Origin of the sequence: Paraburkholderia atlantica (assembly GCF_009362785.1) — a bacterium.
Classification (GTDB): domain Bacteria; phylum Pseudomonadota; class Gammaproteobacteria; order Burkholderiales; family Burkholderiaceae; genus Paraburkholderia; species Paraburkholderia atlantica.
Window position 1 is genome coordinate 1 of record NZ_WHNQ01000023.1, and the last position, 114542, is coordinate 114542.

Annotated in this window: 101 protein-coding genes, 6 tRNA genes and 1 pseudogene (1 of these 108 running past the window's edge); 56 read left to right on the forward strand and 52 right to left on the reverse strand. The window is 63.4% G+C overall.

From position 1 onward, the window contains the following. On the forward strand, positions 1-356 hold a 356-nt coding region (locus tag GCT19_RS27330), incomplete at its 5' end, for an ABC transporter ATP-binding protein (RefSeq protein ID WP_152853663.1). A 121-nt stretch (positions 357-477) separates the two neighbouring features. On the opposite strand, the gene GCT19_RS27335 is transcribed toward GCT19_RS27330, so the two are convergent. From GCT19_RS27335 to GCT19_RS27350, 4 genes are all read right to left on the reverse strand, one after another. Next, positions 478-771 carry a GYD domain-containing protein gene (locus GCT19_RS27335; RefSeq protein ID WP_013090283.1) on the reverse strand — a complete coding sequence of 98 codons (294 nt, stop codon included), beginning with the start codon at positions 769-771 and terminating at the stop codon, positions 478-480. Positions 772-1027: 256 nt separating this feature from the next. Further along, positions 1028-1501, reverse strand: coding sequence for a GNAT family acetyltransferase (locus GCT19_RS27340; protein WP_152853664.1), 474 nt, complete (start codon positions 1499-1501; stop codon positions 1028-1030). 19 nt (positions 1502-1520) lie between these two features. Then, positions 1521-2705 (reverse strand): acetylornithine transaminase, encoded by a 1185-nt coding sequence (locus GCT19_RS27345; RefSeq protein ID WP_152853665.1) that lies wholly within the window; start codon positions 2703-2705, stop codon positions 1521-1523. 316 nt (positions 2706-3021) lie between these two features. Then, the gene (locus GCT19_RS27350) at positions 3022-4053 is read right to left on the reverse strand and encodes a CDP-6-deoxy-delta-3,4-glucoseen reductase (protein WP_152853666.1); all 1032 of its coding nucleotides are present in this window, start codon (positions 4051-4053) and stop codon (positions 3022-3024) included. A gap of 94 nt (positions 4054-4147) precedes the next feature. Between GCT19_RS27350 and GCT19_RS27355 the strand changes: the two genes are divergently transcribed. Continuing rightward, on the forward strand, positions 4148-5185 hold the full coding sequence (locus GCT19_RS27355) for an NAD-dependent epimerase/dehydratase family protein (protein ID WP_152853667.1): 1038 nt from the start codon (positions 4148-4150) through the stop codon (positions 5183-5185). Between the two features lie 116 nt (positions 5186-5301). On the opposite strand, the gene GCT19_RS27360 is transcribed toward GCT19_RS27355, so the two are convergent. Both GCT19_RS27360 and GCT19_RS27365 read right to left on the reverse strand, forming a co-directional pair. Further along, positions 5302-5490, reverse strand: a complete 189-nt coding sequence (locus GCT19_RS27360; RefSeq protein WP_152853668.1) for a hypothetical protein — start codon at positions 5488-5490, stop codon at positions 5302-5304. A gap of 167 nt (positions 5491-5657) precedes the next feature. Then, entirely contained in the window at positions 5658-6368 is a 711-nt protein-coding gene (locus GCT19_RS27365) for a pseudouridine synthase (protein WP_018434534.1), read from the reverse strand. Positions 6369-6462: 94 nt separating this feature from the next. Between GCT19_RS27365 and GCT19_RS27370 the strand changes: the two genes are divergently transcribed. The 9 genes from GCT19_RS27370 (at position 6463) to GCT19_RS27410 (ending at position 17527) form a co-directional block, all read left to right on the forward strand. After that, positions 6463-7728 carry an MFS transporter gene (locus GCT19_RS27370; RefSeq protein WP_152853669.1) on the forward strand — a complete coding sequence of 422 codons (1266 nt, stop codon included), beginning with the start codon at positions 6463-6465 and terminating at the stop codon, positions 7726-7728. A gap of 216 nt (positions 7729-7944) precedes the next feature. Continuing rightward, positions 7945-9003 (forward strand): MurR/RpiR family transcriptional regulator, encoded by a 1059-nt coding sequence (locus tag GCT19_RS27375; RefSeq protein ID WP_152853670.1) that lies wholly within the window; start codon positions 7945-7947, stop codon positions 9001-9003. After that, positions 9000-9989 carry an isoaspartyl peptidase/L-asparaginase family protein gene (locus GCT19_RS27380; protein ID WP_152853671.1) on the forward strand — a complete coding sequence of 330 codons (990 nt, stop codon included), beginning with the start codon at positions 9000-9002 and terminating at the stop codon, positions 9987-9989. Before GCT19_RS27375 ends, GCT19_RS27380 begins: the two co-directional genes overlap by 4 nt. Positions 9990-10021: 32 nt before the next feature. After that, positions 10022-11944 carry a dipeptide ABC transporter ATP-binding protein gene (locus GCT19_RS27385; RefSeq protein ID WP_321576879.1) on the forward strand — a complete coding sequence of 641 codons (1923 nt, stop codon included), beginning with the start codon at positions 10022-10024 and terminating at the stop codon, positions 11942-11944. A 136-nt stretch (positions 11945-12080) separates the two neighbouring features. Beyond that, positions 12081-13643: a glutathione ABC transporter substrate-binding protein GsiB gene (gene gsiB, locus GCT19_RS27390; protein WP_152853672.1), complete on the forward strand. Its 1563-nt coding sequence runs from the start codon at positions 12081-12083 to the stop codon at positions 13641-13643. Between the two features lie 138 nt (positions 13644-13781). Beyond that, complete coding sequence (gsiC, locus tag GCT19_RS27395) at positions 13782-14702, forward strand: glutathione ABC transporter permease GsiC (RefSeq protein WP_018434528.1); 921 nt, start codon at positions 13782-13784, stop codon at positions 14700-14702. A gap of 7 nt (positions 14703-14709) precedes the next feature. Next, complete coding sequence (gsiD, locus tag GCT19_RS27400) at positions 14710-15615, forward strand: glutathione ABC transporter permease GsiD (RefSeq protein ID WP_018434527.1); 906 nt, start codon at positions 14710-14712, stop codon at positions 15613-15615. Beyond that, positions 15612-16697: a DmpA family aminopeptidase gene (locus GCT19_RS27405; protein ID WP_152853673.1), complete on the forward strand. Its 1086-nt coding sequence runs from the start codon at positions 15612-15614 to the stop codon at positions 16695-16697. Before gsiD ends, GCT19_RS27405 begins: the two co-directional genes overlap by 4 nt. Then, positions 16694-17527: a M55 family metallopeptidase gene (locus GCT19_RS27410; protein ID WP_152853674.1), complete on the forward strand. Its 834-nt coding sequence runs from the start codon at positions 16694-16696 to the stop codon at positions 17525-17527. The genes GCT19_RS27405 and GCT19_RS27410 overlap by 4 nt, the downstream gene beginning before the upstream one ends. Positions 17528-17567: 40 nt before the next feature. On the opposite strand, the gene GCT19_RS27415 is transcribed toward GCT19_RS27410, so the two are convergent. Beyond that, complete coding sequence (locus GCT19_RS27415; RefSeq protein WP_152853675.1) at positions 17568-18455, reverse strand: alpha/beta fold hydrolase; 888 nt, start codon at positions 18453-18455, stop codon at positions 17568-17570. Positions 18456-18718: 263 nt separating this feature from the next. On the opposite strand from GCT19_RS27415, the gene GCT19_RS27420 reads away from it, so the two are divergent. From GCT19_RS27420 to GCT19_RS27435, 4 genes are all read left to right on the forward strand, one after another. Next, on the forward strand, positions 18719-20101 hold the full coding sequence (locus GCT19_RS27420) for an amino acid permease (protein ID WP_018434523.1): 1383 nt from the start codon (positions 18719-18721) through the stop codon (positions 20099-20101). Positions 20102-20222: 121 nt separating this feature from the next. Continuing rightward, complete coding sequence (locus GCT19_RS27425; RefSeq protein ID WP_152853676.1) at positions 20223-21488, forward strand: glycosyltransferase family 87 protein; 1266 nt, start codon at positions 20223-20225, stop codon at positions 21486-21488. 586 nt (positions 21489-22074) lie between these two features. Continuing rightward, a complete protein-coding gene (locus GCT19_RS27430) occupies positions 22075-31644 on the forward strand; it encodes a YDG domain-containing protein (RefSeq protein WP_193727455.1) in 9570 nt (3189 codons plus the stop codon). An 88-nt stretch (positions 31645-31732) separates the two neighbouring features. Beyond that, entirely contained in the window at positions 31733-33439 is a 1707-nt protein-coding gene (locus GCT19_RS27435) for a ShlB/FhaC/HecB family hemolysin secretion/activation protein (RefSeq protein ID WP_152853678.1), read from the forward strand. A gap of 519 nt (positions 33440-33958) precedes the next feature. Here GCT19_RS27435 and GCT19_RS27440 read toward each other — a convergent pair. Both GCT19_RS27440 and GCT19_RS27445 read right to left on the reverse strand, forming a co-directional pair. Beyond that, complete coding sequence (locus tag GCT19_RS27440; RefSeq protein ID WP_321576880.1) at positions 33959-34738, reverse strand: SDR family NAD(P)-dependent oxidoreductase; 780 nt, start codon at positions 34736-34738, stop codon at positions 33959-33961. A 207-nt stretch (positions 34739-34945) separates the two neighbouring features. After that, positions 34946-35824: a LysR substrate-binding domain-containing protein gene (locus GCT19_RS27445; RefSeq protein WP_321576881.1), complete on the reverse strand. Its 879-nt coding sequence runs from the start codon at positions 35822-35824 to the stop codon at positions 34946-34948. Positions 35825-36023: 199 nt separating this feature from the next. On the opposite strand from GCT19_RS27445, the gene GCT19_RS27450 reads away from it, so the two are divergent. From GCT19_RS27450 to GCT19_RS27465, 4 genes are all read left to right on the forward strand, one after another. Next, positions 36024-37301, forward strand: a complete 1278-nt coding sequence (locus tag GCT19_RS27450) for a ribulose-bisphosphate carboxylase large subunit family protein (RefSeq protein ID WP_152853679.1) — start codon at positions 36024-36026, stop codon at positions 37299-37301. 6 nt (positions 37302-37307) lie between these two features. Beyond that, on the forward strand, positions 37308-38717 hold the full coding sequence (locus tag GCT19_RS27455) for a four-carbon acid sugar kinase family protein (RefSeq protein WP_152853680.1): 1410 nt from the start codon (positions 37308-37310) through the stop codon (positions 38715-38717). A 332-nt stretch (positions 38718-39049) separates the two neighbouring features. Next, the gene (pyk, locus tag GCT19_RS27460; RefSeq protein WP_152853681.1) at positions 39050-40462 is read left to right on the forward strand and encodes a pyruvate kinase; all 1413 of its coding nucleotides are present in this window, start codon (positions 39050-39052) and stop codon (positions 40460-40462) included. 47 nt (positions 40463-40509) lie between these two features. Then, the gene (locus tag GCT19_RS27465) at positions 40510-41040 is read left to right on the forward strand and encodes a hypothetical protein (protein ID WP_152853682.1); all 531 of its coding nucleotides are present in this window, start codon (positions 40510-40512) and stop codon (positions 41038-41040) included. A 260-nt stretch (positions 41041-41300) separates the two neighbouring features. Here the strand turns inward: GCT19_RS27465 and GCT19_RS27470 are convergent, their stop codons facing one another. The 3 genes from GCT19_RS27470 to GCT19_RS27480 all read right to left on the reverse strand — a co-directional run bounded on the left by GCT19_RS27470 (position 41301) and on the right by GCT19_RS27480 (position 45950). Next, the gene (locus GCT19_RS27470; RefSeq protein ID WP_227749343.1) at positions 41301-43199 is read right to left on the reverse strand and encodes a TRAP transporter large permease; all 1899 of its coding nucleotides are present in this window, start codon (positions 43197-43199) and stop codon (positions 41301-41303) included. An 8-nt stretch (positions 43200-43207) separates the two neighbouring features. Then, the gene (locus tag GCT19_RS27475; protein ID WP_152853684.1) at positions 43208-44239 is read right to left on the reverse strand and encodes a TRAP transporter substrate-binding protein; all 1032 of its coding nucleotides are present in this window, start codon (positions 44237-44239) and stop codon (positions 43208-43210) included. Between the two features lie 1081 nt (positions 44240-45320). After that, positions 45321-45950 (reverse strand): TetR/AcrR family transcriptional regulator, encoded by a 630-nt coding sequence (locus GCT19_RS27480; RefSeq protein WP_152853685.1) that lies wholly within the window; start codon positions 45948-45950, stop codon positions 45321-45323. A gap of 130 nt (positions 45951-46080) precedes the next feature. On the opposite strand from GCT19_RS27480, the gene GCT19_RS27485 reads away from it, so the two are divergent. The 4 genes from GCT19_RS27485 to GCT19_RS27500 are packed head-to-tail and all read left to right on the forward strand — an operon-like array spanning position 46081 to position 49916. Further along, complete coding sequence (locus GCT19_RS27485; protein WP_152853740.1) at positions 46081-47163, forward strand: alkene reductase; 1083 nt, start codon at positions 46081-46083, stop codon at positions 47161-47163. Positions 47164-47213: 50 nt separating this feature from the next. Then, the gene (locus GCT19_RS27490; RefSeq protein WP_152853686.1) at positions 47214-48002 is read left to right on the forward strand and encodes an SDR family NAD(P)-dependent oxidoreductase; all 789 of its coding nucleotides are present in this window, start codon (positions 47214-47216) and stop codon (positions 48000-48002) included. Positions 48003-48044: 42 nt separating this feature from the next. After that, complete coding sequence (locus GCT19_RS27495) at positions 48045-48908, forward strand: alpha/beta fold hydrolase (protein WP_152853687.1); 864 nt, start codon at positions 48045-48047, stop codon at positions 48906-48908. A gap of 6 nt (positions 48909-48914) precedes the next feature. Next, on the forward strand, positions 48915-49916 hold the full coding sequence (locus GCT19_RS27500; RefSeq protein ID WP_152853688.1) for an NADP-dependent oxidoreductase: 1002 nt from the start codon (positions 48915-48917) through the stop codon (positions 49914-49916). 790 nt (positions 49917-50706) lie between these two features. On the opposite strand, the gene GCT19_RS27505 is transcribed toward GCT19_RS27500, so the two are convergent. The 3 genes from GCT19_RS27505 to GCT19_RS27515 all read right to left on the reverse strand — a co-directional run bounded on the left by GCT19_RS27505 (position 50707) and on the right by GCT19_RS27515 (position 52662). Further along, entirely contained in the window at positions 50707-50922 is a 216-nt protein-coding gene (locus GCT19_RS27505; RefSeq protein WP_008919201.1) for a hypothetical protein, read from the reverse strand. Between the two features lie 63 nt (positions 50923-50985). Next, complete coding sequence (locus tag GCT19_RS27510) at positions 50986-51225, reverse strand: hypothetical protein (protein WP_152853689.1); 240 nt, start codon at positions 51223-51225, stop codon at positions 50986-50988. Between the two features lie 1149 nt (positions 51226-52374). Then, a complete protein-coding gene (locus tag GCT19_RS27515; RefSeq protein ID WP_152853690.1) occupies positions 52375-52662 on the reverse strand; it encodes a hypothetical protein in 288 nt (95 codons plus the stop codon). An 80-nt stretch (positions 52663-52742) separates the two neighbouring features. Between GCT19_RS27515 and GCT19_RS27520 the strand changes: the two genes are divergently transcribed. Both GCT19_RS27520 and GCT19_RS27525 read left to right on the forward strand, forming a co-directional pair. Next, on the forward strand, positions 52743-52928 hold the full coding sequence (locus tag GCT19_RS27520; protein ID WP_152853691.1) for a hypothetical protein: 186 nt from the start codon (positions 52743-52745) through the stop codon (positions 52926-52928). Between the two features lie 340 nt (positions 52929-53268). Beyond that, on the forward strand, positions 53269-53553 hold the full coding sequence (locus GCT19_RS27525; protein ID WP_152853741.1) for a hypothetical protein: 285 nt from the start codon (positions 53269-53271) through the stop codon (positions 53551-53553). 180 nt (positions 53554-53733) lie between these two features. Here the strand turns inward: GCT19_RS27525 and rpsU are convergent, their stop codons facing one another. From rpsU to GCT19_RS27545, 4 genes are all read right to left on the reverse strand, one after another. Further along, positions 53734-53946 carry a 30S ribosomal protein S21 gene (rpsU, locus tag GCT19_RS27530; RefSeq protein ID WP_084743565.1) on the reverse strand — a complete coding sequence of 71 codons (213 nt, stop codon included), beginning with the start codon at positions 53944-53946 and terminating at the stop codon, positions 53734-53736. 107 nt (positions 53947-54053) lie between these two features. Then, a complete protein-coding gene (gene infA, locus GCT19_RS27535) occupies positions 54054-54320 on the reverse strand; it encodes a translation initiation factor IF-1 (protein WP_152853692.1) in 267 nt (88 codons plus the stop codon). A 520-nt stretch (positions 54321-54840) separates the two neighbouring features. Next, positions 54841-55065, reverse strand: a complete 225-nt coding sequence (locus GCT19_RS27540; protein ID WP_152853742.1) for a hypothetical protein — start codon at positions 55063-55065, stop codon at positions 54841-54843. A gap of 280 nt (positions 55066-55345) precedes the next feature. Beyond that, positions 55346-55549, reverse strand: a complete 204-nt coding sequence (locus GCT19_RS27545) for a cold-shock protein (RefSeq protein WP_152853693.1) — start codon at positions 55547-55549, stop codon at positions 55346-55348. A gap of 223 nt (positions 55550-55772) precedes the next feature. Between GCT19_RS27545 and GCT19_RS27550 the strand changes: the two are divergent. Next, a pseudogene (locus GCT19_RS27550) lies at positions 55773-56152 on the forward strand (transposase); the annotation flags it as partial. A 745-nt stretch (positions 56153-56897) separates the two neighbouring features. After that, on the forward strand, positions 56898-57356 hold the full coding sequence (locus GCT19_RS27555; protein WP_152853694.1) for a hypothetical protein: 459 nt from the start codon (positions 56898-56900) through the stop codon (positions 57354-57356). Between the two features lie 126 nt (positions 57357-57482). Here GCT19_RS27555 and GCT19_RS27560 read toward each other — a convergent pair whose 3' ends face one another. From GCT19_RS27560 to hemN, 3 genes are all read right to left on the reverse strand, one after another. Then, positions 57483-58712, reverse strand: a complete 1230-nt coding sequence (locus GCT19_RS27560; RefSeq protein ID WP_152853695.1) for a tyrosine-type recombinase/integrase — start codon at positions 58710-58712, stop codon at positions 57483-57485. A 173-nt stretch (positions 58713-58885) separates the two neighbouring features. After that, positions 58886-58970, reverse strand: a tRNA-Leu gene (locus GCT19_RS27565). A 121-nt stretch (positions 58971-59091) separates the two neighbouring features. Next, positions 59092-60477 (reverse strand): oxygen-independent coproporphyrinogen III oxidase, encoded by a 1386-nt coding sequence (hemN, locus tag GCT19_RS27570; protein WP_152853696.1) that lies wholly within the window; start codon positions 60475-60477, stop codon positions 59092-59094. 178 nt (positions 60478-60655) lie between these two features. Here hemN and GCT19_RS27575 point away from each other — a divergent pair, with 178 nt between their 5' ends. From GCT19_RS27575 to GCT19_RS27585, 3 genes are all read left to right on the forward strand, one after another. Continuing rightward, entirely contained in the window at positions 60656-60958 is a 303-nt protein-coding gene (locus GCT19_RS27575) for a YkgJ family cysteine cluster protein (RefSeq protein WP_176136668.1), read from the forward strand. An 82-nt stretch (positions 60959-61040) separates the two neighbouring features. Continuing rightward, complete coding sequence (locus GCT19_RS27580; protein WP_152853697.1) at positions 61041-61634, forward strand: DUF1439 domain-containing protein; 594 nt, start codon at positions 61041-61043, stop codon at positions 61632-61634. A gap of 90 nt (positions 61635-61724) precedes the next feature. Beyond that, a complete protein-coding gene (locus tag GCT19_RS27585; protein ID WP_018434504.1) occupies positions 61725-62561 on the forward strand; it encodes an undecaprenyl-diphosphate phosphatase in 837 nt (278 codons plus the stop codon). A gap of 70 nt (positions 62562-62631) precedes the next feature. On the opposite strand, the gene trmB is transcribed toward GCT19_RS27585, so the two are convergent. Beyond that, a complete protein-coding gene (trmB, locus tag GCT19_RS27590; protein ID WP_018434503.1) occupies positions 62632-63438 on the reverse strand; it encodes a tRNA (guanosine(46)-N7)-methyltransferase TrmB in 807 nt (268 codons plus the stop codon). Positions 63439-63564: 126 nt separating this feature from the next. Beyond that, a tRNA-Gly gene (locus tag GCT19_RS27595) sits at positions 63565-63638 on the reverse strand. A 224-nt stretch (positions 63639-63862) separates the two neighbouring features. Here GCT19_RS27595 and GCT19_RS27600 point away from each other — a divergent pair. After that, a complete protein-coding gene (locus GCT19_RS27600) occupies positions 63863-65581 on the forward strand; it encodes a methyl-accepting chemotaxis protein (protein WP_152853698.1) in 1719 nt (572 codons plus the stop codon). A 135-nt stretch (positions 65582-65716) separates the two neighbouring features. On the opposite strand, the gene GCT19_RS27605 is transcribed toward GCT19_RS27600, so the two are convergent. The 3 genes from GCT19_RS27605 to GCT19_RS27615 all read right to left on the reverse strand — a co-directional run bounded on the left by GCT19_RS27605 (position 65717) and on the right by GCT19_RS27615 (position 67790). Further along, on the reverse strand, positions 65717-66280 hold the full coding sequence (locus GCT19_RS27605) for a YggT family protein (protein ID WP_018434501.1): 564 nt from the start codon (positions 66278-66280) through the stop codon (positions 65717-65719). A 157-nt stretch (positions 66281-66437) separates the two neighbouring features. Then, a complete protein-coding gene (locus GCT19_RS27610) occupies positions 66438-66758 on the reverse strand; it encodes an EthD family reductase (protein WP_152853699.1) in 321 nt (106 codons plus the stop codon). Between the two features lie 96 nt (positions 66759-66854). After that, on the reverse strand, positions 66855-67790 hold the full coding sequence (locus GCT19_RS27615) for a Rossmann-like and DUF2520 domain-containing protein (protein ID WP_152853700.1): 936 nt from the start codon (positions 67788-67790) through the stop codon (positions 66855-66857). 274 nt (positions 67791-68064) lie between these two features. Between GCT19_RS27615 and GCT19_RS42915 the strand changes: the two genes are divergently transcribed. The 3 genes from GCT19_RS42915 (at position 68065) to GCT19_RS27625 (ending at position 70101) form a co-directional block, all read left to right on the forward strand. Then, on the forward strand, positions 68065-68226 hold the full coding sequence (locus tag GCT19_RS42915) for a hypothetical protein (RefSeq protein ID WP_013090236.1): 162 nt from the start codon (positions 68065-68067) through the stop codon (positions 68224-68226). Positions 68227-68614: 388 nt separating this feature from the next. Then, positions 68615-68929, forward strand: a complete 315-nt coding sequence (locus tag GCT19_RS27620; protein ID WP_013090235.1) for a hypothetical protein — start codon at positions 68615-68617, stop codon at positions 68927-68929. Between the two features lie 206 nt (positions 68930-69135). After that, positions 69136-70101 (forward strand): threo-3-hydroxy-L-aspartate ammonia-lyase, encoded by a 966-nt coding sequence (locus tag GCT19_RS27625; protein WP_152853701.1) that lies wholly within the window; start codon positions 69136-69138, stop codon positions 70099-70101. A 72-nt stretch (positions 70102-70173) separates the two neighbouring features. Here the strand turns inward: GCT19_RS27625 and GCT19_RS27630 are convergent, their stop codons facing one another. After that, complete coding sequence (locus tag GCT19_RS27630) at positions 70174-70854, reverse strand: LysE family translocator (RefSeq protein ID WP_152853702.1); 681 nt, start codon at positions 70852-70854, stop codon at positions 70174-70176. Between the two features lie 46 nt (positions 70855-70900). Beyond that, positions 70901-72475: a UbiD family decarboxylase gene (locus tag GCT19_RS27635; protein WP_152853703.1), complete on the reverse strand. Its 1575-nt coding sequence runs from the start codon at positions 72473-72475 to the stop codon at positions 70901-70903. A gap of 618 nt (positions 72476-73093) precedes the next feature. Here GCT19_RS27635 and GCT19_RS27640 point away from each other — a divergent pair. Next, the gene (locus GCT19_RS27640) at positions 73094-74299 is read left to right on the forward strand and encodes a transglycosylase SLT domain-containing protein (protein WP_152853704.1); all 1206 of its coding nucleotides are present in this window, start codon (positions 73094-73096) and stop codon (positions 74297-74299) included. A 99-nt stretch (positions 74300-74398) separates the two neighbouring features. Here the strand turns inward: GCT19_RS27640 and GCT19_RS27645 are convergent, their stop codons facing one another. From GCT19_RS27645 to ribBA, 4 genes are all read right to left on the reverse strand, one after another. Next, the gene (locus tag GCT19_RS27645; protein WP_152853705.1) at positions 74399-75595 is read right to left on the reverse strand and encodes a pyridoxal phosphate-dependent aminotransferase; all 1197 of its coding nucleotides are present in this window, start codon (positions 75593-75595) and stop codon (positions 74399-74401) included. Between the two features lie 158 nt (positions 75596-75753). Then, positions 75754-76188: a transcription antitermination factor NusB gene (nusB, locus tag GCT19_RS27650; RefSeq protein WP_013090229.1), complete on the reverse strand. Its 435-nt coding sequence runs from the start codon at positions 76186-76188 to the stop codon at positions 75754-75756. Further along, positions 76185-76697: a 6,7-dimethyl-8-ribityllumazine synthase gene (ribH, locus tag GCT19_RS27655; RefSeq protein WP_013090228.1), complete on the reverse strand. Its 513-nt coding sequence runs from the start codon at positions 76695-76697 to the stop codon at positions 76185-76187. Before ribH ends, nusB begins: the two co-directional genes overlap by 4 nt. Positions 76698-76745: 48 nt before the next feature. Next, the gene (gene ribBA, locus GCT19_RS27660; RefSeq protein ID WP_152853706.1) at positions 76746-77879 is read right to left on the reverse strand and encodes a bifunctional 3,4-dihydroxy-2-butanone-4-phosphate synthase/GTP cyclohydrolase II; all 1134 of its coding nucleotides are present in this window, start codon (positions 77877-77879) and stop codon (positions 76746-76748) included. A 267-nt stretch (positions 77880-78146) separates the two neighbouring features. On the opposite strand from ribBA, the gene GCT19_RS27665 reads away from it, so the two are divergent. The 9 genes from GCT19_RS27665 (at position 78147) to GCT19_RS27710 (ending at position 88430) form a co-directional block, all read left to right on the forward strand. Further along, positions 78147-79268 (forward strand): enolase C-terminal domain-like protein, encoded by a 1122-nt coding sequence (locus GCT19_RS27665; RefSeq protein ID WP_152853707.1) that lies wholly within the window; start codon positions 78147-78149, stop codon positions 79266-79268. Between the two features lie 28 nt (positions 79269-79296). Continuing rightward, positions 79297-80301 (forward strand): hypothetical protein, encoded by a 1005-nt coding sequence (locus tag GCT19_RS27670; protein ID WP_152853708.1) that lies wholly within the window; start codon positions 79297-79299, stop codon positions 80299-80301. Continuing rightward, the gene (locus GCT19_RS27675) at positions 80298-80963 is read left to right on the forward strand and encodes a gluconate 2-dehydrogenase subunit 3 family protein (RefSeq protein ID WP_018434490.1); all 666 of its coding nucleotides are present in this window, start codon (positions 80298-80300) and stop codon (positions 80961-80963) included. Before GCT19_RS27670 ends, GCT19_RS27675 begins: the two co-directional genes overlap by 4 nt. Next, positions 80953-82596 (forward strand): GMC family oxidoreductase, encoded by a 1644-nt coding sequence (locus GCT19_RS27680; protein WP_184251938.1) that lies wholly within the window; start codon positions 80953-80955, stop codon positions 82594-82596. Before GCT19_RS27675 ends, GCT19_RS27680 begins: the two co-directional genes overlap by 11 nt. Before the next feature lie 428 nt (positions 82597-83024). Beyond that, positions 83025-84161, forward strand: coding sequence for a muconate/chloromuconate family cycloisomerase (locus GCT19_RS27690; protein WP_013090221.1), 1137 nt, complete (start codon positions 83025-83027; stop codon positions 84159-84161). A 27-nt stretch (positions 84162-84188) separates the two neighbouring features. Beyond that, on the forward strand, positions 84189-84479 hold the full coding sequence (gene catC, locus GCT19_RS27695; RefSeq protein ID WP_013090220.1) for a muconolactone Delta-isomerase: 291 nt from the start codon (positions 84189-84191) through the stop codon (positions 84477-84479). Positions 84480-84557: 78 nt separating this feature from the next. Continuing rightward, on the forward strand, positions 84558-85493 hold the full coding sequence (gene catA, locus GCT19_RS27700) for a catechol 1,2-dioxygenase (protein WP_013090219.1): 936 nt from the start codon (positions 84558-84560) through the stop codon (positions 85491-85493). 103 nt (positions 85494-85596) lie between these two features. Next, the gene (locus GCT19_RS27705) at positions 85597-86853 is read left to right on the forward strand and encodes a GTPase (protein ID WP_321576882.1); all 1257 of its coding nucleotides are present in this window, start codon (positions 85597-85599) and stop codon (positions 86851-86853) included. After that, the gene (locus GCT19_RS27710; RefSeq protein WP_152853711.1) at positions 86850-88430 is read left to right on the forward strand and encodes a GTPase; all 1581 of its coding nucleotides are present in this window, start codon (positions 86850-86852) and stop codon (positions 88428-88430) included. Before GCT19_RS27705 ends, GCT19_RS27710 begins: the two co-directional genes overlap by 4 nt. Before the next feature lie 183 nt (positions 88431-88613). On the opposite strand, the gene GCT19_RS27715 is transcribed toward GCT19_RS27710, so the two are convergent. The 4 genes from GCT19_RS27715 to GCT19_RS27730 all read right to left on the reverse strand — a co-directional run bounded on the left by GCT19_RS27715 (position 88614) and on the right by GCT19_RS27730 (position 92398). Beyond that, positions 88614-89249: a riboflavin synthase gene (locus GCT19_RS27715; protein ID WP_152853712.1), complete on the reverse strand. Its 636-nt coding sequence runs from the start codon at positions 89247-89249 to the stop codon at positions 88614-88616. 15 nt (positions 89250-89264) lie between these two features. Further along, positions 89265-90416, reverse strand: coding sequence for a bifunctional diaminohydroxyphosphoribosylaminopyrimidine deaminase/5-amino-6-(5-phosphoribosylamino)uracil reductase RibD (ribD, locus tag GCT19_RS27720; protein ID WP_018434482.1), 1152 nt, complete (start codon positions 90414-90416; stop codon positions 89265-89267). A gap of 63 nt (positions 90417-90479) precedes the next feature. Next, on the reverse strand, positions 90480-91763 hold the full coding sequence (gene hemL, locus GCT19_RS27725) for a glutamate-1-semialdehyde 2,1-aminomutase (RefSeq protein WP_152853713.1): 1284 nt from the start codon (positions 91761-91763) through the stop codon (positions 90480-90482). A 164-nt stretch (positions 91764-91927) separates the two neighbouring features. After that, positions 91928-92398 (reverse strand): hypothetical protein, encoded by a 471-nt coding sequence (locus tag GCT19_RS27730; RefSeq protein WP_152853746.1) that lies wholly within the window; start codon positions 92396-92398, stop codon positions 91928-91930. A 204-nt stretch (positions 92399-92602) separates the two neighbouring features. On the opposite strand from GCT19_RS27730, the gene GCT19_RS27735 reads away from it, so the two are divergent. From GCT19_RS27735 to GCT19_RS27745, 3 genes are all read left to right on the forward strand, one after another. Next, positions 92603-93823 (forward strand): Bcr/CflA family multidrug efflux MFS transporter, encoded by a 1221-nt coding sequence (locus GCT19_RS27735; RefSeq protein WP_152853714.1) that lies wholly within the window; start codon positions 92603-92605, stop codon positions 93821-93823. 132 nt (positions 93824-93955) lie between these two features. Continuing rightward, complete coding sequence (locus GCT19_RS27740; RefSeq protein ID WP_152853715.1) at positions 93956-94186, forward strand: hypothetical protein; 231 nt, start codon at positions 93956-93958, stop codon at positions 94184-94186. Between the two features lie 75 nt (positions 94187-94261). Next, positions 94262-94666: a RidA family protein gene (locus GCT19_RS27745; RefSeq protein WP_018434477.1), complete on the forward strand. Its 405-nt coding sequence runs from the start codon at positions 94262-94264 to the stop codon at positions 94664-94666. A 519-nt stretch (positions 94667-95185) separates the two neighbouring features. Here the strand turns inward: GCT19_RS27745 and GCT19_RS27750 are convergent. The 6 genes from GCT19_RS27750 to rph form a co-directional block, all read right to left on the reverse strand. Beyond that, positions 95186-95605 (reverse strand): DUF4279 domain-containing protein, encoded by a 420-nt coding sequence (locus GCT19_RS27750; RefSeq protein WP_152853716.1) that lies wholly within the window; start codon positions 95603-95605, stop codon positions 95186-95188. Positions 95606-95614: 9 nt separating this feature from the next. Then, positions 95615-95866 (reverse strand): hypothetical protein, encoded by a 252-nt coding sequence (locus GCT19_RS27755; protein ID WP_152853717.1) that lies wholly within the window; start codon positions 95864-95866, stop codon positions 95615-95617. Positions 95867-96027: 161 nt separating this feature from the next. Further along, positions 96028-96117, reverse strand: a tRNA-Ser gene (locus GCT19_RS27760). Between the two features lie 55 nt (positions 96118-96172). Beyond that, a complete protein-coding gene (gene hemW, locus GCT19_RS27765; protein WP_321576883.1) occupies positions 96173-97402 on the reverse strand; it encodes a radical SAM family heme chaperone HemW in 1230 nt (409 codons plus the stop codon). After that, entirely contained in the window at positions 97399-98061 is a 663-nt protein-coding gene (rdgB, locus tag GCT19_RS27770; protein ID WP_018434474.1) for an RdgB/HAM1 family non-canonical purine NTP pyrophosphatase, read from the reverse strand. The genes hemW and rdgB overlap by 4 nt, the downstream gene beginning before the upstream one ends. Further along, positions 98058-98795, reverse strand: coding sequence for a ribonuclease PH (gene rph / locus GCT19_RS27775; protein ID WP_018434473.1), 738 nt, complete (start codon positions 98793-98795; stop codon positions 98058-98060). Before rph ends, rdgB begins: the two co-directional genes overlap by 4 nt. Positions 98796-99132: 337 nt before the next feature. Here rph and GCT19_RS27780 point away from each other — a divergent pair, with 337 nt between their 5' ends. The 5 genes from GCT19_RS27780 (at position 99133) to GCT19_RS27800 (ending at position 104086) form a co-directional block, all read left to right on the forward strand. Beyond that, the gene (locus tag GCT19_RS27780) at positions 99133-100056 is read left to right on the forward strand and encodes a YicC/YloC family endoribonuclease (protein ID WP_013090204.1); all 924 of its coding nucleotides are present in this window, start codon (positions 99133-99135) and stop codon (positions 100054-100056) included. 17 nt (positions 100057-100073) lie between these two features. Continuing rightward, a complete protein-coding gene (gene gmk, locus GCT19_RS27785; RefSeq protein WP_018434471.1) occupies positions 100074-100757 on the forward strand; it encodes a guanylate kinase in 684 nt (227 codons plus the stop codon). A gap of 60 nt (positions 100758-100817) precedes the next feature. After that, positions 100818-101021, forward strand: a complete 204-nt coding sequence (gene rpoZ / locus GCT19_RS27790; RefSeq protein WP_008921215.1) for a DNA-directed RNA polymerase subunit omega — start codon at positions 100818-100820, stop codon at positions 101019-101021. A 99-nt stretch (positions 101022-101120) separates the two neighbouring features. Continuing rightward, on the forward strand, positions 101121-103481 hold the full coding sequence (locus GCT19_RS27795; protein WP_013090202.1) for a RelA/SpoT family protein: 2361 nt from the start codon (positions 101121-101123) through the stop codon (positions 103479-103481). Between the two features lie 119 nt (positions 103482-103600). Then, a complete protein-coding gene (locus GCT19_RS27800; RefSeq protein ID WP_018434470.1) occupies positions 103601-104086 on the forward strand; it encodes a phage protein NinX family protein in 486 nt (161 codons plus the stop codon). A 74-nt stretch (positions 104087-104160) separates the two neighbouring features. Here GCT19_RS27800 and GCT19_RS27805 read toward each other — a convergent pair. After that, positions 104161-104237 (reverse strand) — tRNA-Arg (locus GCT19_RS27805). A gap of 74 nt (positions 104238-104311) precedes the next feature. Next, positions 104312-104388 (reverse strand) — tRNA-Arg (locus GCT19_RS27810). A 123-nt stretch (positions 104389-104511) separates the two neighbouring features. On the opposite strand from GCT19_RS27810, the gene greB reads away from it, so the two are divergent. After that, positions 104512-105081 (forward strand): transcription elongation factor GreB, encoded by a 570-nt coding sequence (greB, locus tag GCT19_RS27815; RefSeq protein WP_152853718.1) that lies wholly within the window; start codon positions 104512-104514, stop codon positions 105079-105081. A gap of 107 nt (positions 105082-105188) precedes the next feature. On the opposite strand, the gene GCT19_RS27820 is transcribed toward greB, so the two are convergent. Together GCT19_RS27820 and GCT19_RS27825 are read right to left on the reverse strand one after the other, a co-directional pair. Next, positions 105189-106352 carry a porin gene (locus tag GCT19_RS27820; RefSeq protein WP_013090199.1) on the reverse strand — a complete coding sequence of 388 codons (1164 nt, stop codon included), beginning with the start codon at positions 106350-106352 and terminating at the stop codon, positions 105189-105191. Between the two features lie 526 nt (positions 106353-106878). Then, positions 106879-107121, reverse strand: coding sequence for a hypothetical protein (locus GCT19_RS27825; protein WP_227749344.1), 243 nt, complete (start codon positions 107119-107121; stop codon positions 106879-106881). A gap of 396 nt (positions 107122-107517) precedes the next feature. On the opposite strand from GCT19_RS27825, the gene GCT19_RS27830 reads away from it, so the two are divergent. Both GCT19_RS27830 and GCT19_RS27835 read left to right on the forward strand, forming a co-directional pair. Next, positions 107518-107721 (forward strand): cold-shock protein, encoded by a 204-nt coding sequence (locus GCT19_RS27830; protein WP_013090197.1) that lies wholly within the window; start codon positions 107518-107520, stop codon positions 107719-107721. Positions 107722-108042: 321 nt separating this feature from the next. After that, complete coding sequence (locus GCT19_RS27835; RefSeq protein ID WP_018434467.1) at positions 108043-109191, forward strand: exonuclease domain-containing protein; 1149 nt, start codon at positions 108043-108045, stop codon at positions 109189-109191. Between the two features lie 36 nt (positions 109192-109227). Here GCT19_RS27835 and GCT19_RS27840 read toward each other — a convergent pair whose 3' ends face one another. Both GCT19_RS27840 and GCT19_RS42920 read right to left on the reverse strand, forming a co-directional pair. Continuing rightward, complete coding sequence (locus GCT19_RS27840; RefSeq protein WP_152853720.1) at positions 109228-109824, reverse strand: chorismate mutase; 597 nt, start codon at positions 109822-109824, stop codon at positions 109228-109230. Between the two features lie 284 nt (positions 109825-110108). Then, positions 110109-110258 (reverse strand): hypothetical protein, encoded by a 150-nt coding sequence (locus tag GCT19_RS42920; protein WP_008921206.1) that lies wholly within the window; start codon positions 110256-110258, stop codon positions 110109-110111. A gap of 639 nt (positions 110259-110897) precedes the next feature. On the opposite strand from GCT19_RS42920, the gene GCT19_RS43580 reads away from it, so the two are divergent. Further along, positions 110898-111098, forward strand: coding sequence for a hypothetical protein (locus GCT19_RS43580; protein ID WP_018434464.1), 201 nt, complete (start codon positions 110898-110900; stop codon positions 111096-111098). Positions 111099-111311: 213 nt separating this feature from the next. Here GCT19_RS43580 and GCT19_RS27850 read toward each other — a convergent pair. The 3 genes from GCT19_RS27850 to pepN form a co-directional block, all read right to left on the reverse strand. Beyond that, positions 111312-111387, reverse strand: a tRNA-Thr gene (locus GCT19_RS27850). A gap of 73 nt (positions 111388-111460) precedes the next feature. After that, positions 111461-112477 (reverse strand): class 1 fructose-bisphosphatase, encoded by a 1017-nt coding sequence (locus GCT19_RS27855; protein ID WP_013090193.1) that lies wholly within the window; start codon positions 112475-112477, stop codon positions 111461-111463. A 342-nt stretch (positions 112478-112819) separates the two neighbouring features. Continuing rightward, positions 112820-114542, reverse strand: partial view of an aminopeptidase N gene (gene pepN, locus GCT19_RS27860; RefSeq protein WP_152853721.1) — the 3' portion only. Its footprint extends 974 nt past the window's final position; 1723 of the gene's 2697 nt are visible here — the last part of the coding sequence; its start codon lies off the right edge, out of view — the gene reads right to left on this strand; it ends in the stop codon at positions 112820-112822.

The window sequence follows — 114542 nt, forward strand, 5'->3', positions numbered from 1 at the left end:
TGTTCGGCTTCTTTCCGCGTCTGAAGGAGCGCGCCTCGCAATACGCGGGCACGCTGTCGGGCGGCGAGCAGCAGATGCTCGCGATGGCGCGCGCAATCATCTCGCGCCCGAAACTGCTGCTGCTCGACGAACCGTCGATGGGCCTGTCGCCGATCATGGTCGAGAAGATCTTCGAAGTGGTGCGCTCGATTTCCGCCGAAGGTATGACGGTGCTGCTCGTCGAGCAGAACGCGCGTCTCGCGCTGCAGGCGGCTAATCGCGGCTACGTGATGGACTCCGGTCTGATCACGATGTCGGGTGACGCGAAGCAGATGCTCGACGATCCGAAGGTTCGGGCCGCCTACCTCGGTGAATGAGTGGCTGAATAAGTAGCTGATGAGTTGGACGTGTGCCGTTTTCTCGCACACTTCCGGCTTGCGACGCGCCTCACGATGCAACGTCGTGCGGCGCGTTTTTTCTTGCCGACCAGGGCGTGAATTATGGGAGTTTCCCGATAACCGCACTGATTTCGTCTTTGGTGAACGCACGCAGTGTTTGCGAGCGGACATTGCCGGCCGAGCCGAGTGCGAAGCCGAAGGCGAGGAAGCTCTGCTCGTCTGCCGCTTCGACGACCGAGACAATGTCGTATTCCCCCAAGGTCCAGTAGATCTGCTTCATCTCGCAGCCAAAAGTTTTCGCCATCTCTGCCGTCTGCCCGGCTCGCTGTGCTGTGTTCTTGATCGTGCGGATCCCCTGATCCGTGAATTGCAGGAGCACCACATAAGTCGCCATGAAGATTCCCCTTAGGATTCAAACGCGTTGGGACTCAGATGCATGAGCCGCCGCGGGGAGCGTCGCGAACCGCCGCGAAGGTCTCTTCCAGCCCCGGCGTCGTCTCGTGCGTAAACGATTCTAGGCAATCCGTCTGCCCGCCATCTGCTATTTGTCCGAATCCGCCGATATGTGCGCTGCTCGCGAGAACAATGAAAGAAGGCCGCATGCGCCAACCAGCGCATGCGGCCTTCTTTCATGAGGTGTGCGACGCGAATCAACTCGCCGGGGTTGCGTCCGCGTATTGGCCGAGCCGCTTGCCGAGGCTGATCACCGCATCGGCTCGATAGCCGAGCGCATCGTAGAAGGCGCGCACTTCAGCCGACGCCGACGACAGTACCTGCAGGTTCAGCTTCGGACAGCCAAGCTTCGTCAACTCGCTCTCGACGTGCGCGACGAGCCGCGTGCCGATGCCATGACGTCGCAGCGAAGCGTCGACCGCGAGCGAATACAGCCAGCCGCGGTGTCCGTCATACCCGCCCATCACGGTGCCGACGATGCGTCCATCGAGCACCGCGACGAAGAACAGTTCCGGTTGCGTCGCGAGCTTGTTCGCGATCGACAGACGCGGATTACGCTGCGGTCGCGTCACGTCGTGATACTCGGGAAACACCTGCTGCCATAGCGCGATCACCGCTTCGGTATCGCTCGCGTCGAAGCGGCGGATCGACAGCGTCGTGTTCGTCGTCATCGGTGCGCTCCGCAGTGGATTACAGCGAGTCGAGAACCGAGCGCAGCATCGCCAGCATCTGGTCGATCTCTTCGGTCGTCACGTTCAGCGCCGGCATGAAGCGCAGCAGGTTCGGACGAGCGGCGTTCAGCAGCACGCCGTCGGGTTGCATTTCACGCGCCTTCTCGACGATCTGGTTGCCGATGTCCTTGCCGAGCAGCAGCGCGCGCAGCAGACCCTCACCGCGCTCGCCCTTGAAGCCGCGCTCCTCGGACAACTCGAGCAGCTTCGCGCGCAGATAATCGCCGCGCGAGCGCACGCCTTCGAGGAAGCCCGGTGCCGTCAGCTGCGAGATCACCGAGTAGCCGACCGCGGTCATCAGCGGATTGCCGTTGTAGGTGCCGCCCTGATCGCCGGCTTCGAACACGGCGATTTCCGCCTTCGACAGCAGCGCCGCGAGCGGCACGCCGCCGCCGATGCCCTTGCCGAGCGTCATGATGTCCGGCTCGATGCCCGACAGCTGATACGCGAACAGCGTGCCGGCGCGACCGCAGCCGCTTTGCACCTCATCGACGATCAGCAGAATGTTGTGCTTTTTCGTCAGCTCGCGCAGTTGCTGCATGAATTCGCGGGTTGCGGGAATCACGCCGCCTTCGCCCTGGATCGGCTCGAGCATCACCGCGACGGTTTTCGCATTGATCAGCTTTTCCACCGACGCGATGTCGTTCAGCTCCGCCTTCGGGAAGCCCGGCACCTGCGGCGCGTAGATCGTGTCCCAGCCCGGCTTGCCGCTGGCCGACATCGTCGCGAGCGTGCGGCCGTGGAAGCTGTGGTCGAAGGTGATGATCTCGAACGCGCCGTCCTTGAACTTCCTGCCCCACTTGCGCGCGAGCTTGATCGCGCCTTCGTTCGCCTCGGCGCCGCTGTTGGCGAAGAACACCTTGTCGAAGCAGCTGTGCTGCGTGAGCAGACCCGCGAGCTTCGCCATCGGCTCGTTGTAGAACGCCGGCGAAGGGTTGATCAGCAGCTTGGCCTGGCTGTTCAGCGCTTCGATCATGCCGTCGTTGCAGTGGCCGAGGCTGTTGACTGCCCAGCCCTGAATGAAATCCAGGTAGCGCTTGCCGTTGTTGTCGTAAATCCACGAGCCTTTGCCGTGCGTGAAAACGATTTCGGGCCGGTTCGTGATGTACATCAGCGAATCGATTGGATACTCATTGAAATTCATGTCGGCGGGCTCCAGGGCAAAGGGTAAAAGCAGGGTGAAGAAACGGTGACGGTTTTTAGCCAATAAAAACGGCGGCCGGAAAAGCAGAAAAGCCACGGCATGCCGTGGCTTTCATGATTCGAACAGCTTGCGCCCAAATTTGTGTGTGGCGCGAGTCCGTGACGAAGCCAGCGGCGTCCCTAGGGGAGCGGCGAGCGGCGACGTCGGAGTTCGGACTGGATGCGGTTCATGCGCGAGAGAATACGATAAGAAAAGCACCGGTGTAAACCATGAATTTGCACTGGTGCTGCATCAGGACGATTTTGCCGGCGTGCAATCAGACCGCGTTCGCGAGATCGGCGGCGCTCGTGAACGAGTCCGCGTAGAACTCGTCTTCCGGCAACTGGTGATGCTGCGTGAAGTCGCGCAGCGCCGATTCGACCATCACCGGCGCGCCGCATGCGTACACCTGGTAGGCCGACAGATCGGGCAGATCCTCGATGACCGCGCGATGCACGAAGCCGATGCGGCCCGTCCATGCGTCGCCCGCATCGGGCTCGGAGAGCACCGGCACGAACTTGAAGTTCGGAATCTCGCGCGCCCATTGCTCGGCGAGTTCGAGCAGATACAGGTCTTTCTTGCGGCGCGCGCCCCAGTAGAGCGTCATGGGGCGCGTGATGTTCTTGAACACCGCATGCTCGACGATCGCCTTCAGCGGCGCGAAGCCGGTGCCCGACGCGAGCAGCACGATCGGCTTGTCCGAGTCTTCGCGCAGGAAGAACGTGCCGAGCGGTGCTTCGAAGCGCAGGATGTCGCGCTCCTTCATCGTGTTGAATACATGATCGGTGAACGCGCCGCCGGGCATATGGCGGATGTGCAGCTCGATCGGGCCTTCGACGTGCGGCGCATTCGCCATCGAATAACTGCGGCGCTTGCCGTCCTTCAGGATGAATTCGAGGTACTGGCCGGCCAGATATTGCAGACGCTCGTTGGCGGGCAGTTGCAGCTTGACGACGATCACGTCGTCGGCCTTGCGCTCGATCGCGTTCACGCGACACGGCAGCTTCTTGATCTGCACGTCGCCGACGCCGGCCACTTCGCGGATGTCGACTTCGAGATCGGAGCACGCGGTCGCGCAGCACAGGAGCGCCATGCCGCGCGTCTTTTCGTCGTTCGACAGCGCCGACGACGAGTGCGCACGCTGTTCGACCTCGCCGCTGACGACTGTGCCCTTGCACGAACCGCACGCGCCGTTCTTGCAGCCGTACGGCAGGCCGATGCCTTGACGCAGCGCTGCGGAGAGCACCGGTTCGTCCTGTTCTACCTGAAACTGCCGGCCGCTTTGCCGGAGCGTGACGTTAAATGCCATAAAGTGTTCGGAATCGAAAAAACGGAATCGAAATCGGACCCGCCGGATCAACCGCGCGGTACCTGTTGCATGTGACCGCTACAATGCGCCCACCATGAAAGCGACACGAAACTTCCGCCGGCCGCGCGTGCTGATCGTAGGATGCGGCGACGTCGGCATGCGCTGCGTGCCTCTGTTGCGGCAGCGCGCGCATGTCTTCGCATTGACCAGCCATGCCGCGCGCTGCGACGAGTTGCGCGCCGCGGGCGTGACGCCGCTCGTCGGCGATCTCGACATGCGCGGCAGCCTCAAACGGCTCGCGCGCCTCGCGCCGACGGTGCTGCATCTGGCGCCACCGCAAAAGTCCGGCGACGACGACCGGCGCACTCGCGCGCTGCTTGCGACGCTAGGTGCAGCGGGCCGCATGAACGCTTGCGCGGCGCGGTCGTCCGTCGCGCCGATCGCGCGGCTGCGCCGTGCGCGCGCTTCAGGTCTGGGCGCTCAAACACCCGCTATTGTACCCGACGGGGTGCGACGGACCGGCGCTTCGCGGCCACCGGTGCGCATCGTTTACGCAAGCACGACGGGCGTCTACGGCGATTGTCGCGGCGCGTGGATCGACGAAACACGCGCGACGCAGCCCGCGAATGCGCGCGCCAAACGTCGCGTGTCGGCAGAGCGGCAGTTGCGGCGCGCGACCGCGCGCGGCAGCGTCGCCGCGAGCATCGCGCGGATTCCGGGCATCTATGCGGCCAACCGTCTGCCGCTCGCGCGGCTCGAAAGAGGCACGCCAGCGCTCGTCGATGCCGACGACGTCTACACGAATCACATCCACGCCGACGACCTCGCCGCGATCCTCGTGCGTCTCGCCACGCATGGCCGGCCGGCGCGCGCGCTGCACGCGTCCGACGATTCGTCGCTGAAAATGGGAGAGTATTTCGACGCGGTCGCCGATGCGTTCGGGCTCGCGCGAGCGCCGCGCATCACGCGCGAGCAGGCGGAGCAGCAGATCGATCCGATGCTGCTGTCGTTCATGCGCGAGTCGCGCCGCCTCGTGAACCGGCGTCTGAAGGAGGAATTGGGAGTACGTCTGCGCTATCCGAGCGTCGACGATTTCTTGCGCGAAGCGAAGGGGAAGGGCAAGGGCGGCTAGGCCAGCAACAGAAACAAAAATGCCGCCTCGCGGGGCCACCTGGCCCCGCAGAAATAGCACCTGCGCCGCACCGCATCAATGCACCGCGCAAAAGGAGCCGCGCGGTCCAACCGGCATCAGGTCAGCGTCGGCAGCACTTCCAGCAACAGGAAGCACAGCATGCCGCCGATCAACGCGCCGATAAGGTTCGGCTGGTACTGGTGCCGCCGCCGCATGATGACCAGCAATCCGCCGACCAGCAGCAGCGCAAAGCAGATAAACGCGATCATCGCGTGCGAAAACGCCATCGTGCCGTCGATATGCATGGCGCCCCTCCTTGAAACCTTTGTAGTCGTTTGTTTAGACGAGTATAGGGCGACATGTAAGCAACGGCATGCTGCAACGCAGCGGCCTATGTGCGGTGCACCGCAATGCGCGCAGGCTTTCTCCGGCGCATCAAGGGCTTAGGTGGCGCTCACTGCGCGCTAGTCGTTTACCCGGCCCGCAGCGCGGCGAGGCCCGCTTCGTCGAGCCATTGCCATGCGCCGGGCGCGAGCGTCGCGGGCAGCACGAGGCCGCCGATCCGCTCGCGATGCAGCGCCTCGCAGCGGTTGCCCGATGCCGCGATCATCCGCTTGACCTGGTGGTATTTGCCTTCGAGCACGGTGAGCGCGAGCGTGTGGGTGTCGCGCGCCTCTGCGTCGAGCGCGGCGCTCGGTTTCGTGTCGCCGTGCAGCAGTACGCCGTCGCGCAGCGCGGCGAGCTGCGCGTCGTCGAGCGGATGGCGCGTGGTCGCGACGTAGAGCTTCGGCACCTTGCGTTTCGGCGACGTGAACTGATGCACGAACTTGCCGTCGTCGGAGAGCAGCAGCAGGCCTGTGGTGTCCTGATCGAGACGGCCGACGCACTGCACGCCGCGCTCGGCGAACTGCGGCGGCAGCAGGCTGAACACGCTCAGATGATGCTGCGGATCGCGCGAGCATTCATAGCCGACGGGCTTGTTCAGCAGCAGATACGCGTGCTCGCGATACGGCCATTCGACGCCGTCGACGCTGAAGCGCAACGCGCCGCTATCGACAGCGAAATCGGCGTCGGCATCGGTGCAGACGGCCCCGTCGATGCCGACGCGGCCGTCGCCGATCAGCGCGCGGCACTGCCGGCGCGAACCGAAACCTTGAGTAAAGAGGATGCTTTCGAGATTCATGGCGAGCGAAGAATAACACCGCAAGAAGCGGGGCGCCCCGCAAGTCCCAAGCGCCGACGATGAATGCCTCACGTCAAACCTCGGGAGTGCATCGATGTCCGCCACCACGTCTTCGTCGTCTTCGCCTTCCAACGCACAGCGACTGCCCGGCGCTTTCCAGCGCCTCGCCTCGTCGAACCTGTGCGCGCAATCGGCCGAGCAGATCAGCCTCGCCGCCGCGCCGCTCGTCGCGGTGTTCGCGCTCGGCGCCAACGCGCGCGATACCGGCCTGCTGCAAACCGCGCAGACGCTGCCGTTCCTGTTGCTGTCGATGCCGCTCGGCGTCTGGGCCGATCGCCGCTCGCGCCGCGTGCTGATGACGCTCGCCGAGAGCGTACGGGTCTGCGCGATGCTGTGCGTGCTGCTGCTGGTGCTCACGCATGCGCTGAACCTGCCGCTGCTCGCGGCGCTCGGCTTCGTCGCCGCGACGGGCACGGTTGCCTACAACGTCGCGGCGCCTTCACTGGTGCCGTCGATCGTGCCGCGCGACGCCTATGCGAGCGCGAACGGCCGGCTCGAACTCGCGCGCAGCGTCGCGTACTCGGCGGGGCCGGCGCTGGGCGGCGTGCTGGTCGGCTGGATCGGCGCGGGCTGGGCGTATGGCGCCGCGGCGGCGTTGTCGGCGCTCGCGGTCGCGTTGCTCGCGGGATTGCGCGAGCCGCCACGCGCGGCCGCGCCGCGGCGGCACTTCATGCTGGAGCTGCGCGACGGCACGCGCTTCGTGCTGCGCGATCCGTTGCTGCTGCCGATCCTGCTGACCGCGGTGTTCTTCAACCTCGGCTTCTTCATCCTGCAGGCGGTCTATGTGCCGTACGCGGTGCATCGGCTCGGGCTCGATGCATCGGCGGTCGGCGTGACGCTCGGCGCGTACGGCGTCGGTATGGTGTGCGGTGCGCTCGCTGCGCCCGCGGTCGCGCGGCGGGTCGCGTTCGGCCGTCTGCTGATCATCGGACCGTCGTGCGGCCTGCTCGCGTCGTTCGTGATGGTCGCGACGCTCGTCGCGCCATCGTTCTGGCTCGCGCTCGCGAGTTTCTTCCTGCTCGGCGCGGGACCGATCCTGTGGGTCGTCGCCTCGACCACGCTGCGTCAGGCGATCACGCCCGAACGAATGATCGGCCGCGTGTCGGCGCTGATCAGCACGGCCACCTATGGCGCGCGGCCGGTGGGCGCGCTGCTGGGCGCCGCGCTCAGCGCGCGCTGGAGCATCGACGTATGTCTCGTCGCGGCCGCGCTCGCGTTTCTCGTGCAGGCGCTGATCATCGTGATGTCGCCAGTGGCGCGGCTCATGGACATTCCCGAGCAGAGCACGGCGGCGTGCTGAGCGCGGCGCCAAGCGCTCGTTGAAGCCTTTCAGTCGCCCCGATGAAAATCGATCTTCATCGGGGCGCAGCATATCGGCGCTGCTGACCCCCCTTTCCCTGAAGGGCTTCGGTTGGTAAAAACCCTCAAAGCATGAAAATGAATTTTTTTCGGCGCGGGTTTCATGTAAATATGTTTTCATCGAGTCCATCTAGAACAACCGCGCCTGTCCGCTCGCATGATCCATCACCCGTCCGCTGTGTCGAACCCCGCCGAGCAGGCCATTGCCGCGCGCATCAGCGCCGCGATGCCGACGCTCACGCCGATCCACCAGCGCATGGGCGAGTACGTGCTGGCCAATCTGTTCCGCGCGGCGACGATGCGTATCGACGAGCTCGCGAGCGTGGTCGGCGCGTCGGTCGCGAGCGCGAATCGCTTTGCGCGCGCGCTCGGCTTCGACGGTTATCCGCAGTTTCGCGAGGCGCTCGTGCGTGGCTTCGAGGCGACGCTCGCGCCGGTCGAGCGGCTGCGCAGCGCGCAGGAAACGCTCGCGGCCGGTGACGACCTGATCGACGCGTCGCTCGAGCAGGCCGCCAACAATCTGCATGCAACGCGTACGTCGATCGATCGCGCGATCGCCGACGCCGCCGTCGACGCGATCATCGCCGCGCGCCGCGTGTTCGTGATCGGCTTCGGCGCCAGCGCGTTTCTCGCGAGCCTGATGGAGCACGGGCTGCTGCCGTATCACGACAACGTGCATTCGCTTGCGCTGAGCGGCGGGCCGTCGCATGCGGCGCGGCACCTCGTGCGTTCGGGCGCGGGCGATCTCGTGATCGGCATCGCGTTTCCGCGCTATGTCGAGGACACGATCGAGCTTGCGCGCCGCGCGTCCGAACGCGGTGCGCGCGTGCTCGCGCTGACCGACGGTCCACGCTCGCCGCTCGTGCGGTTCGCGGACCTGGCGCTGTATGTCCGCACCGACCGGCGTCTCGCGTCGAATGCCGATTCGGCCGTGCTCGCGGTCATCGAGGCGTTGTGCGACGCGGTCGCGTATCGCTCGCAACGCTCGGTCAAGGCGGCCGCCGAGGTCAGCGAGTTCGTGCTGCCGTGGCTGTTCGATCCGCAATCCGGCGCGGCCGGCGCCGCGCAGGAACCGGCGCGCGCCCCGAGCAAAGCCGCACGCGCGAAGGCCGACGGCAGCCGGGCCAAAGGCATCAAAGCAACGGATACCGAGGCAAAAGCCATCGCGGCAGTCCGCACTCCCCGAACCAACCGCACTCCACAATCCAAACGATGAATTCCAACGCAGTCATTGCCATTCACGGCGGGGCAGGGACGATCCTGCGCACGTCGATGTCGGCCAGCGCCGAAGCCGAATATCACGCGGCGCTCAACGCGGTGCTGAGCGCCGGCCAGCGCGTGCTCGCCGACGGCGGCAGCGCGCTCGACGCGGTCAGTGAAGCGGTGCGGCTGCTCGAAGACTGCGCGCTGTTCAATGCGGGTCACGGCGCGGTCTACACCGCGGCCGGCACCCACGAACTCGACGCCGCGATCATGGACGGCCGCACGCTCGACGCGGGCGCGATCTGCTGTGTGAAGCGCGTGCGCAATCCGATTCTCGCCGCGCGCCGCGTGCTCGAGCGCAGCGACCACGTGCTGTTCACCGGTGAGGGTGCGGAAGCGTTCGCGGCCGCGCAGGGGCTCGAGTTCGTCGATAACAGCTACTTCGATACCGACGCGCGCTATCGCCAATGGCAGCTCGCGCGCGAGCAGCAGCGTCCGATGCTCGATCACGACGCCGCGACGCTCGCGTCCACGTCGCCGAACAACGGCGACCCGATGCCGCACGAGCCGATCGATCCGAACCGCAAGTTCGGCACCGTCGGCGCGGTCGCGCTCGACCGCCACGGGCATCTGGCCGCCGCGACGTCGACGGGCGGCGTGACCAACAAGCAGGTGGGCCGCGTCGGCGACACGCCGCTGATCGGCGCCGGCTGCTACGCCGACGACGCGACCTGCGCGGTATCGACCACCGGCTCCGGCGAAATGTTCATGCGCATGGTCGCCGCCTACGACGTCGCCGCGCAGATGGCCTATCGCCAGATATCGCTCGAAGAAGCCGCGCTCGACGTCGTGATGAACCGCCTGCCGAAGATCGACGGACGCGGTGGACTCGTCGCTGTCGACGTGCACGGCAACGTCACGCTGCCGTTCAACACCGAAGGCATGTACCGAGGTTTCGCGCGGTTGGGCGAAGCGCCGGTCACGGCGATCTATCGCTAGGCGTTTGTCGAATTCAAAGCAAAGGAATCACCGTGCCGACTTCCTCGCACACCGCCCGCCCGCTGATCGAAACCCTGCCGCCGCAGCGCGTGCTCGGGGTCGACGATCTGACGGTCGCGTTCCGCCGCGGCGACTCGACCTTCAACGCCGTGCGCAATCTGTCGTTTACGGTCGAGCGCGGCGAGACGCTCGCGATCGTCGGCGAATCGGGTTCGGGCAAGTCGGTCACGTCGCTGGCGCTGATGCGGCTGATCGAGCATGGCGGCGGCCGTCTTGCCGGCGGCAGCATCGCGTTTCGGCGCCGCGACGGCAGCGTGCTCGATCTCGCGAAGACGTCGTCCGGCACGATGCGCACGGTGCGTGGCGCCGACATCGCGATGATCTTCCAGGAGCCGATGACCTCGCTCAATCCGGTCTTCACGGTCGGCGACCAGATCAGCGAGGCGATCGCGCTGCACCAGGGCAAGAGCCGCGAGGCTGCGCGCGCCGAAACCTTGCGTCTGCTCGAACTCGTGCGGATTCCGGAGGCGAGGCGCGTCGCGGCGCGTTACCCGCATCAGTTGTCGGGCGGCATGCGCCAGCGCGTGATGATCGCGATGGCGCTGTCGTGCAAGCCCGCGCTGTTGATCGCCGACGAGCCGACCACCGCGCTCGACGTGACGATCCAGGCGCAGATCCTGCAGCTGATCCGCGGCTTGCAGGACGAGATGAACATGGGCGTGATTTTCATCACGCACGACATGGGCGTGGTCGCCGAAGTGGCCGACCGCGTGCTCGTCATGTATCGGGGCGAGAAGGTCGAGGAGGGCGCGTCCGACGCGCTGTTCGCCGCGCCGTCGCATCCGTACACGAAGGCGCTGCTCGCGGCGGTGCCTCGGCTCGGCTCGATGCACGGCACCGATCAGCCCGCGCGCTTCCCGATCCTGACCGTCGAGCAGGCCGGCGCGATCGGCGCCGATGCCGCGGTGCAGCCCGCCGCGGCCGTCGCCGAAGAGGCGCAGCCTCTGGTGCGCGACGACACGCCGCCGATTCTGCGCGTGCGCGATCTGGTCACGCGCTTTCCGGTGCGTAGCGGCCTGTTCGGCCGCACGACGGGCCGCGTGCATGCGGTCGAAAAAGTCAGCTTCGATCTGCGGCCCGGCGAGACGCTCGCGCTGGTCGGCGAATCGGGTTGCGGCAAGTCGACCACGGGCCGCTCGCTGCTGCGGCTCGTCGAAAGTCAAAGCGGGTCGATCGAATTCGCTGGCAAGGAAATCAGCTCGCTGAACGGGCCCGCGTTGCAGGCGCTGCGCCGCGATATCCAGTTCATTTTCCAGGACCCGTTCGCGTCGTTGAATCCGCGCCTGACCGTCGGCTTCTCGATCATGGAGCCGCTGCTCGTGCACGGCGTTGCGCAGGGTGCCGAAGCGCAGGCGCGCGTCGCGTGGCTGCTCGAGAAAGTCGGCTTGCCGGCCGAGGCCGCGCGCCGCTATCCGCACGAATTTTCGGGCGGGCAGCGTCAGCGTATCGCGATTGCCCGCGCGCTCGCGCTGAATCCGAAAGTCGTGATCGCCGACGAATCGGTGTCCGCGCTCGACGTCTCGGTGCAGGCGCAGATCGTCAACCTGATGCTCGATCTGCAGCGTGAACTCGGCGTCGCGTATCTGTTCATTTCGCACGATATGGCGGTGGTCGAGCGCGTCAGTCATCGCGTCGCGGTGATGTACCTCGGCCAGATCGTCGAGATCGGTCCGCGCCGCGCGGTGTTCGAGGCGCCTCAGCATCCGTACACGAAGAAGCTGATGAGCGCGGTGCCGGTCGCCGATCCCGCGCGCCGTCACGCGAAACGCCTGCTTGCCGCCGACGATATACCGAGCCCGATTCGCGCGCTGCACGACGAGCCGGTGGTCGCGCCGCTCGTGGCCGTGGGACCGGATCACTTCGTCGCACAGCATCGCGTCGGCGGTGCCTATTGAGCGAAGCGCCGCATCGCGTCGAAGCGGAAGACCCGAAACAAAACTCGAAGCACCCGCAATAGAAGCACCCGCAATAGAAACCAAGCCAACCATAAAGACCCTGTCACACCCTTAACTCGCAGCCTGGAGCAATCTCATGAACCTGCTGTTCCCGTCCTCTCCGTTTCGTTTGCGCGCGCTCGTCAGCGGCGGCGCGGTGGTGTTCGCGATGCTCGCGGGCAATCTGGCGCACGCCGAAACCACGGCCGTGATGGCCGTCGCGTCGACCTTCACGTCGCTCGATCCGTACGACGCGAACGACACGCTGTCGCAGGCGGTCGCGAAATCGTTCTACCAGGGGCTGTTCGGTTTCGACAAGGACATGAAGCTCGTCAACGTGCTCGCCGACAGCTATGAGGCGAGCCCCGACGCGCGCGTCTATACGATCAAGCTGCGCCATGGCGTGAAGTTCCAGGACGGCACCGACTTCAATGCGGCCGCCGTGAAAGCGAACTTCGATCGCGTGACCGATCCGGCCAACAAGCTGAAGCGCTACAACATGTTCAGCCGCATCGAGAAAACGGAAGTAGTCGATCCGTACACGGTGCGCGTCACGCTGAAGGCGCCGTTCTCGGCATTCGTCAACGTGCTCGCGCATCCGTCGGCGGTGATGATCTCGCCTGACGCGCTGAAGAAGTACGGCAAGGACATCGCGTTTCATCCGGTCGGCACGGGTCCGTTCGAACTCGTGAAGTGGGACCCGGCCGGCGACCTGACCGTGAAGAAGTTCGGCGGCTACTGGAAGAAGGGCTATCCGAAGATCGACGCGATCGACTGGAAGCCGGTCGTCGACAACAACACGCGCGCCGCGCTGATGCGCACCGGCGAAGCGGACTTCGCGTTCCAGGTGCCGTTCGAACAGGCCGCGCAACTGCAGTCGAGCCCGAAGGTCGATCTGATCGCGGCGCCGTCGATCATCGAGCGCTACATCAGCATGAACATGAACCAGAAGCCGTTCGACAACCCGAAGGTGCGGGAAGCGCTGAACTATGCGGTCAACAAGGAAGCGCTGACGAAGGTCGCGTTCGCCGGTTACGCGACGCCGGCCGACGGCGTGGTGCCGGAGGGCGTCGACTACGCGGTCAAGCTCGGGCCGTGGCCGTACGATCCGGCGAAGGCGCGCGCACTGCTGAAGGAAGCGGGCTATCCGAACGGTTTCGAAACGACGCTGTGGTCCGCGTATAACTACTCGACCGCGCAGAAGGTGATCCAGTTCGTGCAGCAGCAGCTCGCGCAGGTCGGCATCAAGGCGAGCGTCGAGGCGCTCGAAGCGGGTCAGCGCGTCGCCAAGGTCGAAAGCGCGCAGGACCCGGCGACCGCGCCGGTGCGCATGTACTACGCGGGCTGGTCGTCGTCGACCGGCGAGGCGGACTGGGCGATCAGCCCGCTGCTCGCGGGCTACTCGATCCCGCCGAAGATGGTCAACACGTCGTACTACAAGAGCGACGCGGTCGACAACGATCTGAAGCAGGCGCTCGAAACCACCGACCGCACGCAGAAGGCCGCGCTGTACGCGGACGCGCAGAAGCGCATCTGGGCCGACGCGCCGTGGATCTTCCTCGTCAAGGAGAAGGTCGTGTATGCGCGCAGCAAGCGTCTGTCGGGCGCTTACGTCGCGCCGGACGGCTCGTTCAACTTCGACGAGATCGCGATCAAGTGATGAGCTGACGAGGCGGCATGCGCAGGCGGCGGTTCACCGAGCCCGCCGCCGCGCCGCCGCCGCACACGCTTCGTCGTTGCCCGCCTCGCTTGCCGCACATTCGCCGCTCATCTGCCGCTCATCTGCCGGACCGGTCTCATGCTGAACTTCCTCGTCAAACGTCTGCTAGGCCTGCTGCCGACGCTTTTCATCGTCGCCGTGCTGGTGTTCCTGTTCGTGCATCTGCTGCCGGGCGATCCGGCGCGGCTCGCCGCCGGTCCTGAAGCGGACGAGGCGACCGTCGCGCTGGTGCGCGCCGACCTCGGCCTCGACAGGCCGATGCCGCAGCAGTTCGTCCGTTTCTTCTGGCGCATGGCGCACGGCGACTTCGGCATTTCGACGCGCAGCAAGCGGCCGGTGAGCCAGGAGATCGCGGAGCGCTTCTTCCCGACGCTGTGGCTGACGATTGCGAGCATGGTGTGGGCGGTCGTGATCGGCATGGCGATCGGCATTGCCTCGGCGGTGTGGCGCAACCGCTGGCCGGATCGCCTGGGCATGACGCTCGCGGTATCGGGCATCTCGTTTCCGGCGTTCGCGCTCGGCATGCTGCTGATGGAGATTTTCTCGGTGCAGCTCGGCTGGCTGCCGATCGTCGGCGACGGTTCGTGGCGCAGCTACGTGCTGCCCTCGCTGACGCTCGGCGCGGCGGTCGCGGCCGTGATGGCGCGCTTCACGCGGGCCTCGTTCGTCGAGGTGCTGCACGAGGACTTCGTTCGCACCGCGCGTGCGAAGGGCGTGCCCGAGCGGTTCGTGATCATCAAGCACTGCCTGCGCAATGCGCTGATTCCCGTCGTCACGATGATGGGTCTGCAGTTCGGCTTTCTGCTCGGCGGTTCGATCGTCGTCGAAGTCGTGTTCAACTGGCCGGGCCTCGGGCGCTTGCTCGTCGATGCGGTGTCGATGCGCGACTATCCGATCATCCAGGCCGAGGTGCTGTTGTTCTCGCTCGAATTCATCATCATCAACCTGATCGTCGACGTGATGTACGCGGTGATCAACCCGACCATCCGTTTCAAGTGAGGCCCGCATGAGCACCACTGCCACCGGGCCGAACGCGGCCAATCCCGCAGCAGCCGAACGCGCGATCCGCACGCCGTGGAGCGAGTTCTGGCGCAAGTTCCGCAAACAGCATGTCGCGCTGGCCGCCGGCGTGTTCGTGCTGCTGCTGATCGTGGTCGCGATCATCGCGCCGCATATCGTGCCGTACGACCCCGAGAATTTCTTCGACTACGACGCGCTGAACGCGGGGCCGTCGGCCGCGCACTGGTTCGGCGTCGATTCGCTGGGCCGCGATATTTTCAGCCGCATCCTCGTCGGTTCGCGCATTTCGCTCGAAGCGGGCTTTCTGTCCGTTGCGATCGGCGCGGTGATCGGCACGTTCTTCGGTCTGCTTGCCGGTTACTACGAGGGCTGGTGGGATCGCGTCACGATGCGCGTGGCCGACGTGCTGTTCGCGTTCCCCGGCATTCTGCTCGCGATCGGCGTGGTCGCGATTCTCGGCAACGGCATGATCAACGTGATCAGCGCGGTGGCGATCTTCAGCATTCCCGCGTTTGCGCGGCTCGTGCGCGGCAATACGCTGATGCTCAAGCAGCTCACCTATATCGAGGCGGCGCGCAGCATCGGCGCGTCGGACTGGACGATCATCGTGCGGCACATTCTGCCGGGCACGATTTCATCGGTCGTCGTGTATCTGACGATGCGCATCGGCACGTCGATCATCACGGCGGCGAGTTTGTCGTTTCTCGGTCTCGGTGCGCAGCCGCCGACGCCCGAGTGGGGTGCGATGCTCAACGAAGCGCGCGCCGATATGGTGACCGCGCCGCATATCGCGCTGTTTCCGAGCCTCGCCATCTTCTTGACCGTGCTCGCGTTCAATCTGCTCGGCGACGGTCTGCGCGATGCGCTCGATCCGAAGCTGGATCGGCCATGAGCATTAGCAGCCATCATTCGGCTGAGCGCGCGCCGCATATCGGCACGTTGCCGGCCGGAGCACTAGGCACGATCGCCGACGTGGAGGGCGTCAGCGTCGGTCATTGCACGCTTGCCGAAGGCGCGCTGCAAACCGGCGTGACCGTGATCCGGCCGCATCGCGGCGATCCGTTCGTCGACAAGGTGCCGGCCGCCGCATCGGTGATCAACGGCTTCGGCAAGAGCGTCGGTCTCGTGCAGCTCGACGAACTGGGCACGCTGGAGACGCCGATCGCGCTGACCAACACGTTCGGCGTCGCTGCGCTCGCGCAGGCGCAGATCCGCGCGGCGATTCGCGCGAATCCGCGCATCGGCCGCGAATGGTCGACGGTCAATCCGCTGGTGTTCGAATGCAACGATGGCTACCTGAACGATATTCAGGCGCTCGCCGTGACCGAACAGCATTTCAACGAGGCGTTCGATGCGGCGAGTTCCGATGTCGCGAGCGGTGCGGTCGGCGCCGGGCGCGGCATGTCATGCTTCGATCTGAAGGGCGGCATCGGCACCGCGTCGCGGGTGGTCAGCGCGGCGGGCCGTGACTACATCGTCGGCGCGCTCGTGCTGGCCAACTTCGGCCGTCTGCCGATGCTGACGATCGACGGCACGCCGCTCGGCCGCGTGCTGGCCGAACGCGCGGCCGCCGCCAATGCAAGCTCCGACAAACCCGAGCAAGGCTCGATCATCATGATCGTCGCAACCGATGCGCCGCTCGATGCGCGCCAATTGAAACGCCTGTCGTTGCGCGCGGCGGCCGGTCTCGCGCGTACCGGCTCGGTATACGGTCACGGCAGCGGCGATATCGCGCTGGCGTTTTCGACCGCATACACGGTACCGCACGGCGCGGACTTCGTCGCGCTGCCGCCGCTGGTCGCCGATCATTGCCTCGACCCGCTATTTCGCGCCTGCGCCGACAGCGTCGAACAAGCGATCGTCGATGCATTGTGGAGCGCCGAGTCCGTCACCGGTCGCGACGGCCACCGGCGGCTGTCACTGCGCGACAGCGTGCCCGACCTTGCCCAACTACTGAGGAATTCCGCGCGATGAAAGTCCTGATCTCCACCGACATCGAGGGCGTCGCCGGGGTGTTCCATGCCGAGCAGACGCGCGCGGGCAACGGCGAATACGAAGCCGCGCGACGCTGGATGACGCTCGAAGCCAATGCCGCCATCGAAGGCGCGTTCGCGGGCGGCGCGACCGACGTGTGGGTCAACGATTCGCACGGCGGCTTTCGCAACCTGCTGCCCGATCTGCTCGATCCGCGCGCGCAGGTCGTGCTCGGCAAGCCGCGCACGCTCGGCATGATGGCCGGACTTGAATACGGCGCAGCGCTGGTCTTCATGATCGGCTATCACGCGAAGGCGCAAACGCGCGGCATCCTCGCGCACACGATCAACAGCTTCGCGTTCGCGCGCGTCGCGTTCAATGGCGTGGAGCTCGGCGAAGCGGGGTTGTACGGCGCGCTCGCTGAAGAATATGGCGCACGTGTCGCGCTTTTATCGGGTGACGACGTGTTCGCCGAGGAAACCGCGCCGCGTTTTCCCGGTGCGCGTTTCGTCGTCACGAAGACCGCGACCGGCCAGGCAAGCGGCGTCACGCAATCGCCCGCGAGCGTGCGCGAGGCGCTGCAGGCCGCCGCGCGCGACGCGGTCCGTCAGCACAGAGAAGCGGGCCACGCGCCTGCCGCGACACGCGCAAAGCCGCAAGCCGTCGACTGCGAACTGCGCGTACAAACGAGCGGGCTCGCCGATCTGTTCTGCCAATGGCCAACGCTCACGCGTGTCGATGGCGTGACGCTGCGCTTCGGTGCGGAATCGGCCGAGCATGCTGTGCGGATGCTGAACTGTCTGTCCGCGATGTCGTTCATGCTGCGCTGAGCCGCGGCAGGCCGAGCCGCTGACAGCTCATCGCAGTGGCCTACTGCTGCTGCCGGTTCAACTCGCGCGCCGCGTGATCGATTGCCTCGGCCACCGCCCTCGCGTGCGACACCGGCGCGAGATGGCTCGACGCGACCGGCACCACCTTCGCGCCGATGCGCCCGGCGATCATTTTCTGCAGATCAGGCGACACAGCGCGGTCTTTCGTCGTCAGCACGTACCACGACGGTTTGTCTTTCCAGCCGACCTGATCGACCGGCTCGTCGAATGCGCTCGCGGCGATCGGCACCTGCGCGGCGGCGAGCACGCGGGTGACGGTCTCGGGCACGTCCGCGGCGAGGTCGGCGTGATAGCGCGCGCGGTCGATCCACAAAAACCCGTTCGCGTCCTTACTGATGCTCTGGCCGGCCGGCATCGGCCCGCCGGCCTTCATCACGTCCATCGCCGATTCATGCAGTTGCGGCGCGAGCGCGGCGACATACACGAGCCCTGCGACGTTCGGCGCATTCGCTGCGACCTCGGTGATCACGACGCCGCCCCACGAATGCCCGACCAGCAGCACCGGGCCGCTCTCGCGATCGAGCACGCGGCGGGTCGCGGCGACATCGTCGGCGAGCGACGTCAGCGGGTTCTGCACCGAGCTCACGTGATAACCCTTTTGCTGCAGCTTCGCGACCACGCCGTTCCAGCTCGAGCCGTCGACGAATGCACCATGCACAAGCACGATGTTGCGCACCGGGCCGCCGAGCGCGGCGGCCGGCGCCGTGCTGGCGGTAGCGGGGGCGGGCGCCGGCTGGCCGCTTGCCGGCGAACCGGCGTCGTTGGCCGGTTGCTGGGCGGCGGGCGCCGTCTGTGCGAGCACGGACGTACCGACGCCCGCGAAACAGAGGCACAACATCGCGGCGCAAAGCGGATGTTTCGGCAACATGTTGAAGCTCCGCGGCTTGAAAAGTGGACTTCGGCAACATACTCGCGCGCCATGCCCGTGACAATCACAATCCGCGCGCTTAAGTGCGGCGCAGAACGAAGGCGGGCGGCTCCGAATGTCGGAGGAATATCGGGCGGGGTAAAATTATTGGTTTTGCCGGGCCGGACCCGTGCTGTCCGGCCGTCCAATCGGCCACGGCGCTGCCTTCGACAGCGTTCTACACGCAGCGGCCACACGCAGCGATCTCCACACAGCAGGGCGTAATGAATAGTGCAAAGCAGCAAGAGGGCCTGAAGCGCGGGCTCAAGAATCGTCACATCCAGTTGATCGCGCTGGGTGGCGCGATCGGCACCGGCCTCTTTCTCGGCTCCGCCAGCGTGCTGCAGGCCGCCGGTCCGTCGATGATCCTCGGCTACGCGATCGGCGGCATCATCGCGTTCATGATCATGCGCCAGCTCGGCGAGATGGTCGCGCAGGAACCGGTCGCCGGCTCGTTCAGCCACTTCGCGTACAAGTACTGGGGCGATTTTCCTGGCTTCCTGTCGGGCTGGAACTACTGGGTGCTCTATGTGCTCGTCAGCATGGCCGAGCTGACCGCAGTCGGCACCTACGTGCATTTCTGGTGGCCGGGCGTGCCGACATGGCTGTCGGCGCTGGTGTGCTTCGCGATCATCAACGCGATCAATCTCGCCAACGTGAAGGCCTACGGCGAAACCGAGTTCTGGTTCGCGATCATCAAGGTCGCGGCGGTGATCGGCATGATCGGATTCGGCGGCTATCTGCTGATCAGCGGTCACGGTGGCCCGCAGGCAACGGTCGCGAACCTGTGGAGCCACGGCGGCTTTTTCCCGCACGGCTTTCACGGTCTGTTCATGATGCTCGCGGTGATCATGTTCTCGTTCGGCGGGCTGGAGCTGATCGGCATTACGGCGGCCGAGGCCGCCGAGCCGCAGAAAAGCATCCCGAAGGCCGTGAACCAGGTGATCCTGCGAATCCTGATTTTCTATATCTGCTCGCTCGCGGTGCTGCTGTCGCTGTATCCGTGGAACGAGGTGGCGGCGGGCGGCAGCCCGTTCGTGATGATCTTCTCGCAGATGGGCTCGTCGCTGACCGCCAACGTGCTGAACGTGGTCGTGCTGACCGCGGCGCTGTCGGTGTACAACAGCGGCGTCTACGCGAATAGCCGCATGCTGTACGGTCTCGCCGAGCAGGGCAACGCGCCGCGCGCGCTGCTGAAGGTCGACCGGCGCGGCGTGCCGTATCTGGCGATCGGTCTGTCCGCGCTCGCGACGTTCGCATGCGTGATCATCAACTACGTGATCCCGGCCGAAGCGCTCGGTCTGTTGATGTCGCTGGTGGTCGCGGCGCTGGTGCTGAACTGGGCGCTGATCAGCCTCACGCATCTGAAGTCGCGCAAGGCGATGGTGGCCGCGGGCGAGACGCTGGTGTTCCGCTCCTTCTGGTTTCCGCTCAGCAACTGGATCTGCCTCGCGTTCATGGCGCTGATCCTCGTGATTCTGGCGCTGACACCGGGCTTGTCGGTATCGGTCTGGCTGGTGCCGGCATGGCTCGTGCTGATGTGGGTCGGCTACGTGATCAAGCGGCGCCGCGAGGTGGCGCGCGCTGGCGTGGGGATTGCGAACTGATCTTCACGCGCCGAAGTTCCCCACGTAGGTCGCTCCTGTGTGGGCGAGCGCACGGATCGATTTTTGCGAACCGGTAATCTCTGTCCGGTCGTCCGGCACGAAGCCGGCGCGGAGAGACACCATGTTCAACGCAGGCGCCGTACGGACCAGGTCGAACTTCGGCGCGGCTGCCGCGCTCCTTCTGCTGATTGCGGTAGCCTGCCTCGCGCTGCGCATCCTGCACGTCGTCGCGAAGTTTCGTGGCGACGTGCCGGACGCCTTCGGCGATTTCAATTTCTACCTGTACGCCTTCAACGTCGTGCTGCATGACCCGGCGCGGCTGTACGACCACGACGCGCTGATTGCGTTCTTGCAGGGCATCGGGGCGCGCTCCACGGGCGACGACATCTTCTACGCCTACCCGCCGCAGTTCGCGCTGGTGTTTGCGCCGCTCGCGCTGCTGACGCCGCTCGCCGCGAAAATCGTCTGGGTGAGTGCATCGATCGTATTGTTCGCGGTGGCTTTGTATCTCGTCGTCACGATGGCGTACCGCGGCACGGAGCGCAGCGTGAACCTGCTGCTGGTGGCGGTCGCGCTGCTGAGCTTTCCGCTCGTCGAAGATACCTACGACGGCCAGTCGAACGAACTGCTGTTCTTCCTGCTGATTGCGACCTTCGCGCTGATCGAGCGTGGCAAAGGCTACGCCGCGGGACTTTTTCTCGGCTTCGCGATCTCGATCAAGCTCACGCCTCTCGCCGTCGCCGGTCTGCTGTTGCTGCGCCGCGAATGGCGGACGTTCGTGATGGCGAGCGTGGTTGCGATCGCGTTGACGCTGATTACTGGCGCGCGCCTCGGCTTCGACGTTCTGTGGCACTACTTCGTGTCGGACATGCCGCGCCTGAACGGCATGGCAATGGCGATGAGCGGTGGCGGCGCGCCGATGAACAACGCCGTGCGGGGCGCATTGCAGACGCTATCGGCGACGCTCGGCATGCCGATGTCCGCTACGTTGCTGTCGATTGTCTCGCATGCGTTGGTGCTTGCTGCTTGCCTGCTGTCCGCGTATCTGGTGTTTCGCCGCCATCGGGACAGCCGCATCGACTACGCGCTCGCCTCGATGACGATGCTCGTGGCTTATCCGATCCTCGAGCCGATCCACATGGTGCTCGCGTTGATCCCGTTGCTGATTCTGCTGGGCACCGCATTCGAAGCGCGCGGTGGCCAGCTGTCGGCGCTCGGTCCGAGACTTGAGATGCTGCTGGCCGCGGTCGTCGTGGTACTGCTGTTCTTTGCGGCGCGATTCGTGTCCTATACGGTCGCGGCGCTGATCATTTACTTGCTCTGTGTGGCAAGGTACTTTCCACCGTCGCGAGTGGGGCGGCAACAGCGTGCCTACCAGCCTGGATGATCGATCCCGGCGTGACCGCAAAACCTATGCGTTTTGCATCTTCCAAATCCTGAGCGTGCTCGAACGATAGCAAACGGCTACGTTCCTGAGGCCTGCTGCGCCTCTGCCTGACTGCATGCGCGATAACGGCGCCATCGCGCCTTTAACATTTATTTCGCGCAGCCTGTCCTATAGTGGTTCAGTGCAATTCGACATGCCGTGCGAGCAGCGGTCTTACCCGGGGACATTCGATACCCCAATCAGATCCGTGCACGGACATCTGGTGCAGATTGCGTCAGCATTTTCTTCCTCCTCATTCGCGCTGATTTCATGCGATATCGGGCCCATTGTCTGTAATGGGCATTGGTGACGGAAGCGCCGTATGCAAACGGAGTGCGCAACTTGCCCCGCATTGCCCTTTTGATGCATGACCGAGCAATGACGAATTGCTGAAACATGCGGCACGGGCCACTGGCGTGGGTGGCTCGAACACGGCTAACAGGCCCAGACGTACACATATTCCGGCATGCCAGGTCGGGGCTCGTCGTCGGACGATCTCGATGGCATGGCGGAATTGTTAGTTCTGCAACTAAAAATGGGCGGCGCCATGAATCTTATTTACCGCTTGTGCTGGAATCGGTCCCTCGGGCAATGGGTCGTCGCATCGGAGTTAGCAAACCGATGCCAGCGAAGCGGCGCGCACCGGATGCGCGGCGGCATACGGCGCGCCGTGATGGTGCTGGTTGCGTGGTTGTCGATGCTGGGCGCGCACAGCGCGTTTGCCGCGGGCGGCCCGAGCGGCGGCCAGGTCGTCTCCGGTTTCGGAACGATCATCCAGTCAGGCACGACGACCACCATCCAGCAGGGCAGCCGCACACTGCAGCTGAACTGGCGCAGCTTCGACGTCGGTGCGGACCAGACCGTGAATTTCGTTCAGCCGGGACGCAGCGCGCTGGCCGTCAACCGCATCTTCAGCAGCACGGCCAGCCAGATCTTCGGACATCTGAACGCTAACGGTCAGGTCTGGCTCATCAATCCCAACGGTGTGTTGTTCGGGCCGTCGGCGCGCGTGAACGTCGGCGGCATCGTCGCCTCCACGCTCGATGTCGATCCGGCTACGCTCGATGGCAACAGCCGCCGGTTCGCCGGCAATGGCAAAGGTTCGGTCGTCAACCAGGGCGCGATTGTTGCGGCCGATGGCGGCTATGTCGCGCTGCTCGGTAACCGGGTGTCCAATCAGGGCCTCGTCAGCGCGCGGCTCGGCACGATCGCGCTGGCCGGCGGCAGCGCCGCCACGCTCACGTTCGACGGAGCACAGCTGGTTCATCTGCAGGTCGATGCGAGCACGCTCGACAATCTCGCCGAGAACCGGCAACTGCTGGTGGCCGATGGCGGCCAGGTCATCATGACAGCCGGCGCGAGAGACGCACTGCTCGCCAGCGCGGTGAACAACACAGGCAAGATCCGTGCACAAACCGTGCAGGAACACGACGGCAAGATCGTGTTGCTCGGCGGCATGGAAGCAGGCTCGGTGAACGTGGGCGGCACATTGGATGCGAGCGCACCGAACGGCGGCAATGGCGGCTCGATCGAGACCTCGGCCGCGCGCTTCAATATCGCGCCGGACACGCACATCACGGCGGCCGCGCCATTCGGGCGCGCGGGTACATGGCTCGTCGATCCGACCGATCTGACCATCGACGCGACAGCGGCCAGCGAGATTTCGACCACGCTGAACGGCGGCACCAACGTCGTCGAGCAGACGACGGCGTCGGGAGCCACGGGCGCGGGCGTGCAGACGCCGGGCGCGGGCGATATCAACGTCAATTCGGCGATCAGTTGGACCAACGCGAACGCGAGCCTGACGCTCGAAGCGCTCAACGCGATCAACGTGAACGCATCCGTGACCGGCTCGGGCGCGGTGACGATGCAGGCGGGCACCGGCAACCTGACGATCGCGGCCGGCGCGGCGATCACGGGCGGCGCGGGCGTGACGCTGGCGACCAACGCGAACTTCATCAACAACGCGGGCAGTGCGGCGGTCAGCACCGGCACATCGTCGCCGTGGCGGATCTACTCGACCGACCCCAGACTCGACACCACGGGCGGGCTCACGCCATCGTTCGTCCAGTACAACGCGCCTTACGCCACCACGCCAGCGGCTTCCGGCAACGGCTTTCTGTATAGCCTCGCGCCCACGGTCACCCTCACGGGGCTCACCGGCAGCGTGACCAAGGTCTACGACGGCACCACTACCGCAGCTCTGACGAGCGCGAACCTGCAGACGACCGGGCTCGTCAACGGCGATGTGATTGCGAGCGCAACGGGGAGCTACGCGACCGCGAACGCGGGCACGGACATCACCGTGACTTCGCCGACGACGATCGCGGGCATCGTCATCAACACGTCGGGCGGCATCCGAGTCTATGGATACCGGGCAAGCGGCCAGGCGTCCGCCGACATCGGCACCATCACGCCCGCACCGCTGAGCGCCAGCGTCGTCGGCAATCCGACCAAGGTCTACGACGGCACCACGTCGGCGCCGGTCACGGCCAGCAATTACAGCTTCACGGGCTTCGTCGCGGGGCAGGGCGCGAGCGTGAACCAGGCGAGTTCGGTGTCCTACGCCACCGCCGACGCCGGCACGGGCATCGCCGTGAACGCCAGCTTCACGTCGACCAATTTCGTCGCCAACAGCGGCACGAATCTCGCTAACTACACGCTGCCGGTGTCGGCCACCGGCACCGGCACCATCACACCGGCGCCGTTGCTGATCAGCGGGCTGATCGCCAACAACAAGGTCTACGACGGCACGGCCGCGGCCACGCTCAATTCCAGCGGCGCCTCGCTGTTCGGCGTGATCAGCGGGGACAGCGGTCAGGTTTCGCTCGACACGAGCGGCGCGACGGGCACCTTCGCCACGTCCAACGTGGGCAACCAGATTGCGGTCACGCCATCGGGCTTCACGCTGACGGGCGCGCGAGCGGGCAACTACGAGATTTCGGTGCCGACCTATCTTGCCGCCAACATCACGCCGAAGTTGCTGACCGTCTCGGGCGGCACCGCGAACAGCAAGGTGTACGACTCCACCACGACGGCGACGATCGACCTCGCTGGCGCGACGCTGTCGGGACTCGAACCCTCGGACGTGGGCAAAGTCTTTTTTGCGACGAACGGCGGCGTCGGCGCTTTCAGCCAGTCCGACGTGGGCAACAACCTGCCGGTCACGGGAACCAGCGTCGCGCTCGGCGGAACGGCGGCCGGCAACTACGCGATCGGCTCGTTCAGCGGCATGAGCGCGAACATCACGCCCGCGCCGCTCTCGATTACCTTCCTCGGGTCGCCCACCAAGGTCTACGACGGCAGCGCCAACGCCACGCTGAACCAGTCGAACTACACGATCGCGGGCTTTGTCGGCGGCCAGAGCGCGATCATCGGCCAGAGTTCGGCATCTTATGCAACGCCCAATGCCGGCACGGGCATCACGATCACCGCCGCGATCAGACCGTCGGATTTCGTGCCAGCGGCCGGCACGTCGATGTCGAACTACACGTTTCCCGCGGTCGTGACGTCACCGAACGGCATCATTACGCCAGCGCCCGTAGAAGTGAACATCATCAACAATCCGACCAAGGTCTTCGACGGCACGAACACCGCTTCGCTCGGTTCCGGCAACTACGAGGTGCTCGGCGCGATTCCCGGCGACTCCATCGCGTTGAACCCGTTTCCGACGACCGGTGCATATGCGACGTCCAACGTCGGCTACCAGGGTGTCAGCACGTCGCTCAGCGCGGGCAATTTCCAGGCAGGTCCGAACACGCTGCTGTCGAATTACACGTTGCCGCTCATCGCCGCGGGCATGGGCACGATCGTCACGCGTTCGATCAACGGCGGACTGTCGGCGTCGATCACGAACAACCCGTCGAAGACCTACGACGGCAATACGATCGCGACGATTGCACCGAACGATTTCACGTTCAGCGGTTTCGTCGGCACGGACAGCGCGACGGTGTCGCATCCGATCACCGGCGCATATGCGACGAAGAACGCGGGGTCGCAGGCAGTGACAGCCCCGCTCGCCGAGGCGGACCTGACGCCGGGGCCAGGCACGAACCTGAGCAACTACTCGTTTCCGATTACGGCCTTTGGCACGGGCACCATTCTCCCGGCGCTGCTCACGGCTACGATCGTCGGCAATCCGACCAAGGTCTACAACGGCGACACGGTTGCGCGCGTGACGAGCGGCAACATCCAGTTGAGCGGCTTCGTCAGCGGCGAGAGCGCCACCGCCACACCGACCGCGCAGTTCAACTACGACCAGGTCAACGCGGGCAGCCGGACCGTGAGCGGCACGCTCGTGCCAGGCAATTACACGGCCGGCAGCGGCACCTTGCTCGGCAACTACCTGTTGCCCACGTTCGCCTCGGGCCCCGGCACGATCACCCAGGCACCGCTCTTTATCCTCAATGCTCACGCCACCAACAAGGTCTACGACACGACGACCGCCGACACGCTCGATGTCAGCAGCGTGTCACTGTCGGGCGTGGTCCCGTCCGACGCCAGCAATGTCACGCTCAACACCTCGACGACCGGCACCTTCGCGCAGTCGAACGTCGGCAACGGCATCGCCGTCACGGCGAGCGGCTTCACCGTCTCCGGCAGTGCGGCGGGCAACTACGCGTTGCAGCCGATCACCGGACTCACCGCGAACATCACGCCCGCGCCGCTGACGATCGCCGGTGCGATCGCGAACAACAAGGTCTACGACAGCACGACCGCCGCCACCATCAACACCACCGGCGCGACGCTGACAGGCGTGCTCGGCAGCGACAATGTCACGCTCGCGTCGGGCAGCGCGAGCGGCCAGTTCCCGACGGCGAACGTCGGCACCAATCTTCAGGTCACCGCGACCGGCTTCACGATCGGCGGCGCGCAGGCCGGCAACTACACGCTGTCGCAGCCGTCGAACCTGTTCGCCAACATCACGCCCGCGCCGCTGACCGTGACGATCACGGGCAACCCGGTCAAGGCGTACGACGGCACGACGTCGGTGTCGCTGAGCGCGTCGGACTTCAGCGTCACGGGGTTCGTCGGCAGCCAGAGCGCCACCGTCACGCAAACCGCGTCGAGCGGCTACTTCTCGCCGAACGTGGGCAAGAACGTTGGCATCGGCGCGACGCTGGAGCCGTCGGACTACACGGCTGCGCCCGGCACGCTGCTATCGAACTACGAGCTGCCGACCCAGGCGACCGGTACGCTCGGCGAGATCACGGCGAAGATCATCAACCTGACCGGTACGCGCGTCTACGACACGACGACGAACGCCAATGCGGACCTGTTCTCGAGCGCCGGCCAGGTCGACGGCGTCAACGGCGAGACGCTGACGTTGAGCGGCACCGGCACGCTGACGAGCAAGAACGTCGGCAAGCAGATTCCCTTCACGGGTCTCGGCACGCTGGCCCTCGGCAACGGCACCGGGCTCGCGAGCAATTACACCCTGGTCGGCGGCACCGACTGGGTGACCATCACACCCGCGACGCTGACGGTGCTCAACACGGTCGCGCTGAACAAAGTCTATGACGGCACGACGACGGCGACCTTGCAGAACGCGCTGCTCTCCGGCGTGCTGGGCAGCGACACTGTCGTGCTGGGCAACGACACGGCGGGCAACTTCAACAACAAGAACGTGGGCACCGCCAAGCCGGTCAGCACGAGCATGACGATCTCGGGCACCGACGCGGGCAACTACGTGCTGGTGCAACCGACCGGACTGACGGCCAACATCACGGCGGCGCTGATCAACGTGACGGCGAGCGGCATCGACAAGCAGTACGACGGCACGACCGCGGCGCAGGTCAACCTCGCGAGCCCGGGGCTCGTCCCCACCGACTCCGTGACGTTCTCCGGCTACTCCGCCAACTTCTCGCAGGCCAACGTCGCCAACAACCTGCCTGTCACGGTGACAGGGATCGGTCTGACCGGCGCCGACGCGGGCAACTACACGCTGCAGAACACCACGGCCAGCACCGCGGCGAACATCTTGCCGCGCGTGCTGAATCTGCAGGGCACGCGCGTCTATGACACGACGGCCAATGCCGACTCAGGCCTGTTCGCAACGAGTGGCTCGATCAACGGCGTCAACGGCGAAACGCTGAGCCTGAGCGGCACCGGTACGCTGACGAGCAAGAACGTCGGCAACCAGGTGCCATTCGCGAATTTCGGCACGCTCGCGCTCGGCAACGGCAGCGGTCAAGCCAGCAACTACACGCTCACGGGCGGCACCGACTGGGTGACGATCACCCCCGCGACGTTGACAGTCGCGAACACGGTCGCGCACGACAAGCAGTACGACGGCAACACCAACGCGCAGTTGACCGGCGCCACGCTGCAAGGCGTGCTGGGTTCGGACACCGTGACCCTCGGCAGCGATACCGTCGGCCAGTTCAACAACAAGAACGTCGGCACCAGCAAGCCGGTGACGACCAGCATGACGATCTCCGGCACCGATGCCGGCAACTACGTACTGATTCAACCGGCCGGCCTGACGGCCAGCATCACGACGCTGCCGATCGTCGTGGTCGACGCGACCGGCAGCAACAAGGTCTACGACGGCACCACCGCGGCGACGGTCGCGTTGAACAGCCCGAACGTCGTGGCCGGCGACAACGTGACCTTCAGCGAGAGCGCCGCCAATTTCGCGACCAAGAACGTCGGCAACAACATCAGCATTGCGGTGTCGGGCATCAGTATCGGCGGCACCGACGCGGGCAACTACGTGCTGCAGAACACCTCCGCGACGACGAGCGCCAACATCACGCCGTTCGTGCTGAACCTGCAGGGCGCGCGCGTCTACGATTCGACCACCAATGCCAACGCGAGTCTGTTCGGCAGCAACGGCGTGCTGACCGGAGCCAATGGCGAGACGCTGACGCTGTCCGGCACCGGCACGCTGGCGAGCAAGAACGTGAACGCCGCGCAGCCGTTCGCCGCGAACGGTCTCGCCGGCTTCACGCTGACCGGTAACGCCGGTGCGCTATCCAGCAACTACACGTTCGCGGGTGGCAGCGACTTCGTGACGATCACGCCGGCTCCGCTCTCGGTCACGGGCACGACGGTCAACACCAAGGTCTACGACGCGACGACCGCGGCCACGCTGAGCGGCGCGACCCTCGTCGGCGTGTTCGCGGGCGACGACGTGACGCTCGGCAACGACACGAGCGGCACGTTCGCCGACAAGAACGTCGGTAACGGCAAAGCCGTGACGCCTGCGACGATGACCGTCGGCGGCACCGACGCCACCAATTACACGCTGACGCAGCCCTCCGGTCTCACCGGCAACATCACGCCGCTCGGCATCACGGTGAACGCGACGGCGCAGAACAAGACTTACGACGGCACGGCGGCGGCGACCGCGAGCATCGGCAGCACCGGTGTGCTGGCAGGCGACAGCGTGAGTTTCGGCTTCACCCCCGCCAACGCGAACTTCGCCACACCGAACGCGGGCAACGGCATTCCGGTGACCGTGAGCGGGATCACGGCGAGCGGCGTCGACGCCGGCAACTACACGTACAACACCGTAGCGACGACGAGCGCGAACATCCTGCCCTTCGTGCTGAATCTGACCAGCACGCGCACCTACGATGGCACGGCGGGCGCCAACGCCAGCCTGTTCGGCAGCAGCGGCGTGCTGAGCGGCGCGAACGGCGAAACGCTGACGCTTTCCGGTACCGGCACGCTGGCGACGAAGAATGTCGGCACGCAGGTGCCGTTCGCGGCGAATGGACTCGCGGGCTTCACGCTGACCGGCAATGGCGGCGCGCTGCCCGCCAACTACACGTTCACGGGCGGCACGGACTGGGTGACGATCACGCCGCTCGCGGTGACGGTCGGCGCGACCGCGCAGAGCCGCACCTACAACGGCACGACCTTTGCCTCGACGACGCTGACGCCGACCGGCGTGCTGGCCGGCGACACCGTCAACTTCGGCTTCGCCAGTGCGAACTTCGCGACGCCGAATGCGGGCACCGCCATTCCGGTCACCGTCAGCGGCATTACGGCGAGCGGCGCGGACGCGGGCAACTACGCCTTCAATACCAGCGCGACGACCGCCGCGGACATCCGGCCTTACGTGCTGAGCCTGCAAGGCACGCGCGTCTACGACGGGACCACCGGCGCCGCTGCGACGCTGTTCGGCAACAACGGTGTGCTGACGGGCACCAACGGCGAAACGCTGACGCTGTCGGGCACGGGCACGCTCGCGAACAAGAACGTGAACCGGCAGCAGCCGTTCGCGACCAACGGCATCGCGGGCTTTACGCTGACCGGCAATAACGGTGCGCTGTCCCGCAACTACACGCTCGGCAACGGAGTCGGCGACTTCGTCAGCATCACGCCACGGACGATCACGGTCACGGCCGTCGGCCAGAACAAGGTCTACGACGGCTCGACCGCCGCGCAGCTCTCCAGCTTCACCGTGAACGGCCTCGTGGCGGGCGACAACGCGTCGGTTGGCATCATCACGCCCAGCTTCATCACGCCGAACGTCGGCACTGGCATTCCCATCGCGGTCAACTTCTATGGCAGCGGCACGGACATCAGCAACTACACGTTCGCGAGCCGGACGGTGGTGGCGAGCGCCGACATCACGCCCCGCGCGCTGACGATCGTGCCCACCGCGCAGAACAAGACCTACGACGCCACCACCACGGCGGTGCTCAGCGGCCTTAGCGTGAGCGGCCTCGTCGCGGGCGATACCGAGACGTTCACGGCCGGCAGCGCGAACTTCGCGTCGCCGAACGCCGGCAACGGCATCCAGGTCAACGTGGCGGGCATTTCGGGCACGGGCATCGGGATCGGCAACTACACGTGGAACACTGCTGCGACCACCACCGCGGATATCTTCCCGGCCGTGCTGAACCTGACCGGCAGCCGCGTCTACGACGGCGGCAATGTGGCCAGCGCCAGCCTGTTCGGCACCGGTGGACAGCTCGCGGGCGTGGCGGGCCAGACGCTGACGCTGACCGGCACCGGCACGCTGTCGACCCGCAACGCCGGAGCGCAGCAGCCATTCGCCGCGGGCGGTCTCGCGGGCTACACGCTGAGCGGCAACGGCGCGGCGCTCGCGAGCAATTACACGCTGGCGGGCGGCGTCGACTGGGTGACCATTACGCCGCTCGCCATCACGGTGGGCGCGACCGGCGCGAACAAGGTCTACGACGGCACCCGCGCGGCGTCGGTCAGTCTCGGCAGCAGCGGCATCCTGAGCGGCGACAGCGTCGGCTTCAGCGCGCAGGCGGCGAGCTTTGCCACGCCGAACGTCGGCAACGGTATTCCGATCGCGGTCACGGGTATATCGGCGAGCGGCGCCGACGCCGGCAACTATGCGTTCAACACGACGGCGCTCACGTCGGCGTCCATTTCGCCGTTCGTCCTCGATCTGACCGGCAATCGCGTGTACGACTCGACCACCGGAGCAGCGGGGAGCCTGTTCGGCGCGAACGGTGTGCTTCAGGGCGTGAACGGTGAAACGCTGACGCTGTCCGGCAGCGGAACGCTCGCGACGAAGAACGTCGGCAGCCAGATCGCCTTCGTGCCCGGCGGGCTGGGCGGTTTCACGCTGAACGGCAACGGCGCGGCGCTCGCCAGCAATTACACGCTGCTGGGCGGAGTGGACTGGGTCAGCATCACGCCGGCCACGCTGACGGTGGCCGGCACGCAAACGACCAACCGCTCCTACGACGGCACCGTCAACGACGCGCTGTCGGACGCGCGGCTCCAGGGTGTGCTGGGCGGCGATAGCGTTGCGCTCGGCAACGATAGCCTCGGTTTCTTCAACGATCCCAACGTCGGCATCAACAAGCCGGTGCGCGCCGCGATGACGATCAGCGGCGCGGATGCGGGCAATTACGTGCTGGTGCAGCCGACCGGTCTCGTAGCCGACATCGTCTCGCCGCTCCCACCGGTACCGATGGGCACGCTGACGTCGATCCAGGCACCGGTCGCCGACACCGGCATCCAGACGCCGTACGGCACTGCTGCGGCCACCGCGCAGGGCAACTACACGGGCAACCAGATGCAGGAGGACGTACCCAACCAGCGCAACGTGGTGCGCTCGGACTTCCGCCCGGGACTCTCGCTGACGGTGCTCAACGGTGGCGTGCGGCTGCCCTCGAACTGATGAGGCCGAACGGCAACGGAGCAAAAGAAAAGCACCAACCGACAAGCACGCGCGCGAGCGCGCCCGACGACATCTTCGAACCGCGACCATGACCGAGAACTGCTCGAAATGCCTGCCTGCAAGCCGAATCTGTCTGGCCACCGCTTTTGCGACGATGGCGCTCGCCGCGCACGGACAGGTCCTCCGCGCGCCCGCGAACACCGGCGGCGCTGGCCAGTTGCTGCAGCAGGTGCCGCAGCCGTCGCTGCAGCCACCTCCGTCGAATCTCGAACTGAGAATTCAGCCGCAGCAGAACGCACCGGCGGACAACACGAGAACCTTCCCGGTGCGCACGATCGAGATCACCGGCAATACCGAGCTGCCGACCGGCATGCTGCATGACGTGGTGGCATCGGGCGAGGGCAAGGACCTGACGCTGAGCGATCTGAACGAGCTGGCCCAGCGCATCAGCGACGTCTATCACAAGCACGGCTATCCGCTCGCCACGGCCTATGTGCCCACGCAAACGATCGAGAACGGCGTCGTGCGCATCGACGTGGCCGAGGCGCGTTACGGCGCAGTGGCGCTGAACAATCAGAGCCGCGTATCGGACCGCGTGCTCGCCCGAACGCTTGCGGCGCTCCAGGCGGGGCAACCCGTCAGCGAGTTCGAGCTGGAGCGCACGCTGCTGCTGCTGCAGGATATTCCCGGCGCGGTGGTGAGCTCGACGATGCGGCCCGGCCAGCAGGTGGGCACCTCCGATCTGCTCGTCGACGTGACGCCGCAGCAGCGCGTGACTGGCGACGTAGGCGTGGACAGCTTCGGCGATCCGTACAGCGGACGCGTGCGCGGCAGCGGCAACCTGAACATCAACGGACTGTTCGATCAGGGCGATGTGCTCAATTTGAGCGCGCTCACGTCGGGCCACGGCATGACCTACGGACGCATGGACTACCGCTATCTGCTCAACGGGCAGGGCACGACGCTCGGTGCCACGGTGTCGGGGCTCGACTATCACCTCGGTGGCGATCTGTCCGATCTGGACGCGCACGGTTCGGCGTTCGTGGCCGGCGTGCTGCTCGCCCAGCCGCTGATCCGCAACACGCGCGGCAATCTGTTCGGCCAGGTCGAATACAACTTCAGGCGCATCAACGACAACATCGACATCATCGGCCTGCAGAACGACCGCCATACGAACAGCCTGACGACCACGCTGGCGGGCGACCAGATCGATTCGACCGGTGTGACCAACGCGAGCCTCGCGATGAGCTGGGGCGTGCTGTCGGCGAACAATCTGCAAACCGACATCATCGATCAACTAGGCGCGGATACCGCGGGTCATTACGTCAAGCTGTCTTTGTCGCTGTCGCGGCTCCAGCAGCTCACGCGCGACGACGCGCTTTACTTTGGCTTTTCCGGGCAAACGGCGAGCAAGAATCTCGATACCTCCGAGCAGTTCTACCTCGGTGGCCCGGACAGTGTGCGGGGCTACGACGTCGGCGTGCTGTCGGGTTCGCGCGGCTATCTCGCGACGTTCGAATATCGCCACGACGTGAGCTTCCCGGCGATTCCCGGTGTGTGGAAGTTCTCCGCGTTCGTCGATACCGGCTGGGTGCAGCAATTCAAGAACGTGTTCGTGCCGGGACCCAACACGGGACAGCTGAGCAGCGCGGGATTCGGCGTTCAGTGGAACGGCCCGTACAAGCTGCTCGTGACGGCCAGCGTCGCGTTTCCGTTCGGACGCACGCCCGAGATACTCAGCGCGAATGCGAATACGTCCGTGCACTGCTGGTTGCAGTTGCGCAAGGGGTTTTAGGTCGCGGCAGTTTGCATGCAACAAAAAACCCCGCGAAACGGACGTTTGGCGGGGTTCTATCGGCGTCGACCGGCGACGTTTGCATCAGAAGAGTGGTGCCAGGGCCGGAATCGAAAAATTCCTGCTATCGCTTTGCTGGAGCATGTTTGCGGAATTTTGCCTGTGCAGATACCACCAGAAATACCACCGGGCGTGGGTGCTCGCCAGAAAGAGCGAGCGAAAGCTTATCGGCGAACGAGGCATACTGGAGTCGGCCGAGTTCGACCCGAACCCGCCGTTCAGCCTCCCGTAAGCGGAATGGCCGCTTCCAGGGGTATAACCGGCAGTCGCAGGTATTGGGAGTGCGGACCGAGACCTCCTATGCCGATGCAGTCAGGAAGCTGGGCCCTGATAAATGCATCAGAAACTGACCGAAGGCAATCAGGTCTATGCATACCGATCGCGCACTTGTTTAGCACGCAATCGGCGTCGCTATCTGTTACTTGTCGCGGTTGCTGTAGGGTAGCCTACCAATGCCGTTTAAACCGCGCCTGCTCCCCATGCGAGAAAGCCACCGTCCACCGGAAGCACGATCCCGTTGGTATATCCCGCTTCCTCAGACGCCAAATAGCAGACGGCCGCGGCGATTTCCGATGTGGTGCCGTAGCGCTTCATCGGAATCGCATTTGAGTATTCAGCGCGGAACTCTTCGATATGGAGCGCCTTGGTCATCGGCGTATCAACTGGACCCGGCGCGATTGCGTTAGCAGTGATGCCGTAGTCACAGAGTTCTACCGCCATCTGCCGCGTTAAAGCGATGACAGCCCCTTTCGACGTGCCGTAGGCCGTGCGTCCTTTACCGACCGCTCGCATGCCTGCCACCGAAGCGATGTTGATTATGCGGCCCCAGCGGTTCTTAACCATCAGACGCGCGGCATGTTGGGAGCATAAAAACGCGCCAGTTACATTGACCTGCATCGTTTTGAGAAATGCGTCGAGCGGATAGTCTATGAATGGCACCAGCTTGGCAATGCCGGCGCCGTTCACCAAAACGTCGCAACGCCCATGCGTCTTGTCGATCACATCGAATGCAGCGGCAATCGATTCGGCGCTTGAAACGTCTATCTCAGTAGCCGAAACTGACAGGCCCGCGTGGCAGAAGCCTGACGCTGTTTCTTCTGCCGCGCTCTTATTGATATCGGCAAGAACGACGTGATAGCCACGTCTTGCAAGCTGTTCTGCCGAATCTGCACCGATGCCCATCGCGCCGCCCGTGACCACGGCTACGCGACTTGTGCCGTTCTGCTTCGTCTGCTCCACGTTGTCTCCTTCAGTGTAAGACCGCTGCGCGGCTTCGCGTGCGATGCCTTGGAGCGGATCAAATGACGGCGCCGCGCGCCATCTCGTGTGCAAATTATTGGAGCCTTAACTGGCAAGGTCAAAGGATAATAAAGCTGGCGACTGTGAGAAAAAGTCAAACACCGGAAAAACTGATTTCGCATGCCGGCAAGCAAGCCGATGCATGCTTCATGTCTCCATTTCACGCAACTCGTTCCTCAGCCATTCCACCAAGGCGACGGTCTTCGGCTGATTCTCAGCATGAGGAGCAACCCACAGCACGAGGCTCACAGGGCCTGGCACAAAGCCGAACGGCGCGACGAGACCAGCCGAATCCAGTTCGTCCCGGACGAGCATTCTCGGCACTGCTGCGACGCCCAAACCGCACTTGGCGGCCTGAATCTGAAGATAGAAATGATCGAACGATTCAGCGATCTCAGGCGGGTTTTCCAGCACAGTCGAGCTCGCCTTGTACCAGTCGGCCCACGCGGACGGTCGCGTATTGGTTGCTAGAAGCCGCACACGCTGCAGGTCGCTCGGTTTTTTGATCCGGTTTGTGCGCATGTACCCGGGCGAGCACACTGCGCCGATCCATTCCTCAATCACCGGAACCGGGGTGACGCCTTTCGGTACCGGGATGGAGGAAAGCCGTATCGCCACCGTTATCTTGTCCCGGGTAAAGTCGATTTCGCCGTGACCTGTGTTGAAACTCAGCTCGAGCGATGGGATCGCATTTTTCAGCTTCGAGAGGCGCGGCAGCAGCCAGTACATCATGATCGACGCCGAGCATGAGAGCGTCAGCGGCCCCGGCTTGAGCTGATCGACGGTCTTTTGTATAAGGTTGAACGCCACGCTCAGGCCTTCGGCCATCTGCGCCCCTTCGGGCGTCGGCTCGGTCAAGTGCGCATTGCGCGACAGCAGTAGGACACCCAGCTGATCTTCAAGTGCACGGATATGTCTGCTGACCGCACCATGAGTCACGCAGAGTTCTTCGGCGGCGGCACCGAAGCTTCTCAGGCGGGCTGTGGCTTCAAAGGCGCGCAGCGCATTCAATGAGAGGCGAGGCACATGAGCTCCTATGGGCCCGCGGCCCACTGCTTATGAAAGTGGCCTATTGTGAGTTTTTCGCTCGGCGTCGAGAAATCATATCGTTTGATGTCGCAAGTCGTCAAAACTATATTCGTCTCATCCCCGGTTTAAGCGCAGGCCTCCCCAGTAAATCCATGCGCCTCAACTTAGCTCGAATACCCAGGACGAAGAGTCAAACATGGTCGAAATCTCCCATCAAAGAGCCGAATTTACCGCGCGTTATTTCGTCGAAAGCGCAGTGCCGATTGCAAAAGCCGCAGAAGTCATTGCGGGCGAACAGTCTAGCGGAACGTTTCTTTCGCTCCCGGGAGAGACTGATGCCCTGAAGAATCGCGCGCGTGCTCGCGTAGTGAAGGTGGATTCGCACCCCCCCGTTCTCGAGCCGTCGCTGCGCAGTGCTCACGTTGAACGGAAGGGGGCGCCGAGTGTCTATTATCGAGGCGAAATCGAGATCGCCTTTCCGGTGGACAACGTGGGCGCCAATCTGCCCACCCTTTTATCCACGGTCGCTGGCAACCTGTTTGAGTTAGGGGAAGTGACAGGGCTGCGGCTGCTTGACGTCGATCTGCCAGCAATGTACGCAGCACAGTTCCCCGGCCCTCAATTCGGTATTGGCGGAACCCGTGAGTTCGCGAAGGTCTACGACAGACCAATGATCGGAACGATCGTCAAGCCAAGCATTGGCTTGCTTCCGGAACAGACGGCTGAAATCGTCGATAGTCTTTGCGCCGCAGAGATCGACTTCATCAAGGATGACGAACTTCTCGCTGACCCCACGTACGCCAGCTTCGATCAACGCCTCGCAGCCGTCATGCCGGTCTTGCATCGACACGCCGACCGCATGGGTCGCATGCCGATGTACGCGATCAATATCTCCGGCACAATCGACGAGATGCTCCACCGACACGATGCGGTTCTGCGGGCCGGCGGTACGTGCGTGATGGTTTCCATTAATTGGGTAGGCTTTGCTGGCGTCGAGCATCTTCGAACGCATGCCCAATTACCTATCCACGGCCACCGCAACGGTTGGGGTGCGCTGACACGCTGTCCGGAACTCGGGTTCTCCTTTCAGGCGTTTCAGAAGTTGTGGCGACTTGCCGGAGTAGATCATCTGCACGTCAACGGCATTCGCAGCAAATTCTGGGAGCCAGATACATCCGTCATCGATTCGGCCCGTGCCTGCCTGGCACCGTTCGCGGGTGTGCAGCCGTTGATGCCAGTTTTTTCATCGGGCCAGTGGGCGTCTCAAGCCCCTGATCTGTATGCCCAGCTGGGCTCCGTGGACCTGATGCATCTGGCCGGCGGCGGAATTATCGGACATCCGCATGGAATCGCCGCGGGTGTTGCCAGTATGCGAGAAGGGTGGGAAGCAGCGGTCGAAGGAGTAGATCTGAAAACCTTCGCGGAGTCCCGACCTGCGCTGCGTGCTGCGCTGTCTCACTTCCAATCGGCGTAATCCAGGATGAGTGCAAAAGCTGAACAATCCGACGCGGCATTGCGGCTGGCTTTCTACGGCGACGACTTTACCGGGTCGACTGACGCTCTGGAAGTCCTGGCGTTCGCGGGGCTGCGGTGCGCCCTTTTCTTGAAAGCGCCTTCGTCCGAAAAACTATCGCAACTCGGCGGATTTGACGCAATCGGTGTCGCAGGTGACAGTCGAGGGATGAGTCCGTCCGAAATGGACGAGTCTCTTCCGTCCGTATTCGGTGCTCTACGCGACCTGAATGCCCCGATTCTTCACTACAAAGTGTGTTCAACCTTCGATAGCGGCCCGACGATAGGAAGCATCGGAAAAGCGTTGGAGATAGCCCGCGCTGGAATCACGAGTACGCCAGTTCCGATTGTTGCCGGCACTCCAGCATTAAAACGCTACTGCGCCTTTGGCAACCTGTTTGCCCGATCCGGTACCGATAACAAGACCTATCGAATCGATCGCCATCCGATTATGAGTGTCCATCCTGTCACACCGATGATGGAAGGAGATCTTCTGCGTCATCTGGCGCTGCAGACAGACCTGCCTCTCTCCGGGATTTTCCTGCCCAGTCTGGAAGGCGCCCGCGAAGAAATAGACCGGGCGTGGTCGGAAGCAACTTCAACCGGCGACGTGGGAATCTTGCTCGATACAGTGACTCCACGTCATCTGACCGAAGTCGGTCGCCTTCTTGACAGGTACGCTACAACCGTCGGCCCTATCTTTACCATTGGCTCGTCTGGCGTCGAATATGCGATGACGCAATGGTGGCGGGAGCTCGGCAATCTTCCCGATACGCGGCGATCTTACGACCGTATCGCGCCCACGAGTCAAATTCTTGCGATGTCTGGGAGTGCCTCACCGCTGTCTGCCGCACAGATTGACACGGCGATCGCGGCAGGCTTCGCCGAGATTGCCATCGACGCAAAAGCGCTTGTGCGGGAAGACTCTTGGCAGCAAACAGCTGCAGATATCGTCGGACGCACGATTGCGCTGGTCAGCGAAGGGCGCAGTGTCATCATGCATACTGCGCGTGGCCCGCGCGATAAGCGCATCGCCGCAATGCTTGAGTGCTTTACCGCCGACGGACTGACCGAGGACGACGCTCGGCATCAAGGCGGGCGATTGCTGGGCCAACGGCTTGGCGCAGTCGCGAATGCTGTCCTCGAGGCCACTTATTTGCGCCGCCTGGTTCTCTCAGGCGGCGATACGTCGAGTCAAGTCACACAGGTTCTTGGGCCCGATGCACTTGAGATTGACGGCCGCCTCGCCGCGGGCGCGCCGCTGTGCCGGGTGCTTTCCGATAAGCCTCATTTGCAAGACCTGCAGCTTGCCCTGAAAGGCGGCCAGATGGGCGACGAGAACTTCTTTGTCATCGCCCGGGATGGCACCACAACATAATCGCCGCGTCCCGCGGCGCAGCGACACTTTCTTCACGCCGCAAAGTAGATGCTGAGGGGATCCGCGCCCTAAAGCGCGTTCCCGTTTGGTCAATCAAACACGTCGGACACCGGCCCGACGGTTCGGCGATTGCGACCAGGAGGGCCGTGGGCACGGAGTCACACGGAGCAAGTCCCTATCGCATAAGTTCCCTATACGGATCGGGACCGAGTGCAATGTCGTCACATCCGAAGGGGGGAGTTGCTCGCTTACCCAGGCGGCGTCATCTCCGGCCCGCTTCGATTCCTCGTCTCTTTCGCACGAAGTCTTCCGCAACCTCAAATTCTTCATCGATGAACAGAAACCGCTCCACAAAAATCGTTGCGACGCTCGGACCGTCAAGTTCCGCCGAGAGCCTGATTGAAAGCCTGTATGTCTCCGGCGCCGACGTTTTCAGGTTGAACATGAGCCATGGCAGTCACGCGGAACAGGCTCAGCGACTGCAAGCAATTCGCAGGATCGGGGCCCGACATGGTCGTCCGATCGGCGTGCTGCTTGATCTGCAAGGACCGAAGCTACGAGTCGCGCAGTTCAAGGATGGCAAGGTCGATCTGCGGCCAGGACAGACTTTCAGTTTTGACCTTGATAGCGCACACGGTGATGAGTCGAGGGTCTGTCTCCCCCACCCGGAAATCTTCGCAGTCGCCGCGATCGGCGATACTTTGCTCGCCAACGACGGCCTGCTGAAGTTCAGGATCGTCGATACATCGCTTACCCGCATGACGACCGAAGTTGTCATCGGCGGCATCCTTTCGGACCGAAAAGGCGTCAACGTCCCGAGCGTGGTCCTCCCCATTCCAGCGCTGACCGATAAGGACAGGAAAGACCTACAATTTGGCTTGGAACAAGGCGTAGAGTGGATCGCACTGTCTTTTGTGCAGCGGGCAGACGATGTGCGCGACGCGCGCAATCTGATCAAAGGCCGGGCTAAGATTATCGCCAAGATCGAGAAGCCATCCGCTGTTGATTCGATCGAGGAGATCATCGAGGCTTCTGACGGAATCATGATTGCGCGTGGCGATATGGGTGTTGAGTTACCACCCGAGGAAGTCCCGGTAATCCAGAAGCGAATCGTGGGTTTATGCCGAGAGGCAGGAAAGCCTGTCGTTGTGGCAACGCAGATGCTGGAGTCGATGGTGAACTCTGCCGTGCCCACGCGAGCGGAGACGTCCGACGTGGCGACGGCCGTTTTTGACGGCGCCGATGCCGTTATGCTGTCCGCGGAGTCCGCGTCAGGCGCCTTCCCAGTTCAAGCGGTTTCGATGATGAATAGGATCATCGAGCGCACAGAGAATGCGCCCTCGTATCGTCAACTGCTTAAAGCAGTCAGGCCGCCCGCATCTGCTGCCGCGCCGGAGGCGATCAGCGCAGCGATATTTACCATCACATCGATGTTGCCGATCGCAGCAATCGTCGCCTACACCACTTCCGGCGCGACTGCTGCGCGGATTGCTCGCGAGCGGCCAGCCTCCCGCATCCTGTCGCTCACTCCTGATGAAGCCGTTGCGCGTCAGCTTACGTTGACCTGGGGTGCCTGTCCTTTACATGTCGACGATGCGCAGAACGTTGAAGATATGGTCACGAAGGCCACCGCAGCAGCGCATCGAATCGGGGTCGACCGCCGCAAACCATTGCTGATCGCAGCAGGTGTCCCGTTTGGCACGCCCGGCATCAGTAACCTTCTGAGAATCGTCTACCCTTCCTGATCTTTCATTCATACGTCAGGGCATGGGGGTGCGCTGTGCGGGCCCCCATGAGTTTCGGCAAGGCGCTGGTATCCGCCATGGTAACGAAAGCACAGAACCTCAAAAAACCACGCCGCGGACCGGCGCTGTCAAAGCAGATGCTTCTTCCGCTTCCCTTGCCGCTTGTCAAAGACCTGTCTTTAGTCTCGCACCTCGCCCTTGCTTCGTTTCAATCGGGCCACGGCAGCCAGCATCTGCTATATCAACTCATCCGAACGACATATCTGTCATATCTGATGTGGAAAGAGGGGCTGGGCGCCGGTGCCTATCAGCTTTACTGCGACGCTGAACGCGAGATAGAGGCCATAGCGGCTGTTCGCGCAGGCGGCGGGCCGTGGATGCTCAGTGAGAACGCTAGCTCTATACTCGAGAAGATCGTATGTATCTATGACGTCCAGCTTGGCGGCATATCTGCGGGACTTTTCACACGATGCCAGGCTAAGTTGGAACAGCTCCTTGGCATGTTGGTAGTCCGATCCGGGGAAGCCTTGCTGCAGCATGAACAATCCAGAAGCGCCGATGAAACTACGAGGGGCTGATCTTCCATCCAGCGTAGCGTATCGGCCGGCACAGGCGAGCTTGTTGCAGGCACCGTTCTGTTCTCTTGTTCCGCAAACTTGATACCGGCGGGAGCGCACTGACGCCGTGTCCAATCCACGCGGCGATAGTTGCTTCCCGCCCTCTCATGGCCTTATCAACTTATCAACATCCCCACGATCGCCTGATGCCCCGAAGCGACTTCCAAACAAAAAAGGCTGAATGTGCGTCCAGCCCTTTTGATTTCTGCGTTAGGCGCCTCTCAGGTTTTCAGAAAGCCGGTCGAAATCCACGGTACCGCTGCGATGACCACGATGCCAATGAACAGTGCGGCCATATAACCCATGATCGGACGGATGCCCAGGTTCGGCGAGATCTTGCTGACCGCGCACGCGCCGTAATACCCGACCCCGAACGGCGGCGAGAACAGCCCCAAACCCATCGAAAGAATAACAACCATCGCGTATTGAACTTCATGGATACCGACAGCCCGGGCAATGGGGAAAAGTAACGGCCCGAAGAGCACGATGGCTGGTATTCCCTCGAGGACGCTGCCCAGGATGATGAACATGAAGATCGACACAACTATGAAGGTGAACGCGCCCCCTGGCAGATGCTGCATGAAATCCGCCAGTCCGTGAGAGAAGCCGGACTGTGTGAGCGCCCACGCCATCGCTGTAGCCGTACCAATGATGATGAGGATCGCACCGGAAAGAGCGGCCGTCTCAACGAGCATGGGGCCAACACGCTTCCAATCAAAGCACCGATACACCAGGAGCCCGGCGACAACAGAATACGCGATGCCGACTGTCGAAACTTCCGTTGCCGTGGCTACGCCTTCCACCACAGCCACGCGGATCACAACCGGAAGGGCCAGAGCCGGGATCGATACCACAAAAGCCTTTCCGACCAACGACCACGCGGCCCTCGTGGAGGATGTGGGCTCGAAATTTCGGGCCCGCCACCAGACAAGCATGCACAACATGAATGCCAGGACGAGCCCCGGCAACAGACCGCCGGTAAAAAGCGCAGAGATTGATACGCCAGTAACCGATCCGATCGTGATGAGCACGATGCTTGGCGGAACCGTTTCGGTCTGTGCGCCGGTTGCCGATAGCAGTGCGACGAGCTCGCCGGGATTCTCGCCACGCTTCTTCATCTCAGGGAACAGAATTGGAGCAACGGCCGCCATATCGGCCGCCTTTGAACCGGAAATCCCGGAAATCAGATACATCGCGCCAACCAGAACATATGAGAGGCCACCCCGAACATGACCGAGCAACGATGCCAGGAAGTTGATCATCGCCCGTGCCATCCCTGTCATCTCAATGAGAAGCCCGAGGAAAATAAACATCGGCACAGCCAACAGAAGGATTTGAGACATTCCTTCGTCCATGCGGCTGACGACAATCTCCAACGGCATGGCGGTTGACATCGAAAGATAAGCAAATACGGAAAGACCGAAGGAGAAAGCGATAGGCATTCCGCTCAGGACGGTGAAACCAACCACACCAACGAAGAAAATCACCAAGTTCAGGTTTCCAAGCGATTGCAAAACCGGTCCGGCATGTTCCAGCGCAAACACAGTCACTAGCGACACCGCAATCCCAGTGATAGCAGTCTTCCAGCCGATTGCTAACAGCTTGACCACGCAGATCAGCAGCATCGACACAATGCCGAAGATGATAGCCGCGACGCGTAGGCCGTCATTGATCTCCATAGTCGGGGTCAGAATGTCCCACTGCTGCTTGATGTAAGCGATCGACGGAACAAGTACCAGTCCGAGAAAGAGCATGCTCGCCACCATCGAAATGGTGTCCCAGAACGAATCCCAGTGCTCGCCCATGCGGTTGACCAGTGCCGTCATGCGCATGTGGCTTCCTCGATGCAACGCGGTAGCTGCACCCGTCATGGCGAGCCAGAGAAACAGGATGGCAGCGAGTTCGTCACTCCAGATTAACGGGTGGTGCAGGACATAACGGGCCACAACGCCGCTGAAAAGCAGGATAATTTCTGCTAGCACCAGCAGTGCCGCGGGCACAGAGACGATTACGCCGAGTGCGAAGTCCACACGGGACAGCCAGCGGGGCACCGTCTTCGTCGTGTGGTGGACGGTTGCGCTGGTCTGTTGTTCGAGCGCGTCATCCACGTCTTTCAGCATTTGCGTTCTCATGCCAGCTTTCCCGTGTATTTCTCCATGAGAGTCCATTCTTCGTCGCCGAAGTATTGCTTCTGCTCCGTGTAGAAGTTCGCGGATTTCAGGGTTTGGCGGAACGCGTTCGCGTCAGCGGTATTAAACGCAAGCCCTCTGCCCGCAAGCGTCTTTTGCAGGGAGGCGTTCAACTGGATCACGTCTTGTCGTTGCTTCAGTGCCCCCGCATTGAGGTGCTTTGAGACGATGTCACGGACGGTGGGCGGCATTTTTTCCCACGCTGTCTTGTTACCCAACAACCAGTAGCCGTCCCACATGTGGTTCGTCATCGAGCAGTATTTCTGAACTTCATAAAGCTTCGCGGCGTCTACTACAGCCAGCGCGTTCTCCTGCCCGTCGACGACCTTTGTCTGCAACGAAGAATAGACTTCGTTGAAGCTGATCGACGCCGGAGCGGCGGACAGCGACTTGAACAGCGAAATCCAGAGACGACCACCCGGCACCCGGATTTTCATGCCCTGCAGGTCGGCAGGAGTCTTGATGGGCTTCGTACTGGTCGTGATCTGGCGGAACCCGTTGTTCCAGATCTTGTCCTGAACAACCAGATTTGCCTTTCCAATCAGCCCGCGAATATGGGCGCCAAGGTCGCCATCGAATGCTGCGAATACCTGGTCATAGTCTTTATATGCAAAGCCGACTCCCGAGATGGATGCCTTCGGAACCAGAGTCGAAAGGGTATTAGCGCCCGAGACCGTATAAAACTCCAGTGCGCCAGCCCGCAACTGCGAGAACATGTCTGGGTCGCCACCGAGCTGATTATTCGGAAACACCCGAAGGTCGACTCGACCGTCTGTCTCCTTTTTGATCGCATCCGCTGCCTCTTGAATACGAACATTCAGCGGATGATTTGCCGGCAGGTTCGTGCCGACCTTATAGGAGAATTCTGCCGCGTTGGCGCGTCGAACCCACGGACCATCCAGGAGGCCTGTCGCAGCGATAAAGGCGGCTCCGGTTCCGGTGATGAGAAAGTTTCTACGATTGAATCCCATATTTGTCTCCAACGATTTGAATAATCGTCCGCCAAGGACTTTGCGCTTTATATGATTACCTGCCTTTCCGCGACGCGATGGGTCGAAGGAGCGGTTTTGGTGCGCTTTTGATTTGACGCGCCGGTCGGATCGGTGCGTGCATTTAGAGTAGCGGACGCGCCGCTCTTCAACAAACGACTTTATCTCGACCTACGGTGAGAAAAAATCGCTGGCCCGAACTTCGATAGGCGACGGCTTCGGCAGACGCGGCCGCGCGAAGCGGCAGCTGCGGGCACTACATCCCGCGCCCTGAACGTGTGGTCACTGCTCCCCAGGAATCCCGCTCCGCGTCGCCCGCAGCGCGGCGTCCGGACGCGCTGCCTTCTCCGTTCCGCGAGCTGTACTGGCAACCTCGCGGTCACCAACGTTGCGGACCCCGCCGGATTTGGCGATTTTTGCGCAGGCCTTTTCGGTGAAAAAAAATCGTCTCTTTGACGAAGGCTCTCGTCGGCATGACACGCCGCGCCGAACTCACTGGATCCTAACTGTGGGGCAAGCTACTGTCCGGCGAAACACGCTACATCGATATCGGAGGCTCATTGTTCACTGCGTGCTTGTTACGACCGCGGAAGGGGTAGTCCGTCCACTGCGATTAACCATTGATTAATGGCTGCGCCATCTCTGTCCTGATAGCTCGCGCAGCTGGCGGATTCCGAATGCAACCGGCCATTGGAATGTCGGCTTTGTGCATTGCCCGAGCGGCAGCTTGTGGCCCGGCAAGCGTCCGCTCGCCGGCCATGTCGCCGTCAGACCTTGGTCTGTTCTGCCATCTCGAGGGCATCGTCGACTTCAATGCCGACGGCTTCCAAGGTACAACGGCCGTTCGGGCGATCATGTCGGTCGCGACGTCCAGTGCCAGTGCTTCGGTGATCAGCTGGGCCGCTTGCTGACGGACAGGTTCGGCGGCGGCGTCGGCAACCCGTTCGCCAGTTTTCTGATCCCGTTGTCATGGATCGCCGCTGCTCGCGATCTTGTGCTCCCGCCTGCTGTGCGTTGTTTCGCAGGCGCCTTTCGGACATTCGGTTTGCCGCCGGTAACGGAGTTACTCGGGTCTTGCCGACGTGCCGCTGCCGTGATTGCGCGTAGGTTCGCCTGCGGTCGCCGACGGGCCCATTGACGCCAGAATCTGGTCGCGGCAAACCGCAAGAATCTCGTCGGCCAGCGGCGAATCGTCCGGGCAGGCGCGCGACATGACAATGGCACCGACCGCGTGCGCCAGTATGTCGAGGGACCTGGCTCTCGCCAGGCGTGTGTCCTCACCGTTCAACGCACTACTCTCGGGATTCAGCACCGTCAGCAGGCTCTCAATGCCGGCCGCGAAGGTGGCGCGAACTGCTTCCGGCTGACGCGCGGCATCCCCGCCCAGTGCGGCCATCGTGCAACCGGTCGCGCGGGTGTCCCGGTGCTCGCGAGAAAGGTAGTACCGCACAAACTCAGGCGCGTCCACACCCATGCTCAGCGCCACGGTCTGCGCGATTCCGCACGCCGCCGATTCCGCCATCAGATCTGCCTTGGAGCCGAACTGCTTGTAAAAGCCGCCGTGGGTAAAGCCGGCGGCGGCCATCAGATCGGCAATGCCGACCCCATCGTAGCCGCGCTCCCGAAACAGCTGCGACGCCGTCTCGACAACGTGCTCACGGTTGGCCTGTGCCTGTGCCTTGGTGATCTTCATGGTCTGGCCACGATGGGTTCATGTGTGAAGGCTTCATTATACATTGATGTCGATCGTCATCAAAACCTTGACATTTTTGATTATGATCGTCATCATTGGTCCTGTTCCCAACCTCGAACCTGACGCAAACATGACCGACAAGACGCTTTTCGAGCCCTACACCCTGGGCCGTCTTACCGTCGCCAATCGCTTTGTCATGGCGCCGCTGACCCGCAACCGCGCCGGCGCGGGGCTGGTGCCCAGCGAGCTGGCTGCGGCCTATTACGCGCAGCGCGCCTCGGCCGGTCTGATCATCACGGAGGCCACTCAGGTGTCGGCACAGGCGCAGGGCTATCAGGACACCCCCGGCTTGTACACACGCGAGCAGATCGCCGGTTGGCGCACGGTCACCGAGGCTGTGCATACGAGGGGCGGGCGCATCTTCGCGCAACTCTGGCACGTCGGCCGTGTTGCGCACATCGATCTGCAGCCGGGCGGCGCTGCGCCGGTCGCACCGTCAGCCATTCGTGCAGCGACCAAGACCTTCGTGAACAACGGATTTGCCGACGTCTCCGAGCCGCGCGCTCTGGAACTCGCCGAACTGCCGGGCATCGTGAACGACTTCCGCCAGGCTGCGGCGAACGCCATTGCAGCCGGCTTCGACGGCGTGGAGATCCACGGCGCCAACGGCTATCTACTCGAGCAGTTCATCAAGGACGGAGCCAACCAGCGCACTGACGCCTACGGCGGCTCGATCGAGAATCGCGCGCGCCTGTTGCTGGAAGTCGTCGCTGCCGTGGTCGAGGAAATCGGCGCCGACCGCACCGGGGTGCGCATCTCGCCCGTGTCGCCGGCAAACGGCATTTCCTGCAACGATCCTCAGCCGCAGTACGATTACATCGCCGGGCAGCTTAGCGCGCTGGGCATCGTCTATCTGCACGTGGTCGAGGGTGCGACCGGCGGCCCGCGTGATGTCGCACCGTTCGACTACGACGCGATGCGCCGCCGGTTCAGGCAAACCTATCTGGCCAATAACGGCTACGACCTGGAACTCGCTACCTCCAGACTCAACGAGGGCAAGGCAGATCTGTTCGCCTTCGGCCGCGCCTTTATCAGCAACCCCGATCTGGTCGAACGCCTGAAGACCGGCGCGCAGCTCGCGCAGCCGGACTTCGCCACCCTTTATGGTGGCGGCGCTGCGGGCTATATCGACTACCCCTCAATCACCGCTTGACGCGCGCTGCCAGCGTCCCTGTCGAACCTCTTTTACAAAGGAAATAAACCATGACCACGCTTCCGACGGTGCTCGTAACCGGCGCCTCCTCTGGCATCGGCGCGAGCTACGCCGAGCGCTTCGCCGGCCGCGGCCACGACCTCGTGCTGGTTGCACGCGACAAGGCGCGCCTCGATGCGTTGGCCGCGCGCCTGCGTGAACAAAGCGGCGTGGCCGTCCAGGTGCTGCAGGCCGATCTCACCCAGCCCGCCGACCTGGCTGCGGTCGAGTGTCGCCTGCGCGACGACACTCGCATAGGCTTCCTGATTAACAACGCCGGGATGGCCCAGTCAGGCGGATTCGTCCAGCAGACGGCCGAGGGCATCGAGCGTCTGATCGCGCTCAACACCACGGCGCTGACGCGGCTCGCAGCCGCGGTCGCTCCGCGCTTTGTGCAGTCTGGTACTGGCGCGATCGTCAACATTGGCTCGGTGGTGGGTTTCGCGCCCGAATTCGGCATGTCGATCTACGGCGCCACCAAGGCGTTCGTGCTGTTCCTGTCGCAGGGACTGAGCCTGGAGTTATCGCCTGAGGGCGTCTACGTACAGGCGGTGCTTCCGGCGGCGACCCGCACGGAGATCTGGGGACGCGCCGGCATCGACGTCAATACGCTTAGCGAGGTGATGGACGTCGGCGAACTGGTTGATGCGGCACTGGTCGGCTTCGATCGCCGCGAACTAGTGACTATCCCGCCGCTGCACGTGGCGGCGCGCTGGGACGCATTGGATGGCGCGCGTCAAGGGCTCATATCGGACATTCGACAAGCCCAGGCGGCCGAACGCTATCGGCCCGGAGCCTGACCGCCACAATGACCGGGGCGGCACCCCCGACGAGAATCGACCATGAACTTCAAAGCGCCGCAGGCGTCTTATGCCCACGCTCAGACCAAGCTCGTAGAGGCGGGCGGAACCACGTTCGCTTATCGGGAACTGGGACAGCATGGCGGTACCCCGCTAGTCCTGCTCAACCACTGGGGCGCCGTGCTGGACAACTTCGACCCGCGCATCGTAGATGGCCTGGCTCATGAGCATCACGTTATTGCCATCGACTATCGCGGAATCGGTTTGTCCGGCGGCACCGCGCCGGTGACCGTCGACGAGATGGCGCGCGACACTATCGCGGTGATCCGCGCGATGGGTTTCGATCAAGTAAATCTGTTCGGCTTTTCGCTTGGCGGTTTCGTGGCGCAGGACGTGGCCCTGAAGGCGCCTGCCCTTGTGCGCAAGCTCATCCTTACCGGCACCGGCCCCGCGGGCGGTCAGGGCATCGATCGTGTCGGTGCGGTGTCGTGGCCGCTGATACTCAAGGGCCTCCTGACGCTACGCGACCCCAAGACCTATCTCTTCTTCACCGCTACGGCCATCGGCCGGAAGGCAGCAAGCGCCTTCCTGAAAAGACTGAAGGAGCGCCGCGCCGATCGCGACAGGGGACCGACACCTCGCGCGTTTTCGCGCCAGCTCAAGGCGATCAAGGCTTGGGGCCAGCAGGTGCCGCAGGAGCTCGCCGGCCTGCGCATGCCGGTCCTGATCGCCAATGGCGACAACGACATCATGGTGCCCACCTCACTGAGTCTCGACATGGCTCGCCGCATTCCCCATGCGCAGTTGGTCATCTACGAAGACGCTGGGCACGGCGGCATCTTTCAATATCACGCTGACTTCGTGTCGAAGGCGCTGGCGTTCCTGGCAGCACCCTACCTTGGTTAAAGCAACATGCAAGCACTCACATTCAAACGCTATGGCAGATCACCTGAGATCGAGTTCGACGACGTTCCACGCCCCACGTTAAAGGCGGATGAGTTGTTGGTGCAGGTCCACGCGGCCGGATTGAACCCAATCGACAACATGATTCCGGCGGGCACGTTCAAGCCCGTCCTGAAGTTCGAATTACCAGCCACGCTAGGCAGCGATATTGCCGGCGTGGTGGTTGAGGTTGGCAGTCGCGTGACGCGTTTCAAGCCGGGCGATGCCGTTTTTGCCAGTCTCTTCGATCTTGGCAGAGGGTCGATAGCCGAATTCGCGGCGGTGCCGGAAAGCGTTGCCGCACCGAAGCCGGCCAAGCTCGACTTTGTGCAGGCCGCTTCCGTTCCGATGGTTGGCCTCACCTCGTGGCAAGCATTGAAGGAGCGTGCCAATGTTCGATCTGGCGAGAAGGTGTTCATCCCTGCGGGGTCGGGCGGTATCGGTACCTTCGCGATCCAGCTAGCAAAGTACCTCGGTGCCAAGGTAGGAACGACCACCAGCACGGGTAATGTCCCACTGGTCACCACGCTGGGCGCAGACGAGGTGGTTGATTATAAGAAGGAGAACTTCGAAAAAATGCTGCGGGGCTACGACGTGGTGCTCGGTACACTGCGGGGCGATGCGATCGAGAAAGCCATCGGCATTCTCAAACCAGGGAGCAAGGTTGTCTCGCTCATCGGTCCGTTGGACGCAGCGTTCGCACGCGCACGACGCCTGAATTTCTTTCTAACGTTCGTGTTCGGCTTGATGAGCCGAAAAATCATGCGCCTTGCAAGAAAACGGGACGTCACCTACTCATTTCTATTCGTCCGTCCCGACGGCGCCCAACTCGCCGAAATTGGAGGACTTCTCGAGTCGGAACACATTCGTCCGGTGATCGACAGGGTTTTTTCGTTCGAGCAAGCGAAGGAAGCGCTTGAATACTTGGCTCAGGGACGCGCGAAGGGCAAGGTCGTCGTGAAGATCAAGTGAGTGGCCAAACGGTTGACTGTGCAGGAGCTTGCCCTAGCGACTGAAGCCGGTTAGAGGGCAGAGTCGACGCCCGAACGTCCGGGCAAAAGCGCGAGCGAATGACGCTTGTTGGCCGCACGCCGCCCGATGCAATCGGCCGTACCCGACCCCGATCCGGCCGTTCCGGAATGCTCTTTCGATGGTCGCTGCCCGGACCGCAAAGGTCATCCGCTTTTTGGGGCAAGTGGTTTTTCGATTTCTTGGGCAACATAGGTAGGCAGTGACCGGTGCGTCGCCTTGGATCGCGGCGGGGCGGCGTCAGACACTGGCGATCAGCCTAAAGGTCGTCTTATGTGAGAATCGATCGATGCAGATAACCTGTGCTGCAGCCTTTGCCATCTAACCATTTCGCCTTCGACCATCGCCAGTTCGTTCCTCTGGATCCACGTGCTGACTTCAACCTTGTCCAAAGCGTTAGACAATCGCGATGCTGCTCCACTCGCAGCTGCTGCCGCCTCATTTGCACCCGAACCCTCAGTTAAGCACCAACGATGGGCGCAGCGCCGGCTTCCCTGAAGCGGTCAGCGAAACGCGCCGAGGCGCGCGGTGGTGACCGTAGAGCATATCAGGACCAAGCGGCGTAATGAGGTGTGCGTTGATGTCCGAAAGGCAACATTACTGAAACGAGCTGACGACTGCGATACATTCATCGAGTGGTAGTTGCTGTCCGACTCGGCCCCGCCCCGCCAACCGCGAATGGTCCGCCTCCAGATCAATCGCTCTCACGTTGCATCTGTATGCGAGACGTCTGTCAGCCGAAGCGCGCCTCCAGCCAGTCCTGCGCCCAGTTCTTCGCATAGGCTATCGCGTCCTCGCGTGCGTCAAAGCCGGCCAGATCGCCGCTCGAGTGAATCTCGTACCCGGTGCCGTCCGCACGGCTGCCGCTGATGCGCGCGTGAGCCATGTACTCCCCGTCGGCCCTACGCGGTGTCGGGTCGACAACGATCAAAGTGGAATTGAAGCGCATAGGGGTTCCTTCAGGGTTGTCGCCCGATTGCGGCTGTCGCATAGGGGCGTCGAAAAGCGCGACTCAGATGCTAAGCCTGGCCATGATCTGTCCGGCCTCGTAATCCGACTCGCAGCTTGTCATGCCGTGTTCACGCAGCAACGCACGAATCGACACGAACATCAGGAACGCGTCTGAATTGACCTCGTGACGACAGTCATGGATGACGCTATCCAGTTCCGCCTCCGCGCCGGGCGGCAGAAACTGGTCGACGATGCCCGAGCCATTGCACCGGATCCATTTCAGCAGGTCATTCCTTTGCATATCAAACTCCAATGTGTGCAATGGCGCGCTATCCACGACAAGCGGGTGAAGGTCCAGCCCGCGGTAGAGACGGGACCGCGTTGTCATGAGGCACCTTGAAGGCCGCATCACCGTACGGCGCAGGAGAGCAAGCGTAGAGATGTGAGCCGTTGCATCGGCAGCGCTTCACACGTTCGGCCACGTCGAGTGGTTATGGGTGAAAGCGGGAAAGTCCCGTTCCGCGGAGTGAAGCAGCTATCAGGATGCCGGGAACGGCTGCAGGTCGACCGCAGATCTCATGCTACGCCCATTGATAGATTTGTACAGAAGAACCCGTGCTTTGCCGTCGGAAAAGCACGGGGGAACGTGCAGGTCAACTCGGTACTTATGACCGTAGTGCCGGTGGACTGAGGTGTCCGATGATCCGCATCCGACTGCTTCTCTTCTCGGGCTCGTCAGGTAGCGACGCACAATGCGCCATTTCGACATGCGAGTCAGGAAGTCTCACCTCAACTGTTCAACCACCGCGAAACGACGCATCTGGCCCACGCGTACGCGCCCACGACCACGCCATTGTCGAGCGCGACACGGAATCGGCATCCGATAGGACTTCATCAACGAATACTCGAACTCAAACAGTTCGTCCTCGGCCATGCAGGTTCCGGTTGTGTCATCGTACAGATTCTTCCGAGGATCTGTACGATGTGAATCTCGGAACCCCGATACAGGATCATCCGTTACATAGGGCGCTCCGATTGATGAATCGATACGCGCAGGGAGGCGACCGACGGGTGGACGTGCCAGCGGACGAGCTTCCCGTCGACAAGGACTACGCGCTGGCCCAGTCTGGGGGCGGCGGCCAATCCGACCTGACATCCATTCAGGCATGCGAACTGATGCGCACACCCGCATCTCCGTGCGCATGGAGTGCTAATTGAGCGGAGCCCGCGTCAGGCTCTCGCGAACGCTCGCGACAGAAGGTTTGCTTCGCGGCGCAGGAAATGTCGGTCAGCGTTCCGGACGCGCGGCCGACGGCCAGCACGTGGCATGCAGGAGATCGGTCTAAGCCATTGGCCACCTTTCTGATGCGACGACAGTTAGATCGGCGACCAGGCAGAGAGCGACCCGTCGCCTGGGCACATCAGTTAAGGCCGCGCTTCAGCAGCGTTTTCATATGTCGATGACCGAAGCGCCACTCACCTTTCCGTCGACGATGTCCTTTCCCTGCTGCCGGGCGGCTCGCCTTGCCGTACCGAAGTCGGAGAACGCATACGGCTGGTTGAGCCTGAAGACCCGGCTTGCAGCGGGCGTTGCTGTCACCGCCGGACGACATATCCGCACCGCAATGTCATAACCTTCGGCGTAACGGGAATGTCCGTCAAAGCGACTGAAAGTGCGGGGAAAGACGAGGGGATGAAGTTCGTACCCCTTGTAGAGAAGAAACGGGTGTGTCGGCATGGTGGTCACTCCGCAGGGGAGGACCCACTATACCGTGGATCGGACAGCGTCGGGCGGCCGAGACTGTTACCAGAATTGCATTGACCGAAGTTACTGTGGCGCGTATGTTGAAACTCAAGGTTTTCAAAGCAGGCGACTGTCCGCACCGTTATCACGTTTATTTCGACGAGCTGACGACGGCTATCAGCCTCGCTCCACGTCCACGCTTACGTAGCAGTTTCTTCAAGGGCGCCACCGCAGCGACGGCCGGGGGCCACACGCAATGAGGCAGGCCCCGGATACCGGCTTCGTCACACAAATGACGAAGGCTGTCCGCCCATGGGCTAGCGAATGCGAGGTGAGGCATGGCAGTGACCATGCTTCGTGGACTCGGGGCAGCGCGGCGCGATCGAGCAAACGAAAACGGAATGCCGCCTGAGCGAGCCCTTGCCGATGTGAGACTCGAAGCTCGCGTACTCGTGTACAGGATATCCAGCCGACAAACTTCGTTCCGGTCACTTCGCCGCCGTCGGTGCGGCTCGTCTGGCGTTTGGTATATCGCCTTCAGCCAGATCTGTAGAACGATAAAAAAACCGGCCGCGTGCTGCGGTCCAAAGGAGTTACATGATGACAACCACTCGCCATTATCGAGGTTTCGACATTTCCCTGCTCGTGTATCCGCATTGCACGACTCAACCGGGATATGGTCACAATTACGAGGAAGGATTCGATGCTTCGATTCGCATCAGCGACCCGGATGCCGTGACGGACAGCCCCCGAAGCCGCTTATTCCGTGTGCCCGGCAAGCGGCCTTTCGAGAGTGCCGGCGACGCAAGGCGCGCGTCGGTGGCCTACGCCGAAATGCTGATCGACGGTGACGGATCTGAACGCACTATCTGGGAAGCGGCCTGAGTGCTCCAGCCACAGCAATTCGGTGCGGCACGATAGCCGTGAGCAACCGCAGCACGTGGCTGTATCCACATTGACCCGCCTTTTGAGGGGATCCCGTGCCAGTGGCCCTGCCTGCCAGCGAGATGCCACGCACAGTCCGCATAGACGGCCGCTTCAGCATGGCCGCCCGGCAGTTCCCGGTCAGTACCGCTTTTTCGGCGGCAACGACCGTTTGATCTGCTTGCGCAGGCGTGCCACTGCAGCAGCCTTTTTGCGTTTGCGTTCGGTGGTAGGTTTTTCATAGGCTGTCCGGACACGAAGCTCCGGAATCAGGCCTGTGCGCTCGATCGCGCGACGGAAACGGCGCAATGCAACTTCCACGGGCTCGTCGGGTTTGAGAATTACGGTAGTCAATTTTTTCCTTGGTTGATATCCGCAAGCAATTGCGAATGGTGATGCGGATGTGCACGCAGCGTCGTGGCACAGGGACGGGGCACAGCCGACGGTCGCATATCGCGCCATCAACGACGACGAAATGCGGCTCTTTGCGTTGCGCCGCCGTTCCGTTCATCCTTATGCCGAAAATTGATTCGGCCTTTCGTCAGGTCGTACACCGAAAGTTCCAGCGTTACCCGATCGCCCGCAAGGATGCGAATGTGATTCTTGCGAATCCGACCGGACGCGTACGCCCCTACCACCACGCCATTGTCGAGCGTGACGCGGTAGCGGCTGTCTGGCAGCACTTCGTCAACGATACCGTCGAGTTCCAGCAGTTCTTCTTTGGCCATTCAAAAGCTCCTGGTCAATTGGCGTGACACAGGCTCAATTGCCGCATTGAGGAAGAAGCCGCGAGCGTTGTTGGACACACGCTCGCGCGATAGTGGGAAGCATGAAATCGCTGGGCAGCCCTTGCGTCCTGGAAGTCATGGGCACCGCGTGGCCGGGCCGAGAATTAGGTGCGCGAGGCCGATCGGTCAGACACTGCGGCTCGCAATGCCGGCCGGATGCGAGTCGGGGCGTGCAGTCCAGCGACCGCTGCTATCGCTTGCCTCACTGGACTATCAATTAAAGGAAGTGTCGCGACCAACCAACGCGCGTGTTTTAGGTGCTGTGCGAACTCACTAGACCCGCATTGTAGCCGAAGACGCCATGTGCCCTGCCACTACCGGCGGGGCCAGAAGAAGGGAGTGTTGCCAGCCATGCGTGCCGGTGATGCACAGTTCGGGATCCTGCGTGATGTTTGGGCGGGTTTTGTTGCACCCCCTGGTGACTCAGATGCGCTGGGTGTTTTGAACCGTGGCGTCGTCTTTAACCGCGCGTATCGATCCAGTTGAGTGCCCATTGGGTTGAGTGCTGCAAGGCCTGCTCTTCACTTTTGAAGTAGTCGAGCGAATAGAACCGGTAGCGGCCTTCGGCTCGCGCGCTATCGATGCGTTCGAGCAGCAAGTTAGATGAGAAGCTACCGTCGGACAAACGATGCGCCGAGGATTGGACGGCATAGCCGTTGTAATGTTGAATTCGTCTGTTTTGCATTTTAATTTTAATGATATTTGAGTGCGCACATGCCGTGCGAAAAGTGCACGGGCGCGCTGATTCAAAGCCAATCGAGCCGACTTCTGAAGCAGTCGAACAGCGAAAAATGGCGTCGAAGCCTGAGGGGAAATTGAGGCGCAAGAAGGCGTATGACGCTCTTGGCAAACTGCTCAATAAGCAGATGCCAATCAGGCGCGATTGCTCCAGCCGAGCGAGACGAAGCTCCGCGAGGGTGTCGCCGCAACCCGACGTCCGTTGCGGGAGGCCGGGCTCTTCAACTTTACAGCGGCTTGATATTAGCCGCTTGCAGCCCCTTCGGGCCTTGCTTCGTTTCGAAGCTCACCTTCTGATTTTCAGCCAGCGTCTTGAAACCGTCGCCCCTGATTTCGGAGAAGTGAGCAAACAGGTCGCCGCCGCCTTTGTCTGGGGTGATGAAGCCAAAGCCTTTGCTGTCGTTGAACCACTTAACGGTGCCGGTATCCATAAAGAATCCTTGAGAAAAAAGTGCGAAAGTTTGCTCTATTAAAGAGCGCGTGAAGCTTCAAGGAGGGAGAGGACAACGAATACCGCGGAGGAGCGAGGAATTGATGAACAGCAATCGAACTTCTTGAACTTCGGAGTGGACAGTACCCGCCGGATGGACCAGCGTCAATACTTATCTTGTAACTGTTTCACCAAGCGGCCCGTTTTGCAGGCGAAGCGATGCGGCCACCAGCTACAAGGACCGTAAGGCGGTTGCCACCGCGCTGCGCCCGATTTACGCCGCAGCCAGCGAACAGGCCGCACAGCATGCGCTGGAAGACTTCGCTCACGGGCTGCGGGGAACGGAATATCCGACCATCGTGTAGTTCTGGCGACGAGCGTGAAAAAAAGTCACGCCCTTCTTGGTCTTCCCGTCTGAGATACGCCGGGGTCATGTGCACTACAAACGCACGAGAGTCTGAATATGCGACTGCGCAAGAACATCAAGACCCGAGGGCACTTTCCAAACGACGAGGCGGCCATCAAGCTGCTGTGGCTGCCGCTTCGTGATGTGATGGCCAAGTCCGTGCGAGCCGCATTCGACTGGCCATCCGCCATGAACTAATTTGCTATTCTGTTTGGCGAGCGCTTCACGCACGCACGCGGATAACTCCGAAAACCGTCTCGCACACTAAATTGCGGACAGGTCCGGCCGAAAGCGCAAACCCGTCGAGATCGACTCGCGTTTGCATCCGGCGACGAAAGCGACTGTCTCTCCCGGTACTATCAACGTTATTAGTGGACGGATGTCGCAACGTGCATGGCGCCTAAAACCGGCGCAAGCCTATCCTGCAGTACCTAATTCTTTGTTGTTTTTATCGTGTGATTTCAAATGTAATCGGACCAACGTAGGACGCTGTTGGATCGTTGCTAATTGGACTGCTGACCCGATCGACACGATTCGCGTACTGGTGCGCCCTCTGTTCTCAACGCAGGACAAGTACGAGCAACCCGTGAAGCAATCGTTTCCAATCGAGTGGCGACGCGCGAGAGTAATTACCTTAGATCGGACGATGTAGATATGATTGACCGTCGGTTTCGGCGCAAACCAACCCGGCATCCTCTGCTCCCCTACAGAACCAGATATTTCAATTCTCACGCGTAAGTTTGCGGCACAGCAGCCAACGACGACTGCCGTTGCATACTTACCACAAAACAAAAAATAGTAGGTTGTTCCAATGAATTCCATACGCGTTCGAGGCAGTCCTAATACGTCAACGTTCGACGTGGTTGCGGCATTGACGTACCAGCCGATGGCGCGGACGATTGGCTCAAACCCTCTCGTCACCAAATGCAAACGGAAGGTCATCATGCCCGCATCGAAGACTTACACGAAAGCGCAATGGGATGAGTTTGCCCGGCGACTAGATGAGTTACCGGAAAAGCCACCGTCGGAACAGCGAGTTACCGTACGCGATGCAATGCCGAAGGTTCGCGCCCATATCAATGCAGCACGTACGAAGGGGTATTCGCTTGAGCAGCTAATCGATCAGGCGAGGGAGGCCGGTATGGACATAACGGCGAGTGCGCTTCGCTACGCGCTCCAGGATACGACGAAGCGACGAACGCACACTCGCCGGATACCTGGCTCGCAGCAATCGCAAAGCAAAGTGATCACACCTGTCACTCGTTCAGACCCGCAGAAGTTCGGTCAGCAGTCCGATACTCCTTCGCTAGCAAAGAGGGAGCGCGGCAACAACAAACCCGGATCAATGATCGCTCACGACGAATTCAGTTTCGAGATCAGACCGGATACGGAGAATCTTTGAACGCGAGACGATGAAGACTATCCCGATAATCGAACCTGTTTCGACCATTTAAAAGTTGACTCAGCGCAGCAGCGGCATCAAGGGATGCGCACGCATTGGCATGCTTGGAATAGCACATCGCAGTCGTCAAGTCGCAGCTTTCCCGCTTCCAATATCAATAACCTGCGCACCTAAACGGAGCCGATCCAGATAGTCGGCCCATTTCTGCATCATTACCCGGCGTTCCTTGATGAACTTTGTGCGGTTATAGGCTGTGCCAAGGTTGTCCGGCACTGTGTGCGCGAGTTGATGCTCGATCACTTCTGGTCTCTGATCGAGTTCCTCATGCAGGATCGTGCGCGCCATCGCACGAAAGCCGTGTCCCGTGATCTCCGTGCGCGTGTCGTAGCCAAGCCTGCGCAGTGCTGCATTGATCGTGGCCTCGCTCATCGGCCGCTTGCGATCGCGCGCGCCCGGGAACACATAGCGGCCTGCACTCGTAAGTGCGTGCAGTTCATGCAGAATGGCGATCGACTGTGTGCAAAGCGGCACTAAATGTTCAGTCCCAGTCTTGGTGACGAGGTAGCGCCATTCGCCCTTGTCCAGATCGAATTGGGACCATTCAGCCTGGCGAAGCTCACCGGGCCGGACGAATAGTAATGGTGCAAGTCGGAGCGCGCAGAGGACAGGGAAGGTGCCGGCGAACCCGTCGAACGCACGGAGCATCTCGCCGATCTTCGTCGGATCTGTGATCGAAGCGAAGTGGGTTGTTTGTGCCGGGGGAATCGCGCCGACCAGATCCCGAGCGGGGTCGGCCTTGCAATGTCCCTCCTTGATGCCGTACCGGAATACCCGGCTGATCTCGCTACGCACACGATGGGCCGTGAAGCGGGCGCCGCGACTGTCGACGCGCTTCAGGACGGCCAGAATGTCTGGCGCGTCGATGTCGGAAACTGGGCGCTTGCCCAGCCACGGGAACACGTCATTTTCCATGCGGGCGAGCGTTTTCACGTGCTGGGCTGGCTCGACACTGCTCTTGCGCTCGTTCATCCAGCCGCGCGCGACTGCCTCGAAAGAATTGGCCGCGGCGAGCCTGGCGGCTCGTTTCTCGAGGCGTTTGACGTTACTTGGGTCCAGTCCAGCTGCCAGCTTTTCGCGGGCCTCGTCTCGCTTTTTGCGCGCTGCCGCGAGCGACACGTCCGGATAAACGCCGAGCGCGAGCGTCTTGTCCTTCCCCGCAAACCGGTAATTCATCCGCCAGTATTTCGCGCCGGACCTGTCGAGCTGGAGATACATGCGGCCACCGTCAGCGAGGCGGTTGCCGGTGCCATCCGAGTTGTAGCGAGCGTTCCTAACCTGGACGTCGGTCAGCGACATGGTGGTATCTCCCTCTGGAAAATCCCAGAAACGAGCCAGATACCACCAAAAATACCACCGGATACCACCAGCTGTCGACGAGTCAACGCGGATCAACGGGGAATAAAAAACCCCGCAAGTCCTTGATCTTGCGGGGTTTTTCGGAATTTATCGGCTCTCGCCGGAACAGCTTGTGGTGCCCAGGGCCGGAATCGAACCGGCACGCCTTGCGGCGGGGGATTTTGAGTCCCCTGCGTCTACCAATTTCACCACCTGGGCAGATACTGCAGCGCGCGTCAGAAGTTCAGCGCGCGAGGAAGACGCAGATTATGGCCGAAAATCGGTCGACGGGCAAGCCGATTGCCGTCACCGACCGCAGCGCGTTGGCAACGAGCCGTGCTCAAACCGTGCGCGAGAACCGTGTGAGCGTCTGCTCGCCGAGATAGCGGTCGAATACCATCGCGAGATTGCGCACGAGCATGCGGCCGGCCATCCTCACTTCGAGCTTGCGCGCGCCGAGCGAGATCAGCCCGTCGTCCTCGAATGCACGCAGACGCGCGAGTTCCGGCGCGAACGTCTCGGTGAAGTAGATGCCGTACGCCGCCTCGAATTCGTCGAAGCGGAGCTCGAGGTTGCACATCAGCTGCGTGATCACGTCGCGCCGCAGACGGTCGTCGGCGGACAGGCGGATGCCGCGCGCGATCGCGAGCCGGCCCGCGTCGATCGCGTCGGTGTAGGCGGGCAGCTCTCGCGCGTTCTGCGCGTACACGTCGCCGACCTTGCCGATCGACGAGGCGCCGAAGCCGATCAGATCGCACTCGGCCCGTGTGCTATAGCCCTGGAAATTGCGGTGCAGCGTGCGCTCTGCCTGCGCGCGCGCGAGCTCGTCGGTGGGCAGCGCGAAGTGATCCATGCCGATGTACACATAACCCGCCCCCGTCAGCCGCTCGACTACCCGTTGCAGCAGCGCGAGCCGTTCCTCGCTCGACGGCAGCGTCGCGGCATCCATCTGCCGCTGCATCTTGAAGAGCTGCGGCATGTGCGCATACGCGAACACCGACAGCCGGTCCGGCGCGAGTTCGAGCATCGTGTCGAGCGTGCGGCTGAAGCTCGCGACCGTTTGATGCGGCAGGCCGTAAATCAGATCGACGCCGATCGAATGAAAACCGTGTGCGCGCGCCGCTTGCATCACCGACGCGGTCATCTCGAACGGCTGGATGCGATTGATCGCCTGTTGCACGCGCGGATCGAAGTCCTGCACGCCGAGGCTCAGCCGGTTGAAGCCGAGATGGCGCAGCAGCGCGATCGTGTCGGGCGACGCCTCGCGCGGATCGACCTCGATCGAATACTCGGCTTGAGCGTCGGGCAGCAGATTGAAGTGCTGGCGCGTCGCGGCCATCAACTCGCTCATCTCGTCATGCGACAAAAACGTCGGTGTGCCGCCGCCCCAATGCAACTGCGACACGGGCCGCTGCGTATCGAAACACGCTGCCTGCAAGGCGATTTCGCGTTTGAGCCGTTCCAGGTATGGCCGCGCATGCGCGCGATTTTTCGTCACGACCTTGTTGCAGCCGCAGTAGAAGCACACGGTGTCGCAAAACGGAATGTGGAAGTACAGCGACAGATCGGTCGACGCGGCGCCCGGGTCGGCGGCGGCGCGATGATAGTCGGCGGTGTCGAACGACTCGCGGAACTGCGGCGCGGTCGGATAGGACGTATACCGGGGGCCGTTCGCGCTGTAGCGCGCGAGCAGGTCGGGGCGGAACAGGGTGTCGGCTAGGGGCATGAGCGGTATCGACGGTGGGCGGCTCTCGCGGCGTACCGCGGGTGCATGGCCATTCGGGAGTTTTCAGTTTAAGTGCGCGCCTGCGGGCTCCGTTTGTGTAAAAAGGTCGCACAGACAGGCAGTGGCACAATGCGGGTCTGGCAACGCGTTGCCAAGGTTTGAGTTCAGGAAAGATGACGTGGATCAAAAGTTGAACAGCGCACGAGTGGACGATCACGCGTGCCGTCCCGATTGCGGCGCGTGTTGTATCGCGCCGTCGATTTCGAGTCCGATTCCGGGCATGCCCAACGGCAAGCCGGCGGGCGTTCGCTGCGTGCAACTCGGTGACGATCTGCGCTGCGCGATCTTCGGCCGGCCGGAGCGGCCCGCATGCTGCTCGGGTCTGCAGCCGCAACTCGAAATGTGTGGCGCGAATCGCGCTGAAGCGCTTGCGTGGCTCACGCAACTCGAGGCGCAAACACAACCGGCATCGCATCCATGATGCGCGACGCGCGATAAGCGCCATCACCCACTCACAGCCGACGCAAGCCGATGTCCGCCAGGGCTTCCACAGGAGATTTCGCATGACTCGACCCGCAGCGCCGGCCCGGCGCCGCTTTCTGCGCGCCGCGCTGACCGGCTGCAGCGTGCTTGGCATCACTGTGTCGCTCGCGGCTTGCGCGAGCCCGACGTTTCCGTTCATGCCCTCGCAGTACACGTTCTCGCAGAAGCAGGTGCAGGAGGCCGTGCAGCGCAAGTTCCCGTATCAGCGGACGGTGTCGCAGGTGTTCGACGTCGCGCTGAGCAATCCGGTGGTGGGCATGCTGCCCGATGCGAACCGCGTGCAGGTAAAGCTCGACGCGCGTTTCGCGAGCCCGTTCCTGCAAGAGCCGGTCGATGGCGTGTTCACGCTGTCGAGCGAACTCGCGTACGACGGGGCGAGTCGCTCAGTGATCCTCAAGTCGCCGAGTGTCGATAACGTCAGCGTGAGCGGCCAGGCGCAGATGTACACGCAGCAGATCAACGCGGCCGCGGCGCTGCTCGCGACCCAATTGCTGACCAACTATCCGATCTACACGTTCAAGCCCGAGCAACTGCAATTTGCCGGCGTCCATTACGAACCCGGTACAATCACCATCCTTTCAAACGGCATACGCGTGCAGATCGTCGAAAGATGACGTGCACGCGCGGCCACGAGGGCCGCGCATGCCAGTCATGACCGTGCCGGCCTGTTTCGTTGTGACAACCAACTGCGATAAGGGGCACGGATGGACTGGCTACTGGCTTGCAAGGCGCTGATTCTCGGCGTGGTCGAGGGCTTGACGGAGTTCCTGCCGGTGTCGAGCACCGGGCATCTGATCGTCGTCGGTAGTCTTATCGATTTCTCCGACGAACACGCGAAGACCTTCGATGTCGTGATCCAGCTCGGCGCGATTCTCGCGGTGTGCTGGGAGTTTCGCCGCCGCATCGGCAACGTGATCGTGGGTTTGCCGAGCCGGCCCGAAGCTCGCCGCTTCGCGCTGAACGTAATCATCGCGACGATTCCGGCGATCGTGCTCGGCCTGCTATTCGAGAAGTCGATCAAGGAGGCGCTGTTCGCGCCGGTGCCGGTCGCATTCGCGCTGGTTGCGGGCGGCGTCGTGATCCTGTGGGCGGAGGCGCGTCAGCGCGCGCGCGGCGACGCGGCGGTGCGGGTGCGCAGCATCGACGATCTGAGCCCGCTCGATGCGCTGAAAGTCGGCCTCGCGCAGTGCTTCGCGCTGATTCCGGGGACCTCGCGCTCGGGTTCGACGATCATCGGCGGCATGCTGTTCGGCATCGAGCGCCGCGCGGCGACCGAGTTTTCATTCTTTCTTGCGATCCCGATCATCTTCGGCGCGACCGCCTACGAGCTGTACAAGGACTGGCATCTGCTCACCACCGACGCGCTCGGCAGCTTCGCGCTCGGCTTCGTGGCGGCGTTCGTCAGTGCGTTTATTTGCATCCGCTGGCTGCTGCGCTACGTCGCGTCGCACGACTTCACGGTGTTCGCGTGGTATCGGATCGGTTTCGGTCTGCTGATCCTGCTGATCGGTTATAGCGGCGGGTTGAGCTGGGCCGATTGAGGTTGGCCGTGCGATGAAAAAAAGGTCTGCAAGTGCGGACCTTTTTTCGTTGGCATGCCGTTTCGTCGCGTTACGGGGTGGCACGCTTGCGGAACACGAGGTCCCACACGCCGTGGCCGAGCCGCAGGCCGCGCCGCTCGAACTTCGTCACCGGACGATAGTCGGGCCGCGGTGCGTAGGTGTCGGCGGTGTTTTCGAGCAGTGGATCGGCGCCGAGCACTTCGAGCATCTGTTCGGCGTAGTTCTGCCAGTCGGTCGCGCAATGCAGATATGCACCCGGCTTCAGGCGCGACACGAGTAGCGCGACGAACTTCGGCTGAATCAGCCGGCGCTTGTGATGGCGCGCCTTGTGCCACGGATCGGGGAAGAAGATGTGCACGCCGTCGAGGCTGTCGGGCGCGATCATGTGCTCGAGCACTTCGACCGCGTCGTGCTGAATGATGCGGATGTTCGTCAGCGACTGCTCGCCGATCAGCTTCAGCAGCGCGCCGACGCCGGGCTCGTGGACTTCGACGCCGAGGAAGTCATCGCCAGAACGTTGCGCGGCGATCTCCGCGGTGGTGGCGCCCATGCCGAAGCCGATCTCCAGCACGCGCGGTGCTTCACGGCCGAACACGGCGGTCCAGTCGGGCTGCTGCGGCGCATAGGGCACGACGAAGCGCGGGCCGAACTCATCCAGCGCGCGGCGCTGGCCGGTCGACACGCGACCCGCGCGCGTGACGAAGCTGCGGATGCGGCGGTGATGAAGCGTGTCTGCCGGCGTCGCGCCGGGCGTGCCGTCGACGGTGTTTGCCTCGTCGCCGGTGGACTGGTCTGCTGCGCTCGTGGGAGTCGGGGAGTCGTCCGGGAGACCGGAGTCGTTTGGATCGTGGATCATCGTCGATGCTGCTGCAAGGGTGAGGGCTGCGCGGCTTGCGCGCTGTGCCGGGCCGTTGCCACTACAAAAAAGCCGCCTTCAGGGAGGCGGCTCTTGCTAGCTTCCGCTGAATACTCAGCAGGAAAGTGGAGCGGGCGATGGGAATCGAACCCACGGCTCTAGCTTGGGAAGCTAGGGTATTACCATTATACGACGCCCGCGGAACTCGCAATTTTACAGCCTTTTGGGCGGTTTGGGCAGGGGTAGGGTTCGCGCGCACGAACAGTCACCCCGTCCTTCCGCGTCGACGGTCAGAACGGCGCGCGCCTTCAGATGGCGTCTGCGCCTGCCGTTAACCCGAATGCTGCGCAACACCGTGCGCTCGCGCACCCGCAAGCCGGCGCGCTCCCGGCGCTCCCCATCCTGTTCAAGAGACTTTCCCAAGATGCAGTGGTTTTCCAATCTGAAACTGAGCCACAAGCTGGTCGGCTCGTTGATGCTGTGCGCATTCGTGACGGCCGTCGTCGGCACGGTCGGAGTGCTGAAGGTGCGCGAAGTCGCGACGATGCAAACCGAAATGTACGACCGCGAATTCGTGCCGGTGCGCGACGACGGCACCGCCGCGTGGCAGGCGGCCTCGCACTTCCGGCGCCTCTATTCGTACATCCTGAATCCGGAGCCGGCCGGCCGCGCGGATACGGTGCGCCTGAATCACGGCGGTGAAGCGGCGATCCTCGCGGCGTTCGACTACGAGCGTAAGCACGCGACCACCGACGCACAAAAGCAATTGCTGAGCGACTTCGACGCCGCCTATCCGGCCTACATGAGTTCGGTCGCGAAGGTGATGGCGCTGGCCGACCAGGGCGATCAGACCGGCGCGCTCGCCGAGCTCAAGTCGACCACCGACCCGCTGCACGTCAAGCTGCGCACGCTGATGATCAAGCTGTCGGACGTGCGGGATGAGTTGGCCAAACAGCGCGTCGCGAACGGCGTCGACATGGTTCGCTCGGTGACGTGGTGGATCGCGAGCTGCGCGGTCGTCGGCGTGGCGATTGCGATTGGCCTCGGGCTCTTGGTGACGCGGGCGGTCGTGCGGCAGATCGGCGGCGAACCGGCCGAAGTCGCGAGGGTCGTCGAGCAGATCGCGGGCGGCGACTTGAGCCAGCGCCTGAACACCGGCGCCGCCGACGAGCGCAGCATCCTGCGCGCGGTTGCGCATATGCAGGAGCGTCTCGCGTCGACGATCGGTTCGATCCGCGAAAGCGCCGAGTCGGTCAGCATCGCTTCGCAACAGATCGCGAGCGGCAACATCGATCTGTCCGCTCGCACCGAAGAGCAGGCCGCTTCGCTCGAACAGACCGCGGCGAGCATGTCGGAGTTGACCCAGACCGTCGGCCGCAATAGCGACAACGCGCGCAACGCGAGCGCGCTCGCGACTCAGGCCGCACAGGTCGTCAACACCGGCAACACGGCGGTCGAGGGCATGGTGCGCACCATCGGCGAGATCAGCGGCAGCTCGACGAAGATCTCGGAGATTACCGGCGTGATCGAAGGCATCGCGTTCCAAACGAATATTCTTGCGTTGAACGCGGCGGTCGAAGCGGCGCGCGCGGGCGAGCAGGGGCGCGGCTTCGCGGTGGTCGCGAGCGAGGTGCGCAATCTGGCGCAGCGCTCGGCGAGCGCGGCGAAGGAGATCAAGGAGATGATCACGACTTCGGTCGCGATCATCGAGGGCGGCACGCAGCAGGCGGCCGAAGTCAGCACGACGATGGCGGATATCAAGGACGCGATTCATCGCGTCTCGGACATCGTCGGCGCGATCGCGACGGCCTCCGAAGAGCAGAACCGCAGCATTCACCAGGTCGGCCAGGCCGTCACGCAGATGGACGAGACCACGCAGCAGAACGCGGCGCTCGTCGAACAGGCTGCGGCGGCCGCGCAATCGCTCGAAGTGCAGGCGCGCAAGATGAAGCAGACGGTATCGGTGTTCCGGACGGCGGAGAGCCGAGGTTTTGCGGCGGCCTTGCCGAAGCCGGTGCCGGCGCCCATTCAAACGCCGGCGCGCGTGCGTGTCGATCAGCCGGCGCTGCCGCAACCAGCGATGGCCGCGCCAGCGCGCGAGCGCGTGGCGGCGGCTGCGGATGGTGACTGGAGTATGTTCTGATCCACGGCTCGCGAGCGAGTGCCGCTATCTGGAAATTGACCGCCTGAGGCGGTCGAAGCCGCAACAACGATCAGTTGACACGAAAACGCGCCGCCGCATGCAGTCGCAAACGGCGGCGTTTCAAGCGCGATCGGCTCAGATCACAAAATAAGTCAGCTGAACCGCCGCGCGGGTGACGACCATCTGCAGCACCTGGACGATCACGAACAGCAGGATCGGCGACAGATCGATACCGCCGAATTTCGGCAGCACGCGGCGCAGCGGGTTCAGGAACGGCGCGGTCAGCTGATACAGAATCGGCATCGCCGGCGAACGCGGATTCAGCCACGACAGCAGCGCCATCAGGATCGTCATCCAGATGATCAGATTGAGCGCCCATTTGATCGCGGTGAGCACCGCGACGATCAGCATCGTCGGCACGAGCGTCAGCGGATCGGCGCCGGTCAGCACGATCATCAGGACGACGTAGATAATCGCGGTGATCAGCGTGGCGGCCACGCTCGCCCAGTCGATCCTGCGCGTGCTCGGCAGAATGTGCCGCAGCGGCAGCACGAGCCAGTTGGTCGCCTGCAGCACGGCGTTCGAGACCGGGTTGTACGGCGGCAGGCGCACGACCTGCAGCCACGCGCGCAACAGCAGCGCGGCGCCGAACAGCGTGAAAATGGTATTGAGCAGAAAACGGGCGATATCGCCAAACATCTCGGGTCCTTATGCTTCTGATAACGGCCACTGGCGGGCCGCGGGCTGCCGGCGTCGCAAGATCGGTGCGCGCCGGCGGTTTTCTGGCTTTACCTGGTTAGCCAACCGGAGGTTCGACGCCATTGCGCACCGCCAACCGGTGGTTGTCTGTCCGGCATCACACGGAAATCCGGACCTCGCTGATCAGGATCGTGCCGTTGCCGCCGTCGGTGTAGTTCGGGATATCCGCTAATAGTTGCTCGGATGCAGGCTTGAACACTTCGTAGAAGTCGTCCGCGCTATCGAACAGGAAGTGACCCGCGGCCACGTAAGGCGGCGGCGTGCCGGGCGGCCCGGCGTTCAGGCCCGCGTCGACCGACCAGCCTTTCAGCGCCGGCCCGAACAGCTTCGCCGCGAGCGGCATGTGGGTCGCGCAGTAGTAGTCGATGTCGAAGCGGCCGTTTTCTCGGTACGGGTAGAGGATGCTGACCTTGATCATTGTGCGTTCTCGTCTGTTGATCCCGAGGCGCGGCGCGGGTCGTCGCGTGATTCGCATCTGCTTCGCCCGGCGCGCCGGACGTCACATTATCACGGCTTACTTGACGCTTGCACCTGCTGCCGCCTGATTCAGCGAGCGGCCCAGCGATTCTTCCACAGCTTCGGAGATCGCTTCAATCGTCGCGGGTGGAGTTGCGCGGCGTCGGGCGAGGTTGACCGCGCGGCGCGTCAGCAGACCGTACAGCGCGGCATGGTCGCCGTCGAAGCTTTCGAGCAGCGCCAACTGCTTCTCGACGACACCCGTGTCGCCGCGCGATACGGGGCCCGCGAGCGCGTTTGGCAGGCCTTTGTCGCGCGCCGTTTCGATCGTGCCGGCGAGCATCGGCAGCAGCGCGCGCAGCGCGTCGTCCTCGGCGAAGCCGAGCGTGCGCCACAACGCGACGCATTCGGCGAGGCTGCAGAGCGCAAAGCTCGCCGCGTAGTGAGCGGCGGCGTGATACAGCATGCGGCCGCCCGGCGGAATCGACAGCGGATGGCAGCGCAGCGCGAGCGCGAGCGCGGTCAGCGTCTCCTTCAGCTCGCCGTCGGCTTCGATCGTCACCGAGCAGCCGGCGATCCGCTCCAGATCGGCGAGCTCGCCGCTAAATAGATACAGCGGATGAAAGCCGCCGATCGCCGCGCCCTGATCGCGCGCCGGCGCGAGCAGCTCGACCGGCGATGCGCCGCTGCAGTGCACGAGCGCCTTGCTGGGGTAGCTGGCCGCATCGCCGCCGAAGCGGAGTGTGTGCGCTGTCGTACCGATGCTGTCGTCAGGAACGGCTAAAAAAACGATATCGGCGGCGTCGACGACCTGTTGCGGGTCGTCAAAGGCCGCGCAGTGTGCGATCTGGGCGGCGAGCCGGCGCGCGGAATCGGCCGAACGGCTCGCCACCGCGGTGACCGGGTAGCCGGCGCGCGCAAAGGCGAGCGCGAGACAGCGCGCAAGCCGCCCCGCGCCGATGAAGCCGACGCGCGGCAAGGAAGACTGGGGCATGGTCACCTGCTCCGGACGGATCGTGTGAACGGGAAAGCAGCAGTATCTCGCATCCGGCGAAGCGCGGGCGATCCGGCCCCTTGCGGGGGGCGACAGCTGTCGTCGGATGAGTTTGCGGGCGATATGGCGCCAACGGTTGGTCATCGGGTGGCGCGACGCCCATGGGTGTGAAAACTGCTCACAATCGTAGTGACAGGGAACAGTGGTCGATGAGCCGGTTTTGACGGTCGTATTTTCGTACTTCGTTCGCAGTCAGAAAATCGGGAGGGTAGCGATGAGTATTTTTTCTTACCGAAAACACTTGCGGTTCCTGACGCACGCCCAGCGCCGCCGCTGGTGGGATCAGAAAAAGCGCTTGACGCCGCGCGTGCGGATCAGCGGCGCATATGTGCCGCCCAACGTGTCCCGCGAATTCGTGTATGTGAAGGTCGGCTAGTCGCGCGATCTTCGCAGGTGAGAAAGTGCCCGGCTCGAGCCATTGAGCCGGGCATTTTTTATTGGGAAATTCGTCCCGGCTGTCAGGATTGAAGCGAATTTGTAATTAAAGTTGACCGATGCGCGAACTCTAGCTCCTCACGCTCGCGCCAGACCTATGACGCGCGGGCCGCCGCTCGCGTGCAACCCCTTGATTCCCGGCTGATTTCGTCGTCGTTGCGGCGGCGCGTAGGCGTCCTCGCGCAGCGTTCGGCAAAGCCCTTCGGCTTGCCCTTGCAATTTGCAACAAATGCGAACAGTTCGGCCGGGGCTTTTTGGATACATTGATGCCACAGCATGCGAGGCATGCGCAGTCGGCGACCTTGGCAGGCCGCGCTAGGAGAATAGAAGTGAAAAAGATCGTTCCGTTTGTCGTTGCAGCCGCACTCGGCTTGGGACTGGCCGGGGCTGCTGAGGCAGGTGTTTCCGTCGGTATCGGCCTTGGGGTGCCGGTCGCGCCGGCCTATCCGGTCTATGCGGCGCCGCCGCCTGTCTATTACGCGCCGCCGCCTCCGCCGGTGTATGCGCCGCCGGTTGTAGTGGCACCGGCGCCAGTGGTGGTCGGAGGCTATTACGGCTATGGCCGTCCCTACTATCGCGGCTACTACCACGGCTACCATGGCTACTATCGCGGCGGCTACGGGCACCCGTACTATCGTCATTAACAAGCACGGGCGCGCATGACGCGCGCGGGAACGTCGACGGCGTAACGCCGGCTTGTGCCGGGTTACGCCGCTTCTATTTGCGCCGCCGGTTTTTTGCTTTCCGCCGCGTTCTTCACGGGTGTCGCGCGCTCGCGCAAGCCCCGTTCCAAAGCGTCGATGAAGCTGGGAGAATGGCTGCTTCGCCCCGCCTTAGGAGAGTTTCGCCGATGCAAGCGCTTCCCGCTCCCACCTTCGATGACGTCCTCGACGCTGCCGCGCGTCTCGAAGGCGTCGCGCACCGTACCCCCGTTCTGACGTCGAGCACGTTCGACGAGCGCACTGGCGCGTCGGTGTTCTTCAAGTGCGAAAACTTCCAGCGCATGGGCGCATTCAAGTTCCGCGGCGCATACAACGCGATTTCGCATTTCGACGCGGAGCAGCGCAAGGCGGGGGTGCTGACCTATTCGTCGGGCAATCACGCGCAGGCGATCGCGCTGTCGGCGCGCCTCGCCGGCATTCACGCGACGATCGTGATGCCGCACGACGCGCCCGAGGCCAAGGTCGCCGCGACCAAGGGCTACGGCGGCGAAGTGATCACGTACGATCGCTACAAGGAAAATCGCGAGGAAATCGGCCGGCGCTTGGCCGAGGAGCGCGGCATGACGCTGATTCCGCCGTACGATCATCCGCACGTGATCGCCGGGCAGGGCACCGCGGTCAAAGAACTGGTCGACGAAACCGGCCCGCTCGACATGTTGTTCGTGTGCCTTGGCGGCGGCGGCTTGCTCAGCGGCAGCGCATTGTCGGCCGCCGCGCTGAGCCCGGCTTGCACGGTGATCGGCATCGAGCCCGAAGCGGGCAACGACGGCCAGCAGTCGCTCGCGCGCGGCGAGATCGTGCATATCGACACGCCGCGCACGATCGCCGATGGCGCCGCCTCGACGCATCTGGGCCACTACACGTTCGCGGTCATCCGCCAGCTGGTCGCGCGAATCGAAACGGTCAGCGATGCGCAACTGATCGAGACGATGCGCTTTTTCGCGCAGCGCATGAAGATCGTCGTCGAACCGACCGGCTGCCTCGCCGCGGCGGCGGTACTGAATGGCATCGTGCCGGTGAAGGGCAAGCGCGTCGGCGTGCTGGTGAGCGGCGGCAACGTCGATCTGCCGAAGCTCGCGCAGTACCTCGCATGAGCGACTGACGTCGAATAGCATGAAGAAAAACGGCTCGCCGATGTGAGCCGTTTTTTTCATTCGAGAGCCGCTTCAGCTTGCCACTTGCGCGGTGCTCTGCACGATCAGGTCGTGATACCCGTTGACGATCACGCTGTACGAGAAATAAGCGAACAGCAGCGCCGACAGAACGTGACACGCGCGTAGCAGACCGGCGCCCGCGCGCTTGCGTCCCTGGCTGCCGAGCCCGCAGATAAAAAGCGTCCAGCACAGGCCGCCGAGAAAGAAGCCGCCGAGGAAAATCAACGCGGTCGTCGGGCTCGTCGCTCCGGCTTTCGCGATCAGCGCGCCGCCGACCGCCGCGAACCACAGGATCGCCGAAGGCGACGACACCGCCAGCAGCACGCCACGCAGAAAGCCGCGCCATGGCGACTGAGGCGGCGCGGCCGCGTCGCCTTCGCCGGCAACGGCAGGCGCCGTGGCCGGGAACATCGCTTCACGCGCCATCTTCCAGGTGAGAAACAGCAGGATTGCCGCGCCGCCGATCCACACGACCCAGCGCACCGATTCGAACTGCAGCAGCGCGGCCATGCCGGCGAGCGCGAGCGTCGCGTAAATGAGATCGCCGACGCACGAGCCGAGGCCGAGCCAGAAGCCCGGCCGGAAGCCGTGCGACAGCGTCAGCGAAATGATCGCGACGTTGACGAGACCGATGTCGAGACACAGCGACAAGGACAGAAAAAAACCGTCCGACATCATTGAAAAAGGGTGCATCCGCGCGAGCGCTCCATTCGTTATTGATTGTGTTGTCCGGTGCGCATTACAGGCCGAGGCCCAATTCGTTCCACAAGCTATCGATACGCTGTTTGACCGCCTCGTCCATCACGATCGGGCGACCCCATTCGCGGTCGGTCTCGCCCGGCCACTTGTTGGTCGCGTCGAGCCCCATCTTCGAGCCGAGACCGGCTACCGGCGACGCGAAATCGAGATAGTCGATCGGCGTGCGGTCGACGAGCACGGTGTCGCGCGTCGGGTCCACTCGCGTGGTGATCGCCCAGATCACTTCGTTCCAGTCGCGGATATTGACGTCCTCATCGACGACAACGATGAACTTCGTATACATGAACTGCCGCAGGAAGCTCCACACGCCGAACATCACGCGCTTCGCGTGGCCGGGGTAGCTCTTCTTCATCTGCACGATCGCCATGCGGTAGCTGCAGCCTTCGGGCGGCAGATAGAAGTCCGTGATCTCGGTGAACTGCTTCTGCAGCAGCGGCACGAACACTTCGTTCAGCGCGACGCCGAGCACCGCGGGCTCGTCGGGCGGTTTGCCGGTGTAGGTGGAGTGATAGATCGCGTCGCGGCGCATCGTGATGCGCTCGACCGTAAAGACCGGGAACCATTCCTGTTCGTTGTAGTAGCCGGTGTGATCGCCGTACGGGCCCTCGAGCGCGTGTTCGTAGCTTGCCGAGGCACCCTTCGAAGGACGCGGCGGCGCGCCAGCCGGAGCAGGCGAGGGTCCGCCTTCCTGCGGATAGATGAAGCCCTCGAGCACGATCTCGGCACGTGCGGGCACCTGCAGGCCGTCGACGCCGGGCGTGATGCACTTCGCGAGCTCGGTTCGACCGCCGCGCAGCAGGCCGGCGAACTGGTATTCGGACAGCGTGTCGGGCACCGGCGTGACCGCGCCGAGGATCGTCGCCGGGTCGGCGCCGAGCACAACGGCCACCGGATAAGGCTTGCCGGGATTTTTCAGCGCGAACTCGCGGAAATCGAGTGCTCCGCCGCGATGCGCGAGCCAGCGCATGATCAGTTTGTTTCGCCCGATCAGTTGCTGGCGATAGATACCGAGGTTTTGTCGGCTCTTGTTCGGCCCTTTCGTGACGGTCAGACCCCAGGTGATCAGCGGCCCGGCATCGCCGGGCCAGCAGGTTTGAATGGGCAATTTGGCGAGGTCGACGTCGTTGCCTTCCCAGACGATTTCCTGGCAGGGCGGCGCGCTGACCGTCTTCGGCGCCATATCCCACACGGCCTTCGCTAGCGACAGCAGCTTGCCGGCGTCCTTAAGCCCCTTCGGCGGCTCGGGTTCCTTCAGTGCGGAGAGTAGCCGGCCGACGTCGCGCAGCGATTCGAGCGCCGCCTGGTCGCCCGCGCCCGCTTCGGTATCGATGCCCATCCCGAGTGCGACGCGGCGCGGCGTGCCGAACAGATTGCCGAGCACCGGGAACGCGTGGCGCTCGGTGTTCTCGAACAGCAGAGCCGGACCGCCCGCGCGCAGCACGCGGTCGCACAGTTCGGTCATTTCGAGATTCGGCGACACCTTTTGCGAAATTCGGCGCAATTCGCCGATCGCCTCGAGGCGGCCGATGAAATCGCGCAAGTCTTTATATTTCATCTGTGACGGTTCAGGGCCGCATGCACGGCGCATAGGACTGAGGGCGCAGCAGGGAACGACGGTGGTCCCTGCTCAGCGCAAAAATCGATTGTCGATTTTACCTGCGTTAGCCAGCGCACGTAGATCAACCAAATGGTCTATCCGGAACAGCCAGGGTCGGATCGCCTAAAACGCACATAGAGCAGGGCTTTCGGCCGACTGAACACTGTTTATAATTACAAATAGTTATAGTTATTGCATTCTATAGTGTTGACGATCTATAAAACCGTGCATAGAATCCGTCCACATTGGTTGCAGGGCGTTAACCTTTTTACCGTCGCCCCCGGTCCTCAGACGCAACGCGTCACCGTTTTACTTCCCTGCAGGGTAGAACGGCATTATTGAAGTCCCTCACCAGCGTCCATCAACGCTGGTTTTTCGCGTGGGAGCCAAGCCCGGTACACATTGAATATGTGTGGGCTGTTTTTGAGATGGCTCCCCGAAACGGTATTTGTTGCCGTTTTCCCGACGTCGCTGCTGCCCAACCAGAGAGCACGCGATGTCTTGACTCTGCGAGCGCGCTGTACCGCCTGATTTGACCCGGCGGAGTTCGCGGATCATGCAAGATGGGAGATCTGAATGAACGCCTGGTTATCGTGGCGTCCTGATGAGCGTATTGCGCAGCTTGTGCGCGGTGCGCTGCGCCGCGGGACGCGACTGAGTCATCACCTGTTCAGCATTGTCGGCGGGATCGCCGTGGTGCTGGCTCTCGCACTGTGGCTGATGCCGACTTGGCGCGGCGTGCTCGCCGCGCGTCTGATGCCGGTCATTTCCGCCGCCGTGCAAGCGGGCCCCGCCCGTCTGCTGCAAGGCAACCCGCTGCCGGCCATCGGACCGACCAGAAACGCTGGCGCATCCGACGAATCGCTTTCGGCCAATTCGCCGTCCACGCCGAGCCCCGCCGATGCCTCGAGCGACGGCAGCATGACGCTCACCTCAGCGACCACCAGCTTCGACGGCGCGTTCGACAACGCCGCCACGTCGGGCACCAGCACCGTCGCGCTCAACGGCCTCGATCCGCGCACGATGCAGGGCGTCAGCGCGTTCGCGCGTCTGATTCCGCAGCAGCGCGTGTCGGCCGATGCGCGCGACGACCGCGTGCTCGTGTCGAGTCATGAGCAGGACCTGGTCGCCTCGTACCTCGCGCGGCGTTATCGCGTTGCTCAGGAGCCCGTCAGCGAGCTCGTGAAGGCCGCGTTCGACACCGGCCGCGAAGTCGGCCTCGATCCGCTGCTGCTGCTCTCAGTGATGGCGATCGAATCGGGCTTCAATCCATACGCCGAGAGCGGCGTGGGCGCACAGGGCCTGATGCAGGTGATGTCGAAGGTGCATTCGGACAAATTCCGGTATTTCGGCGGCCAGAGCGCTGCGCTCGACCCGCTCGCGAACATCAAGGTCGGCGCGCTCGTGCTGAAGGACTGCATCGCGCGCGGCGGCTCGCTGCCGGGCGGCCTGCGTCTGTACGTCGGATCGAGCACGCAGGACGATGGTGGCTACGGTGCGAAGGTGATGGCCGAGCGCGGTCGCCTGCGCGACGTCGCGCGTGGCCGCAAGGTGCCGATCAATGCGCCGCAGGCTCCGGTGCTGACCGCGTCGGCGACGCCGACGCCAGCCGCCTCGACCAGCGGCGGCAACGGCAAGCGCGTCCAGGTGACCTTGCAGGGCGGTCACGAGCTGAGCTCGGCGACCCCGGCGGCGCACTCGCAGCCGGCCGATCAGCAGGACGACGCGAGCGCCAATTCGGCAACGCGCCATGTGGCGTCGGCGTCGGAGCTGGGGGCTTGAGTTAGACGTTAGCTAGCCGCATGAAAAAAAGGACACCCGAGGGTGTCCTTTTTTGCGTCTGGAAGGCCGGTCGCCGCCGAGTCGTCCCTCATCAATGCGTCAATGCCGCCCGAACAGCTTCGCCAGCCGCTCGACAGCCTCTTCGAGCTTCGGATACCCGGTCGCATACGACAGCCGGATGTAGTCCCTCGGTGCGTGCGTGCCGAAGTCCATGCCCGGCACCAGCACGACGCCGGCATCGTGCAGCATCGCCTTCGTGAGCGCTGCGCTGTCGCCGGCCGCCGGATGCGCGACGCCGCGGCAGTCCGCGTACACATAGAAAGCACCGTCGGGCATCACCGGCACCGAGAAGCCGAGCGATTCGAGCGCCGGCGCGATGAAGTCGCGGCGTCGCTTGAATTCGAGACGCCGCGCTTCGTAGATCGCGATCGTCTCCGGCTCGAAGCAGGCGAGCGCCGCGTGCTGAGCGAGCGCCGACGCGCAGATGAACAGGTTTTGCGCGAGCTTTTCGAACGCGCTGACCATCGCGGGCGGCACGACGAGCCAGCCGAGGCGCCAGCCCGTCATGTTGAAATACTTCGAGAAGCTGTTGACGGTGACCACGTCGTCGCCGAACGACAGCGCCGACACGGGCTTCGCGTCGTAGCTGAGGCCCTGGTAGATCTCGTCGACGATCGTGAAGCCGCCGCGCGCGCGCACGGCTTTGACGATCCGCTCGAGCTCGGCCGGCTCGATCGACGTGCCGGTCGGATTCGACGGCGACGCGAGCAGCACGCCGCGGGTGCGCTCGCCCCACAGGCGTTCCACGTCGGCGGCGGTCAGCTGGAAGCGCTCGGCCGGCCCGCTCGGCACCATCACCGGCCTGCCTTCGGCGGCGATCACGAAATGGCGGTTGCACGGATAGCACGGGTCGGGCATCAGCACTTCGTCGTCGCGATCGACGAGCGCCGCGCACGCGAGCAGCAGCGCCGCCGACGCGCCCGCGGTGACGACGATCCGCGCCGGATCGACGTCGATGCCGTAGAACTCGGCGTAATGCGTGGAAATCGCGTCGCGCAGCTCGTGCACGCCGAGCGCGTTCGTGTATTGCGTGACGCCGCGGCGCAGCGCGCTCGCGGCCGCCTCGATGACCGGCTCGGGCGCGGTGAAATCCGGTTCGCCGATGCCCATGTGAATGATGTCGCGCCCCGCGCGTTCGAGCAGCGCGGCCTCCTTGGCCAGTTCCATCACGTAGAAAGGCTGGATGGCATCGACGCGCGCGGCAAGCCGCACGAGAGGTTCGGTCACGGAGTTCATACGGTCAGATCCAGTTCAAAAGCAGACGGCGCCCACTCATCGAATGATGCGCTCATCGATGCGCGCGGCGCCGTCCTTGCGGGCGATCGAGGTTCTTCGCCCTGTGCAGCGAGTCGTGGCGGGGCGCCGATGCGCAGCATGGGCCCCCCGCGCCGCGCTCAGCCCTTGCGAGCTGCCTGCGTTTCGGCGGCGCGCAGTTGCGCCGAGAGCTTGTCGAGCACGCCGTTCACGTACTTGTAGCCGTCCGAGCCGCCGAACGTCTTGGTTAGCTCGACCGCTTCGTTGATCACCACGCGATACGGAATATCGACGTGGTTCTTCAGTTCGAACGCGGCGACCAGCAGCACCGCGCGTTCGACCGGCGACAGTTGATCGATCGGACGATCGAGGCACGGCGCGATCGCGGCGGACAATTCCTCGGAATCGCGCATCACGCCATGCAGGATTGCGTCCAGATGCTCGTGGTCGGCCTTGTCGTAACCTTGCGCGCCGCGCAGTTGCGCGTCGATCTCACCGCCGGGCGAGCCCGACAGCAGCCACTGGTAAAGCCCCTGCGTGGCCAGTTCGCGGGAGCGTCGGCGTGCGCTCTTCATGCCTCTTCCTCGTCGTCTTCGTCTTCATCTTCGTCGTCATCGCCGCCGAGCTGTTCGAGCGCGACCGCGAGGTTCGCCATCTCGACAGCCACGCGCGCGGCGTCGCGGCCCTTCTCGGTCATGCGCGCGACGGCCTGCTCGTCGTTCTCGGTAGTCAGCACCGCGTTCGCGACCGGAATGCCGAAGTCGAGGCCGATGCGCGTGATGCCCGCGCCGCTTTCGTTCGACACGAGTTCGAAGTGGTACGTTTCACCGCGGATCACCGCGCCGAGCGCGATCAGCGCGTCGAATTGCGCGCTTTCCGCGAGCTTTTGCAGTGCGAGAGGGATTTCCAGCGCGCCCGGCACCGTGACGAGCAGCACGTCTTCGCCGGTCACGCCGAGGCGTTCGAGTTCTTCGATGCATGAGTCGGCGAGGCCGTTGCAGACGGGTTCGTTAAAGCGCGCCTGGACGATGCCGATGCGCAGTCCGTCGCCGTCGAGATTCGGTTGGTATTGTCCGATTTCCATGTGAATTCCGTAGTGTTTGAGTGGGCGCGAGGCGCGTAAGTGGCCGGATCAGACTTGCAGGGCTTGCGTTTTGCTGCCGGGCATCGGAATGAAGCCCGTCACTTCGAGACCATAACCCGACATGCTGCCGAGCTTGCGTGGGTTCGACAGCACCTGCATCTTGCCGACGCCGAGTTCGCGCAGAATCTGCGCGCCGATGCCGTAGGTTTTGAAGTCGACCGGCCGGCGCTTCAGCGCTTCCGCTTTTTCCTTCGAGTCGAACGCCTTGAAGACGTCGATCAGATGGTCTTTCGAGTCGCCGCAGTTCAGCAGCACGACCACGCCGAGATCGCGTTCCGCGATTTCTTTCATGGCCGCATCCAGCGTCCACGAGTGCGTGGATTCGCCGACTTCGAGCAGATCCAGCACAGAAAGCGGCTCGTGCACGCGCACCGGCGTGTCGCGATCGGGCGACGGCGTGCCGCGCACCAGCGCGATGTGCGGCTGGCCGCTCGGCTGGTCGAGATACATGACCGCGCGGAACGCGCCATGCGCGGTTTGCATCGTGCGTTCGCAAATGCGCTCGACGATCGATTCCGTGCGGCTGCGATAGTGGATCAGATCGGCGATCGTGCCGGTCTTCAGGCCGTGTTCCTTGCCGAACTCGAGCAGATCCGGCAGACGCGCCATCGTGCCGTCGTCCTTGATCACTTCGCAGATCACCGCGGCCGGCGTCAGGCCCGCGAGCCTAGTGAAATCGCAGCCGGCTTCGGTATGGCCGGCGCGCACCAGCACGCCGCCCGGCTGAGCCATGATCGGGAAGATATGGCCCGGCTGCACGATGTGTTCGGCTTTCGCGTCCGGCGCGACCGCGGCGGCGATGGTGCGGGCCCGGTCGGCTGCCGAGATGCCGGTCGTCACGCCTTCGGCCGCTTCGATGCTGACCGTGAACGCGGTGCCGTATTGCGTGCCGTTGCGGTAGGTCATCAGCGGCAGGTTCAGCTGTTTGCAGCGGTCCTGAGTTAGCGTCAGGCAGATCAGGCCGCGGCCGTAGCGAGCCATGAAATTGATCGCTTCCGGAGTGACAAACTCGGCGGCGATCACGAGGTCGCCCTCGTTTTCGCGGTCTTCTTCGTCGACGAGGATCACCATCCGACCGGCTTTCAGTTCGGCGATGATCTCTTGGGTGGAGGCGAGCGTCATGTTGGCGAGTTTTTCGGGAAAGCGCGTATTTTACGCCACGCGCGGGCCCAAGTCGCCTCCGCCAAACGACATAGGCGGTTTGGCCGATTGACGAAGAGCCGGGCGTGGTTGCCATCGCGGTCCGCTTTACGGATTGAAATAGTGCGGAACGGTACTTGCGGCAAAGCAGGCAGCGTCGTCCCACTACCACCCGGAGACCGGAATGTCGGGGACCGTCGGTTATTGCATTACCGCAAGGCGTCGCGCGGGCGAGCAAGGAGCGCGGCCATGAAGCGCGGCGTCACGAGCGGGGGCGCCTCGCAAGCGCTCGTGAGCGCGCTGCGCGCGAGCGCGTACCGGATTCCGACCGACGCGCCCGAGGCCGACGGCACGTTCGCGTGGGACGCGACCACACTGGTCGTCGTCGAGGTCGACGCGGGCGGCGAGACCGGCATCGGCTACACGTACAGCGACGCCTGCATCGTCGCGCTGATCCAGGGCGCGCTCGCCACCTGCGTGTTGAATCACGACGGCCTGGACGTCGGCGCGCATTGGCAACGGCTACAACGCCAGGTGCGCAATCTCGGCCGAGCGGGACTCGCGGCCACCGCCATTTCAGCAATCGACTGCGCACTGTGGGACCTGAAGGCGAAGCTGCTCGGCGTGCCGCTCGTCGGGGTACTCGGCGCGCTGCGCCCGACCGTGCCGGTCTACGGCAGCGGCGGCTTCACCACGTACACGAACCAGCGCTTGCAGCAGCAGTTCGCCGGCTGGGTCGCGCAGGACGGCTGCCGGTGGGTCAAGATGAAAATCGGCAGCGAGCCGGACAAGGACCCGGCGCGCGTCGCGGCGGCGCGCGAGGCGATCGGCGGCGCGGGCCTGTTCGTCGACGCGAACGGCGCGTTCACGCCGCAACGGGCGCTGTCCTACGCGCAACGCTTCGCCGAGCACCAGGTGAGCTGGTTCGAGGAGCCCGTGTCATCGGACGACGAAGCGGGTCTGCGCAACGTGCGCGAGCACGCACCGGCCGGCATGGAGATCGCCGCCGGCGAATACGGCTACACGCTCGACGACTTCCGCCACCTGCTCGCGACCGGTGCCGCCGACGTGCTGCAAGCCGACGCGAGCCGCTGCGGCGGCATCACCGGCTTTCTGCAGGCCGCCGCGCTGTGCGACGCGTATCACGTGCCGCTGTCCGCCCACTGCGCGCCGGCGCTGCATCTGCACGTCGCATGCGCGGCGCCGCGCCTGCGCCACCAGGAGTGGTTCCACGACCACGCCCGGATCGAAGCCATGCTGTTCGACGGCGCGCCGCGTTTGCGCGATGGCCAGATGGAGCCGGACCTGTCGCGACCCGGTTGCGGGCTCGAGTTCAAGCATGGCGACGCCGCGCGCTACCTCATCAAATAAGGCAGGTCAGAACAAGGAAGCGATATCGATGAGCTCTTCAAGCGTACCCGGATTGCTGTACACGGCGGCGGCGGTGGCGGCCATCGCGACGTTGGCCGCGCGCGGCGCGCGAGGACCCGAGTCGCATCGCGGTTTGCGTCGGACCGGTCCGCGACACCATCAGCGTCGAGCCTTCGTGACGTCCCCGGCGCGTGTGCACACGAGTAAACCCGCCGCCGAAGTCCAGGCACACGTCGAAGCGGCCCGCACCTTCAACCATAGCTCCGCGCTGCTCGCGCTGTCGGTGCTCGCCGACAGCGCGATGGAGCACTACCGCGGCTCGTTCGACAACCCCGCGATGTTCGCGCCGCTCGTCAGCGCGAGTCTGTCGCTCGCCGCGGGCCTGCATGGCGGCGCGGATCGTCGCGGCCGCACGCATCGCGCGCGCCATGCGATCTATCTGAGCGCGGCGGCAACCGGCATCGCCGGCACGGGCTTCCATGTCTACAACGTGATGAAGCGCCCGGGCGGCTGGAGCTGGAACAACCTGTTTCACGCGGCGCCGCTCGGCGCGCCGATCGCGTTGCTGCTGTCGGGCGCGTTCGGTGCCGTCGCCGAACGGCTGCGCGACGAGCCCGCCGACGACCCGCGACTGCTCGGCATGCCGGCCGGTCAGGCGCTCGGTCTGCTGGTCGCGGCCGGTCTCGTCGGCACCGTGGGGGAGGCCGCGCTGCTGCATTTTCGCGGCGCGTTCCAGCATCGCGCGATGTACGCGCCGGTCAGCATTCCGCCGGTCACCGCGGCGCTGCTCGCGCATGCCGCGCTGGCCGCTCCGCGCGAGCGCTGGCACACGCGGCTCTGGTTGCGCATCACGAGCGCGCTCGGCTTTGTCGGCGCGGGTTTTCACGCGCGCGGGATCGCGCGTCGGCAGGGCGGCTGGCGCAACTGGAGCCAGAACCTGTTCGACGGGCCGCCGCTGCCCGCGCCGCCGAGCTTTTCCGCGCTGGCGCTCGCCGGGCTCGCCGCGCTGCGTCTGCGGGCGACTGAAAGATGACCCATCAACCGCGCTCGACCCGAGCCACCCGCTATCCCGGCTACGACGTGCTCGACAAACGCACGACGCCGTCGTGGGACGAGCCTACCCGCGCGGTGATCGCCGAACGCCTCGCAACACCGCTCGAGCCGCGCTTTTTCGGCGCTGTCGAGTGGCTAGCGGTCACGTCGCTGTGCGCCCGCATCGTGCCGCAAGCGAACGCGCAGCCGGTGGTGCCGCTCGCCGCGCTGCTCGACGCTCGCCTTGCCGGCAACAGCAACGACGGCTACCGCGACGCCCGATTGCCGCCGATGCGCGACGCCTGGCGCGTCGGCCTCGCCGCGCTCGATGCCGAATGCCGCGAGCGCGGCGGCCTGCCGTTCGCGAGCCTCGCAGAGGATGCGCAGATCGCGCTGCTTGGCGAGATGCAGCGCGGCGAACTGACGAACCCCGCGTGGCGCGGCATGCCGTCGAAGCTGTTCTTTAGCGAGCGTGTGCTGCACGACATCTGCGGGCTCTACTACTCGCACCCGCATGCATGGAGCGAGATCGGCTTCGGCGGCCCGGCGAATCCGCGCGGCTATGTGCGCATGTACCTGAACCGGCGCGATCCGTGGGAGGCGGTCGAAGCGGCGCCCGACACGCACGAGCACGCCGCCAGGGAGAACCGCCGTGTCCGATGACGCGCAGCAACGTCCGCGCGGCAAGGACGGCCGCGCGCCCGACGTGTTCCGGCGCGACGGCTGGGTGCCGATGCGCATGTACCCCGACGGCGAAGAGGTCGATTTCGCGATTGTCGGCACTGGCGCCGGCGGCGGCACGCTCGCGTGCCGGCTCGCGGAGAAAGGCTTCAAGGTCGTCGCGTTCGATGCCGGCGCCTGGTGGCGTCCGCTCGAAGAGTTCGCATCGGACGAAGCGCATCAGGAAAAACTGTTCTGGACCGACGAGCGCATCTGCGACGGCGACAATCCGCTGAAGCTCGGCCACAACAACAGCGGCAAGGCGGTGGGCGGCAGCACGGTCCACTTCGCGATGGTGTCGCTGCGCTTTCGGCCCGAGTGGTTCAAGTCGCGCAGCGTGCTCGGCTATGGCGCCGACTGGCCGCTCGACTGGCGCGAGATGTGGCGCTACTACGGCGACGTCGAGGACGCGCTGAAAATCTCCGGACCGGTGAACTATCCGTGGGGGCCGAAGCGGCCGCGCTATCCGTATCGCGCGCATGAGCTGAACGCGGCGGCGCTGGTGCTCGCACGCGGCGCCGAGGCGCTCGGCATCGGCTGGAGCCCGACGCCGCTCGCGACCATCTCGGCGCCGCGCGGCCGCGCGCATCCGTGCGTGTACCGCGGCTTTTGCGTGTCCGGCTGCGCGACCAACGCGAAGCAAAGCGCGCTCGTCACGTGGATTCCGCGCGCGCTGCGTGCCGGCGCCGAAGTGCGCGACCTGGCGATGGTCGGCCGCGTCGTCACCAGCGACGCGGGGCTCGCCACCGGCGTCGAATATCTGCGCGAAGGGCAATGGCGATTCCAGCGCGCGAAGCACGTGGTGGTGGCCGGCTACGCGATCGAAACGCCGCGCCTGTTGCTGATGTCGGCCAATAGCCGCTTTCCTGACGGACTCGCAAACAGCTCGGGCCTCGTCGGCAAAAACCTGATGGCGCAGTCGAACCAGGCCGTCTACGGCACCTTCGACGAAGACATCCGCTGGTACAAGGGACCGCCGTCGCTCGCGCTCACCGAGCACTGGAACTACGAAGACAAGGGCAAGGATTTTTTCGGCGGCTACTGCTACATGAGCCAGGGGCCGCTGCCGAACGGCTGGGTCGCGGTGCAGAACGGCCGTGGCTTGTGGGGCGACGCGCTCGGCGCGGAGATGCTCAAGTACAACCACCAGGCGGGGCTGAAGATCGTCGGCGAAATGCTGCCGCAGCAGCGCAACCGCGTGACGCTTGCCGACGAGAAGGACCAGTACGGGCTGCCGATCGCGCGCGTCACCTATTCATGGTGCGACAACGACAAGCGGCTCATCGCGCATTCGCTAGACTTCATGGAGCAGGCGCTCGCGGCCGCCGGCGGCAAGGAGATCTGGCGCGAGACCGACGACACCTGCCACCTGAACGGCTCCGCGCGCATGGGCGACGATCCGGCGACGAGCGTCGTCGATGCGGACTGCCGCAGCTGGGACATCCGCAACCTGTGGGTGTGCGACGGCTCGGTGTTTCCGACCGTCGGCGGCGTGAATCCGTCACTGACGATCCAGGCGATCGCGTGCCGCACCGCCGACCGTATCTCCGCGCTCGCCGCGCGCGGCGAGCTATAGCGTTCATATCGTCGGCCGGATGGAGGCCTGAATGACGCGTACCTGGACGATCATCGGTGTCGATGACGTGGCTCGCAGCTTCGGCTGGTATCAGCAGTTATTCGGTCAGCCGCCGACGTCGCCCGCTCACGACGTACCTGATGATTAGCGCGCTGTCCGCGGTGTGAGGCCTTATCGCCAGTCACACACGCCGCGCACAACATGCTCTACGAGCATCGAAGCTTGACTCAGATCATGTTCGTGGCGCGAAAACGGCCTGTTTTTCCATGCGCCACATGCATGGTGCGGTGCGGAATCCATAGAAAGGCCGGGGTTGCGGGCCCAACCATACCCTGAAGGTATGAAAAAGGACAGGAAAAGTATTGGACGGGCCAAATGGGCGAGGGGTATAAAAACATCCAATGAACTCACTTCTCGCCGCAGCCGCCATGACCCACGCGACCATCGAACGTATCGAAACCCGCCTCGTCGATCTGCCGACGATCCGCCCTCATAAGCTGTCGGTCGCCACGATGTACGGGCAGACGCTGATGCTGGTCAAGGTGTACTGCAGCGACGGCATCGTCGGGATCGGCGAAGGCACCACGATCGCCGGCATGGCGTACGGCCCGGAAAGCCCCGAGGCGATGAAGCTCGCGATCGACGCCTACTTCGCCCCCGCGATGATCGGTAAGGACGCGACGCAGATTCAGGCGCTGATGGCGCACCTCGGCAAGCTGGTCAAGGTCAATCATTTCTCGAAGAGCGCGCTCGAAACCGCGCTGCTCGACGCGCACGGCAAGCGCCTCGGCGTGCCGGTGAGCGAGCTGCTCGGCGGCCGTCGCCGTGAGCGTCTGCCGGTGGCGTGGACGCTCGCGTCGGGCGATACCGCGAAGGACATCGCCGAAGCCGAGCACATGCTCGACGTACGCCGCCACAAGGTCTTCAAACTGAAGATCGGCGCGAAGGAACTGAAGACCGACATCAAACACGTCGCCGACATCAAGAAAGCGGTCGGCGAGCGCGCCGCGGTGCGCGTCGACGTGAACATGGCCTGGAGCGAGACCCAGGCCGCCTGGGCGATTCCGGCGCTGGCCGACGCGGGCTGCGATCTGGTCGAGCAGCCGGTTGCATCCGCCGCGGCGCTCGCGCGCCTGATGCGCCGCTTCCCGGTCGCGCTGATGGCCGACGAAGTGCTGCAAGGTCCGGACAGCGCGTTCGAGATCGCGAAGAACGGCGGCGCCGATGTGTTCGCGATCAAGATCGAACAGAGCGGCGGCCTGTTCGCCGCGCAGCGCGTGGCCGCGATCGCCGATGCGGCCGGCATCGAGCTGTATGGCGGCACGATGCTCGAAGGCGCGTTCAGCACGGTGGCGTCGGCGCATCTGTTCGCGAGCTTCGCAAATCTGCAATGGGGCACCGAGCTGTTCGGGCCGTTGCTGATCACCGAAGAAATTCTGACCACGCCGCTCGATTACAGCGACTTCGAACTGACCGTGCCGAACGGCCCGGGTCTCGGCATCGAACTCGACGAGGCGAAGGTCAAGCGATTCACTCGAGAAGGGCTGATGAAGGTCACCCGCTAAACGGATTCAGATCAAGAGGATTCAAACATGCTTTTCCATGTACGAATGGACGTGAACCTGCCGGTCGACATGCCGGCCGAGGTGGCGAACGAAATCAAGACCCGCGAGAAGGCTTACTCGCAGGAACTCCAGCGTAGCGGCAAGTGGCGTCATATCTGGCGCCTCGTTGGCGAGTACGCGAACTACAGCATCTTCGATGTAGAGAGCAATGCCGAACTTCACGACATTCTGTCCGGTTTGCCTCTGTTCCCGTACATGAAGATTTCGGTGACGCCTCTGTGTCGTCACCCGTCGTCGATTCGGGACGACGACATCTGAGCCCAGGGGCCAGGCGCATTTCAAGGCGAGCGCATCCAAAGCCATCTTTTCCCCCTATACCAACTGGAGACAGTCATCGTGAGCGTCAAAGTATTTGAAACCAAAGAAGTGCAGGATCTGCTGAAGGCCGCTTCCAACGTCGATGCCGGCAACGGCAACGCACGTTCCCAGCAGATCGTTTTCCGTCTGCTGGGCGACCTGTTCAAGGCAATCGATGACCTCGACATCACGCCCGACGAAATCTGGGCCGGCGTCAACTATCTGAACAAGCTGGGCCAGGACGGCGAAGCAGCGCTGCTCGCAGCCGGCCTCGGTCTCGAGAAATATCTCGACATCCGCATGGACGCCGAGGACAAGAAGATCGGTCTCGAAGGCGGTACGCCGCGCACGATCGAAGGCCCGCTGTATGTGGCCGGCGCCCCGGTGCGCGACGGCGTGTCGAAGATCGACATCAACGCCGACGAAGACGCGGGCCCGCTGGTGATCCGCGGCACGGTCAAGGATCTGGACGGCAAGCCGGTCGCGGGCGCGCTCGTCGAGTGCTGGCACGCGAACTCGAAGGGCTTCTACTCGCACTTCGACCCGACCGGCGCGCAGAGCGAATTCAACCTGCGCGGCGCGGTGAAGACCGGCGCCGACGGCAAGTACGAGTTCCGTACGCTGATGCCGGTCGGCTACGGCTGCCCGCCGCACGGCGCGACGCAGCAGCTGCTGAACGTGCTGGGCCGTCACGGCAACCGTCCGGCGCACGTGCACTTCTTCGTCAGCAGCGACGGCCATCGCAAGCTGACCACGCAGTTCAACATCGAAGGCGATCCGCTGATTTGGGACGACTTCGCGTATGCAACGCGCGAAGAGCTGATTCCGCCGGTCGTCGAGAAAACCGGTGGCGCGGCGCTGGGCCTGAAGGCCGATGCGTACAAGGACATCGAGTTCAACTTCACGATCACGCCGCTGGTCCAGGGTAAGGACAACCAGCTCGTCCATCGTCTGCGCGCTTCGGCCGAAGCGTAATCGCACGAGGCGGCGCCGTGGCGACACGGCCGCCGCCTTCCGTTGCCAACGGCCGGCAGTCCTGCCGGCCGGATCAGTCCCCTGAAGCGTCGAGGAGTTGACGGTGTCGAGCAAACTGCGTGAGCAGGCAGCGCACGATGTCGCGTCCGTGCTGCCCGATCGGGCCCACGATCTGGCGCGCCTGCTGATTCTGATCGACGACAGTGAACCGGTCGTCACCGTCGTCGGTAAATACAACCACGGCAAGAGCAGCCTGCTCAACGAGCTGTTGGGCCGCGATGCGTTCGCGGTGTCGGACCGGCGCGAAACGGTGCGCCTGTCCGACAGCGTGCATCAGGGTGTGCGCTGGCTCGACGCGCCGGGACTCGACGCCGACGTCGGCAGCGAAGACGACCGCGAAGCGTTGCGCGCCGCGTGGCTGAAGTCCGACCTTCGCCTGTTCGTGCACGCAGCGAAAGAGGGCGAGCTCGACGCGAAGGAACTGACGCTGCTGACCGAGCTCGACGCCGACCGCGTCAGGACCGGCCGGCAGACGCTGTTCGTGCTGTCGCAAGTCGACCAGCTCCGCGACGACGCCGCGTTGCGGAACATCGGCGCGGCGATCGACCGGCAGATGCCCGGTATCGCGCTGAACGCGGTGTCGTCGATGCGGCATCGCAAGGGGCTCGACGGCGGCAAGAAACTGCTGCTGGAAAAGAGCGGCATCCCCGCGCTGCACACCGCGTTGCGCGCGGAACTCGCGCGTGTGCCGGATGCGCGCGCTCACGAAACCACGCTTCTGATCGGCGAAATCCGCGACGAACTGCAACGGCTGCGCGCGGCACGGCAGACGTCGCTGGACATTTTGCGCACCACCCAGCAACAACAAAAGCAGGCCTTCGATCGGAGCCTCGCGGCCGTCATCGACAAGGTCAGCGGCGACATCGACGCGATGTTGAATGCGCTCGGCACCGATCACGCGATCGTGCCCGATACCGCGAAGGACGCCTACGCGATCACCGCGGGCAAACTGGAGCGCGCGCACATCCAGATCGCGTACTCGCGCGCGTGCATCGAGATCGATGCGATGCTGGCCGGGCACGGTGTCATCGGTCTGCCGGCGGAGCAGCACACTGCGGCAAAAAGCCTGAACTCGGTGATGATCGCGGTGATGGGCGTGTCGGTGAAGTTCCGCAAGGATCTGCGCCGCATGTTCTGCGAAGCGACGGGACGCGAACGCATGCAGCGCGAGTTCACGCACTACTTCGAGCTGTCCGCCGACCGCAAGGCGCTGGCCGCGCAGATCGCCGATACGCAAGCGGCGCTCGTCGCATCGGACGACGCGGTGGCCGCGATGCGGATACTGGAGGCGCGCGCATGACAGCCGACGCGAGCCACGAGCAACGTTTCATCGCCGAGGTCGATGCATTCGACTTCATCGCCGAGGATATCGACGTGCTGCTGCATGCGCTGAACGACTGGCTCGCGAAGCTGGGCGCCGATCTGCACAACGGCTGTTTGAGGTGCGACGGCTTGCACGCAAACAGCGCACTGGCCATTCAGGCCGATGCGATCAATGCGCGGCTGCGCGACGGCGTGCAAGCATCGAGGCAACAGTGGTCGAGCCTCGAAGCGGCCCGGCAGCTCGCCGACCATTTCTACGATCAGGCACTGCTGCTCGTGTTCGGCAAGTTCAACGCGGGCAAAAGCTCGTTCTGCAATTTCCTGGCCGAGCGCTTCGCCGCACACGAGCGCAGCGTGCAGTATTTCGATGTCGATGCGGGTCGCGTAGTCGAAACGTCGGAGCCCTTTACTGAAGGCGCGACCGAAACGACCTCGCGGCTGCAAGGCGTACGCCTCGGCGCAAAGCTGGTGCTGCTCGACACGCCGGGATTGCATTCGGTGACGCCGGAAAACGCCGCATTGACGCAGCGCTTTACCGATAGCGCTGACGGTGTGTTGTGGCTGAGCAGCTCCACGTCGCCCGGCCAGGTGCAGGAGCTCGACGAGCTCGGCCGCGAGTTGCATCGGAACAAGCCGCTGCTGCCTGTCGTGACTCGTAGCGACGAGTACGAGGAGGACGAAGTCGACGGCGAACTCGTCAAGCCCCTGTGCAACAAGAGCGCGCCGCGTCGCGCGCTGCAGGAGCACGACGTCAAGATGCGAGCGGAACACAAGCTCGTCGCGATGGGCGTCGACAAGGCGCTGCTAAAGCCGCCGGTGTCGGTCTCGGCGTACGCGGCGCGCGAGGCGGGGCAGACCGCGGCGGCCATGAGTGACGCGGGCTTCGAGCGGCTGTATGCCGCGTTGCTCGACTTCACCGGACCGGCGCTCGCGTATAAACGGCGCAAGCGGGCCGAGGTGCTGCTGCATCATCTGGAAGAGACCGTGCTCGGCAACCTGCAAAGCGACGTGCTGCCGTTGCTCGCCGGACTCGGCGAGTCGTCGCAGGCGGCGCTCGAGCAGCTCGAGCGACAGCAGGAGCAGCTTGCCAACGCGGTGTGGCGCGGCATCGTGCCGACGCTGCCCGCGTTGCTCGATGCGCATGCGGCGACGCATGACGTGATCGGGCTGTGCAATGCGCTGTCGCAATCGATATTCGAGCTGTATCGTCGCGAGGCAGACAGGCTGCTGGGGGATTATCTGATCGAGCCCGACGCTTCGCTCGCACGCATCGAGCTGGCTGACGATGTCGGTTTCGACGATATCGCCGTCGAGCGCACGGGTGCAAATGGACCGGTGTCCGAGGTCGCAGGCGTCGATTACGGCCGCCTCCATGCCGCGCTCAGTGGCGCGATTCGCGAGTGCGTGCTGAGCCTGTCCGGCCATGCCGCGCAACGGTGCCGCGCGTCGATAGCTCGGTTGGCGAAGCTCGCGCGGCGTCTTGAAGCGTCGTTAGCGATGCATGAGGAAGGCTTGCTCGATCTGAAGTCGCAGGTGCGGTCGGAATCTGTCTGACGCGCCGTTCAAACGCCCCGATGCAGGTAACGATCAGCGACGCTTTCGTCAGGCGCACAGGCCGTGGATTCCAGCAACCGTGCAGGCGCGGCATTTTCATTGTCCTGATCGGATTCGGATCGTGCACGCGCGCTGGGCCACGGCTCCTGACTCGCTCAGAAGAGCGATTCGCCCCGAACGGGATTACTTCAACGATGGATCGCCATCGCGCGGCGCATTGAGCATCCGCTCGACATAGCGCGCAATCAGATCGATCTCCAGATTCACTTTCACGCCATCGCGCAGATGCTTGAGCGCCGTCACCTGCACGGTATGCGGAATCAGATTGATCGAAAACTCGCAGCCATCGTCGCGATCAGCGACGGAGTTCACGGTCAGGCTCACGCCGTTGACCGTAATCGAGCCCTTGTACGCGAGATAACGGCCGATGTCGCGCGGCGCGAGAATGCGCAGCTCGTGCGATTCGCCGACCGGCGCGAAACGCGTGACGGTGCCGAGCCCATCGACGTGTCCGGAGACGATATGTCCACCGAGCCGGTCATGCGCGCGCAGCGCCTTCTCCAGATTGACCTCGCCGGTTTCGCCGAGACCGGCCGTGCGGTTCAGGCTTTCGCGCGACACGTCGACTTCGAACGAATGCGCGGTCTTCGCGACCACCGTCATGCAGGCGCCCTGAATCGTGATGCTGTCGCCGAGCTGCACGTCGGCGAGATCGAGGCCGCCCGCCTCGACGTTCAGGCGCACGCCCGCGTCGCCGCCCGTACCGAGCGGCTTGACTGATTCGATGCGGCCCACTGCCGCGACGATTCCTGTAAACATCGTGCTAATCCTTGATCATTTCGAAACGGTGGGGGACACGGCGTCGGTCCCGGGTACGGCTGTCGGTGCGAAGCGCGCGAGAATCCGCAGATCGTCGCCGATCCGCTCGACCGTGTGGAAATTGAGCTTCACGCGGTCTTCGAGCAGGTCGGGCGAGTCCAGATTGAACATGCTCATCGAGTCCATGCCGAGCAGGCTCGGCGCGAGATAGACGAGCAGTTCATCGACGCAGCCTTCGCGCAGCAGCGAGCCGTTCAGTTTGTAGCCGGCTTCGACGTGCAATTCGTTCACGTTGCGCTCGCCGAGCACGCTCAGCATGCGCGGCAGATCCACCTTGCCGAACGCGTTCGGCAGCGGCACGATCTCGGCGCCGCGCTCGCGCAGCGCAACCGCGCGTTCTTCGAGACGCGCATCGAGTTCGCCGCAGAAGATCAGCGTCGGCGCGCCGGCCAGGATCTGCGCGTCGAGCGGCACGTCGAGCTGGCTGTCGATCAGCACGCGGTGCGGTTGGCGCGGCGTATCGACCGCGCGCACGGTCATGCGCGGATTGTCTTCGCGCACGGTGCCGATGCCCGTCAGGATCGCCGACGCGCGCGCACGCCACGCATGACCGTCGGCGCGCGCGGCCGCGCTCGTGATCCACTGGCTCTCACCGGACGGCAAGCCGGTGCGGCCATCGAGCGATGCCGCCACCTTCATGCGCACCCACGGACGGCCGCGCGTCATGCGCGACACGAAGCCGATGTTTAGCTCCCGCGCTTCGTTCGCGAGCAGCCCGCAGCGCACTTCGATACCGGCTTCGCGCAGCATCGCGAGACCGCGGCCGGAGACCTGCGGATTGGGATCTTCCATCGCCGCGATCACGCGGCCGATCTGCGCTTCGATCAGCGCGTTCGCGCACGGCGGCGTGCGGCCGAAATGGCTGCACGGTTCGAGGGTCACGTAGGCGGTCGCGCCGCGCAGGTCGTGGCCGCGCGAGCGCGCGTCCTTCAGCGCGCGAATCTCGGCGTGATCCTGTCCGGCAGGCTGCGTGTAGCCTTCGCCGATCACCTCGCCGTTTCTGACGAGCACGCAACCGACCCGCGGATTCGGGTCGGTCGTGTACATGCCGCGCTTCGCGAGCGCGAGCGCGCGTTCCATATGGACGAAATCGGTTTGCGAGAACATCGGTGTCCGTTGTGGTGCGGTGTCTGGGTCGTGCGGGTTGCGGCCTTTGCGTCAGGTCCGCCTTCAGCCCTTCAACGCTGCGAACGCGCCGCGCGCTGCTTCGATCGTCGCGTCGATCACCGCGTCGTCGTGCGCGCTCGACACGAAGCCCGCCTCATACGCTGACGGTGCGAAGTACACGCCCGCGTCGAGCATCTTGTGGAAGAACGCGTTGAAGCGCGGCACGTCGCTCTTCGTGACGTCGGCGAAGCTCGTCGGGATCGATTCGCGGAAGTAGATGCCGAACATGCCGCCGAGCGCATCGGCTGCGAACGGCACGTCCGCTTCGCGGGCCACCCGCGCGAGCCCTTGCGCGAGACGCGTGGCGCGCGCGGCGAGCGTGTCGTAGAAGCCGGGCGCCTGGATCAGCTGCAGCGTCTTCAGGCCGGCCGCGACCGCGATCGGATTGCCCGACAGCGTGCCCGCCTGATAGACGCCGCCGAGCGGCGCGAGGTGAGCCATGATGTCGCGCCGGCCGCCGAACGCCGCCGCCGGCATGCCGCCACCGATCACCTTGCCCAGACACGTGAGGTCCGGCGTGATGCCGTACAGCTGCTGCGCGCCGCCGAGCGCGACGCGGAAGCCGCACATCACTTCGTCGAAAATCAGCACCGAGCCGTACTCGGTACACAGGCGGCGCAGCGCCTGCAGGAATTCGGGCGTTGCGCGCACGAGGTTCATATTGCCCGCGACCGGTTCGACGATCACCGAGGCGATCTCGTTGCCGAATGCCTCGAACGCTTCTTCGAGCTCGGCGACGTTGTTGTATTCGAGCACGGTGGTGTGCTTCGCGATATCGACCGGCACGCCCGCCGAGGTCGGATTGCCGAAGGTCAGGAGGCCCGAGCCGGCCTTCACGAGCAGGCTGTCCGCGTGGCCGTGATAGCAGCCTTCGAACTTGACGATGCGGCTGCGGTTCGTGAAGCCGCGCGCGAGACGCAGCGCGCTCATCGTCGCCTCGGTACCGCTCGACACCATGCGCACCTGTTCGATCGACGGCACCAGCTTGCAGATTTCCTCGGCGATCTCGACTTCCGACTCGGTCGGCGCGCCGAACGAGAAGCCATTCACGAGCACGCGCTGCACGGCTTCGAGCACTTCGGGGTGAACGTGGCCGAGGATCATGGGACCCCACGAGCCGATGTAGTCGGTATAGCGCTGGCCGTCCGCGTCCCAGAAGTACGGGCCTTGCGCGCGCTCGATGAAACGCGGAGTGCCGCCGACGGAACGGAAAGCGCGCACCGGCGAATTCACGCCGCCGGGGATCGTGCGTTGCGCGCGTTCGAAGAGGGTTTCGTTTCTGGACATGGCGATGGCTGGAATAGGGAGCAAGGGTTGCGCAGCGGCGCGAAGGGCCTCGGACGATTCCCGCGGGCACTTCGCGCGATGCTGGGATGGATCGAGAAATTGTACCGGAGTCGGCGCAGGCGGGCTGTGCGGGCGGGCGGTCGCAGCGGCGGGCGTTTCGGGGCCTAGCTGCCCGGCGCGGGTATCGCCGGCGGCTTGCGCTTGCCGGTCAATTCGGCCCAGCGCTTCTCCAGCGCGCCTTCGGCGATGGGCTTGATGATCGTTCCAGAGCTTTGCGCATCCCACGTCTGCACCGAGAACGGATGCACGCGCAGTTGATCGCGTGGGATGACCGGCGCGTGATGCGCATCGACGAGCCAGTCGTAGACGAAGTCGATGCACAGCCGGTAGCCGCGTTTGGTCGACGCGTCGGGGACTTCGTACGGCGCGTGCGTCACGTAGCCCGAACCGAAGATGCCCTTCGGCTCCTGCGCGACGCGATGCAGGAACACGCGATCGCCGGGCAGGATGCCGCGCGCGAAGCCGCAGCCCCATACGTCGGTCACCGCTTCGCCGGCCGCCACGCGTTTCGCGATGTCGGGCAACTCGGGCCACGGCCATTTTTTGGGGCTCCAGATCAGCAGGAAGGCGGTCATCGCGGGTTCGAACGGGATGGGGGGAAGTGCGTTGGACATGCAGGCGGCAGCTTAACCGATCGATGGTGTTTGCGCCGCGCGGCGCTGCCTCGCGCACAGTCAGCGGGTTAACCGTCGCGTACAATCGAGCCGGTCAGCTGATGGCCGTTTCCGCTTCACCCGTTCCGCTGCCGATGCCGGCGCGGCGTTCCATCCGGATTTCCCATGTCTCACGTCGTCAAACGCCGGCCAGATGGCCGGCTGATTTTGTTGCTAGGCGCGCTGGCCGCGTGCGGGCCGATCTCCATCGACATGTATTTGCCGAGCCTGCCGACCATCGCGCAGGCCTTCGCGGTCAGCACGGGCGCCGCACAATCGACGCTGACGAGCTTCATGTTCGGCTTTTCGATCGGCATGCTGCTGTACGGTCCGCTGTCCGATACCTATGGCCGCCGGCCGATCCTGCTCGGCGGCATCATCATGTTTGCGCTCGCGAGCATCGCCTGCGCGCTGTCGATCTCGATCGGCTCGCTGGTCGGCTTTCGCTTCGTGCAGGCGCTGGGCGCGGGCGCGGCGTCGGTGCTCTCTCGTGCGATCGCGCGCGACGCGCACGAGCCGGGCGATGCGGCGCGCGTACTGTCGATGATCGCGATCGTTACGGCGATCGGTCCGCTGCTCGCGCCGCTGATCGGCGGACAGTTGCTGCTGCTGGGCGGCTGGCGCGCCGTGTTCGTCGCGCTGACGCTGTTCGGTTCCGTGTGCGCGGTGACCGCATTCCTGAAGGTGCCGGAGACGTGGCCGCGCGAGATGCGCGCGCAGTCGGCGCTGCTGAAGTCATTCGGCGCGTATGGCACGCTGCTGCGCGATCCGGTCGCGTGGGGGCACATGTTGTGCGGCGGCATGGCGTTCGCGTCGATGTTCGCTTACATCACGGCGACGCCGTTCGTCTATATCGAGTATTTCCACGTGTCCGCGCAGCACTATGGCTTCCTGTTCGCGCTGAATATCGTCGGCATCATGTTCGGTAATTACCTGAATACGCGGTTCGTCGGCCGGCTCGGGCCGGTGCCGATCATCTCGTTCGCGGCGACCGTGAGCTTCGTCGCGTCGCTGTTCGTGTCCGTCGTGTCGCTGACGGGGTGGGGCGGCTTGTGGTCGATCGTGTTCGGGCTGTTCTTCGTCGTCAGCGTGGTGGGCGTGTTGTCCGCCAACTGCACGACCGATCTGATGCATCGCTATCCCGTCAACGCGGGCGCCGCGGCGGCCGTGTTCGGCGCGGTGCAACTCGCGCTCGGCGCGTTGTCGAGCCTCGCGGTCGGACTGTGGCAGGACGGCACGCCGAAGGGCATGGGCATCGTGGTCGGCGTGGCGGGCTGCCTGTGCTTTGTCGGACGCATGCTCGTGATGCGCTGGAACGGGACGAAGTCGCCGGTTGCGGCCGTGTGAGCGTGCTGCGCGAGCGCTGTGAAAACGGCGTGAAAGCTGCTTCTCCGGAAAACACCTGGTGTTGCGCGCGCACCACCGTGCGTCGCGGTTTGCATTGCTATGATGAAGTCACTGTTCCTCGGAGCGGCAATCATGGCGATGAAAGACCTGATGAACGGCGAACGGCAATTTGCCGCATTCGCCGAAGCGCAACGGCTGGCCGACAGCGGCGCTTACTACGATTACACAGACATCGAATATGTGTTGCGCTTTGATCACGGGTTGACGGATGTATCGGCTCTGCTCGATAGCCAGCTGATGCATCGCGATCTGAATCGCCGTTGTGCGGATGCGCGCGAGAAGCTCGAGATGGCGGCTGCGTGATGCGTCGTGCGCGGGCTTGTGCTGAATGAAGCACGGCGATGAACCGCTCCGGGAATTTCACTTCTGGAGTGGTTGATGACCGATAGCACGCACGCCCCACGTTTGCCTCATACCGACAACCCAGCCGCGCTGGCGAAACCCGGCGGTCACTACAGTCATGTGGCGGTCGCGAATGGCTTCGTCTTCGTGTCCGGGCAATTGCCGATCAATGCGCAAGGCGACAAGCTCGCCGATGCGTCATTCGACGCGCAGGCCGAACAGGTTCTCGCCAATGTGAAGGCGGCGCTGGAAAGCGTCGGCAGCAGCGTCGCGCAACTGGTGCAGGTGCGCGTGTATGTCGTTGATGTCGAACATTGGGCTAGCTTCGATCAGATCTATGCGCGCTGGGCGGGTGAGGCAAAACCGGCGCGCGCGGTCGTGCCGGTGCCGCAGTTGCACTATGGGTTCAAGATCGAGGTTGAGGCGGTGGGGGTGGTTTAGTTCGGGGTGGTGTAAGCGAGTACCTGAAGCTCCACAGGCTTCTCTCGTTTTCGAAGCGGCAAAAAACAAAAACGCCGTCATTCCGCGAGCAGCAGGCCGCCTGTATTGCTCCCGCCGCGCTCACCTTCGAGGAGTCGGCGCGGGAACGTCATGGCGGACTCAAACCCGGCTGGAAGAAGGGGAAGCACGCCGCGCAGTGGATCAGCACGCTTGATACCTGTGTGTTTCCGAAGCTCTGCGGCAAGGCTAGCCGCACCGCCAGCGCATGCACGCCGTCATGCAATGGGCTTGGGCTCACGGTCACATTGCGTCCAACCCGGTTAGCGTGGTCGATCACATCCTGCCGAAGCGCGCCGATTCGGTGGAACAGCGCCGGCCGACGATGGAAGCGTGGGCCGTGCATGTTTGCGGCATAGAGGATTAATTCACAAGTGCGGCCCATAACACTTGCGCTGTGCCTTACAAGCTCTCGCAAAAAAGCCGACTCGCGAGGATCGGCTGGTGCATTCGAGCGAGGCTCTATCGATATTCATCAATCTCAACCGTGCCGCCCATCGCTTCCATCATGGTGCGAATATCGTCGGGCACATCAGGCACGCGGTCGCCGCTCTCGTTGTCCCAATAACAGAAGAAACGCATCTGTGCGCCAGTGCGCTTGAGCAATTCGGGCAGGTCTGATCGGGGCAATGCCAAGCGTTCGACCAGATAGCGGAGGTGAGGCGCAAGAAGATTGCTCTGAACATGCCCCTTGCTATCTACACTCCATACACCAATTCGAGCGGGGTACTTGCTAGTGCGCCCAGATGGTGTAGTCCGGAACTGCCCCCGAACGCTCTGCATGTCCGGTTCAACGCCAAAATAGTTTGTCCAGAATTCGGGTCGCTTCACGTCCTGATAGATAGTGAAAGAAGCATGTGCAAGTTGATGGGTCGTTACCATTACATTCCTTTAGGGTGCCCAACTGTGCATGTTGTCGATAATCACGCCATTAAACTCCACGTCTCCATCGTCATGCCAGATTACGTTGTTGTCGCCGCGCAATTTGTTGTACTGCTTCATAGCGTGAAGCATGTCGCTGAACGTGTTTTGCTGGTATCCAAGCATCTTGGCGGCACCGTGCGACAGGCAGTCCGTACATGGGCGACCGCCCAAAATCTCCACGGGTTTCGACGAAACAGAAAAAAGCGCCTGCGAGAACATTGCGGTTTTTCGCGCCCGTAGCGCGGATGCTCGCGGGCAGCAACCGTACCTCTCGTCTATGGTCTTTCTGGTCGCTGACGGCACTCGCACAGCGGATCATCGGGATAAGAAAAGCAAAAACCCCGTAAGTCGCTGAACTTACGGGGTTTTTCTTGGAAGACTGGCGGAGGCGGTGAGATTCGAACTCACGGAAGGATTGCTCCTTCGCCGGTTTTCAAGACCGGTGCCTTAAACCACTCGGCCACACCTCCAAGCCGCGAATTGTAACCTGGAAAGACTTCGCTGCCGAGTCCAGGCGAGTCGCCATCACTGCGGATCCTTCAGAAATAGCGCCTGCAGGTCGTTCAGAAACGCCTGCCCGAGCGGCGTCGGCGCGATCCGTTCATGGTCGCGCGTGATCAGCTTGCGCCGCTCCGCTTCCTGCAACGCGGGTTCGATCGTCGTGATCGACAGACCCGTGCGTTCGATGAACCGATGCACCGGAAACCCTTCCACCAGGCGCAGTGCGTTCAGCATGAACTCGAACGGCAGATCGCGCGGTCCGACCTCGTGCTCTTCCTGCACGCTTGCCCCGGCCCTGGCCTGCTCGATGAACGTGGTCGGATGTTTATAACGCGCCTGACGCACGATGCGATTCGGAAACGACAGCTTCGTATGCGCGCCCGCGCCGATGCCGAGATAGTCGCCGAAGCGCCAGTAGTTCAGATTGTGTTTGCTCTGCCGATGCGGCCGCGCGTACGCGGACACCTCGTAGCGCTCATAGCCGGCCTCGGCGGTGCGTTGATGAATCCAGTCCTGCATGTCCGCGGACGCATCGTCGTCGGGCAGCGCGGGCGGGAATTTGGCGAACAGCGTGTTCGGTTCGAGCGTCAGGTGATACAGCGACAGATGCGGCGGTGCAAACGACAACGCCGTTTCCACGTCGGCCTGGCATTCGGCGAGCGTTTGCTTGGGCAGCGCGAACATCAGGTCGAGGTTGAAGTTGTCGAACGTGGTAGCGGCGACTTCGACCGCGTGGCGCGCTTGCGCCGCGTCGTGAATGCGGCCGAGCGCCTTCAGATGCGTTTCGTTGAAACTCTGGATGCCCACCGACAGCCGGTTCACGCCGCTCGCGCGAAACTGCGCGAATTTGTCGGCTTCGAACGTGCCGGGGTTCGCTTCGAGTGTGATTTCCGCGTCGGCGTCAAGCGGCAGCAGCGCGCGAATATCCGACAGCATGCGATCGAGCCCCGCCGCCGACAGCAAACTCGGCGTGCCCCCGCCGATGAATACCGTATGCACCTGGCGGCCCCAGATCAGTGGCAAGGCCATTTCCAGATCGGCGCGCAGCGCGTCGAGGTAGTCGTTCTCCGGGAACGACTCGCCTTTCCACTCGTGCGAATTGAAATCGCAATACGGGCACTTGCGCACGCACCACGGAAAATGCACATAAAGCGCCAGCGGCGGCAGCGACGTCAAACGGATGCCGCCCGGGGACGTGAATGCCTTGACGACACCGTTGCCGATGTCCGCCGGCGTCGATCGGATCGGAATCACGCTTCCTCCGACAGGCGAGCGAGCAGTTGCCGCAGCGCGATCGCGCGATGACTGCTGGCGTTCTTGACCGCCGGCTCGAGTTCGGCGGCGCTCGCGTTCAGCGACGGCAGATAGAAGTACGGGTCGTAACCGAAGCCATGCTCGCCGCGCGGCGCGTCGAGGATTTCGCCATGCCAGCGGCCTTCCGCGATCAGCGGTTCAGGATCGTCCGCGTGACGCACGAGGGCGAGCACGCAGTAGTAATAGCCGCGGCGATCGCTCGCGCTCCGAAGTTCTTCGACGAGTCGCGCGTTGTTGGCCGCGTCGCTTTTTTCGCCGCCGGCGAGTTGCGCGAAGCGGGCCGAGTAGACACCCGGCGCACCGCGCAGCGCGCGCACGCAAAGGCCGGAGTCGTCGGCGAGCGCGGGCAGGCCGGTCAGCTTCGCCGCGTGACGCGCCTTGGCCAGCGCGTTTTCGACGAAGGTGGGGTGCGGCTCTTCAGCTTCCGGCACATTGAGTTCGCCTTGCGGAATCAACTCGATGCCGGCCGCGCCGAGTAGCGCCGCGAATTCGCGCAGCTTGCCCGCGTTGTTCGACGCGAGCACGACTTTTTTCAACGGCATGCCCGACGTGATGCCGTGAGCATCGTTCTCGCCGCCGTCCTGACGAACCTCATTCACTGCCGCACTCCCAGCGCTTCCTTCTGCTTCGCGATCAGCGTGCTGATGCCGTCGCTCGCGAGATCGAGCAGCGCATTCATTTCTTCGCGCGAAAAGGGCACGCCTTCCGCGGTGCCCTGAATTTCGACGAAACCGCCCGCGCCCGTCATCACGACGTTCATGTCGGTGTCGCACTGCGAGTCTTCGTCGTAGTCGAGGTCGAGCACCGGCACGCCGTCGTACACGCCCACCGAAATCGCGGCGACGTAATCTGTGATCGGCGAGCTTTCGATGCGGCCCGTGGCGAGCAATCTGGCGACCGCATCATGCGCGGCGACGAACGCGCCGGTGATGCTCGCGGTGCGTGTGCCGCCGTCGGCCTGGATCACGTCGCAGTCGAGATTGATCGTGCGCGCGCCGAGCTTTTCGAGATCGAACACCGAGCGCAGCGCGCGGCCGATCAGCCGCTGAATCTCCTGCGTGCGGCCGGTCTGTTTGCCGCGCGCGGCTTCGCGGTCGCTGCGCGTATGCGTGGCGCGGGGCAGCATGCCGTATTCGGCGGTGAGCCAGCCCTGGCCGCGATCGCGCAGAAACGGCGGCACGCTCTCGCTGACGCTCGCGGTGCAGATCACCTTGGTGTCGCCGAACTCGACCAGCACCGAGCCCTCCGCATGCTTCGTGTAGTGACGCGTGATGCGCACGTCGCGCAACTGGTTGGGCTGGCGGCCGCTGGGGCGTTGGGTGTCGTTGCTCATGTCGGAATGGGTCGCGTTGTGTGCCGAAAGGCCGGAAGAGGGGCGGAGGAAAAACCCTAATTTTACCGCCGATCGAATAGGGCGGTTGCCCATACGCATGGCACACAAGCTTGCGGGTGATGAATGCCGCATGAGCGCGCGACGGTCATCGCGACGACGAGCGGCTATCCGTACCGTGAAAGCAGCCGCGTGTCGGGCCGTATCCGTGCTCGCTCGCGAGCGGATGGCGCCGCCAAAAATGGGATAATGCCGGTTCCCCGCCCCGCGTCTCGTACACGCCGGGCGATCCGCTTCTCAGGCCATCGTCGAACGCATGGCCGCAATCGCGAGAAATACGATGATCTACAGCATGACTGGCTATGCGAGCGCTACGCGGGAACTCGTGGCGGCTTCGGGCACTGGCGGCGTCAGCGTGTCGGTCGAATTGCGCACGGTGAACTCGCGCTTTCTCGATCTGAACTTCCGCATGCCGGAAGACGTGCGCGTCGTCGAACCGACGCTGCGCGAAATGCTGATGAACAAGCTGTCGCGCGGCAAGGTCGACATTCGCGTGAATTTGCAGCGCAGCGAGCAGTCGGCGAACGCGGGCGCGATCAACCGCGATGCGCTCGCGCAACTCGCGCAGCTGGAACGCGCCGTGCTCGACACGTTTCCGGAAGCCGGCCGTCTGCGGACTGGCGAAATTCTGCGCTGGCCGGGCGTGCTCGCCGAAAGCGGCATCGCGCCCGAGACGTTGCGCGACACGGTGCTCGCGTGCGGCAAGCAGGCAATCGCGGACCTGATCGACGTGCGCGCGCGCGAAGGCGCGCAACTCGCGACGATGCTGCTCGGCAACGTCACCGAAATGGAAACGATCGTCACGAAGATCACGCCGCTCGTGCCCGAGCTGATTGCGCGGCATCAGCAGAAGATCGTCGAGCGTCTGCAGGAGGCGCTCGGCATCGCCGCGCCGGATGGGGCCGCGACGATCGTGTCGCGCGAAGAGATCAACGAGCGGATTCGCCAGGAAGTGACGATGTACGGCATTCGCATCGACATCGCCGAAGAGCTGTCGCGCCTCACCGCGCACTTGAACGAAACGCGTCACGTGATCGAGAAGGGCGGCAAGGTCGGCAAGCGGCTCGACTTCATGATGCAGGAGCTGAACCGCGAAGCGAACACGCTCGGTTCGAAGGCGGCGGCGAAGGAACTCGCGGATTCGTCGATGACGCTGAAGCTGCTGATCGAACAGATGCGCGAGCAGGTACAGAATCTCGAATAAGGCTGGAGCACTACATCATGACCGACCACCATCCACGCGAAGCCGGCGCGCCGCGCCATCCGTACGCCGGCGCCTATCCCGGCAATCTGTTCATGGTCGTCGCGCCGTCGGGCGCGGGCAAGTCGACGCTCGTCAACGCGCTGCTTGCGGGCGACGACGCGATCCGTCTGTCGATCTCGTACACGACGCGCCCGCCGCGTCCGAAGGAGCAGGACGGCGAGCACTATCACTTCACGACCGTCGAAGATTTCATGCGGCGTCACGACGCGGGCGAGTTTCTCGAAAGTGCGGAAGTGCACGGCAACTACTACGGCACGTCGCGCGTGTGGATCGAGGAGCAGATGAAAAACGGCCATGACGTGCTGCTCGAAATCGACTGGCAGGGCGCGCAACAGGTGAAGAAGCAGTTCCACAATGCGGTGGAGATTTTCATTCTGCCGCCGTCGCTCGAAGCGCTCGAAGAGCGTCTGAAAAAGCGCGGCCAGGACGAACCGAACGTGATCACGCGACGCCTGCTCGCGGCAGGCGGTGAGATCGCGCACGCGGCCGAAGCGGAGTACGTCGTGATCAACGAAAACTTCGATCGCGCGTTGGCTGAATTGCAATGCCTCGTCGGCGCGACGCGCTCGCGCTTCGCGTCGCAGTACGCGCGTCACACGCAGCTTTTCATGCAGCTCGGCATCCACCTGCCGCACCCGTGAGCGCGGCGTGCTGTCAGGCACATAAGGTAGAATAAGCAACATACTGAGAAGGAACCCAACATGGCCCGCATTACCGTCGAAGACTGCCTCAAACAGATCCCGAACCGTTTCGAACTCGCGCTTGCCGCAACCTATCGCGCGCGTCAGCTCGCGCAAGGCCACACGCCGAAGATCGAAAGCCGCGACAAGCCCACCGTCCTCGCGCTGCGTGAAATCGCATCGGGTCAGGTCGGCGTCGAAATGCTCAAGAAGGTGCCGGTCTAAGGCGCACGGATTTTCGTTTTCGACTTACCCGGTATTCGCCACACCGGATTGCTCAACGTGCAGAACTGTGTCCAACCCTGACCGCTACCGGAGGCGACCATGAGTGCTACCCCGCCCACCGCCACGGAAGCGGAACACGACACCGACGCACCGTCGTCTGCACGCAAGTACATCGACGCGGTCCTCGAGCAATCGTTTCGTCATCTGTTCGGGCCGACCGCCACGCCGGAGCAGCCGCGCCGGCATGACGTCGTCTCCATCGCCAATCTGACGTCCGCGTTGGCCGGCTACCTGCCGCCGGAAGAAATCAAGGACGTCAAGGCGGCGTTTCACTTCAGCGACGAAGCCCACCTCGGCCAGTATCGCCAGAGCGGCGAGCCCTACATCACGCATCCGGTCGCAGTCGCGGAAATCTGCGCGGGCTGGAATCTCGACGCCCAGTCGATCATGGCGGCGCTCCTGCACGACGTGATGGAAGACCAGGGCGTGACCAAGGCGGAGCTCGCCGAGCGCTTCGGCGCGAAGGTCGCGGAACTGGTCGACGGGTTGTCCAAGCTGGACAAAATGGAGTTTCGCAATCGCGAGGAAGCGCAGGCGGAGAACTTCCGCAAAATGCTGCTCGCAATGGCGCGCGACGTGCGCGTGATCCTCGTGAAGCTCGCGGACCGGCTCCACAACATGCGCACGCTCGGCGCGGTGCCGCCGGAGAAACGTCGCCGCGTGGCGCGCGAAACGCTCGACATTTACGCGCCGATCGCTCATCGGCTCGGCCTGAACAATACCTATCGCGAACTGCAGGACCTGAGCTTCGCGAACTTCAACCCGCACCGTTACGCGACGCTCGAGAAAGCCGTGAAGGCGGCGCGCGGTAATCGTCGCGAGGTGGTCGGCAAGATTCTCGAATCGGTGCAGCGTGCGATTGCCGACGCAAAGCTCGACGCCGAAGTCACCGGTCGCGAGAAAACCATCTTCAGCATCTACAAGAAGATGCGCGACAAGCAGCTGTCGTTCTCGCAGGTGCTCGACGTGTATGGTTTTCGCGTGGTCGTCGACAGCGCGCTCGAGTGCTACACCTGCATCGGCGCGCTGCATGCGCTGTTCAAACCGGTGCCGGGCAAGTTCAAGGACTACATCGCGATCCCGAAGGTGAACGGCTACCAGTCGCTGCACACCACGCTCGTCGGCCCGTTCGGCGCGCCGATCGAGTTCCAGGTGCGCACGCGCAAGATGCACGAGATCGCCGAGGCGGGCGTCGCCGCGCATTGGCTGTACAAGAACGGCAGCGCGGATCTGAACGACGTGCAAAAGCGCGCGCATCAGTGGCTGAAGTCGCTGCTCGACATTCAGAGCGAAGCGGGCGATTCGAGCGAATTCCTCGAGCACGTGAAGATCGACCTGTTCCCGGACGCGGTCTACGTGTTCACACCGAAGTCGAAGATCATGGCGCTGCCGCGCGGCGCCACCGCGCTCGACTTCGCATATTCGATCCACAGTGACCTCGGCAACCAGTGCGTCGCGGTGAAGATCAACAACGAGCTGTTGCCGTTGCGTACCGAGCTGAAGAGCGGCGACATCGTCGAAGTGATCACGGCGCCGTATTCGAAGCCGAACCCCGCGTGGCTCGGCTTCGTGCGCAGCGGCAAGGCGCGCTCGGCGATCCGTCATTATCTGAAGACGATGCGCCTGAACGAGTCGGTGCAGCTCGGCGAGCGTCTCGTCGATCAGGCGTTGAAGGGCTACGGCCTCGCGCTGTCGGACGTGACGCCGGAAGCGTGGGAAAAGCTCGTGCAGTGGACGGGCAACAAAAACCGTCAGGAAATTTTCGCGGACATCGGTCTCGGCCGGCGGGTCGCCGCGGTGATGGCCAAGCGCATCGAAGTGCTGATGAGCGGGCGGGACGCCGACGACGACGGCTCGCGCTCCGAATCCGGCTCGACGCCGCATGCGCCGCCGGTGGTCATCACTGGTACCGAAGGCATGTCGGTGCAGCTGTCCGCGTGTTGCCGTCCGATTCCGGGCGACGACATCATGGGCTATATCGGCATCGGCCTCGGCATGGCGATCCATACCACCGACTGCCGCGTCGCGCAGCGTATCCACCGGCGCGATCCGGGTCGCTGGATCGACGTCGCGTGGGCGCCGCAGCCCGGGCGTCTGTTCGATGTCGCGGTCAAGGTGCTGGTCAAGAACACCAAGGGCGTATTTGCCCGCGTAGCGGCCGACATCACGTCGGCGGACGCGAACATCGTCCATATTGCGATGGACGAAGATCTGTCGCAGGAATCCACGATTCTGCGCTTCGTGATTCAGGTCAGCGATCGTGTGCATCTGGCCAATGTAATGCGGCGCGTGCGCACGAACCCGGACGTCATGCGCATCACGCGTGAGCGGCCGAGTGAAGAAGGGCATCACCGCCACGACGGCGGCATGCGCATCGACCGCGAGCGCGCGGATTACTGAGCGGCTTCCGACTGGGCGTCGGCGCGGCCTGGACTGGCGCAGCACGCCAGCCAGGCATCTTTCGTGCGGCTCAGGATACAACTGAAGGCAAGTCTCACCTGAACCCGGGGAGAACGCAGATGAACGTATCCGACCTCGCTGGCGTGGCGCTCGATTACTGGGTGGCGCGCAGCCTGCACGACTTCGTGCGCGAAATCTACTTTACCGATAGTGGCGAGACTGTCGCGATCCGCGGCAACGATCGTGGTCGTCCGTGGGACGGGCGGTTCACGCCTTGCACGTCATGGGAGGCGGCTGCCGTTGTGCTCGAGCGCGCGATGCGCCTCGACGTGCGCGAGCAGAGCGAAAAAGGAGCGTTGTGCGTCGCGGAGTTCAAAGACGGCCAGCGAGCCTCGGAGGGCAGGGGCGACTCGCTGCGCATTGCTTTGCTGCGGGCGTTTGTCGCGAGCCATTTTGGCGATACCGTTGACGACGTGCTGCGGGAGCGCCAGGCACTGACAGGCATGCGGGCCGAGACGATCAGCGAGCAGACGGTAGGCGGGGTTGTCGAGGACTTGCCGCACCCGGACGGGCAGATTGGGGATATCCAGTCGCCGCCGCGTTGAGTTGCCGGCGCACGGGCACGGCTTGGGGCGTCAGAAAAAACAAAGGGCCTTCCGATTGGAAGGCCCTTCATGGATGGCGCGGCTGGCAGGATTCGAACCCACGACCCCTTGGTTCGTAGCCAAGTACTCTATCCAACTGAGCTACAGCCGCACGCAAAACGGTGATGCTTACTGCAAAAACCGGTGAAACCTGAGAACTCCCGGCAAGGAAGTTCTCGAATAAGGTGGCGCGGCTGGCAGGATTCGAACCCACGACCCCTTGGTTCGTAGCCAAGTACTCTATCCAACTGAGCTACAGCCGCACACAGAAACGAGATTATAGCCAACAGATTCGAAAAATGGAAGCCCATCACGGCGATTTGTGTCGCGAGCCCAATCGTGTAACCTTTTATCAGGTTGTTGCTAGCAGCTGTTAATGGATGATTATGAACAAGGCCTTTGTCAAAGAGTCGAGCGAAGACAACGACGACGATCTCGACGTCACCCAGCCCGACGTGCCCGCAGGCACCAAAAACTACATGACTCCCGCCGGTCATCGGCGTATGCGCGACGAGTTGCTGCATCTGATCGATGTCGAGCGGCCCGAGGTCGTCAAGCTCGTGTCGTGGGCGGCGTCGAACGGCGACCGCTCGGAGAATGGCGACTACATCTACGGCAAACGACGTTTGCGCGAAATCGACCGGCGAATCCGATTTCTCACCAAGCGGCTCGATCTGGCCGAGGTCGTCGATAGCAGCCGCCAGGAAAACGTCGATCAGGTGTTCTTCGGCGCCACGGTCGATTATGCGACCGAAGACGGCGAGGAGCATAAGGTGACGATCGTCGGTGTCGACGAGGTCGACCTGGACATTGGGCATGTGAGCTGGATTTCGCCCATTGCGCGTGCGCTGCTGAAGGCCAAAGTCGGCGATACGGTCACGCTATTCACGCCGGCCGGGCCGCAGCCGATCGACATTCTCGACGTCAAGTACCCGCCGCCAGATAGCGGCCGCTAGGCGCTGGCGGAGGCGCAGGCAAAGTCTGGCGAAAGACCCCTTCGGCGCGAACATAAAAAAAGGCGCCGCGAACGGCGCCTTCTCTACTGCCAGTCCTTGCGCGGTGCTTAGAAGCGGTGACGCAGACCAGCCGTTACAGCGACTTGCTTGTTGTTGCCCGAAGCGTTACCGACGCCATTGATGAAGGCGGGGACGATCGAGTTTTCGTTTGCAGCCTGATACACGCCTTGCAGGTACACGTCGGTACGCTTGGACAACGCGTATGCGGTTTGCAGGTCGACCTGGTTCCAGTGCACGTGCGTGCTGGACAGGTTAGCGCGGGTGTACGTGTACGCAGCGGCAATGCTGATCGCCGGTGTCAGAGCGTAACGAGCGTTGCCCTCGAAATTCTGGAACTGGGCGCTGTTGGACGGGAAGCCGATGCCGCCCGAGACACCCGATGAGCCCTGGCTGATGCCGACGAGGCCATGCAGGTTCGTCTGCGAGTACACGATGCCAACGGTTGCCGGCCCGAACGCGTAGTTGGCGCCTGCGCCCCATGTTTGCTGACGTTGCGCGAAGAACGTGTTGTCGCCCGATACTGCGCCACCCGAATTGAACGCTGCGGCCGCGCTGGTTGCGCCGTTGGCGTTCAGTTGCAAGTAAGCGGCTGCGACGTTCAGGCCGCCCCAGTTGTACGATGCGCCCGCGCTGTATGCGCGGTTGTTCGCGAAGCCGCTAGCCTGGTTCGAAAAGCCGTACAACGCGCCGAACTTGAAGCCGCCGTAGTTCGCGCTCGTGTACTTGGCCGAGTTGTTGATACGGAACGAGTTGTTCAGGTTGTCGTTGTCGAACGGGTGGGCGAACTGGGTGCCGCCATATTGCGTGCCGGTCAGCGCCAGCGGGCCGACGAAGTCGACCATGCTGTCATATTGACGGCCGAGCGTGACAGCGCCGAACTGGTCGCTCGACAGACCAACGAATGCCTGCCGGCCGAACATACGGCCGTTCTGCTTGAGCGTGCCGTCGTTGATTCCAAAGCCGTTTTCCAACGTGAAGATGGCCTTCAGACCACCGCCGAGATCTTCAGCGCCACGCAGGCCCCAGCGGCTACCGTTCACCGAACCGCTCGTCATCGCAACGTTGGCGCCGTGCTGGGTAGCACTGACGCGCTGGTTATTCGTATAGGTGATACCCGCGTCGATCAGGCCATACAGGGTGACGCTGCTTTGCGCGTGCGCTGCCGTGACGAAAACGCCCGACAGGGCTGCGACCATGAGTGTCTTCTTCATTGATATAACTCCAAGAGCGAGAGAGGTATAAGACCCTGGCTTAGGAGACCTTCACGCGAGCGCTGCGAGAAGCGGAAGCCGCGTGAGAAGCGCGTTGACCAGATTCGCGCCGGTTTCCGATTACGCAGAGTGTAGAGAGACACTTCCGGGAGTTGATGTTCCGATTCGCGCAATAAAGTATTACGCAACGAGAAACGATCATTAATCGCCATTCGAGCCTTATGGACAAAGGCTTTGCGCCGACTCGGCGGATTCGGAGTCTGAATTTTGCCAAGCCGCGTTGCTGATTCGCGACACCAAACGATGCGGAAAAGCAACGGGAAGAAATGCCGAAAAACGATTGTTGTAATTGCGGCAATAGACGATTGTTAATTGTGTGAATAATCGAAATCGCATACCACCGCTATACTCCAATTTCTGCTTTCCGAAGCAGACTTTTTCGTTGACGAAAAAGATCTCCAAACCTTTGTCAGCGCGACCTTCCAGTCGCGCTTTTTTTCATGGCGGACGAATTTCGCGAACTGCTCTAATGAGCGGGCGCGGTGCCGTCCGCGTCGTCCCAGTCAGCCTGCGTGGACGCGCTCCAGTCTTCCATCACATAACGGCGCGCATCCATCGGTGAGGAGAGCAGGTTCTGCCAATGGTCTCCATGCCACATCGGATCAAAGTCGAAAACCGTGGACGGTTCGGCTCGTGCAGGTCGGTCTGGTATGACCTTTGCGTGCGAATGAGTTAGCCAGGCGAAGAGACCGCGAATTTCCTGGAACATGACAACCTCCTGAAGCGCATCGCTACAACTGATCTGCATCATGCGAGTGGGGCTGCGCCGCAACAAGTCGGACAAACACTTACGCAAAGATGGATTTTGTTACATTCGTCTTGCATATTTTCGCAAATTTTCCCGTTCACAGTCTGGGATTAATCATTCCAGGTAAATTTGACGAGCCGACTATATCCATGCGATTTGAAGTCTTATCTTTTTATACGCTAAACGCATACGAAAAGTTTACTTGACGGCCATTCTCTGTTCCCCGTATAACGGCAAAGCCGAATTTGATTGGCTGTTTCTGGTTTTTGTCTTGATCAGATATGGGCAACTGAATCGGGGTTGGATCGATTCAAGGGCAATGCCCGCTTTGGATAAATCACCGAGGGAAAACAGGAAATGGAAACTGGTGTCGTCAAATGGTTCAACGATGCTAAGGGTTTTGGCTTCATCACGTCGGACGCGGGTGGCGAAGATCTTTTCGCGCACTTTTCGGAGATCCGCAGCGAGGGCTTCAAGTCGCTGAAGGAAAACCAGCGTGTGTCTTTTGAAGTCAAGACCAGCCCGAAGGGCAAGCAGGCGGCCAACATTCAGCCGCTGTAAATGCGCTGCGTCGGGCGCGCTGCCCACGCAGTCGGGAGCGAAGAACCCTCGCCGTCGCGCGAGGGTTTTTATTTTATCTAGACGTTTCACCTGGTTCGGTAACTGCGTGGTTCAACCCTACGCATTATTGTCGGAAGATAATTCATTTGAAGTGAATTCGCTACGTCCGGATTTAATGGTTTAAGCGTCTGAGGAATATCGGTGAAAATCGACGACCCGTGCCGACGCAGTTTTCTGCCTGCGCACGCAGCACGGTCTGGATGCGCACCGTCCAGCTGGTGCATACTTGCCGCAAATTCATGCGTCCGAATCCCTTGTCCCATGTCTGAACTGCTTTCGCCGGAACCAGCACTCGATGCACCCATCGTTTTCGTAGACCTCGAAACGACCGGCGGCTCGACGAGCGAGCACCGCATTACTGAGGTTGGCGTCGTCGAAGTCGGACCGGCCGGCGTATCGCGCTGGAGCAGCCTAGTCGACCCGCAGCAGCCCATTCCGTCGTTCATCCAGCAACTGACCGGCATTACGAACGATATGGTGCGCGGCGCACCGACGTTCGAATCGATCGCGCCCGCGTTGTTCGAGCGCTTGAACGGCAAGTTGTTCGTCGCGCACAACGCGAGTTTCGATCGCGGATTTTTACGCAGCGAATTTCGTCGCGCGGGAATTGCGTTCGACCCGGACGTGCTTTGCACCGTGCGACTGTCGCGTGCGCTGTTTCCCGGCGAAAAGCGTCATGGTCTCGATGCGCTCGTCGAACGTCATGCGCTGGTGCCGTCCGACCGTCACCGCGCGCTCGCCGACGCCGATCTGATCTGGCAGTTCTGGCAGCGTCTGCCGACGCTCGTGCCGCTCGACGCGCTGCGCGCGCAGATCGAGCGCACGACGCGGCGCTACCGTCTCGCCGGCGACATCACCGAAGATCTGCTCGACACCGCGCCGGCAGGCTGTGGCGTGTATGCGTTCTATGGCGAAGGCGATGCGCCGCTGTATGTCGGCCGCAGCGTGCGCGTGCGTCAGCGGCTGCGCTCGCACCTGACCGGCGAGCGGCGTTCGTCGAAGGATATGCGGCTTGCGCAGCTGGTGCGACGCGTCGAATGGCGCGCGACGGGCGGCGAGCTCGGCGCGATGCTCGCGGAGGCGCAGTGGATCGCAACACTGCGGCCAGGCCACAACCGCTTGCCGCGTGTGACGAAGAGCGATCCCGCGAACGCGCCGTGGCCGTTCGAGGGGCCCATCGTGTTCGAGGAGCGTGAGGACGCGCAGCGCATCTTCCACGTGGTCGATCGCTGGCGGTACCTCGGGAACGCGCCGTCGCTCGTGCAGGCGGCGCAACTGCATGCCTCTACCCTGGCGGGTTCGTTCGAACTCTCGACGTACCGTATCCTGCAAAGCCATCTGGCGCGTGGTCTGCGCGTGATGCCGTTGAGCGTGTCGCGTGATGCGCCGGAGTCGAGCCTCGTCGTGTGACGCTTATGCAGCTCGCGCGCTGTGGCGTTGCCGCAATCAGCCGGTCGCGCCGACTCCACCGGTCTCGCACACGTGAGCTAGCGCGCGCGTCATCGCGCTCGAATGCGCGGAGTCATAGCGCGTCAGCGCTTTCCAGTTAGCCAGCGACTGCGCGACGCGCGACGGACAATCGTCCGCTGCGCGCAGCGGCTGCACGCGCGCCAGACTCGCCATCAACGATTGCGTCAGCTTGTCGAGTTGCGGTCGCGTGCTGGTTGCGAGATCGGGTGCGGGACCCTGCGGCGGCTGGGTGCTGCGCCATTTCGCAAAGAGCGTGTTCTGCACCTCTTTGCTCGCATCGATCTGATCCTGGAAGAACGCGCGGGCGAACGCCGGGTCGACGTTTGCCGCCGCGGCGCGCTTTTCCACTTCCCCGAGCAGCGCGTTTTCGCGCGGTGTATCGGTGATCGGCTGGTGGTTCGCCCATTTCCAGCGCGCGACCGGCTCCGCGAGCACAAGGCGCTGCGAAACCAGTGCGATCAGGTTGGTGAGCGCGGTGTCGTCACCATCGGCGAGGGCGGGGGCCGGCGAGAAGGCGAGGGCGGCGGCGATGGCGAGCGCGCATGACGCGCCGAAGCGATGCAAACGGTTCATGAGGTGGACGTGGCCGGGCGGCCGTTGACGGAAAAACCAGAAGAATAAATGATGCCCCGCAAACGGCGCACGTCGGGCCGCTTTGCACAGGTTGTCGGGCAGGGAAATGGGCGCGAGAAGTGCGCGCGTATTCGTACGCTCGAGCCGTGTGGCCCAGCGTAGCTGCTGTGATCAGGCGAACTGACCCACCGTCCTCACGGAAGTGTCGGACGGGTAATGAGGGCGCGAGTGTTCGCCGCGCATGACATCAACGAACGCGAATGCTGCATCGCGCCAGTGGTCCGTTACTTCGGATCGCACGATTTGCGTTGTTCGTCGAAGAAAGCGCGAACATGCTCGGGCAGCTCGGCTCCCAAAAACTCGACGGCCACGGGTTCCGGATCCGGGTAAAAAACTTTGTCCGGGGTCGGAATCTTCGGTGGTTTGGCATCCATGATCTTTCTCCTTTGCGAATCGATTATCGGCCTCGTTCCTCGCATTGCACCAGTGTCCGATGCGAGTCATATGTACTCTGTTGCTTTAACGGCACAAGCCGACACATCAGCAGAGGGATTGAATAAAATTTATCGTCTTACTATCGCTGGGGTTTCGCGATCCGCTTAACTGCACGCACGAAATCCTCCGCTGTCCCGCTTCCTTCGCCCGTCCCTCTCGCGCCTTGCCCAGCTTCCGTTTGAGCACGATCGATCGGTATTGCTGCCGCACTGCATCTACCGCTTTCTTGTGAATAAGACGTGACAAATTTGTGCATCGCCGCATCGGCAGTATTTTCCCGTTTCGGACCTGAACGTTCGTAATTTGCCGATTGCATAACTGCCTGCCTATTTCTTGGTAAACGGCACATTCCGCGCGCCGTTGACCGCGCAAACCTTATTTAAAGAATTTGTCGTTAATTAATTGGCCGACTGTTGGTTGGCAAACTGATTCTCTTATTGCTGTGACAAAAGGCCCCCCTTTGGCGACAAGTCGAACGCAGCCCGCCGCGCCTGCTGATGGCTCCACGTGCGTTGGCAGACGGACGCGCGACGCGCGGCGCGGATCATGATGTCCTTCATGTTCGGGGAGAGGTCGCGATGGAAAACGCTGTCTACTGGGACGGACGTCAGGTTGGCATCGAATGCGCCGGCAGGATCTTGTGGTTCGCGTCGGCACCCGCGCAAGCGATAGCCGCATACGGAGCGCCGCACCAGCAGCCGATCGCGCAGGCTGATACCGTTGTTGCGCGCAATCTCGCGATGCCACGGTCGTACGACCCGCTCCGCGTTCCCGACTAGGCTGGCCCGCCGCGCACCGCAGTCGAGAACGTGGTGTTCGTCCACGCACGATCAGCGCCGAATGGTTCGCTCATCTGTTTCTGTTTCCGCTGCGCGCAAGAGTGCTGAGCCTGTGTCACGCGTGACTTCCGAAGAGGCGGGGTGGCAATGTTTCGCGCGACGGCAAAACAAAAAGCCCAGTCACGAGGACTGGGCTTTTTGTTTGAATCTTGATGGTGCCGGAAAGAGGAATCGAACCCCCGACCTTCGCATTACGAATGCGCTGCTCTACCGTCTGAGCTATTCCGGCATCAGGAGAAACGAGATTATAGGGACTACTTCAGTGACTTGGCAAGCCCCTAGATGCATTTTTTCTTTCGAGATCACTTCTTCGCTTCGAGGTGATAGCGCGTCACGCGATCGACCTCATTCTTCGACCCGAGGAACACCGCGACGCGCTCGTGCAGGCTCTTGGGCTGGATGTCGAGGATACGCTTCTCACCATTGGTTGCGGCGCCGCCCGCCTGCTCGACGATGAACGCCATCGGATTGGCTTCGTACATCAGACGCAGCTTGCCCGGCTTGTCCGGCGTGCGCTTGTCGGCCGGGTACATGAAGATGCCGCCGCGATTCAGGATGCGATGCACGTCGGCGACCATCGATGCGATCCAGCGCATGTTGAAGTCAGCCTGACGCGAACCTTCCTTGCCTGCTTTCAGTTCGCCGATGTATTGCTGAACCGGCGGATACCAGTGGCGTTCGTTCGAAGCGTTGATCGCGTACTCGCGCGTTTCGACCGGAATACGCATGTCGCTTTGCGTGAGCACCCACGAGCCGAGCTCGCGATCGAGCGTGAAGCAGTTCACACCGTTACCGGTGGTCAGCACCAGCACCGTTTGCGGGCCGTACACCGCGTAGCCCGCGGCGACCTGCTCCGTGCCCGGCTGCAGGAACGATTGCTCGGTGGCCTGGTGGCCATCCGGGCAACGCAGCACCGAGAAGATCGTGCCGATCGACACGTTGACGTCTATGTTCGACGAGCCGTCGAGCGGATCGAACACGAGCAGATATTCGCCCTTCGGATAGTTGGCCGGAATCGGGAAGAACTGTTCCATTTCCTCGGAGGCCATGCCCGCGAGGTTGCCGCCCCATTCGTTCGCCTCGAGCAGAATTTCGTTCGACAGGATGTCGAGCTTCTTCTGCACTTCGCCCTGGACGTTTTCGCTGCCCGCCGAGCCGAGGGCATCGCCGAGCGCGCCCTTGCTGACGTGGTAGCTGATCGCCTTGCACGCGCGCGCGACGACTTCGATCAACAGGCGCAGATCGGCGGGCAGGTTGTTGGTTTCACGCTGCTGCTCGATCAGGTACTTCGTGAGAGTGGTACGACGTTGCAATGACATTGCTGTACTCCGGGAAGGCTAGAAGAATGATGGGATTTTAACCGCTCGTGTGTGTCGGCTCCGTGCTTTTGGTCGCACGGCCGCCTTCAGGTCTTGCGGCGCGTCCTGGCCGGGACGATGCCGCTGACGCTGGCCGCGAGCGCCGCGCCCGTTGACGGACATGCCGAGCGACTCGACGAACTCGCTGCGCAGAATTTAGCCAGCATGGATGTCGGTCTCCCAGTAGTCAGAGATAGTCGACGACCGAGCGCGTGAACGCCGCCCGCCAACCGAAAACCAGCGCGAAAAAAAGCCGGCAATGCGTGCCGGCTTTCCGATGCGACGCGAGAACTCAGCGACGCATCACGCCAACGCCTTCTCGACGATCTCGCGCACATCGCGCGACTTGACCTGCGCGGCCACTTTCTCGAGCGCCGCGCGCATGCTGTCGCGCAGCGCCGGCGTGAAGCGCCGCCACAGCTCGAGCGAACGCGCGAGGCGCGCGGCCACCTGCGGATTGAGCGCGTCGAGCGCGATCACCTGCTCGGCCCAGAATGCGTAGCCGGAGCCATCTGCCGCGTGGAACTGCGCGGGGTTCGCCGCACAGAAGCTGAAAATCAGCGAACGTGCCCGGTTCGGGTTCTTCAGATTGAACGCCGGATGCGTCATCAGCTTGCGCACCGTATCGATCACCGGATGCTGTGCGCCGCCGCGCTGCGTGGCCTGCAACGCGAACCATTTGTCGATGACGAGCGGCTCTTTCTCGAAGCGTCGATAGAAGTCGTCGAGCGCGTGCTGCGCCTCGGGGCTGCCGCCTTGCGGCGCGGCCGCGTTGAGCAGCGCCGACAGCGCGGCCGCGCGGTCGGTCATGTTGTTCGCGGCTTCATATTGCGCGGAGGCAAGGCGTACCGCGTTCGCGGAATCGTCGAGCTCGGTCAGATACGACAGCGCGAGATTCTTCAACGCGCGATGACCGGCCGCCTCCGGCGTCGCCTCATAGACGCCCGGCGTGCGATGCTGCTCGTAGACCTTCAGCCAGTCGTCACGCAGCGCATTGGCGAGGCGCTTGCGCATGAACTGCCGTGCCGCGTGCACCGCGGCCGGATTCGACTCGGCCATCTGCTCGGCCAGATACGCTTCGGACGGCAGCATCAGCGCGAGTTCACGGAACGCCGGCGACAGCGTCTCGTCGGTCAAAACGCGCGCGAACGCGGCGACCACCGAGTCGTCGACCTGCAGCGCCGCGCCCGTGGCCGCGCGCGTGGCCAACGTGAGCAGCTCTCGGGTGGCGAGCCGCTGGCCGGCTTCCCAGCGGTTGAAGGGATCGCTGTCGTGCGCGAGCAGGAACGCGAGCTGTTCGGCCGTGTAGTCGTACTCGACGATCACCGGCGCCGAGAAATTGCGCAGCAGCGACGGCAGCGGTTCCTGTCCGACGTTGACGAATGTGAAGGTCTGCTCGGTCTGGGAAAATTCGAGCACGCGCGTGGTCGACTCCGATGCCTTCGCCTCGCCGTCGAGCCGCAGCGGCAGATCGCGGCCGTCCTTGCCGATCAGACCGATCGCGAACGGAATCAGCAGCGGACCCTTCTGCGTTTCGCGCGCGGCGGGCACCGCATCGCCATAGCCTTGGCGCAACGTCACGCTGTAGCGCTGCTGCGCGGCGTCGTAGCGCGTGCGCACCGACACCCGCGGCGTGCCGGCCTGGCTATACCAGCGCTCGAACTGCGCGAGGTCGCGGCCGTTCGCGTCGGCGAGCGCGTGACGGAAGTCGTCGCAGGTCACGGCCTGGCCGTCGTGACGCTTGAAGTACAGGTCCATGCCCTTGCGAAAGCCGTCGCGGCCGAACAGCGTCTGATACATCCGCACGACTTCCGAGCCTTTCTCGTAGACGGTCATCGTGTAGAAGTTGTTGATCTCGACGTAGCTCTCCGGGCGCACCGGATGTGCCATCGGACCCGCGTCCTCGGCGAACTGCATCTGGCGCAGCACGCGCACGTCCTCGATGCGCTTGGTGGCGCGCGCGGCTTCGTCGCTGGCGCCGCCCGCCATGTCGGCCGAGAACTCCTGGTCGCGGAACACCGTCAGG

What these genes read in the sequence shown, in the direction of transcription:
- GCT19_RS27335 (WP_013090283.1), bottom strand. Translation starts at nt 771, where the DNA reads ATGGCGACTTATGTGGTGCTCCTGCAATTCACGGATCAGGGGATCCGC.
- gsiB (WP_152853672.1), top strand. Translation starts at nt 12,081, where the DNA reads ATGAACCTGCTGTTCCCGTCCTCTCCGTTTCGTTTGCGCGCGCTCGTC.
- GCT19_RS27465 (WP_152853682.1), top strand. Translation starts at nt 40,510, where the DNA reads ATGAGTTTCGGCAAGGCGCTGGTATCCGCCATGGTAACGAAAGCACAG.
- GCT19_RS27855 (WP_013090193.1), bottom strand. Translation starts at nt 112,477, where the DNA reads ATGTCATTGCAACGTCGTACCACTCTCACGAAGTACCTGATCGAGCAG.
- GCT19_RS27425 (WP_152853676.1), top strand. Translation starts at nt 20,223, where the DNA reads ATGTTCAACGCAGGCGCCGTACGGACCAGGTCGAACTTCGGCGCGGCT.
- GCT19_RS27555 (WP_152853694.1), top strand. Translation starts at nt 56,898, where the DNA reads ATGCCCGCATCGAAGACTTACACGAAAGCGCAATGGGATGAGTTTGCC.
- GCT19_RS27375 (WP_152853670.1), top strand. Translation starts at nt 7,945, where the DNA reads ATGATCCATCACCCGTCCGCTGTGTCGAACCCCGCCGAGCAGGCCATT.
- GCT19_RS27525 (WP_152853741.1), top strand. Translation starts at nt 53,269, where the DNA reads ATGACAACCACTCGCCATTATCGAGGTTTCGACATTTCCCTGCTCGTG.
- GCT19_RS27625 (WP_152853701.1), top strand. Translation starts at nt 69,136, where the DNA reads ATGCAAGCGCTTCCCGCTCCCACCTTCGATGACGTCCTCGACGCTGCC.
- nusB (WP_013090229.1), bottom strand. Translation starts at nt 76,188, where the DNA reads ATGAAGAGCGCACGCCGACGCTCCCGCGAACTGGCCACGCAGGGGCTT.
- GCT19_RS27475 (WP_152853684.1), bottom strand. Translation starts at nt 44,239, where the DNA reads ATGGGATTCAATCGTAGAAACTTTCTCATCACCGGAACCGGAGCCGCC.
- hemL (WP_152853713.1), bottom strand. Translation starts at nt 91,763, where the DNA reads ATGTCCAGAAACGAAACCCTCTTCGAACGCGCGCAACGCACGATCCCC.
- GCT19_RS27365 (WP_018434534.1), bottom strand. Translation starts at nt 6,368, where the DNA reads ATGAATCTCGAAAGCATCCTCTTTACTCAAGGTTTCGGTTCGCGCCGG.
- GCT19_RS27540 (WP_152853742.1), bottom strand. Translation starts at nt 55,065, where the DNA reads ATGCAAAACAGACGAATTCAACATTACAACGGCTATGCCGTCCAATCC.
- GCT19_RS27585 (WP_018434504.1), top strand. Translation starts at nt 61,725, where the DNA reads ATGGACTGGCTACTGGCTTGCAAGGCGCTGATTCTCGGCGTGGTCGAG.
- gmk (WP_018434471.1), top strand. Translation starts at nt 100,074, where the DNA reads ATGACCGACCACCATCCACGCGAAGCCGGCGCGCCGCGCCATCCGTAC.
- GCT19_RS27380 (WP_152853671.1), top strand. Translation starts at nt 9,000, where the DNA reads ATGAATTCCAACGCAGTCATTGCCATTCACGGCGGGGCAGGGACGATC.
- GCT19_RS27470 (WP_227749343.1), bottom strand. Translation starts at nt 43,199, where the DNA reads ATGCTGAAAGACGTGGATGACGCGCTCGAACAACAGACCAGCGCAACC.
- GCT19_RS27735 (WP_152853714.1), top strand. Translation starts at nt 92,603, where the DNA reads ATGTCTCACGTCGTCAAACGCCGGCCAGATGGCCGGCTGATTTTGTTG.
- GCT19_RS27730 (WP_152853746.1), bottom strand. Translation starts at nt 92,398, where the DNA reads ATGACCGCCTTCCTGCTGATCTGGAGCCCCAAAAAATGGCCGTGGCCC.
- GCT19_RS27560 (WP_152853695.1), bottom strand. Translation starts at nt 58,712, where the DNA reads ATGTCGCTGACCGACGTCCAGGTTAGGAACGCTCGCTACAACTCGGAT.
- rpoZ (WP_008921215.1), top strand. Translation starts at nt 100,818, where the DNA reads ATGGCCCGCATTACCGTCGAAGACTGCCTCAAACAGATCCCGAACCGT.
- GCT19_RS42920 (WP_008921206.1), bottom strand. Translation starts at nt 110,258, where the DNA reads ATGGATGCCAAACCACCGAAGATTCCGACCCCGGACAAAGTTTTTTAC.
- GCT19_RS27605 (WP_018434501.1), bottom strand. Translation starts at nt 66,280, where the DNA reads ATGTTTGGCGATATCGCCCGTTTTCTGCTCAATACCATTTTCACGCTG.
- GCT19_RS27830 (WP_013090197.1), top strand. Translation starts at nt 107,518, where the DNA reads ATGGAAACTGGTGTCGTCAAATGGTTCAACGATGCTAAGGGTTTTGGC.
- GCT19_RS27545 (WP_152853693.1), bottom strand. Translation starts at nt 55,549, where the DNA reads ATGGATACCGGCACCGTTAAGTGGTTCAACGACAGCAAAGGCTTTGGC.
- GCT19_RS27340 (WP_152853664.1), bottom strand. Translation starts at nt 1,501, where the DNA reads ATGACGACGAACACGACGCTGTCGATCCGCCGCTTCGACGCGAGCGAT.
- GCT19_RS27480 (WP_152853685.1), bottom strand. Translation starts at nt 45,950, where the DNA reads ATGAAGATCACCAAGGCACAGGCACAGGCCAACCGTGAGCACGTTGTC.
- GCT19_RS27455 (WP_152853680.1), top strand. Translation starts at nt 37,308, where the DNA reads ATGAGTGCAAAAGCTGAACAATCCGACGCGGCATTGCGGCTGGCTTTC.
- GCT19_RS27840 (WP_152853720.1), bottom strand. Translation starts at nt 109,824, where the DNA reads ATGAACCGTTTGCATCGCTTCGGCGCGTCATGCGCGCTCGCCATCGCC.
- GCT19_RS27745 (WP_018434477.1), top strand. Translation starts at nt 94,262, where the DNA reads ATGACCGATAGCACGCACGCCCCACGTTTGCCTCATACCGACAACCCA.
- GCT19_RS27635 (WP_152853703.1), bottom strand. Translation starts at nt 72,475, where the DNA reads ATGAAATATAAAGACTTGCGCGATTTCATCGGCCGCCTCGAGGCGATC.
- GCT19_RS27435 (WP_152853678.1), top strand. Translation starts at nt 31,733, where the DNA reads ATGACCGAGAACTGCTCGAAATGCCTGCCTGCAAGCCGAATCTGTCTG.
- GCT19_RS27505 (WP_008919201.1), bottom strand. Translation starts at nt 50,922, where the DNA reads ATGCGCTTCAATTCCACTTTGATCGTTGTCGACCCGACACCGCGTAGG.
- ribBA (WP_152853706.1), bottom strand. Translation starts at nt 77,879, where the DNA reads ATGACGCTCGCCTCCACCCAAGAGATCATCGCCGAACTGAAAGCCGGT.
- GCT19_RS27825 (WP_227749344.1), bottom strand. Translation starts at nt 107,121, where the DNA reads ATGTTCCAGGAAATTCGCGGTCTCTTCGCCTGGCTAACTCATTCGCAC.
- GCT19_RS27665 (WP_152853707.1), top strand. Translation starts at nt 78,147, where the DNA reads ATGAAGCGCGGCGTCACGAGCGGGGGCGCCTCGCAAGCGCTCGTGAGC.
- GCT19_RS27755 (WP_152853717.1), bottom strand. Translation starts at nt 95,866, where the DNA reads ATGTTCTCGCAGGCGCTTTTTTCTGTTTCGTCGAAACCCGTGGAGATT.
- GCT19_RS27670 (WP_152853708.1), top strand. Translation starts at nt 79,297, where the DNA reads ATGAGCTCTTCAAGCGTACCCGGATTGCTGTACACGGCGGCGGCGGTG.
- GCT19_RS27795 (WP_013090202.1), top strand. Translation starts at nt 101,121, where the DNA reads ATGAGTGCTACCCCGCCCACCGCCACGGAAGCGGAACACGACACCGAC.
- hemN (WP_152853696.1), bottom strand. Translation starts at nt 60,477, where the DNA reads ATGCCCCTAGCCGACACCCTGTTCCGCCCCGACCTGCTCGCGCGCTAC.
- gsiC (WP_018434528.1), top strand. Translation starts at nt 13,782, where the DNA reads ATGCTGAACTTCCTCGTCAAACGTCTGCTAGGCCTGCTGCCGACGCTT.
- GCT19_RS27630 (WP_152853702.1), bottom strand. Translation starts at nt 70,854, where the DNA reads ATGCACCCTTTTTCAATGATGTCGGACGGTTTTTTTCTGTCCTTGTCG.
- GCT19_RS27500 (WP_152853688.1), top strand. Translation starts at nt 48,915, where the DNA reads ATGCAAGCACTCACATTCAAACGCTATGGCAGATCACCTGAGATCGAG.
- GCT19_RS27645 (WP_152853705.1), bottom strand. Translation starts at nt 75,595, where the DNA reads ATGAACTCCGTGACCGAACCTCTCGTGCGGCTTGCCGCGCGCGTCGAT.
- GCT19_RS27600 (WP_152853698.1), top strand. Translation starts at nt 63,863, where the DNA reads ATGCAGTGGTTTTCCAATCTGAAACTGAGCCACAAGCTGGTCGGCTCG.
- GCT19_RS27430 (WP_193727455.1), top strand. Translation starts at nt 22,075, where the DNA reads ATGAATCTTATTTACCGCTTGTGCTGGAATCGGTCCCTCGGGCAATGG.
- GCT19_RS27710 (WP_152853711.1), top strand. Translation starts at nt 86,850, where the DNA reads ATGACAGCCGACGCGAGCCACGAGCAACGTTTCATCGCCGAGGTCGAT.
- GCT19_RS27370 (WP_152853669.1), top strand. Translation starts at nt 6,463, where the DNA reads ATGTCCGCCACCACGTCTTCGTCGTCTTCGCCTTCCAACGCACAGCGA.
- GCT19_RS27675 (WP_018434490.1), top strand. Translation starts at nt 80,298, where the DNA reads ATGACCCATCAACCGCGCTCGACCCGAGCCACCCGCTATCCCGGCTAC.
- GCT19_RS27820 (WP_013090199.1), bottom strand. Translation starts at nt 106,352, where the DNA reads ATGAAGAAGACACTCATGGTCGCAGCCCTGTCGGGCGTTTTCGTCACG.
- GCT19_RS27495 (WP_152853687.1), top strand. Translation starts at nt 48,045, where the DNA reads ATGAACTTCAAAGCGCCGCAGGCGTCTTATGCCCACGCTCAGACCAAG.
- greB (WP_152853718.1), top strand. Translation starts at nt 104,512, where the DNA reads ATGAACAAGGCCTTTGTCAAAGAGTCGAGCGAAGACAACGACGACGAT.
- rph (WP_018434473.1), bottom strand. Translation starts at nt 98,795, where the DNA reads ATGAGCAACGACACCCAACGCCCCAGCGGCCGCCAGCCCAACCAGTTG.
- GCT19_RS27800 (WP_018434470.1), top strand. Translation starts at nt 103,601, where the DNA reads ATGAACGTATCCGACCTCGCTGGCGTGGCGCTCGATTACTGGGTGGCG.
- GCT19_RS27345 (WP_152853665.1), bottom strand. Translation starts at nt 2,705, where the DNA reads ATGAATTTCAATGAGTATCCAATCGATTCGCTGATGTACATCACGAAC.
- GCT19_RS27610 (WP_152853699.1), bottom strand. Translation starts at nt 66,758, where the DNA reads ATGATCAAGGTCAGCATCCTCTACCCGTACCGAGAAAACGGCCGCTTC.
- catC (WP_013090220.1), top strand. Translation starts at nt 84,189, where the DNA reads ATGCTTTTCCATGTACGAATGGACGTGAACCTGCCGGTCGACATGCCG.
- GCT19_RS27420 (WP_018434523.1), top strand. Translation starts at nt 18,719, where the DNA reads ATGAATAGTGCAAAGCAGCAAGAGGGCCTGAAGCGCGGGCTCAAGAAT.
- infA (WP_152853692.1), bottom strand. Translation starts at nt 54,320, where the DNA reads ATGGCCAAAGAAGAACTGCTGGAACTCGACGGTATCGTTGACGAAGTG.
- GCT19_RS27510 (WP_152853689.1), bottom strand. Translation starts at nt 51,225, where the DNA reads ATGCAAAGGAATGACCTGCTGAAATGGATCCGGTGCAATGGCTCGGGC.
- GCT19_RS27615 (WP_152853700.1), bottom strand. Translation starts at nt 67,790, where the DNA reads ATGCCCCAGTCTTCCTTGCCGCGCGTCGGCTTCATCGGCGCGGGGCGG.
- GCT19_RS27405 (WP_152853673.1), top strand. Translation starts at nt 15,612, where the DNA reads ATGAGCATTAGCAGCCATCATTCGGCTGAGCGCGCGCCGCATATCGGC.
- GCT19_RS27415 (WP_152853675.1), bottom strand. Translation starts at nt 18,455, where the DNA reads ATGTTGCCGAAACATCCGCTTTGCGCCGCGATGTTGTGCCTCTGTTTC.
- GCT19_RS27740 (WP_152853715.1), top strand. Translation starts at nt 93,956, where the DNA reads ATGGCGATGAAAGACCTGATGAACGGCGAACGGCAATTTGCCGCATTC.
- GCT19_RS27780 (WP_013090204.1), top strand. Translation starts at nt 99,133, where the DNA reads ATGATCTACAGCATGACTGGCTATGCGAGCGCTACGCGGGAACTCGTG.
- GCT19_RS27580 (WP_152853697.1), top strand. Translation starts at nt 61,041, where the DNA reads ATGACTCGACCCGCAGCGCCGGCCCGGCGCCGCTTTCTGCGCGCCGCG.
- GCT19_RS27715 (WP_152853712.1), bottom strand. Translation starts at nt 89,249, where the DNA reads ATGTTTACAGGAATCGTCGCGGCAGTGGGCCGCATCGAATCAGTCAAG.
- ribD (WP_018434482.1), bottom strand. Translation starts at nt 90,416, where the DNA reads ATGTTCTCGCAAACCGATTTCGTCCATATGGAACGCGCGCTCGCGCTC.
- pyk (WP_152853681.1), top strand. Translation starts at nt 39,050, where the DNA reads ATGAACAGAAACCGCTCCACAAAAATCGTTGCGACGCTCGGACCGTCA.
- GCT19_RS27835 (WP_018434467.1), top strand. Translation starts at nt 108,043, where the DNA reads ATGTCTGAACTGCTTTCGCCGGAACCAGCACTCGATGCACCCATCGTT.
- GCT19_RS27640 (WP_152853704.1), top strand. Translation starts at nt 73,094, where the DNA reads ATGAACGCCTGGTTATCGTGGCGTCCTGATGAGCGTATTGCGCAGCTT.
- GCT19_RS42915 (WP_013090236.1), top strand. Translation starts at nt 68,065, where the DNA reads ATGAGTATTTTTTCTTACCGAAAACACTTGCGGTTCCTGACGCACGCC.
- GCT19_RS27485 (WP_152853740.1), top strand. Translation starts at nt 46,081, where the DNA reads ATGACCGACAAGACGCTTTTCGAGCCCTACACCCTGGGCCGTCTTACC.
- GCT19_RS27750 (WP_152853716.1), bottom strand. Translation starts at nt 95,605, where the DNA reads ATGGTAACGACCCATCAACTTGCACATGCTTCTTTCACTATCTATCAG.
- GCT19_RS27490 (WP_152853686.1), top strand. Translation starts at nt 47,214, where the DNA reads ATGACCACGCTTCCGACGGTGCTCGTAACCGGCGCCTCCTCTGGCATC.
- GCT19_RS27360 (WP_152853668.1), bottom strand. Translation starts at nt 5,490, where the DNA reads ATGCATATCGACGGCACGATGGCGTTTTCGCACGCGATGATCGCGTTT.
- GCT19_RS43580 (WP_018434464.1), top strand. Translation starts at nt 110,898, where the DNA reads ATGGAAAACGCTGTCTACTGGGACGGACGTCAGGTTGGCATCGAATGC.
- GCT19_RS27450 (WP_152853679.1), top strand. Translation starts at nt 36,024, where the DNA reads ATGGTCGAAATCTCCCATCAAAGAGCCGAATTTACCGCGCGTTATTTC.
- GCT19_RS27355 (WP_152853667.1), top strand. Translation starts at nt 4,148, where the DNA reads ATGAAAGCGACACGAAACTTCCGCCGGCCGCGCGTGCTGATCGTAGGA.
- trmB (WP_018434503.1), bottom strand. Translation starts at nt 63,438, where the DNA reads ATGATCCACGATCCAAACGACTCCGGTCTCCCGGACGACTCCCCGACT.
- GCT19_RS27410 (WP_152853674.1), top strand. Translation starts at nt 16,694, where the DNA reads ATGAAAGTCCTGATCTCCACCGACATCGAGGGCGTCGCCGGGGTGTTC.
- ribH (WP_013090228.1), bottom strand. Translation starts at nt 76,697, where the DNA reads ATGGAAATCGGACAATACCAACCGAATCTCGACGGCGACGGACTGCGC.
- GCT19_RS27350 (WP_152853666.1), bottom strand. Translation starts at nt 4,053, where the DNA reads ATGGCATTTAACGTCACGCTCCGGCAAAGCGGCCGGCAGTTTCAGGTA.
- GCT19_RS27515 (WP_152853690.1), bottom strand. Translation starts at nt 52,662, where the DNA reads ATGCCGACACACCCGTTTCTTCTCTACAAGGGGTACGAACTTCATCCC.
- GCT19_RS27690 (WP_013090221.1), top strand. Translation starts at nt 83,025, where the DNA reads ATGACCCACGCGACCATCGAACGTATCGAAACCCGCCTCGTCGATCTG.
- gsiD (WP_018434527.1), top strand. Translation starts at nt 14,710, where the DNA reads ATGAGCACCACTGCCACCGGGCCGAACGCGGCCAATCCCGCAGCAGCC.